The organism is Chitinophaga sp. Hz27, from assembly GCF_042263525.1.
In the GTDB taxonomy this organism is placed as follows: domain Bacteria; phylum Bacteroidota; class Bacteroidia; order Chitinophagales; family Chitinophagaceae; genus Chitinophaga.
This window is the reverse complement of the sequence record NZ_JBHKFJ010000001.1, coordinates 749,728-865,070: the sequence shown is the minus strand read 5'-3', so window position 1 is coordinate 865,070 and position 115,343 is coordinate 749,728. Positions and strand designations below refer to the sequence as shown.

The 115,343-nt window shown below is 44.0% G+C and carries 97 protein-coding genes (2 of these 97 only partly in view); 35 read left to right on the top strand and 62 right to left on the bottom strand.

Annotated elements, in window-relative coordinates; all coding sequences use genetic code 11:
- The 13 genes from ACE38W_RS03500 to ACE38W_RS03440 all read right to left on the bottom strand — a co-directional run.
- Positions 1–1,062, bottom strand: partial view of a glycosyltransferase gene (locus ACE38W_RS03500; RefSeq protein ID WP_375828847.1) — the 5' portion only. The gene continues 3 nt to the left of window position 1, outside the view; 1,062 of the gene's 1,065 nt are visible here — the first part of the coding sequence; the start codon lies at positions 1,060–1,062; the stop codon falls past the left edge of the window.
- Positions 1,063–1,073: 11 nt separating this feature from the next.
- Positions 1,074–2,285: an O-antigen ligase family protein gene (locus ACE38W_RS03495; protein WP_375828846.1), complete on the bottom strand. Its 1,212-nt coding sequence runs from the start codon at positions 2,283–2,285 to the stop codon at positions 1,074–1,076.
- Entirely contained in the window at positions 2,282–3,325 is a 1,044-nt protein-coding gene (locus tag ACE38W_RS03490) for a RimK family alpha-L-glutamate ligase (protein WP_375828845.1), read from the bottom strand. Before ACE38W_RS03490 ends, ACE38W_RS03495 begins: the two co-directional genes overlap by 4 nt.
- Positions 3,322–4,611 (bottom strand): oligosaccharide flippase family protein, encoded by a 1,290-nt coding sequence (locus tag ACE38W_RS03485; RefSeq protein ID WP_375828844.1) that lies wholly within the window; start codon positions 4,609–4,611, stop codon positions 3,322–3,324. Before ACE38W_RS03485 ends, ACE38W_RS03490 begins: the two co-directional genes overlap by 4 nt.
- Before the next feature lie 32 nt (positions 4,612–4,643).
- Positions 4,644–5,642, bottom strand: coding sequence for an SDR family oxidoreductase (locus ACE38W_RS03480; protein ID WP_375828843.1), 999 nt, complete (start codon positions 5,640–5,642; stop codon positions 4,644–4,646).
- A gap of 26 nt (positions 5,643–5,668) precedes the next feature.
- Complete coding sequence (locus ACE38W_RS03475) at positions 5,669–6,955, bottom strand: nucleotide sugar dehydrogenase (RefSeq protein WP_375828842.1); 1,287 nt, start codon at positions 6,953–6,955, stop codon at positions 5,669–5,671.
- A gap of 18 nt (positions 6,956–6,973) precedes the next feature.
- Positions 6,974–9,355 (bottom strand): GumC family protein, encoded by a 2,382-nt coding sequence (locus ACE38W_RS03470; protein WP_375828841.1) that lies wholly within the window; start codon positions 9,353–9,355, stop codon positions 6,974–6,976.
- Positions 9,356–9,364: 9 nt separating this feature from the next.
- Positions 9,365–10,201: a polysaccharide biosynthesis/export family protein gene (locus tag ACE38W_RS03465; RefSeq protein WP_375828840.1), complete on the bottom strand. Its 837-nt coding sequence runs from the start codon at positions 10,199–10,201 to the stop codon at positions 9,365–9,367.
- A 43-nt stretch (positions 10,202–10,244) separates the two neighbouring features.
- Entirely contained in the window at positions 10,245–12,182 is a 1,938-nt protein-coding gene (locus ACE38W_RS03460) for an SDR family NAD(P)-dependent oxidoreductase (RefSeq protein WP_375828839.1), read from the bottom strand.
- Positions 12,183–12,807: 625 nt separating this feature from the next.
- Positions 12,808–13,377 (bottom strand): lactate utilization protein C, encoded by a 570-nt coding sequence (locus tag ACE38W_RS03455; protein ID WP_375828838.1) that lies wholly within the window; start codon positions 13,375–13,377, stop codon positions 12,808–12,810.
- Positions 13,361–14,749 carry a lactate utilization protein B gene (locus ACE38W_RS03450; protein WP_375828837.1) on the bottom strand — a complete coding sequence of 463 codons (1,389 nt, stop codon included), beginning with the start codon at positions 14,747–14,749 and terminating at the stop codon, positions 13,361–13,363. The genes ACE38W_RS03455 and ACE38W_RS03450 overlap by 17 nt, the downstream gene beginning before the upstream one ends.
- Positions 14,749–15,486, bottom strand: a complete 738-nt coding sequence (locus tag ACE38W_RS03445; protein ID WP_375828836.1) for a (Fe-S)-binding protein — start codon at positions 15,484–15,486, stop codon at positions 14,749–14,751. The genes ACE38W_RS03450 and ACE38W_RS03445 overlap by 1 nt, the downstream gene beginning before the upstream one ends.
- A 166-nt stretch (positions 15,487–15,652) precedes the next feature.
- Entirely contained in the window at positions 15,653–17,875 is a 2,223-nt protein-coding gene (locus tag ACE38W_RS03440) for a helix-turn-helix domain-containing protein (protein ID WP_375828835.1), read from the bottom strand.
- A 113-nt stretch (positions 17,876–17,988) separates the two neighbouring features.
- On the opposite strand from ACE38W_RS03440, the gene ACE38W_RS03435 reads away from it, so the two are divergent.
- On the top strand, positions 17,989–18,942 hold the full coding sequence (locus tag ACE38W_RS03435; RefSeq protein ID WP_375828834.1) for a nitrilase family protein: 954 nt from the start codon (positions 17,989–17,991) through the stop codon (positions 18,940–18,942).
- An 89-nt stretch (positions 18,943–19,031) separates the two neighbouring features.
- A complete protein-coding gene (gap, locus tag ACE38W_RS03430) occupies positions 19,032–20,048 on the top strand; it encodes a type I glyceraldehyde-3-phosphate dehydrogenase (protein WP_375828907.1) in 1,017 nt (338 codons plus the stop codon).
- A gap of 64 nt (positions 20,049–20,112) precedes the next feature.
- Here the strand turns inward: gap and ACE38W_RS03425 are convergent, their stop codons facing one another.
- A complete protein-coding gene (locus ACE38W_RS03425; protein ID WP_375828833.1) occupies positions 20,113–21,276 on the bottom strand; it encodes an exo-alpha-sialidase in 1,164 nt (387 codons plus the stop codon).
- Between the two features lie 141 nt (positions 21,277–21,417).
- Between ACE38W_RS03425 and ACE38W_RS03420 the strand changes: the two genes are divergently transcribed.
- Together ACE38W_RS03420 and ACE38W_RS03415 are read left to right on the top strand one after the other, a co-directional pair.
- The gene (locus ACE38W_RS03420) at positions 21,418–22,557 is read left to right on the top strand and encodes a helix-turn-helix domain-containing protein (RefSeq protein ID WP_375828832.1); all 1,140 of its coding nucleotides are present in this window, start codon (positions 21,418–21,420) and stop codon (positions 22,555–22,557) included.
- Positions 22,558–22,620: 63 nt separating this feature from the next.
- Positions 22,621–25,467, top strand: coding sequence for a M1 family aminopeptidase (locus ACE38W_RS03415; protein WP_375828831.1), 2,847 nt, complete (start codon positions 22,621–22,623; stop codon positions 25,465–25,467).
- Positions 25,468–25,528: 61 nt separating this feature from the next.
- On the opposite strand, the gene ACE38W_RS03410 is transcribed toward ACE38W_RS03415, so the two are convergent.
- The 3 genes from ACE38W_RS03410 to pdxY are packed head-to-tail and all read right to left on the bottom strand — an operon-like array spanning position 25,529 to position 27,641.
- Positions 25,529–26,257 (bottom strand): YggS family pyridoxal phosphate-dependent enzyme, encoded by a 729-nt coding sequence (locus ACE38W_RS03410; RefSeq protein WP_375828830.1) that lies wholly within the window; start codon positions 26,255–26,257, stop codon positions 25,529–25,531.
- The gene (locus ACE38W_RS03405; RefSeq protein WP_375828829.1) at positions 26,250–26,783 is read right to left on the bottom strand and encodes a GNAT family N-acetyltransferase; all 534 of its coding nucleotides are present in this window, start codon (positions 26,781–26,783) and stop codon (positions 26,250–26,252) included. Before ACE38W_RS03405 ends, ACE38W_RS03410 begins: the two co-directional genes overlap by 8 nt.
- 18 nt (positions 26,784–26,801) lie before the next feature.
- Complete coding sequence (gene pdxY, locus ACE38W_RS03400; RefSeq protein WP_375828828.1) at positions 26,802–27,641, bottom strand: pyridoxal kinase; 840 nt, start codon at positions 27,639–27,641, stop codon at positions 26,802–26,804.
- Positions 27,642–27,778: 137 nt separating this feature from the next.
- Between pdxY and ACE38W_RS03395 the strand changes: the two genes are divergently transcribed.
- Positions 27,779–29,245: a PLP-dependent aminotransferase family protein gene (locus tag ACE38W_RS03395; protein WP_375828827.1), complete on the top strand. Its 1,467-nt coding sequence runs from the start codon at positions 27,779–27,781 to the stop codon at positions 29,243–29,245.
- Between the two features lie 66 nt (positions 29,246–29,311).
- On the opposite strand, the gene ACE38W_RS03390 is transcribed toward ACE38W_RS03395, so the two are convergent.
- Positions 29,312–29,503: a cold-shock protein gene (locus ACE38W_RS03390; protein ID WP_375828826.1), complete on the bottom strand. Its 192-nt coding sequence runs from the start codon at positions 29,501–29,503 to the stop codon at positions 29,312–29,314.
- 247 nt (positions 29,504–29,750) lie between these two features.
- On the opposite strand from ACE38W_RS03390, the gene ACE38W_RS03385 reads away from it, so the two are divergent.
- Positions 29,751–31,034, top strand: a complete 1,284-nt coding sequence (locus tag ACE38W_RS03385) for an MFS transporter (protein WP_375828825.1) — start codon at positions 29,751–29,753, stop codon at positions 31,032–31,034.
- On the opposite strand, the gene rpiA is transcribed toward ACE38W_RS03385, so the two are convergent.
- Positions 31,031–31,711, bottom strand: a complete 681-nt coding sequence (rpiA, locus tag ACE38W_RS03380; protein ID WP_375828824.1) for a ribose-5-phosphate isomerase RpiA — start codon at positions 31,709–31,711, stop codon at positions 31,031–31,033. The two genes, ACE38W_RS03385 and rpiA, sit on opposite strands and share 4 nt — an antisense overlap.
- Before the next feature lie 78 nt (positions 31,712–31,789).
- Between rpiA and ACE38W_RS03375 the strand changes: the two genes are divergently transcribed.
- Together ACE38W_RS03375 and ACE38W_RS03370 are read left to right on the top strand one after the other, a co-directional pair.
- Positions 31,790–33,409: a M28 family metallopeptidase gene (locus ACE38W_RS03375; protein WP_375828823.1), complete on the top strand. Its 1,620-nt coding sequence runs from the start codon at positions 31,790–31,792 to the stop codon at positions 33,407–33,409.
- Positions 33,410–33,574: 165 nt separating this feature from the next.
- The gene (locus tag ACE38W_RS03370) at positions 33,575–34,375 is read left to right on the top strand and encodes a zinc-dependent peptidase (RefSeq protein WP_375828822.1); all 801 of its coding nucleotides are present in this window, start codon (positions 33,575–33,577) and stop codon (positions 34,373–34,375) included.
- Between the two features lie 220 nt (positions 34,376–34,595).
- On the opposite strand, the gene ACE38W_RS03365 is transcribed toward ACE38W_RS03370, so the two are convergent.
- The 5 genes from ACE38W_RS03365 to ACE38W_RS03345 form a co-directional block, all read right to left on the bottom strand.
- Positions 34,596–37,964: a family 16 glycoside hydrolase gene (locus ACE38W_RS03365; RefSeq protein ID WP_375828821.1), complete on the bottom strand. Its 3,369-nt coding sequence runs from the start codon at positions 37,962–37,964 to the stop codon at positions 34,596–34,598.
- Between the two features lie 19 nt (positions 37,965–37,983).
- The gene (locus tag ACE38W_RS03360) at positions 37,984–39,255 is read right to left on the bottom strand and encodes a Gfo/Idh/MocA family oxidoreductase (RefSeq protein ID WP_375828820.1); all 1,272 of its coding nucleotides are present in this window, start codon (positions 39,253–39,255) and stop codon (positions 37,984–37,986) included.
- 327 nt (positions 39,256–39,582) lie between these two features.
- On the bottom strand, positions 39,583–40,464 hold the full coding sequence (locus ACE38W_RS03355; RefSeq protein WP_375828819.1) for an ROK family protein: 882 nt from the start codon (positions 40,462–40,464) through the stop codon (positions 39,583–39,585).
- Between the two features lie 209 nt (positions 40,465–40,673).
- Positions 40,674–41,054: a hypothetical protein gene (locus ACE38W_RS03350; protein WP_375828818.1), complete on the bottom strand. Its 381-nt coding sequence runs from the start codon at positions 41,052–41,054 to the stop codon at positions 40,674–40,676.
- Between the two features lies 1 nt (position 41,055).
- A complete protein-coding gene (locus ACE38W_RS03345) occupies positions 41,056–42,450 on the bottom strand; it encodes an MFS transporter (protein WP_375828817.1) in 1,395 nt (464 codons plus the stop codon).
- Between the two features lie 83 nt (positions 42,451–42,533).
- Between ACE38W_RS03345 and ACE38W_RS03340 the strand changes: the two genes are divergently transcribed.
- Positions 42,534–43,409: a helix-turn-helix domain-containing protein gene (locus ACE38W_RS03340; RefSeq protein WP_375828816.1), complete on the top strand. Its 876-nt coding sequence runs from the start codon at positions 42,534–42,536 to the stop codon at positions 43,407–43,409.
- Here the strand turns inward: ACE38W_RS03340 and ACE38W_RS03335 are convergent, their stop codons facing one another.
- The gene (locus tag ACE38W_RS03335; protein ID WP_375828815.1) at positions 43,410–43,796 is read right to left on the bottom strand and encodes a DoxX family protein; all 387 of its coding nucleotides are present in this window, start codon (positions 43,794–43,796) and stop codon (positions 43,410–43,412) included.
- A 58-nt stretch (positions 43,797–43,854) separates the two neighbouring features.
- On the opposite strand from ACE38W_RS03335, the gene ACE38W_RS03330 reads away from it, so the two are divergent.
- A complete protein-coding gene (locus tag ACE38W_RS03330) occupies positions 43,855–44,241 on the top strand; it encodes a winged helix-turn-helix transcriptional regulator (protein WP_375828814.1) in 387 nt (128 codons plus the stop codon).
- A gap of 18 nt (positions 44,242–44,259) precedes the next feature.
- On the opposite strand, the gene ACE38W_RS03325 is transcribed toward ACE38W_RS03330, so the two are convergent.
- Complete coding sequence (locus ACE38W_RS03325; RefSeq protein WP_375828813.1) at positions 44,260–45,144, bottom strand: NAD(P)-dependent oxidoreductase; 885 nt, start codon at positions 45,142–45,144, stop codon at positions 44,260–44,262.
- Positions 45,145–45,380: 236 nt separating this feature from the next.
- Between ACE38W_RS03325 and ACE38W_RS03320 the strand changes: the two genes are divergently transcribed.
- Together ACE38W_RS03320 and ACE38W_RS03315 are read left to right on the top strand one after the other, a co-directional pair.
- Positions 45,381–51,221 carry an alpha-2-macroglobulin family protein gene (locus ACE38W_RS03320; RefSeq protein WP_375828812.1) on the top strand — a complete coding sequence of 1,947 codons (5,841 nt, stop codon included), beginning with the start codon at positions 45,381–45,383 and terminating at the stop codon, positions 51,219–51,221.
- 68 nt (positions 51,222–51,289) lie between these two features.
- Complete coding sequence (locus ACE38W_RS03315) at positions 51,290–51,751, top strand: DUF962 domain-containing protein (RefSeq protein ID WP_375828811.1); 462 nt, start codon at positions 51,290–51,292, stop codon at positions 51,749–51,751.
- Between the two features lie 128 nt (positions 51,752–51,879).
- On the opposite strand, the gene ACE38W_RS03310 is transcribed toward ACE38W_RS03315, so the two are convergent.
- The 4 genes from ACE38W_RS03310 to ACE38W_RS03295 form a co-directional block, all read right to left on the bottom strand.
- Entirely contained in the window at positions 51,880–53,463 is a 1,584-nt protein-coding gene (locus ACE38W_RS03310) for a DHA2 family efflux MFS transporter permease subunit (RefSeq protein WP_375828810.1), read from the bottom strand.
- Between the two features lie 169 nt (positions 53,464–53,632).
- Entirely contained in the window at positions 53,633–54,766 is a 1,134-nt protein-coding gene (locus ACE38W_RS03305; protein WP_375828809.1) for an HlyD family secretion protein, read from the bottom strand.
- Between the two features lie 27 nt (positions 54,767–54,793).
- Positions 54,794–56,161, bottom strand: coding sequence for a TolC family protein (locus tag ACE38W_RS03300; RefSeq protein WP_375828808.1), 1,368 nt, complete (start codon positions 56,159–56,161; stop codon positions 54,794–54,796).
- On the bottom strand, positions 56,151–56,783 hold the full coding sequence (locus ACE38W_RS03295) for a TetR/AcrR family transcriptional regulator (RefSeq protein WP_375828807.1): 633 nt from the start codon (positions 56,781–56,783) through the stop codon (positions 56,151–56,153). The genes ACE38W_RS03300 and ACE38W_RS03295 overlap by 11 nt, the downstream gene beginning before the upstream one ends.
- Positions 56,784–57,055: 272 nt before the next feature.
- On the opposite strand from ACE38W_RS03295, the gene ACE38W_RS03290 reads away from it, so the two are divergent.
- Positions 57,056–57,541 (top strand): hypothetical protein, encoded by a 486-nt coding sequence (locus ACE38W_RS03290; protein WP_375828806.1) that lies wholly within the window; start codon positions 57,056–57,058, stop codon positions 57,539–57,541.
- A 353-nt stretch (positions 57,542–57,894) separates the two neighbouring features.
- Here the strand turns inward: ACE38W_RS03290 and ACE38W_RS03285 are convergent, their stop codons facing one another.
- The gene (locus tag ACE38W_RS03285) at positions 57,895–58,512 is read right to left on the bottom strand and encodes an HAD family hydrolase (RefSeq protein ID WP_375828805.1); all 618 of its coding nucleotides are present in this window, start codon (positions 58,510–58,512) and stop codon (positions 57,895–57,897) included.
- 54 nt (positions 58,513–58,566) lie between these two features.
- Positions 58,567–59,097 carry a DUF4251 domain-containing protein gene (locus ACE38W_RS03280; RefSeq protein ID WP_375828804.1) on the bottom strand — a complete coding sequence of 177 codons (531 nt, stop codon included), beginning with the start codon at positions 59,095–59,097 and terminating at the stop codon, positions 58,567–58,569.
- A 167-nt stretch (positions 59,098–59,264) separates the two neighbouring features.
- Between ACE38W_RS03280 and ACE38W_RS03275 the strand changes: the two genes are divergently transcribed.
- Entirely contained in the window at positions 59,265–60,107 is an 843-nt protein-coding gene (locus ACE38W_RS03275) for an ankyrin repeat domain-containing protein (protein ID WP_375828803.1), read from the top strand.
- A 71-nt stretch (positions 60,108–60,178) separates the two neighbouring features.
- Positions 60,179–60,484 carry a hypothetical protein gene (locus ACE38W_RS03270; RefSeq protein WP_375828802.1) on the top strand — a complete coding sequence of 102 codons (306 nt, stop codon included), beginning with the start codon at positions 60,179–60,181 and terminating at the stop codon, positions 60,482–60,484.
- Positions 60,485–60,640: 156 nt separating this feature from the next.
- Here ACE38W_RS03270 and dinB read toward each other — a convergent pair whose 3' ends face one another.
- The 11 genes from dinB to ACE38W_RS03215 form a co-directional block, all read right to left on the bottom strand.
- Complete coding sequence (gene dinB / locus ACE38W_RS03265) at positions 60,641–61,762, bottom strand: DNA polymerase IV (protein WP_375828801.1); 1,122 nt, start codon at positions 61,760–61,762, stop codon at positions 60,641–60,643.
- Between the two features lie 120 nt (positions 61,763–61,882).
- On the bottom strand, positions 61,883–65,038 hold the full coding sequence (locus ACE38W_RS03260; RefSeq protein ID WP_375828800.1) for a glycoside hydrolase family 2 TIM barrel-domain containing protein: 3,156 nt from the start codon (positions 65,036–65,038) through the stop codon (positions 61,883–61,885).
- Between the two features lie 207 nt (positions 65,039–65,245).
- Complete coding sequence (locus ACE38W_RS03255) at positions 65,246–66,274, bottom strand: hypothetical protein (protein WP_375828799.1); 1,029 nt, start codon at positions 66,272–66,274, stop codon at positions 65,246–65,248.
- Entirely contained in the window at positions 66,275–67,171 is an 897-nt protein-coding gene (locus ACE38W_RS03250; RefSeq protein ID WP_375828798.1) for a hypothetical protein, read from the bottom strand.
- Between the two features lie 3 nt (positions 67,172–67,174).
- On the bottom strand, positions 67,175–67,954 hold the full coding sequence (locus ACE38W_RS03245; RefSeq protein ID WP_375828797.1) for a HEAT repeat domain-containing protein: 780 nt from the start codon (positions 67,952–67,954) through the stop codon (positions 67,175–67,177).
- A gap of 701 nt (positions 67,955–68,655) precedes the next feature.
- Positions 68,656–69,054: a hypothetical protein gene (locus ACE38W_RS03240; protein ID WP_375828796.1), complete on the bottom strand. Its 399-nt coding sequence runs from the start codon at positions 69,052–69,054 to the stop codon at positions 68,656–68,658.
- A gap of 60 nt (positions 69,055–69,114) precedes the next feature.
- The gene (locus tag ACE38W_RS03235) at positions 69,115–69,462 is read right to left on the bottom strand and encodes a hypothetical protein (RefSeq protein ID WP_375828795.1); all 348 of its coding nucleotides are present in this window, start codon (positions 69,460–69,462) and stop codon (positions 69,115–69,117) included.
- 225 nt (positions 69,463–69,687) lie between these two features.
- The gene (locus tag ACE38W_RS03230) at positions 69,688–70,251 is read right to left on the bottom strand and encodes an HPP family protein (RefSeq protein ID WP_375828794.1); all 564 of its coding nucleotides are present in this window, start codon (positions 70,249–70,251) and stop codon (positions 69,688–69,690) included.
- Positions 70,252–70,333: 82 nt separating this feature from the next.
- Complete coding sequence (xseB, locus tag ACE38W_RS03225; protein WP_375828793.1) at positions 70,334–70,531, bottom strand: exodeoxyribonuclease VII small subunit; 198 nt, start codon at positions 70,529–70,531, stop codon at positions 70,334–70,336.
- Entirely contained in the window at positions 70,524–71,948 is a 1,425-nt protein-coding gene (xseA, locus tag ACE38W_RS03220; protein WP_375828792.1) for an exodeoxyribonuclease VII large subunit, read from the bottom strand. Before xseA ends, xseB begins: the two co-directional genes overlap by 8 nt.
- A 48-nt stretch (positions 71,949–71,996) precedes the next feature.
- Positions 71,997–72,602 (bottom strand): pseudouridine synthase, encoded by a 606-nt coding sequence (locus ACE38W_RS03215; RefSeq protein WP_375828791.1) that lies wholly within the window; start codon positions 72,600–72,602, stop codon positions 71,997–71,999.
- 83 nt (positions 72,603–72,685) lie between these two features.
- On the opposite strand from ACE38W_RS03215, the gene ACE38W_RS03210 reads away from it, so the two are divergent.
- Both ACE38W_RS03210 and ACE38W_RS03205 read left to right on the top strand, forming a co-directional pair.
- The gene (locus ACE38W_RS03210; protein ID WP_375828790.1) at positions 72,686–72,880 is read left to right on the top strand and encodes a YwbE family protein; all 195 of its coding nucleotides are present in this window, start codon (positions 72,686–72,688) and stop codon (positions 72,878–72,880) included.
- Positions 72,881–72,940: 60 nt separating this feature from the next.
- A complete protein-coding gene (locus tag ACE38W_RS03205; protein ID WP_375828789.1) occupies positions 72,941–73,687 on the top strand; it encodes an XRE family transcriptional regulator in 747 nt (248 codons plus the stop codon).
- 112 nt (positions 73,688–73,799) lie between these two features.
- Here the strand turns inward: ACE38W_RS03205 and ACE38W_RS03200 are convergent, their stop codons facing one another.
- From ACE38W_RS03200 to ACE38W_RS03185, 4 genes are all read right to left on the bottom strand, one after another.
- Positions 73,800–74,279 (bottom strand): DinB family protein, encoded by a 480-nt coding sequence (locus ACE38W_RS03200; RefSeq protein WP_375828788.1) that lies wholly within the window; start codon positions 74,277–74,279, stop codon positions 73,800–73,802.
- Positions 74,280–74,283: 4 nt separating this feature from the next.
- Positions 74,284–75,066, bottom strand: a complete 783-nt coding sequence (locus ACE38W_RS03195; RefSeq protein ID WP_375828787.1) for an alpha/beta hydrolase — start codon at positions 75,064–75,066, stop codon at positions 74,284–74,286.
- Positions 75,067–75,189: 123 nt separating this feature from the next.
- On the bottom strand, positions 75,190–75,777 hold the full coding sequence (locus ACE38W_RS03190) for a Crp/Fnr family transcriptional regulator (protein ID WP_375828786.1): 588 nt from the start codon (positions 75,775–75,777) through the stop codon (positions 75,190–75,192).
- Between the two features lie 74 nt (positions 75,778–75,851).
- Positions 75,852–76,340, bottom strand: coding sequence for a 2'-5' RNA ligase family protein (locus ACE38W_RS03185; RefSeq protein ID WP_375828785.1), 489 nt, complete (start codon positions 76,338–76,340; stop codon positions 75,852–75,854).
- 60 nt (positions 76,341–76,400) lie between these two features.
- Between ACE38W_RS03185 and ACE38W_RS03180 the strand changes: the two genes are divergently transcribed.
- Both ACE38W_RS03180 and ACE38W_RS03175 read left to right on the top strand, forming a co-directional pair.
- On the top strand, positions 76,401–76,802 hold the full coding sequence (locus tag ACE38W_RS03180; protein WP_375828784.1) for a hypothetical protein: 402 nt from the start codon (positions 76,401–76,403) through the stop codon (positions 76,800–76,802).
- Between the two features lie 112 nt (positions 76,803–76,914).
- Positions 76,915–77,343, top strand: a complete 429-nt coding sequence (locus ACE38W_RS03175) for a VOC family protein (RefSeq protein ID WP_375828783.1) — start codon at positions 76,915–76,917, stop codon at positions 77,341–77,343.
- Positions 77,344–77,423: 80 nt separating this feature from the next.
- On the opposite strand, the gene ACE38W_RS03170 is transcribed toward ACE38W_RS03175, so the two are convergent.
- Entirely contained in the window at positions 77,424–77,924 is a 501-nt protein-coding gene (locus ACE38W_RS03170) for a hypothetical protein (RefSeq protein ID WP_375828782.1), read from the bottom strand.
- Positions 77,925–78,073: 149 nt separating this feature from the next.
- On the opposite strand from ACE38W_RS03170, the gene ACE38W_RS03165 reads away from it, so the two are divergent.
- Positions 78,074–79,030, top strand: a complete 957-nt coding sequence (locus tag ACE38W_RS03165; protein WP_375828781.1) for a DUF6268 family outer membrane beta-barrel protein — start codon at positions 78,074–78,076, stop codon at positions 79,028–79,030.
- Here the strand turns inward: ACE38W_RS03165 and ACE38W_RS03160 are convergent, their stop codons facing one another.
- From ACE38W_RS03160 to ACE38W_RS03145, 4 genes are read right to left on the bottom strand one after another with little or no spacing between them, the layout of a single operon-like run.
- Complete coding sequence (locus ACE38W_RS03160) at positions 79,031–80,251, bottom strand: ABC transporter permease (RefSeq protein ID WP_375828780.1); 1,221 nt, start codon at positions 80,249–80,251, stop codon at positions 79,031–79,033.
- Positions 80,252–80,260: 9 nt separating this feature from the next.
- Complete coding sequence (locus ACE38W_RS03155; protein WP_375828779.1) at positions 80,261–81,007, bottom strand: ABC transporter ATP-binding protein; 747 nt, start codon at positions 81,005–81,007, stop codon at positions 80,261–80,263.
- On the bottom strand, positions 81,004–82,242 hold the full coding sequence (locus tag ACE38W_RS03150) for an efflux RND transporter periplasmic adaptor subunit (protein ID WP_375828778.1): 1,239 nt from the start codon (positions 82,240–82,242) through the stop codon (positions 81,004–81,006). The genes ACE38W_RS03155 and ACE38W_RS03150 overlap by 4 nt, the downstream gene beginning before the upstream one ends.
- 12 nt (positions 82,243–82,254) lie before the next feature.
- Positions 82,255–83,640 (bottom strand): TolC family protein, encoded by a 1,386-nt coding sequence (locus ACE38W_RS03145; RefSeq protein WP_375828777.1) that lies wholly within the window; start codon positions 83,638–83,640, stop codon positions 82,255–82,257.
- 260 nt (positions 83,641–83,900) lie between these two features.
- Here ACE38W_RS03145 and ACE38W_RS03140 point away from each other — a divergent pair, with 260 nt between their 5' ends.
- Positions 83,901–84,605 (top strand): TIGR00297 family protein, encoded by a 705-nt coding sequence (locus ACE38W_RS03140; RefSeq protein ID WP_375828776.1) that lies wholly within the window; start codon positions 83,901–83,903, stop codon positions 84,603–84,605.
- A gap of 49 nt (positions 84,606–84,654) precedes the next feature.
- Here ACE38W_RS03140 and ACE38W_RS03135 read toward each other — a convergent pair whose 3' ends face one another.
- On the bottom strand, positions 84,655–87,879 hold the full coding sequence (locus tag ACE38W_RS03135) for a S41 family peptidase (protein ID WP_375828775.1): 3,225 nt from the start codon (positions 87,877–87,879) through the stop codon (positions 84,655–84,657).
- 203 nt (positions 87,880–88,082) lie between these two features.
- Positions 88,083–91,304, bottom strand: coding sequence for a S41 family peptidase (locus tag ACE38W_RS03130; protein ID WP_375828774.1), 3,222 nt, complete (start codon positions 91,302–91,304; stop codon positions 88,083–88,085).
- Between the two features lie 334 nt (positions 91,305–91,638).
- On the opposite strand from ACE38W_RS03130, the gene ACE38W_RS03125 reads away from it, so the two are divergent.
- Positions 91,639–93,426, top strand: a complete 1,788-nt coding sequence (locus ACE38W_RS03125) for a hybrid sensor histidine kinase/response regulator (RefSeq protein WP_375828773.1) — start codon at positions 91,639–91,641, stop codon at positions 93,424–93,426.
- On the opposite strand, the gene ACE38W_RS03120 is transcribed toward ACE38W_RS03125, so the two are convergent.
- The 3 genes from ACE38W_RS03120 to pth2 form a co-directional block, all read right to left on the bottom strand.
- On the bottom strand, positions 93,417–94,364 hold the full coding sequence (locus tag ACE38W_RS03120; protein WP_375828772.1) for a hypothetical protein: 948 nt from the start codon (positions 94,362–94,364) through the stop codon (positions 93,417–93,419). The genes ACE38W_RS03125 and ACE38W_RS03120 overlap by 10 nt on opposite strands.
- A 13-nt stretch (positions 94,365–94,377) precedes the next feature.
- Positions 94,378–94,515, bottom strand: a complete 138-nt coding sequence (locus ACE38W_RS03115; protein ID WP_375828771.1) for a hypothetical protein — start codon at positions 94,513–94,515, stop codon at positions 94,378–94,380.
- A 306-nt stretch (positions 94,516–94,821) separates the two neighbouring features.
- Entirely contained in the window at positions 94,822–95,217 is a 396-nt protein-coding gene (gene pth2, locus ACE38W_RS03110; RefSeq protein WP_375828770.1) for an aminoacyl-tRNA hydrolase, read from the bottom strand.
- Positions 95,218–95,387: 170 nt separating this feature from the next.
- Here pth2 and ACE38W_RS03105 point away from each other — a divergent pair, with 170 nt between their 5' ends.
- The gene (locus tag ACE38W_RS03105; protein WP_375828769.1) at positions 95,388–96,266 is read left to right on the top strand and encodes a hypothetical protein; all 879 of its coding nucleotides are present in this window, start codon (positions 95,388–95,390) and stop codon (positions 96,264–96,266) included.
- Positions 96,267–96,350: 84 nt separating this feature from the next.
- On the opposite strand, the gene ACE38W_RS03100 is transcribed toward ACE38W_RS03105, so the two are convergent.
- Positions 96,351–97,676: a DUF3472 domain-containing protein gene (locus ACE38W_RS03100; RefSeq protein ID WP_375828768.1), complete on the bottom strand. Its 1,326-nt coding sequence runs from the start codon at positions 97,674–97,676 to the stop codon at positions 96,351–96,353.
- Between the two features lie 312 nt (positions 97,677–97,988).
- Between ACE38W_RS03100 and ACE38W_RS03095 the strand changes: the two genes are divergently transcribed.
- From ACE38W_RS03095 to ACE38W_RS03080, 4 genes are all read left to right on the top strand, one after another.
- A complete protein-coding gene (locus tag ACE38W_RS03095) occupies positions 97,989–98,585 on the top strand; it encodes an RNA polymerase sigma-70 factor (RefSeq protein ID WP_375828767.1) in 597 nt (198 codons plus the stop codon).
- 111 nt (positions 98,586–98,696) lie between these two features.
- A complete protein-coding gene (locus ACE38W_RS03090; RefSeq protein ID WP_375828766.1) occupies positions 98,697–99,884 on the top strand; it encodes a FecR family protein in 1,188 nt (395 codons plus the stop codon).
- Positions 99,885–100,145: 261 nt separating this feature from the next.
- Entirely contained in the window at positions 100,146–103,472 is a 3,327-nt protein-coding gene (locus ACE38W_RS03085) for a TonB-dependent receptor (protein WP_375828765.1), read from the top strand.
- Between the two features lie 18 nt (positions 103,473–103,490).
- The gene (locus tag ACE38W_RS03080; RefSeq protein WP_375828764.1) at positions 103,491–105,068 is read left to right on the top strand and encodes a RagB/SusD family nutrient uptake outer membrane protein; all 1,578 of its coding nucleotides are present in this window, start codon (positions 103,491–103,493) and stop codon (positions 105,066–105,068) included.
- 172 nt (positions 105,069–105,240) lie between these two features.
- On the opposite strand, the gene ACE38W_RS03075 is transcribed toward ACE38W_RS03080, so the two are convergent.
- Together ACE38W_RS03075 and ACE38W_RS03070 are read right to left on the bottom strand one after the other, a co-directional pair.
- Positions 105,241–106,110 carry a hypothetical protein gene (locus tag ACE38W_RS03075; protein ID WP_375828763.1) on the bottom strand — a complete coding sequence of 290 codons (870 nt, stop codon included), beginning with the start codon at positions 106,108–106,110 and terminating at the stop codon, positions 105,241–105,243.
- A gap of 105 nt (positions 106,111–106,215) precedes the next feature.
- Positions 106,216–106,491 carry a hypothetical protein gene (locus ACE38W_RS03070; RefSeq protein ID WP_375828762.1) on the bottom strand — a complete coding sequence of 92 codons (276 nt, stop codon included), beginning with the start codon at positions 106,489–106,491 and terminating at the stop codon, positions 106,216–106,218.
- Positions 106,492–106,772: 281 nt separating this feature from the next.
- Between ACE38W_RS03070 and ACE38W_RS03065 the strand changes: the two genes are divergently transcribed.
- From ACE38W_RS03065 to ACE38W_RS03035, 7 genes are all read left to right on the top strand, one after another.
- Positions 106,773–107,225, top strand: a complete 453-nt coding sequence (locus ACE38W_RS03065) for a carboxymuconolactone decarboxylase family protein (RefSeq protein ID WP_375828761.1) — start codon at positions 106,773–106,775, stop codon at positions 107,223–107,225.
- A 225-nt stretch (positions 107,226–107,450) separates the two neighbouring features.
- Entirely contained in the window at positions 107,451–107,903 is a 453-nt protein-coding gene (locus tag ACE38W_RS03060; RefSeq protein ID WP_375828760.1) for a carboxymuconolactone decarboxylase family protein, read from the top strand.
- A 24-nt stretch (positions 107,904–107,927) separates the two neighbouring features.
- Entirely contained in the window at positions 107,928–108,773 is an 846-nt protein-coding gene (locus tag ACE38W_RS03055) for a sigma-70 family RNA polymerase sigma factor (RefSeq protein WP_375828759.1), read from the top strand.
- Positions 108,774–108,892: 119 nt separating this feature from the next.
- On the top strand, positions 108,893–109,288 hold the full coding sequence (locus ACE38W_RS03050) for a hypothetical protein (RefSeq protein WP_375828758.1): 396 nt from the start codon (positions 108,893–108,895) through the stop codon (positions 109,286–109,288).
- Positions 109,289–109,353: 65 nt separating this feature from the next.
- Positions 109,354–109,944 (top strand): TetR/AcrR family transcriptional regulator, encoded by a 591-nt coding sequence (locus tag ACE38W_RS03045; RefSeq protein ID WP_375828757.1) that lies wholly within the window; start codon positions 109,354–109,356, stop codon positions 109,942–109,944.
- A gap of 119 nt (positions 109,945–110,063) precedes the next feature.
- Positions 110,064–111,614, top strand: coding sequence for a DHA2 family efflux MFS transporter permease subunit (locus ACE38W_RS03040; RefSeq protein WP_375828756.1), 1,551 nt, complete (start codon positions 110,064–110,066; stop codon positions 111,612–111,614).
- A gap of 24 nt (positions 111,615–111,638) precedes the next feature.
- On the top strand, positions 111,639–112,391 hold the full coding sequence (locus ACE38W_RS03035) for an SDR family oxidoreductase (RefSeq protein WP_375828755.1): 753 nt from the start codon (positions 111,639–111,641) through the stop codon (positions 112,389–112,391).
- An 84-nt stretch (positions 112,392–112,475) separates the two neighbouring features.
- Here ACE38W_RS03035 and ACE38W_RS03030 read toward each other — a convergent pair whose 3' ends face one another.
- A complete protein-coding gene (locus ACE38W_RS03030) occupies positions 112,476–113,999 on the bottom strand; it encodes an ArnT family glycosyltransferase (protein ID WP_375828754.1) in 1,524 nt (507 codons plus the stop codon).
- Between the two features lie 104 nt (positions 114,000–114,103).
- On the opposite strand from ACE38W_RS03030, the gene ACE38W_RS03025 reads away from it, so the two are divergent.
- Positions 114,104–114,871: a DUF2490 domain-containing protein gene (locus tag ACE38W_RS03025; protein WP_375828753.1), complete on the top strand. Its 768-nt coding sequence runs from the start codon at positions 114,104–114,106 to the stop codon at positions 114,869–114,871.
- Between the two features lie 97 nt (positions 114,872–114,968).
- Here ACE38W_RS03025 and ACE38W_RS03020 read toward each other — a convergent pair whose 3' ends face one another.
- On the bottom strand, positions 114,969–115,343 hold the final stretch of the coding sequence (locus tag ACE38W_RS03020; protein ID WP_375828752.1) for an arylsulfatase. Its footprint extends 1,173 nt past the window's final position; 375 of the gene's 1,548 nt are visible here — the last part of the coding sequence; its start codon lies beyond the right edge, outside the window; its stop codon occupies positions 114,969–114,971.

The window sequence follows — 115,343 nt, the reverse complement described above, 5'->3', positions numbered from 1 at the left end:
AACTGACATAAAAAATGATGAATAGTCAAAATTCCTGACAGCGAGTTTTGGAGCTTCCAGGTTTCTTGCTTTTACGATAGCAGTAGCCAGACTGTTTTCATCTTCAACAGGCACGGTATAGCCGTTGGTACCGGTGTCAATGATGCCTTTGAAATCCACGCAATCAGTGGCTACCACTGGTGTTCCGAGGAGTAATGCTTCCAGCACTACATTCGGGAATCCTTCTTTGCGGGAGGATAGTACAAAAAGGTCGGCCTCTTTGAAGTAAGGATATGGATTGGATTTAAATCCATGAAACAACACCTCATCATAGAGCGAAAGGCTGTCAGCGAGTTTACGCAGTTTTTCGCCATAGCCTGGTTCTATACTTTCTCTGCCGAGTATATGCAGTCTTGCATTAGGTATGATGCGTCTTACTTTAGGCATGGCCTTTATGAGCACATCAAAGCCTTTAGCAGTGTAGAGCGATCCGGCGGCCACGATATTAAAGCGGCTTCTGTCGAATACATTAATCAGTTCCTTGCTTAGTATTTCAATTTGCTTGCTGTTTACCAGATTCGGAATATGTCTGACTTTTGTGGCAGGGATGCGATAGTACTGCTCTGCTTCATCTTTCATCTGCTGCGTTTGTGCGATCACGTGATGTGCATGACGCAGAACTTTGCTATTAAGGAAGCGTTCTACCTTTCCTTTCCAGCCTATGCCCAGCTTGTTACTGGGTAGTGTAGGCAGGCGTACCACGTTGATATATTTCCCGCCGGTAAATCTTCTTAAGAGGATACTGACAATACTGATATGGTTCAGCGTAGTGAATACTATAGCTGGCTTCATATCTTTCAATACCCTGTAAATATCTTTCGTACCAGCGCTGGTACTGTTTTTTTCCAGTTTGATCAGTTTGACGGACTGTGTGATCAATGGCAGATAATCGTATGCCGGGCAGATGACCATCAGGAATATTTCCAGTTTGGAGGTATCCAGTGAATTGATAATATTGATCACTACTTTTTCAGCGCCGCCGCCTTTAAGGCTTGGTAATATGAATACGATCTTTTTTTTCATGGGCGCGAGATTTAGTTCAGACTTAGTGGGAAGTGCCGAAGGCTGTAGTTCAGCTGTTTTTCGGCGATTTCTCGTTCGGCCATAATGATAATTACTAACAGCATCAGCATGATGCGTTTATCGTAGTAGGCCACCAGGCCAACGTCCATGAGCATGAGTACAATAATAAATCCGGCGAGGAACATACCAGTGCGGTATTGCCATAGTTTGCGCAGTATAGAAAAATGTATACTGTAGTAAATCAATGGCCCGAGGAAACCTACGCCAAATAATAGTTCTATGTAGTTGTTATGTGCATAGAGGTGGTAGTAGTATTTGAAACTGGCGGCGCCGTAGCCTATCAGCGGACTGGCAGTGAACTGTGTCCAGCCTTCCCTCATGAAGCGTACGCGTTCTTCTGTACTTCCTTCATTATCGCGGCCACCAAGGGTAGATACCATTCTTCCTACACGATCTATTGCTGGTGATATATTCTCGCTAACAAAGTCTCCTTTTAAAAAAAATGATAAGGCAAAAACGGCTAGTCCTGCTATAGCAATTGTTTTAAATGACCCCATCAATCGTTTAAAATTGAGCAAGAAATAAAACAGTATCAATACGAAGCTGAACGCGATCCCTTTACGGGAGGCGGTCAAAAAAATGGTGTATAGTGCCAGCAAGATATTAGTGATGTGCAAACCTTTGGCAGCAACAGATTTCAGCTTATGCTGGTGAAATGCCAGCAGGCTGAGAAATATGGAGAACATGATCATGATGGAGAGATAGTTCGGGTTGAGTTCTGTACCAATAAATCTTGGTATTTCTTCATCATGATTTTCCAGGAAGCCAAAAAAAGGCAGCCCTAATGCCAGTGAGTAGTTCACGAAGGAATATACCAGCACCAGCGCTGCCACGAGGGAATACAGGTTATAACGAACGAGGAAATAATACAGAATAAAACTATTTGCTACCAGTATGAACAACACAAAAGTATGCTGCAAGGTAGCATCCGCATCCGGCGACCATAGTACCGACAGCAGTGCCAGCATGGCCAAAAGGAAAATCCTGTAGCCATGTACGTTAGCACTGAAGTTAAAGGTCTTTACTTTATTGAGGTCAAAGAAAAAAGCCATGTACATCAATATGGTAATACCCCAACCATATATTACCAGCCATTCTTTGTTGAGAAAGAGGAGGCTGAGAATAAACAGTGATACTAATATTTTTACCGGGAGTGGTTTCATGAAAATGCCGGTTTTTGTTGAACGATCTGATCTATGAGGCCTTCTACCATAAATTGTTGTGGATTGAAAGCGCCTTCATGCCAGTTGAGTTGTTGGTCCCAATATCCGGTGCATGGATCGTATACTGGCATCATAAAACCATAGCTCATTTCCACTATTAGTGGTTGTTGCTGTTGGTCGTAGATGAAGTCGAGTGCGAGCGATTGCGCTTGCATTTTATTGGCCAGGTCAAAGGAGATCCGAACCATCCGTTCATCAAATAGTTTTTTGTCGAAGCCAATGAGGCCACTACCGGATGCCCGAAAATCTCCTTCCCTGTTATAACGCCTGATAGCAAATGCTTTCCCGTTGATCACAATGATGCGGGTATCGTAATTATTATCAGGCATAAATTCCTGGAAATAGACGTATCCTTTTTCTCTCCCCTGCATATTTTCATATACAGTAGGCAGGAAAATTCTACCTATACCTTTAAACAGACCGAAGAATGCAGCGCGGTTCCTGTCACGTTTTAATCGCCATAACGCATCTCTAAAGCGATTAAAACGATCCCGCGCTGCAAATCCACGGCCAAAGGCTTTATTTATCAGTCTATCTGCGTCGCTGGCGCTGCGTACCAATTTTACATTGGAAGCACCGGCGCCGCCGCGTAATTTGAAAACTTTTGGATAGGTTGTCGTGTTAGCCCATACATGTGCTTCTTCTTTACTATAAAAAACATATGAAGGCACCAAAGGCATTTGCAAGGCTTCTGCCAGGTATTTCTGTCCTACTTTATCATCAAAATGCCAGGCGGTTTTACTATCAGGAAAAACCTTGATACCAGCGGCTTCCAGGGAGTAGGTCAGCTGTCTGGCAAAGCGTACTGCTTTATAATCACCGTGATGCCAGTGCCAAAGCAATGCATCACAGTCTTTCAGCTGTTCTATAATATCATTGCGATAGCAGTCTACCAGCGTATATGGGACAGCGTTATCCCTGCAGTAGTTGATCCATCTTTCGCTGAATGATCCTTTTGTATGATGTATTGCCAGTTTCATTTTTCTTCTTTTTTATATTTCCACCATAATCCGATGCCCATCATTCCACGGGCCAGCGCGAGGTTGAGCGCGGCCCCTATTCCTGAAAACAGGAGTATCAGTGGAAAAGCCATGATAAAACCGCCAATAGAAGCAAATACGGTGTTCCTCATCACTAGTTTATCTGCTCTTTTCACGATAAAATAATTTGTACCATAGCAGTAATACATTGCCATGAATACGATGCTGATGGCCATAATGCAAAGCATCCATACTGCCTGTGTTCCTTTCAGGTGAAAGATGTGTACAATGGGTACGGAGAGCAGACAGATACCTGCACACATGGCCAAACCTGCAACCAAAATGAGTTTCTTGAACTTGTCGAAGGCGCCGCTGTTGCGGTTGAGAAACGGAAAGAACACTCTCGATAGAATACTCAATCCTGTGTTAGCAGCTTCAATCAGGCTTTTAACTGCACCATATACACCTACCGCTGCATTACCAGTGAGTATGCCCAGCAGGAATGTGGTAGAGTTATTATAAAGATTGGGCAGAAATTGGTTGATAAAGATGTTGAAATTAGCCTTCAATACACGGATGATCCTTTTGAAACCAATAAATCGAAACTTAAGCTGGTAGCGTGTATTCAAAAGATATTGCGCATAAAGACCGGCTCCGATATAACCCAGTGCATTAAACATGGGGTACCAGAAGAAATCTTCGGGTTTATGGATAAACACGAAAATGCAGATGGTAAAAAATATCTTGATGCAGGCAGAGAGGATCGTGATAAACTTCATTTCTTCTATACCCTGGAAGAACCATTCCGGGAAGAGCGCGTATCCTGCCAGTGCCGGGAAAGCCATCAGGAACACCAGTTTATTATCAGCAAACTGTGGAACGAAGATGACTAGCGGCAGAAACAGTGCGAAAGAAAATATTACCAATATGGATTTAGTAGAGAGTACACGGCTATAGATAAGACTTTGCATACGTTTACTATGCCGGTGTACGGCTACGTCTCTGGTAGCAGTTATATTAAAGCTGAAATCAGTAAAACTCTGGAAGTAGGCCAACAAAGAATTGGCCAGCACGATTACCCCATATTTCTCCGCGCCGAAGATGCGGAGTACATAAGGTAAGGTGATCAGCGGTAGCACCATATTCAGGCCCTGTAATACTGACAGGGCGCCGAAGTTGCGTATCAGGGTTTTATGATCACCTGACAGCTTTTTAGGGGCATTCAGCCGGTATTTCACGGCAGTGTCTGACCACTTGCGTCGTAGCTTCGATATGGTTAAATTCATAAAAAGGTTTCATCCGCGCAGACGGCAGGTTATTATACTTCGCTGCGTTGTAAATTGGCAGCATACCATTCTACGGCTAGTTTGAGGCCATCGTGAACGGAAAATTCAGGTTTATATCCAACAAGATCGTTTGCCTTTTGAATATTGGCCAGGCTATGTCTGACATCTCCCGCTCTTTCATCCCTGTAATGTGGAGGAATAGAGATATGGGTGATGCCGGATATTCTTTCCCAAAGCTGATTCAAGGAGGTGCGTTCGCCAAAAGCAATGTTGATGACTTCATGTTTTTGAAGATCTGGAAGCAACAATGCTTTTACATTTGCTTGTACCGCATTTTCCACGAAGGTAAAATCACGGCTGGTTTCACCATCGCCGTTGATAAAAGGCGCTTCACCTTTCAGGGCTGATTCAATGAACAGTGGAATTACCGCTGCATAGGGCCCACGAGGATTTTGCCTTGGACCAAAAACATTGAAATATCGTAATCCGATGGCATGAAAGTTATATGTACGGGAAAAGATTTCCGCGTATAATTCATTCACATATTTTGTGATGGCATAGGGCGAGAGTGGTTTACCTATTTGGTCTTCTACCTTTGGGAGCCCTGGATGATCGCCGTAAGTGCTGGAGCTGGCTGCGTATACGAGGCGTTTAACCCCTGCATCTCTGGCTGCTACCAGCATATGTAGTTGTCCGGTGATATTGACATCATTAGTGGTTACCGGGTCATTGATGGACCTTGGTACCGAGCCTAATGCGGCCTGGTGGCTGATATAATCAATACCATTCACTGCTTTACGGCAGTCATTCAAATTACGGATATCACCTTCTATCAGTTCAAAGGCCGGGTGCTCCAGAAATGGCCTGAGATTATCCATACTACCTGTAGAGAAGTTATCCATTACACGTACTTTAGGAGCACCGTATTTCAGGAGATATTCTACCAGGTTGGAACCAATGAAGCCAGCCCCTCCTGTTACCAGGAAGGAACTGTTCTGAATACTATTGTTGTGGTATTTATTTTCGTACATGACTATTTTTTGAGAAATGAAGGAAATCAAAGACGCGCATCTGCCAGTTCTTTTGGTAATGCACCTTTCACGTCATATACCACTGCGCGGTTTTTACAAAGTTTATTGATGTTCAGTTCTCTGAATTCGTTGTGGGCTACAGCCAGGATTACAGCGTCGTAGTCACAAAGGGTATTCAATTCCTGGTGGGATGTCCAACCGTATTCATGTGCCACCTCTCCTGGGGTTGCCCATGGATCATATACGGTGATAGACGTTCCGTAATCTTTGAGTTCATTGAGGATATCCACTACTTTAGTATTTCGTACATCCGGGCAGTTTTCTTTAAATGTTACACCGAGCACCAGTATTTTAGCACCTTTTACCGGAATATCTTTTTTCACCATCAGCTTGATCACTTCCTGTGCAATATAGGCGCCCATGCCATCGTTGAGGCGGCGGCCAGCGAGGATGATCTCCGGATGATAACCTGCTTCCTGCGCCTTCTGTGCGAGATAGTAAGGATCTACACCGATGCAGTGACCACCTACTAACCCAGGTTTGAATTTTAGAAAGTTCCATTTAGTACCTGCAGCTTGTAATACCTCATCGGTATCGATACCAAGCCTGTTAAAAATTTTAGCCAGTTCGTTTACAAAGGCGATGTTGATATCACGTTGCGCGTTCTCTATTACTTTTGCTGCTTCCGCCACTTTTATGTTGGTGGCTTTATGTGTACCTGCTGTGATGACACTGCGATAGAGTTGATCTACACTTTCTGCCACCGCAGGAGTAGAACCAGAAGTTACTTTCAGAATTTTGGCAACGGTATGTTCTTTATCACCTGGATTGATACGTTCAGGAGAATATCCTGCAAAAAAATCTTTATTGAAGGTGAGTCCGGATATACGTTCCAGTACTGGCACACATTCATCTTCTGTCACACCAGGATATACGGTAGATTCATAAACGACTATATCTCCCTTTTTCAACACCTTACCTACCGTTTCGCTGGCTTTGAACAGCGGGGTGAGGTCTGGGCGATTATTTTTATCGACCGGCGTTGGCACGGTGATGATATAGTAATTGCATGGCGCGATACGCTCCAGTTCATTTGTACAATACAATCCGGTTGGGGTTGTGCAATCTGTGAGTACTGACTTCAACAAATCTGATTCCACTTCCAGTGTCTGATCGTTACCGGCAGTAAGTTCGGCCACTCTTGTGGTGTTAATATCGAAGCCAATAACTTTATATTTTTTTGCAAATTCCACGGCCAATGGTAGACCTACATAGCCCAAACCGATAATTCCAATTTTGATATCCTGGTTCATAGTGTTTTCAATAATTATTTATTTGCTGAATACTTTTTTAATTTTTGTCATTACTGGTTTGCCTGATTCATCTTCGATGCCATAACCGTAACCATAACCATAGCCATAGCTGGAGCCTTGTTTCACATCATTCAGGATAATGTTGATCCTTGGCATTTTCTGATATTGCTGGAGGTCTTTGGTCAGTTTTGCCTGTTCTTTGAAAGTATATCCTTGTCTCATGAGATATAAAGTGGCATCAGCGAACCTACCTAACAACTGGGCATCTGTCACAAGTCCTACCGGGGCAGTATCAACGATAATATAATCGAACTGTTTGCGTAGCTCTGCAAAGAGCAATCCTGTGTTTTCGAGCAGTAGTAATTCTGCGGGATTGGGGGGGATTGGTCCTGAAGACATGATCCAACAGTTTTCATGAATGCCTGAGGGCTTAATCACCGATTCCGGCAAGGATTTACCGATGGCGTAGGTGCTAAAGCCGGTATGATTGGAGAGGCCTAATTTTTCAGAAATTTTTGGTTTGCGAAGGTCCATTTCCATGAGCAGTACTTTTTTTCCTGACAATGCGATCACCGCGGCGAGGTTGGTAGCTACAAAGGATTTTCCTTCCCCACTCATGCTGGAAGTAAGCAGTATTACTTTTTCCTGTGGGTTGGCCATGATAAACTGGAGGTTCGTTCTTAAAGCCCTGAACTGTTCTACCAAGGGCGTTCTCACATCTTTTCTTACTGCTACAATATCGCTATCAGAATAATGTCCTATTTCTGCGAGTACTGGTACTGGTGTGAGACTGCTCAGTTCTTCCCTGCTGCGTATACGTCTATTTAGTTGATCTCCCAGATAGAAAATACCAGCCGGAAATCCCATACCGAAAATGACAGCGATCAGATAGATGAATAATCCTTTAGGTTTGTAAGGCAAGGGATCGCTCTTGGCAGCATCCACAATCCGGGCAATGGCCAGGTTGGATGATTTGGAAAGTGCTGATTCTTCGCGCTTTTTAAGCAGATAAAGATATAATTCCTGCTTGATGGCCTGCTGGCGGGAAAAATCCAGGAATACCCTTTCTGTGGAAGGAACCTGCCTGATTTTCTGATCCAGGTTACCTGCATTCTTCTGCAGGGCATCCAGGCTCATTTCCAGGCTACTACGGAAGGTGGCGAGGTTACTAAGGAGATCTCCGCGTAATCCAGCCAACTGCCCGTCGATGGTACGCACGGCAGGATTGTTTTCAGTATTAGCCAGGAGTAAGCGTTCCCGTTCCAGCTGGAGGGTGTTATACTTTTCAACGATGCTGATAAAAGTTGGATCTTGAACAACAATAGCGGAAGGCACTACTCTCTTATTATTCTTTTCATCTCTTACATATTGTTCCAGCGACTGTACTACGTTGAGTCGTACCTGTTGGTCGATGATCTGCTTACGGAAATCGCCGGTACCATTTACCAGAGCTTTTGATTGCTCAGAAATATCTGCGAGCTGGTTAACCTCTTTGAAGCGCTGTATATTCTTTTCTACGCCAGAAAGCTCACTGGTAACGATCAACAGCCTGTTATCGATGAAGGCAATGGTGCTGTCGGCAATACGATTTTTATCTTCCACGCTGGCATGCAGGTATGCGGCGATGAGCTTATTCAACACCATCTCGCCTTTTTGCGGGATATTGGAAGATAAGGCCATATCAATGGTGCTTACCTGCTTGTTAGGAATAGCTGCTTCCAGGTTGCGCTGATAATCAGCCACTGTTTTATCTACCGGACTAACTTCCAGGGTATAATCCTTTTGTTCCAGCGGGAAGTTCACATTACGGATAATACGGAACAGACCTGCAGCACATTGGATGGTATCGCCCCATTGGGCATTTTTCTGCCAGCTGTCGATGGAGATATTAAAGCCTGTTTCACCTTTTGGCGTGAGTACATATTTAGCAACGGCCAGGCTATCCTTCAGGTTGAGCCAATCCATGGTAAAAGGAACGTTGCCATAGATCTCTGTTTTCTTCATACGTCCATCTACGAGATAACGTATGTATAAGTGTTGATCTCTCACTACCTGCTCCATGAGGGAACGGGAGCTAATAATTTCAAGTTCATTGTCGACACTGCTCTTGTTATCGAAGAGATTTAGCTGGTCAAGGATTTCAGCGCCTGGAATGTCCGCGCCTTTTTTCTGATCCTGGACTAAGATTTTCGCATTTACCTTGTAGCCGGGGGTAGCATAGCGCAGGTATACCCATCCTAGCGCACCACAGATGATGACACTGAAGAGGAACCAATACCAGGAACGGGCGAGGCGGTCTAAAAGCTTCCTGAGGTCGAAAGTACTTTCAGGTTCTTTCAGCTGGCCGTTTCCATTGACTGCATACTTTCCGTTTAGTGACTGATACAAATTCTCCTGCATGGTAAATGTTTAAAAGTTGATCCTGGAAGCCACCACGATCAGCAGTGACAGTACAGAAGCCATGATAGAAATACGTTTTACCTGTTGCATATCTGTAGATGCTACTTTATTCTTGTTAGGCTCTACATATACTACATCTCCCTGATGTAAATAGAAATAAGGAGAGGTAAACAGATTGCTCTTATTCAGATCGAATCGTACAAATTCTTTCTTCCCGTCGTTATCGCGTATCAGCAGCACATTTTCTCTTTTTCCAAAGATGGTCAGGTCTCCTGCCATACCTAAAGCATCCAGCAGGGATACTTTTTCGTTAGGCATAATATAGGAAGATGGTTTGGCTACTTCTCCCAACACTGTCACCTTAAAATTGGCGAATCGTACATTTACTACCGGGTCCTTATAATACGCGGCAGCTTTCGCCTGGATTTCATCTCTGACAGCATCTGTAGACTTTCCTTTTACCTGTAATTTGCCTATGAGTGGCAGACTGATATTACCATCTTTATCGACCAGGTACCCGTTAATAGCAGGTGCAGGCGCGGTGGACACCGATGGCGGGGTACCAGGCACTGATTGTCCTTGCTGGTTCAACATTGTTGTAGCAGTAGGATCCAGCGTTTGTATGGTAACCTGCAGGATATCATCAACCTGTATTTCCGGTGTTTTATAGATGGTCTGATTTACTTCTGCAAACCTGACAGAATCAGGAATATCTCTGAAATACGTAATATTTTTGGGTGCTTTACACGCAAACATGCCTAATACTACCCACATTCCCAATAGCCAACGCAGAGAACTACGCGAGGGACCGTTGTGAATTTCCCTTTCCTTTTTAAACAAATTCATAATCAACTCTCGATTTTAATATATGCCTGTACGTTATTACTGATTACATGGTTATAGTTCCTTTATCCAGTTCTTCGAAAGAAGAATTTTTGCTGATAAACTCGGGTACAAGTTGTTTCATACGGGCTACTGTTGGCATCAGGTAATGCTTGCGGGCAGCGCCTATTAGCTCTTCTACCTGTTCGTTCACTGCAAGGAAGTCGTAGGTTCGTACCTGCGCTATCATGATTTTATCATGGTAGGTAGGCATCGTGTTTTCTGCGTTATTCAGCAGTTCTTCATATAATTTTTCACCTGGGCGTAAGCCAGTGTAAACGATCTGTATATCTCTTCCCGGTTCTTTTCCGCTCATGCGTATCATTTTGCGGGCCAGTTCGGCTATCTTCATTGGCTTACCCATATCAAACACGAAGATCTCTCCCCCTTGTCCCATGGAACCTGCTTCCAGTACAAGCTGACAAGCTTCTGGTATGGTCATGAAATAGCGGGTGATGTCGGGATGTGTAACGGTCAATGGGCCACCTTTTTCCAGTTGTTGTTTAAAGCGTGGGATAACAGAGCCATTGGAGCCCAATACATTGCCGAAACGTGTCGTAATGAAACGTGTAGGAGGAGTGCTATATACGGGCCCCGGGCGCTGATATTGTTCGTTCAGGTAATTATTAAATGATTGAGAGAAAATTTCCGCGATACGTTTGGATGCACCCATTACATTGGTAGGGTTCACGGCTTTATCAGTGGACACCATCACAAATTTTTCGGCACGATGTTCTACAGAGAGTTCAGCCATGATCTTTGTTCCCAATACATTATTGATCACTGCGATGGAAGGATTTTTTTCCATCATGGGTACATGTTTGTATGCTGCGGCATGGTATACGATCACAGGAGCGTATATCTCAAATAGTTGTTGCATACGCGTATAGTCGCATACGTTGCCGATGTAAGGAATAATCTGTACGCCGGCATTTTTTTCTGCCAGTTCCAACTCCAGTTCATGCAATGGTGATTCTGCTTTATCACAGAGTACAATCAGCTGTGGTTCGTACTTTACAAGCTGTCTTACTATTTCGCTGCCGATAGATCCGGCGGCACCTGTTACCAGGATATTTTTTCCTTTCAGCTCCTGGCTGATACGGGGGTTTCTGATTCGAATTTCTGCACGTTCCAGCAGATCTTCGATGTTAATGTCTTTCAACTGTACACTGTTATTTAAAGCACCATCAATCCATCTGTTTACCGGTGTCACTTTTTGTACGCGGATGCTGAGTGCCATGCAGGCTTCTACCAGTTCATTCAACCTGTCAGTATCAAGATGATCTTCCGGAATTAGTATTACATCTACTTTTGCATGTTTCACCAGGCGAAAAAGCTGATTGATTGCTGCTGCATAAATAGGCAACCCTTCCAGCGATTTACCAGCATGGTCGGCAGTTTCAGCGAGGAATGCCACTACTTTAATATTACTCTTAGGATCATCGCTGATAGCCTTACGCAACATCAATCCGGTATGACCTGTATAGTAAATGGCAGCCCTCCCCTTGTCTGTATTTTTCAACAGCGCAGTGTATTTGAAGATCCATTTCACCAACAACCTGTAAGATAGGAGTCCGAATGAACTGATGAAGAAATAAATAAGGCAAATAGACAGGGGTAGAATATTAAATCCTCCATACTGCGTATATGCATAACCGATGGTAAAAAGGATGACGCTGCTTAACACGTTCATACGTGCTATATGCCCAATATCAGCTAGTCCTGTATGCCTTACAATACCTCTATAGGTTCGTAATAACAAAGACAGTAGCAGGTTAACACACAACACCCATAACGAAATTTCCGCCAGGGGATATGGAGCAATGTCTTGGAAGTCAAAATTCAGCCTGAGTAAAAAGGCAAGATTGACAGCGAGGACGGAACACCCCAGGTCTAGCATTAATATAAGCCATGACGGGGTAATCCATGATGATGTTCGCACCATAGGTTTCAATAATAAGATACGGTTAATAATATTCTCTCAGCACCATGACAATCATGCTACGCTTGGTTTTTCAAGGTTTTCATATAGGTGCGCAGCTGATTGAAATGAAACTCTTAACAGGTTTGCATTCCTACATTCTTAAACAACAAACTTTGTCTAGTTATTCAGGCTTTCAATAGAAACGCAAAGTAGAAAATAAATTTTATAATCTATATCAATGAAACTGAAATTTTATAGAATGATAACAACGTTCACATCTACTATCCAGTAAAATGCTCACTGGTGGCTGCTCTAAAGTTAGTTTAAAGTACATGGTCTTTCAATTTTTCTGGTTCGCAAAAATCTGTTGATATGGTTCTTTGTATTCGCGATATGGTTTTTTCAAAGCTCCGTTTAAGAAACAAACATTATACCAACACCTTCGACTAAACGTATATTTTTATTCCTTATGATTGTTAATCAGCATAGTAGCGGCAATGAATATTACCAACTCATCAGTTCAAATATTTTATCACACATAATTTAACACACATAAAAAAAACGAAACCGCATATACGATTTCGTTTTTGAATTGTTCCGCCCGTTTGTTGGAACAAGATGGGCATTTATTTATACACTAGTTTTTTTAAGGCAGTATCACAACTAACAGACTCCTTGCGCCATGTGCGCCTAAAACCAGCGACTGTTCTATATCTGCGGTCTTTGAGGGACCAGCAATGAATACACCAAAACCTGTATCAGGCCCTTGAATTTTTTCATAGGCATCATGCATAGTTGCGAGTATGCGTTCACGTGAGATCACCAGCACCAGGTATTGACAAATAAACGGCAGCGCTCGCACTTTCATATCTTTCTCTGTTAACCACACCGCTCCATTTTCTGCAACAGCCCATTGACCATTTACTATTGCTACATCCACATCTTCCAGTAAATGCGGATCATCGTATATCCATTCGGGTTGTATTGCTGACCTCGCATCAACAATGCGTTTACTATCCGGAAAATGTTGCTGTACCAAACCAGCAACGGCATTTTCATCTGCAGCTTCTGTTACCATCGCACCCAATCCTTCTACTACCTTCTTATAATCTTCCAGGGTGCCAGGCATATCGGATAATCCTGCAAGTGAAGGCAGTTCCGTACTCTCCGGCTGATTATTCTTTACTGCTTTTAATATATTATCCCTGCTGCTCATTGTTTTTATTTTTAGCGTACCACTCTGCAAATGACATCTTCGGCGCTTCCGGCATATTACGTTGCTTATACCAGGGATTCATTTTATTATTTACCATTCCTGGAAATGCACGTAATACCCATCTGCCCATTTTACCAGCTGTTTTAAATGTTTTGGGAGATGATAAAACAGTCGTCATCATCTGCATACTCATTTTTTTGCCGGTAGTGGCATAACCCTCTTTTACGATCACCTGTCTCCATTTATATAGCTGCTGATGGATATCTATCTTAACCGGACAAACATTCGAACAGGAGCCACAAAGTGTGGAGGCAAAAGGAAGATCTGCATAATCTTTCATATCCAGGTTAGGCGCAAGGATAGAACCTATCGGGCCTGCAACGGCCGTATGATAACTATGTCCGCCGCTTCGTCTATACACCGGACAGGTATTCATACATGCTCCACAACGAATACACTTCAGCGAATTACGGAAGTCTTCTCTTCCCAGCTGCCTCGAACGACCATTATCCACCAGTACGATATGCAATTCCTGTCCTTCCCGTGGCTGACGGAAATGGCTGGAGTAGGTGGTAATAGGCTGCCCGGTCGCACTCCTGGCCAGCAGGCGCAGAAATACGCCCAGGTGCTGACGCTGCGGAATAATCTTTTCTATGCCCATACATGCGATATGCACTTTAGCAAGATGTGCGCCCATATCTGCATTACCTTCATTCGTACACACGACCATCTCTCCTGTTTCTGCTACAGCGAAATTAACGCCTGTAATAGCGGCATCAGCTTCCAGGAATTCTTTGCGTAGATGTTGCCTTGCGGCAGCTGTCAGAAACTGCGGATCTGCATTGCCGGCAGGTGTTCCCAGATGCTCATGAAACAACGCCCCTATCTCTTCTTTCTTTTTATGAATACAAGGCAGTACGATATGACTAGGTGGTTCTTTTGCCAGCTGCACAATACGCTCACCAAGGTCTGTATCTATCACCTCAATGCCATTGGCTTCAAGGTGTGGGTTCAGGTGACATTCTTCTGTGAGCATGGACTTACTCTTCACCATACGTTTTACGTGATGGCGTTTGAGAATATCCAGTACGATCTGGTTATGCTCTGCTGCATCTGCGGCCCAGTGTACGACAGCACCGTTTTGAATAGCTTGCTGTTCGAATTGTGCGAGATAATCGTGCAGGTTTCCCAGCGCATGCCTTTTGATTTGTGAGGCGGCTTCTCTCAGTTGTTCCCAGCCATTTACCGACCAGGCCATACGATCTCTTTTCTTGCGTACCCACCATAGGGTTTCGTCGTGCCAGTTGACCCTTGGTTCGTTCTCGTTGAACTTTCCGGCAAGGGCGGCATGATCATGTATAGTGCTGTTCATCAGTATGCGCTATTAAGGATTTCAGCAATGTGCATCACCTTCAGGGGTTCATTCCTGCGGTTGATGATGCCTTCCAGGTGCATCAGGCAGCTGACGTCGGTGCCGGTTATCACGCTGGCTTCATGCTTAACGTGATCGGCTATACGGTCCACTCCCATTTTTACGGACACCGCTTCTTCGGTAACACAGAAAGTACCGCCAAAGCCACAGCATTCGTCTGTACGGTCCAGTGGCACCAACTCCAGACCTTCCACCATGCCCAGCAAATGTGCCGGCTTGGAGTAGGGCTTATCCACGAGTTCACTCATCTGTGCCAGGTGTAGGCCGCGCTGCCCATGGCAACTCTGGTGAAGTCCCACCTTATGGGGAAACTTCGCCGGAATGGCGCTTACCTTCAGCACGTCCGTAAGGAACTCTGTCAGTTCGTATATACGTGACCGGATGTTGGTGGCTTGCTGTTCCCGCCCGGGATCATGCAGGTGCTCTTTAATATGCAGCACACAACTCCCAGATGGGGCTACTATGTAGTCGTAGTCTGCAAAATGATTTACAAAAAGGCTGTTGCAGCCATGTGTAAGATGCTCAAATCCTGAGTTAGCCATTGGCTGGCCACAACAGGTTTGTCCCTGCGGATATTCCACCTGACAACCCAGCTTTTGCAGAAGTTGTAACGTGGCAATACCTACCTGTGGATAGAACTGGTCTATGTAACAAGGTATAAAAAGTCCGACTTTCAAGAATGCTTCGTTTATTAGATCTAATGCAAATTTAGCAGGTGCAGCATCAGGAAACCTTGCAGTTTTTTATCGGTTTATAAGCGATTCTTATCAAAAAGAATGAAAATTGTATTTTCTGAAGCTAACTGCCGGTTTTGGGGATGCCGGCAGTTAGTGAAAAAAGATGTTAGTCCTGCAAAGTTTCTTCGCGCTGCTTACGCTGCAAATGGGCTTGTACTGCCCTGATTTCTGCAAAGCTGGCCTTGTCGCCCACACGCTCCTTGATAGGGCCCGCAGCGGTAGCTCCCAGCTCCCTGATATGATTCATGATCAGTTTCACGGTTCCTTCAGGTACAAATTTATTTAACTCCAGTTCACCAGTCTCCACACATTGGGCCAGGTGACTTTCAATAGTACTTAATGCCAGGTTTCTGTCTGCCGCGATCTCCTGCATGGTTTTACCCTGTAAGAATAATTCCAGCGTGCCACGCCGACTACTACCTTTTTCTACTTTACCTTTTGCCTTGGCAGGTGCAGCTTCTCCTCCCGCCGGCTTGCTGCGCATTGCCAGGTAATCTGTCAGACCTGCATTAAAGCGCAGATTTGCATAGTCTGCCTCCCAAACTTGCTGTAGCTTCAGCCAGATATCTGATTCCAGCGACATTAACTGCAGATGATATTTCTTTGCTTTGGCTTTCTTCACTTCTTCCATATGCTCCTGCAATGGCTTGATCATCTCCTCATAAAGACTTTTAGAGAAATAACCGATTGCCTTTGTCACACGTTCTTCCAGCTGATTGGTTTCACCGGTTTGTGTAACATTATCAAGGAGTGAATGGAGCTGCACTGTAAATTTTGCTGCTACTTCCGCCTGTTGCACGATTATACTGGAGAGATAGCGGGTCATTTTCAAAGCGGCATCAAAATCAGGGATTTTCTTGTCCTCAATCCAAATGGCGTGCGACTTAATGAGTGACTGCATCTTATACCAATCGAAAAGTTGCAGCAATGAACTGGCCTGGAATTTCTTCCTTTCCATTTCCAATAGTACTACCAGCTCATTAGGTTCACTTTCTTTCTCTGCAAATTCTATTACCTGCGGATCTGTTTTGATGCTACCATAGCCAATCCTGGAATGCAGCACCAACCCTTCCAGTGAAGTACAGCGGCTGAGCGCCACGTATACCTGTCCGGGTGCAAATGCATATCCCGCGTCGATGATGGCGCGTTCGAAAGTAAGGCCCTGGCTTTTATGGATGGTGATCGCCCATGCCAATCTGATAGGAAACTGTGTGAAGCTACCTATTTCTTCTTCCTCAATACTATTTTCATCGGCATTAAAATGATAACGAATATTTCTCCAGGTTTCCTTGCCCAGCTTCATTTCTTCATGGTTGCCGGAAAGTACCAGGGTAATTTCTTCGTCGTCGATTTCTTTTACCGTAGCGATTTTACCATTGTAATAGCGCCTTGGCTGTGCGATATCATTTTTCAGGAACATCACCTGGGCGCCGATTTTCAGCTGTAATACCATCTCCGTAGGAAGCGCTTTATCACTGAAATCTCCTTCTATCTTCCCTTCGAAGCTGTATAAGCGACCAGCCATGGATGCCAACCTGCTGCCATTGATATCGTCCGCCTTTCTGTTATGTGTGGTAAGTGTGATATATTCTTTTTCTTCTCCCTTAAAATTGGGATTGTAGTAGTTATTCAGTAACTCCAGGTCTTCCGCTTCCACCTCACTGTTTCTTACACGATTCAATACATCGATGAAGAGCTGTTCGTTCTGTCGATATATCTTTTTTAATTCAATGTATAAAGGAGGATTTTGTTCTATTGCTTTAGCCGCAAAGAAAAACGGGGAGTTGTAGTACTGATGTAGCAGTGCCCATTCATCTTCAGGGATGACAGGGGGCAGCTGATAAAGATCTCCGATAAACAGGACCTGCACGCCGCCAAATGGCTGCAGTGGCTTATTCCTGAAATGACGGAGAATAACATCTATTGCATCCAGCATATCACAGCGTACCATCGATACCTCATCGATGATCAGCAGTTCCATTTCCTGAAGCAATGCTTTTTTATCGTTGGTGAAACGGATATTCCTGAAAAGAGAGTGCCTGTCGGTGCTGCTGACTACATCATCTGTGAAGCCGCGTTTGGTACCAGGCACAAAAGGCCCGAAAGGCAGCTGAAAAAAAGAGTGCATGGTAACACCGCCTGCATTGATGGCAGCAACGCCTGTAGGCGCCACGACTACGGTATTCTTCTTAGAATGCTCTTTAATATATTTGAGGAATGTAGTCTTTCCCGTACCGGCCTTACCTGTAAGAAAGATGTGGCGGTTGGTCTGGTTAACAAAATCTGCCGCCAGGTGAAAGATGACATTTGCGCTATCTGGTTGGGCCATCGCTATAAAAATTGAAACTGCGAATATAGGAGTTTTTCGTCAGAGTTTTCTTGTGATATCTTCCACAGAAACTTAGGTGCAATACCTATATTTGTTGGCTCAAACATTAACCCATGACAGATACCCTGAAGATCGCCACAGCACAGTTTGAGAACCGTAGCGGCGATAAAGAATTTAACCTGGAGCGTATTCGCCAACTTTCTGCCACCGCAGCATCACAGGGCGCCCAGGCTGTTGCCTTTCACGAATGTAGCATCACCGGCTATACCTTTGCACGTAATTTATCAGAAACGCAAATGCTGGCACTCGCAGAACCAATACCTGACGGGCCTTCCATCAAAGCGCTGACCGATATTGCAAAAGAAAATAATATCTACGTACTCGCCGGATTATTTGAAAAAGATGAACATAATCATCTCTACAAAGCCTATGTATGTGTAGATAAAAACGGGCTGGTGGCTAAATACAGGAAATTACATCCTTTCATCAACCCACATCTTCGCCCAGGCAATGAGTATGTGGTATTTGACCTCCATGGCTGGAAATGTGGTATGCTGATCTGCTATGACAATAATGTGATCGAAAATGTGCGCGCTACCGCCTTGCTGGGAGCAGAAATTATTTTCATGCCACATGTGACCATGTGCACCCCTAGCCCACGCCCAGGCGCCGGCTTTGTGGATCCTGCCCTGTGGGAAAAACGCGAAACAGATCCAACCCCGCTTCGACTGGAATTTGACGGCATGAAAGGCCGCTCATGGCTCATGAAATGGTTGCCAGCACGTGCCTACGACAACGGCATCTATGCCATATTCTCCAATCCTATCGGCATGGACGACGATCAGCTGAAAAATGGTTGTAGCATGGTCATAGATCCATTCGGAGACGTAATAGCTGAATGTCGCAAACTAGGTGATGAAGTAGTAACGGCAACACTTACACGCGAAAAGCTGCAAAAGGCCGGTGGACACAGATATCGCCAGGCTCGCAGACCTGATCTTTACGCAGATATCATTGGTCAGGAACATGCCTCCGTACAAAAGGTAGTATGGCTGAATGAAAAATAACGCGCTACCGCAGGTTGCTACTAAAAAAGATGCGTTTTGTCTTTTTGGGGATTACTGCAATATCTGGTAATTTTGCGGGCTACAACAAAATAAAGATGAGAATAGCGATCAATGGCTTTGGACGTATCGGCAGGATGTCTTTACGTATGCTACTGGAGAAAACAGGTATTGAGGTTGTCGCGATCAATGACCTGGCAGATATCCCGACACTGGCGCATCTATATACATACGACTCTGTGCATGGCCCCTACCAGGGCACAGTGGAAGCCACCGCTGATGCATTGGTAATCGACGGAAAATCTATCCGTATCTTATCAGAACGTGATCCGCTGCAGCTGCCATGGGCAAACATGCATATCGACCTTGTACTGGAATCTACCGGTAAATTTACCAGCAGAAAAAGCGCAGAACAACACCTGCAGGCAGGCGCCAAGCAAGTGATCATTTCAGCTCCTCCTGCTGATAAAGATATTCCTACCGTGGTATTGGGCGTAAACGACCACCTGATAGATCTCAGCGCTCCTATTCTCTCCAATGCCTCCTGCACCACCAACAATGTGGCGCCAATGGTAAAAGTATTGGATGATAACTGGGGTATTCTCGATGGTTATATCACCACCGTGCACTCCATGACCGGAGATCAGAACCTCCATGATGCACCACACCGCGACCTTCGCAGGGCGCGCGCTGCTTCTGCGTCTATCATCCCTACCAGCACTGGTGCTGCAAAAGCGATCACCTCTATCTTTCCTCACCTGGAAGGCCGACTAGGTGGCGCTGGCATCCGAGTACCAGTTTTAAACGGCTCTCTTACTGATTTCACCTGCATCCTGAAAAAACAACCGGAAAGCGTGGCGGAAATCAATGCCAAATTCAAAGAAGCGGCAGAAACCACCATGAAAGGTGTGCTGAAGTATACAGAGGCTCCCATCGTATCCATCGATGTGGTAGACAATCCTTACTCCTGCACCTTCGACGCACTGCTGACCTCTATCGTAGGCGACCTCGTAAAAGTAGTAGGCTGGTATGATAATGAATTTGGATATTCTAACCGAATCGCAGATCTAATCGTGCTTATTGCAGACTTGCAGAAAACAAACAATTAATTACAATTTACTAAATAGTAAAAACGCAGCAGGAACATTATCCTGCTGCGTTTTTTTATGCGATTTATTTTTTAATATCATAAGATTCAAACACGATCTCCCGGTAGTTATTTTTTTCATACAAAATACCGAGTTGCTTGTTTTTCAAAAGTACCAGATCGGAATAAGCGGCAAAATCTCCTTGGGTATTTTCACTGGCAGCAACTGGTATTGTAACAGGCCAGGAGTCTGCATCCGCATTGCTGATACGTATAGTAAGATGATTACGCTGTATCGTATCGGCACAGTTGGAGAAGGCAAGAATAGCCTTGTTCTTTTTCCAGCCAATGTTTAACAGGCTTCCTTCACAAACCGGATCAGGCAACCGTTCATCAAAGTGAGTAGTAGTCCAGGTAGACCCGCCATCATCGCTCAACACTACTATACGCTTTTTTTTATCGCCTCGCTGGTTACGTGTATTAAATACCAGACGCCCGTCAGAAAGCTCTGCCGCTGTTGATTCATTAGAACCAGGCACCGGTATATTTTCCGACAGATGAAAAGTTCTACCATGATCATCTGTATAATATCCATGCGCAATATAATCGGTAAAATGTGGTTGTGGCGCACCGGCGCTATGATTGGCTGCAACGTATATGCGTCCACGGTATTTACCACGGGAAAACTGCAACCCATGACCTGGAGTATTGGCATAGCTACGCCAGTCTTCCGAAAAATTATATGCCGGATTTATCTTTGGCTGCAATGGTTTATGTACCTGTGTGGTAATATTTACGGAAGAGGACCAGCTTTTGCCGCCATCAACACTGGTGATATACCATACTTCGCGCAAACCGTGACCTTTGCGTACTTCTCCTTCATGGTTGTTGCCCGTATTATAGAACAGGAATATCCTGCCTTGCGGATACAAGGGATCAGTGAGGTCTACCACCGGTGCCATGTTGCCTGCCTGTAAAGTGTCGTTATCTACTACTGTTTGCAGCGCCGACCAGCTCTTACCATTATCCATACTGGTTTTCATGACAATATTAATATCGCCAAAATCGCCAGCATTATTCACGCGTCCTTCTGCAAAGGCCAGCAGCTTACCATCTGGCAAGCTCACAATAGCGGGTATACGAAAATTTTTGTATCCTTCAGTGCCGCTGCGAAAAACAGCGACTGGCTGTGCATTGCTGATACTAGCACAGCATAAAAGCAATAATATCAATAGATTGTTCCTGTTCATGCCAATTATTGTTTGATTTGACCCGCTGCAAGATAAAAATGCTTGCTTAGAAATTCAGTTCAACAGGAAGAAAATCATTTATCCTGATTTTTTGAAAAATTTCAACGGTAACGTTAACTTGTAAGCTAACGCGTTCCATGCATGACTTTTACAGGCGTTTTCACCACGATATTACTACTAGGTACCCTTCAGGGCTTCATATTAAGTGCCCTGCTGTTTATAACGCCTAAGAATAAACGTGCAAATAAATTTCTGGCGCTGCTTCTACTATTGCTGGCGCTGGCCTCTTTGAACCTTTTCTTTTTCACAACGGGCATCCTTAATAAATCACCGCTACTGGCATTTATCGCCAACTTCATTCCGCTAATCATCACGATGCCGGTAGGCCCGCTGCTTTATTGCTACGTGAGAAGTAGTATGGAGTCCGATTTTCAGCTGAGTAAACAACAACGCCTACATTTTGTAACGACAATACTGGATATTGTGCCACAACTCACGGCCCTGGTATATGTCACCGGTGTGTTAACCAATACAATCCGGAATAATCCACAACCCTGGGGGGCTTTCATTGATCAATATGATACTTTCGTGGACATTCCGCGGTGGCTTAGCATCAGCACTTATATCTGGCTGTCGCTGCGATACCTGCGCCAGCCCATGATAGCTGTCAATCCTAAAATAAAATGGTTCCGACAGTTCCTGTACATCTTCCTGGCTTTCCAGGCTATCTGGCTGCTGTATCTCATACCCTATGTAATCCCTTCCATGACCAATTTTATGCTAGATACCATCGGATGGTATCCGGTATATATACCAATAGTGGCATTGATTTATACTTTGGGAATACGGGGTTACCTGCTGCCGCCACAGGAACTGGTGGCAAATAAAAAAATAGCGGTACCACCAGCAGACACCGTTGCAGCAGTAGTGCCCCTTCTTGAAAAAGCTATGGAACAGGATTTGGTCTTCCTCAATCCAAACCTCGACCTCGCCACGTTATCGCAACATACCGGCATCCCTGCCAAAACAATATCGGCAGTGCTCAACCAGCACCTGAAAAAAAGTTTCGCAACCTATATCAATCAATATCGTGTCAGTATCTTCCAACAAAAAATTCTGGCAGCTGATTTTGAGCATATGACAATTATGGGCGTTGCCTATGAATCCGGCTTTAATTCGCAGGCAACCTTTCAACGAACCTTCAAACAAATTACCGGCATCTCCCCCAAAGAATATATCCAGCAACAGGGTGGCCGATCAGCAACTTCCCTTGAAAATTAGTATTCAAATCCGGATTTGAGTAGGTCAGATAAGCGTTTCCAGCGTTTTTTGCTTTAAAAAAACATGCTGAAACCAGTAGCCCTGCTGTTACACATCCTCTTTATTTTATCATGTAATCTGCTTTTTGCCCAGGATAATTATTATACCATTCAGGGTCGTATTACCGATAGTACTACCACCAAACCGATTCCATATGCCAGTATCCAAATCAAAAATGCCGGCATAGGAACTGCCTGTAACGCAAATGGTGAATTCATTTTTAAGGTCCCGGTTGCGCTAAATAATGATTCGCTGCTGATATCCAGCATTGGCTATAAATCAAAGACTATAGCTACCAATCCTGGTAGTTGCCTCCAGCTGTCGCTGCCCCCTGCAGCCATCTTGCTTAATAGTGTTACCGTAAAAACAGTTAATGCGTTAGATATTATCCGGGAGATGATCACCCTACTTCCGAAAAATCACGACACCGCTGCCACCCGCATGACCGTTTTCTACCGGGAATTTATACGCCTCAATACCGACACCTTAAACTATAACGAATCTGTACTGGATATTTATAAATCTCCCAACGCTCAAACAGCTGCCCAAAACCAAATTAAGCTAATCAAAGGCCAGCGCCTGGAAACCAACCAGCATGGAGACCCTCGATTTTATGGGTGGCTCAGCAACATCATGAATACTGCCTATAGCTCGCTCACCGAAGATATAGCCAGGTTTCCCAATGGGCCTAAATCATTTCTCAACCAGGACAATTTTGATGACTACCGCTACACCTATGAAGGAAATTTGGAAGAAGGAAATATCAACCTGACCGTCATCAGTTTCGGGCCAAAATCGCCCTCTTCAGATGTGCTGATGAGCGGAAAACTTTTTCTGGAATCCAATTCCCTGGCGATTGTACGCTGTGAATGGGCTACAACGCCTGCGGGCGCACGCTATATCAACAAACATGGCAAAGGCGGCCTCGGATATACGATCATGGCCTTTACCCTAAAAGCGAAAATGGATTTCACGGACGCAAAAACGATCATCTCCTACCAGCCCTATCATGGAAAATGGTACCTCTCCAATATCAGCAGACACTGGAAAATGGATATCAACAGCGCTAAGCGTAACCTCCGCAACGCCGCCTGGGACGGACGCTTCACCATGCAAGTCACAGCTATCCAGCCGGAGAATGCACGCCCATTCGGCGACAGCGCCATCAATCGCAGCGCCTCCGTCAATTCGTTGATACAGCAACGTTATGATACCGCATTCTGGGAGCAACATAATTTCCAGTTGCCTGAAGCAGCAACTACTTCACATCCTATCACTGACACGACTATACGACTATCCAACCGCCAAAATGGATTTACCCTCGCTGATACCCTGCGAGGAATGCTCTCTCCACTACGCTCCTGCTTTGATATTACTTTCTATAACCTCGCGGTCACTGTTGACCCAGACAAACAATTCCTCAGCGGCAGCAACGAAATCACTTTTAAAGTGCTGACGCCATTTTCGACACTACAGCTGGATCTACATCATAACATGCAAATTAAACAGGTCACCTGGCAACAACAATCATTGCCCTATACACGAACCGCGGATGCAGTTTTTATCACCTTTCCGAAACAACTGCCCATCAATAGCATAGCAACCATATGTGTAGTATATGAAGGTAGTCCACAAACAGCCCGCCCCGATCTACCCATGTGCGGCGGAATGCTTTGGGACCACACACCCAATGGTGAAACCTGGGCCCAAATGGTTTGCCAGGGCTCCGGTGCAAGCCTATGGTGGCCTAATAAAGATCATCTGTCGGATGAGCCAGACAGTATGCGTATAGCCATTACCGTTCCCGAACGTTTTACGGAAATATCCAATGGAAAGCTCCTTGCAAAAACACCGGTAGGAAATAAACAAATGCGTTACGACTGGGCAGTCTCCTATCCTATCAACAACTATGATGTTAGCTTTTGTATTGGCCCGTATGCACATTTCACAGATCAATACCTACAGCAAAACGAGGATACGTTAACGTTAGATTATTATGTACTGCCCGAACATATTGCTGCAGCCAAACAGTTATTCCCGCAAATAAAAACCCTGCTGAAGATCTATGAACAATATTTTGGGCCATACCCTTTCCCCCGAGATGGTTTTAGATTATTGGAAAGTCCATATCCTATGGAACACCAGAGTGGCGTTTGTGTTGGCAAGATATTCAATGATTCCATGGCCCTGCTGCCACAGGTAGTATGGCATGAAATAGCCCACGAATGGTGGGGCAATGCCGTCACCAGTAAAGATATCGCTGACATGTGGATACACGAAGCCTTTGCCACCTACGCGGAGTCATTAGGAATAGAACAAATGTTTGGAAAAGAAAGTGCCTTGGAGTTCCTGAATATGCAAAGACCAGCCATTAAAAATACAGATCCTATCATTGGTGTTTACAACGTCAATCACATACATTACGACATTGGGGATATGTATACTAAAGGAAGCTTATTGCTGCATACTTTAAGAAGCTGCACAGATAATGATAGTCTATGGTTCCAAACTTTAAAATCTATACAAGAAAATTTCCGTTACCAGACAATCACTTCTGATATGCTGGAAGCTTTCATTAGTAAAGCTTTAAAAAGAACCTATCATAGTGTATTTCAGCAATATTTAAGAGAAACGGCCATTCCTGTTTTATTTTACCAGACCATACAGCAAGGCAATGATTTATTAGTCCATTATCGTTGGAAAAACACGATCCCAGAATTCGACATGCCAGCAGTAGCGACATTGCACAGCAATACACGCATGACATTATTCCCTACCACCAAATTAAAAACCCTGGTACTAAAAAATACTAAAAACAAAGATTTTCAGTTAGATGATCAGCATTTTTTGATTACGGTGGCGCAGGAGTAACAACGATAAGGGCCGACCAAAAATGGTCAGCCCTACTTATGTATAGCAATTAAAAACAAAATCAATTATTTTCATTCCAGTAGAAGCTATCTGGTGTAGGGCGTTTACCGAAAATAGCGGTGCCTACACGCACAATAGTAGCGCCTTCTTCTATGGCAATATCCATATCACCGCTCATGCCCATAGATAGCTCTTTCATTTCAACACCAGGAATAGCAGCGGCAGCAATTTCCTGCTGTACTTTTTTCAACAACTGAAAACACTGTCTTACCTGCACGGCATCTGCACTAAGCAGGCCTATGGTCATCAAGCCTTTGATATGTAAAGAAGGCAGTGCGGCAACAGCTTTCGCGAGATCAAGCGCCTGATCAGGATGCACGCCGTATTTACTTTCTTCGTTCGAAGTATTGACTTGCAGCAGTACATCTATACTGCGACCTTCCGCTGAAAGTCGCTGGTGTAGCTTCTCTGCCAGGTCTATTCGATCGAGCGACTGTACACAATGCACTTCATATTTCAGGATATCTTTTACTTTATTGGTTTGCAGATGTCCGATGAAATGATTTTCATGCGGAGTAGATTGTAATGCTTCATACTTCTCTTTCAGCTCCTGTACTTTGTTTTCCGCGATCAACGTCTGACCTGTTTCCAGGGCCAGTTTGATACGTTCAGGCGGTACTGTTTTAGTAGCCAATAGCAATCGAACGCTGTCTTTACTACGATTACTGGCGATACAGGCCTTTTCTATCCGGTCTAATATTTCCTGAATATGTTGCGCTACATCATTCATGCTTCCAGTCACTTTTATTGATGGTATAAATAAAATTATGCTTAGGTGCCTCACCGTAGTAGGTGATGGTTTCCTCACCTGTTTTCACGGCACCTACACGCCCCATTGCAATCTGGGAGCGGGTATTGGTAGCTCCTACCTGGAAAATCACTTTATCTACATACTGAAAAATATAATCCAACATGAGCTTTTTAACAGACATATTCAACCCAGTACCCCAGAACTCGCGGGCATAAAAGGTATAACCTATCATGATGCTGTTGTCGGCCGCATTATAATCATAATACCTCGTACTGCCGGCTACTTTACCGCTTCGCTTGTCAATGATTTTGAAAGCGCCCTTGCTTTCCATGGCCCCATCAAAGTATACGCGGAATACATCTTTCTGCCAGCGGGTTTTGTTGGGATGCTGTTCCCAAACTAACGGATCGGAGGCAGTAGCATAGACAGTCTCGAAATCGGCTGCCTGTAAGGGTTCCAGTGTAGCCCTGTCATTTTCCAGTATGGGTTGAATATTAAATTCCATGTGGGTAAAATTTTAATATTAAGCTTCCAGCAGATGCCTGAATTTCAGTAAAGACTTAGCATTGATTTCACTGAACCTGCTGTCTTTTACATAATCCATGGCCTTGCTGATCAATTCCATGCTGATGCCGATGGCGGTTTCCAATTCTCTCCCCATATTCAGCTGAGCTGTGATAATGGAGGCAAACAGATCGCCGGTACCTACGATATCTGCATGTACTTTTTTGCTGCGGAAACGCTTGACGTTATTATCTTTCAGCAGTATCACCTCTACCTGGTCGGCAGGCGTATCTGCTAATTCAGCGGTGGTCATTATTACCGATCTTGTACTTAATAACGGATGCGCTTGTACGGCCTCCTGCAAAGCAGCGATGGTACGCACCTCACGTTGAAGGATATACTCCAATTCGAAATGATTAGGTGTTAGTACGTCGCTCAGCGGCAGCAGTGCGGATACAGACAAATCAGCCACTTCTTTGGGAACATATAAACCATCTGTGCGCATATCTCCAAATACAGGGTCATAGAGATAAACATAATGATGGTCATCCCGCTTCAGCGTTGCGATAAAGGCAGCAGATAATTCTACCAGGTCGGCAGTGGCAATGTAACCGCTAAGCAGATATTTGGTATCTACTAATATATCTATCTCCTTGATACCTCTCAGCAATTTTGCGAATAACTCCGCGCTAATAGCCTCTCCATAAAACGCTTTATGTCCGGTATGTGCCGATAACATCACTGTTGGCAACATGATAGGATCGAAACCATGCAGCTGTATTGCCATCATAGCCGCATTGTTGCCAACATAACCCGTTGAAACAAGACTTTGAATAGTAAGTATATTATTTGCAGGCATTTGTTTAATACAATTTCTTCCTAAAAAATAGATAACAGCAAAAAACGCTGCCAGTTGTTAATGTGCTATCTCAGGAACAAAAGTATTTTGAAAATGGATTACTATTGTAGTCCAATTTCAATAAATCAGATAGGCCAATGTCTTCAAGAATATTTCATGCTATTCAGCTAGACCACCAGGGCGAAAGGGCGGTATACCTGCAGTTGGCGGATGCCATACTGCTATTTATCAAGTCGGGGCGGCTCCGTACCGGCGAGAAGCTTCCTAGCAGCAGGGAGCTAGCCACCATTTGTAATATTAACCGTATCACGGCCACCAAAGCCTATGAAGAGCTGCACCTGCAAGGCTGGCTGGAAAGCCATGTAGGCAAGGGGACCTTCGTGAGTGCCGCCGTGCCAGAATTGAGTCCTGGCAGCCTTGGCATTCCCCCAGTCAATGCCGTTCCGGTGAAAGCCGGATTTGAAATTTACAAGATGGACTATCTCGGGCCATTGCCGGAAATAGCTACTGCAGCATTACATTTAGATGATGGTCTGCCAGACCCACGCATCGCGCCATTGAAGGAGCTTTATCGCTCCTATCGCAGTCAGCTCACGCGCAGTGGCCTATATACTAAATTCGGCGCCTATGGTAATCCGGATGGTTCGGACTACTACAAAAATGGATTGTCGGCATACCTAAATGAGACCCGTGGCCTGAAAACGACGGCCGCTAATATTCTTTCTGTACGTGGTACGGTGATGGGCATCAACCTGGTATGTAATGGTCTTATAAGACCCGGAGATCTAGTGGTATCGGGCATTCCTGGCTGGAGTAGGTCGGAACGGAATTTTGCGCATGCCGGCGCCAAACATATTGGCATTCCGGTAGATGAACATGGCCTCGTAGTAGAGGAACTGAAAAAAATATGCAAGCGAAGAAAGGTAAGGATGGTGTATGTAACGCCGCATCACCATTATCCTACTACTGTTTCTTTGCGTCTGGACAGGCGTTTGGAACTATTACGCTTATCTAATGAGTATGGGTTTATCATATTTGAAGACGATTATGACTATGACTTTCACTATCGTCAAAGGCCACTGCTGCCTTTGGCCAGCGCTGATGAAAATGGGATGGTGATCTATTGCGGCTCGTTCAGCAAGAGTCTGTCACCCGCTTTCCGCCTGGGTTACCTGGTGGCTTCAGACAATGTGGTAAAGCACCTCAGCCAGGTCCGCGTGCTGTTGGACCGGCAGGGCGATCACATATTAGAGAATGCCATGGCCGATTTGCTGACAGATGGTACTATTCAGCGCTATCTGCGGAAAACATTGGGCATCTACAAGGAGCGCCGGGATTATTTCTGTGAGCTGATGCAGCGGGAGTTGAAGGATGCTGTGCGTTTTGAGATACCAGAAGGTGGCATGACCGTATGGACAGAGTTTTCCAGGCATACCAATCTGAAAAAGTTATCCAGCGATGCATATAAAAAGGGATTGTATCTCAGCAACGGGCAGGCGCATATCTACCCTGGGTATGATGTCAATGGTGTTCGGTTAGGCTTTGCTTCGTCTTCAATGGAAGATTTGCATAGGGCAGTATTATTGTTGAAGAAGTTGATATAGGTAGATAAAAAAAGCGTGTACCGTAGAACGATACACGCTTGTAACAAAACTTTTATCTTAAGATAATTAAGCCAGTCTTACATTAACAGCATTAGGGCCTTTTCTGCCTTCTTCAATGTCAAAAACGACGCGGTCGTTTTCGCCAATGCTTTCTTTAATACCAGATACGTGAACAAAGATTTCTTGGTTACTACCTTCGATTTTAATAAAACCAAAACCTTTAGTTTCATTAAAAAATTTTACAACACCTGTTTGCATTTATTTAATTTTTAATAGTGAACGCATTCTCGCCATGTTGATCAGACGGCTCGCTGAGCGACTACAAGAAAAAGTAAGAAAAGCTGAAGGTAAGTGAAGATTACTAACAGAATTGATATACAATATTCTTAAGAAGCCGTACGAAGATAGGAGGAAATATCATACTATCCTAATTTTTTTCACTTAGTTTCTTCTGTATCAAATAACTACTGATTTCTCGGGTATAAGATATATTTTCGTAGTATATATGAAGCATCCTGATTCATGGCGCATTAAAGCCATCCTCACTGGTTCTGCGGGCAATATGGTGGAATGGTATGACTGGTATATCTATTCAACTTTTTCCTTATACTTTGCACCCGTTTTTTTTCCTAAAGGCAACTATACAGCCCAATTATTAAATACGGCGGCCATCTTTGCGGTGGGCTTCCTGATGCGCCCTATAGGCGGCTGGATGTTTGGCCGTATTGCCGATAAGCAGGGCCGGAAAACGGCCATGACACTCTCTGTCATGCTAATGTCGCTGGGTTCCGTATTAATTGCCATCACACCTTCTTATGAAGCCATTGGCGTAGCAGCACCCGTATTGCTTACGCTGGCAAGGCTTTTACAGGGCTTGAGCGTAGGCGGCGAATACGGCACTTCTGCCACCTACCTGAGTGAGGTAGCCACGCCGGATTTCAGAGGATTTTACTCCAGCTTTCAATATGTAACCCTGATTGGTGGCCAATTGCTGGCATTGGGGGTACAATTAATATTACAAAAAATGTTTCTCACACCAGAACAGCTACATAGCTGGGGATGGCGCATACCCTTCTGGATAGGCGCGCTGCTGGCCTTTTCAGTATTATATCTTCGGAGAAACATGAAAGAATCTGCTGCTTTCGAGCAGGAAAAGACAAATAAAAAGGAAAAAGGAAGTCTGAAAGTACTTTTCCAGGAGCATCCAAAAGCCGTACTTACCGTTGTAGGCCTTACTATGGGTGGTACGCTGGCATTCTATACTTATACCACGTATATGCAGAAATTTCTCGTAAATACGGTGAAGATGAGTATAGAAAGCGCCACCACACTCACTTTTTTCCTAATGCTTATTTATGCCTGCTTGCAACCATTGATAGGCTGGCTTTCAGATAAGATAGGCAGAAAGCCTATCCTGATAAGTTTCGGCGTGCTAGGCACATTATTGACCGTTCCCATCCTGACAGCTATCAGCAAGGCTGATTCCTCCTGGACAGCCTTCTGGCTCATACTGGCAGCACTGGTAATTGTTAGTGGATATACCGCTATTAATGCGGTGGTAAAAGCAGAACTATTCCCTGCGGAGATCAGGGCATTGGGCGTAGGATTTCCATATGCACTCACGGTGGCCTTATTTGGCGGCACCGCTGAACCGATAGCGCTATTCTTTAAACAACAGGGACATGAATCTGGCTATTATTGGTATGTGACCATCTGCATATTCATCTCCCTGCTGGTATATATTACAGCAAGGGATACCAAAAAGCATTCCTTGCTGGACAAGGATTAGCGATGAATGATGCGTACTTCTCCCTTATCGTTTCCTATGATAAGTGTAGTAGCCAGGCCAATAAACAAACCATTTTCCACAACACCCGGAATACTGTTCAAGTGTATGTTTAAGGTTTCCGGGTCCTGGATTTCTTCGAAATAACAATCAGCAATAAAATTGCCGTTATCTGTTATGAAGACTTTATCCTGTTTATGCCTGATAACCGGCGCTCCGCCCAGCTCTCTCAGTTTATGCATGGTCAGTTCATGCGCAAAGGGGATAATTTCTACTGGCAGTGGGAACTTACCCAGTGTATTTACCAGCTTGGCATCATCAGCGATAACGATCATCTGGTCAGATGCTGCCGCGATAATTTTTTCACGAAGCAAAGCGCCACCCCCACCTTTGATGAGTCGCAGCGATGCATCCGCCTCGTCGGCGCCATCAATATCGATATCGATTTGCTGTACCTCGCTGAAAGGTACCATCGGGATACCCTGCTCACGGGCCAGTTTATCCGACTCTTCAGAAGTGGCTACCGCATTGATGATCAGTCCTTCGTTTCTAACCATCTCGCCTAAACGTATAATGGCATAATAAGCGGTACTGCCGGTACCCAGACCTACGGTCATACCTGTTCTTACCAACTTGGCGGCCTCTTCTGCCGCAGCTTTTTTAGCGATCTTTATCTGCATAATAACAAAGATAAGGGTTCATACGAATTTGGAAATCTAACCGAACTCCACTAATTTTTACTATAAATATTTTTTGCTTTGAGAAAACTTGGACTCTTATTACTGGCAGCCAGCCTTGGCCAACTTCCTGTATTTGCACAGGAAAATCCTGCTGCCGCCCTTATCAACGAAGAAGGCTTTACTAAGCATATCAGCAAACTTGCTTCTGATGCCTTCGAAGGCCGCAAACCCTTTACCCGTGGTGAAGACAGCGCTATACAATATATTGCGGCGCAATTCAAAGCGTTGGGCCTTAAACCCGGTAATGGCAACAGCTATTTCCAGGATGTACCAATGGTAAACATCTTCTCAAAACCCGTAGGTAATCTCGTTATAAAAGGAAAAAATGATAGCATCTCCCTTCAATACCTGGACGACTATGTAGCCGCCACCCGCCGGGTACAAGACCAGGTAAAGCTGCAAAATTCAGACCTGGTATTTGTAGGTTATGGTATTGTAGCACCTGAATATCATTGGAACGATTATGCTGGCCTTGACGTAAAAGGAAAAACAGTAGTCGTATTAATCAATGATCCAGGGTTTGCGGACAGCACACTTTTTAAAGGACATATCATGACTTACTACGGCCGTTGGACGTATAAGTTTGAAGAGGCCTCCAGGCAAGGTGCTGCTGGTGTGATCATCATCCACGAAACAGCTGCCGCCAGCTATCCTTGGAAAGTAGTACGTAGTGGATGGTCCAATTCTAAACTGCACCTGCAAACCGCGGATAATAATATGTCGCGCACCATTATGGAAGGATGGATATCACAGGAATCTGCAAAAAAAATGTTTGCACTCTCAGGCCTCTCCCCTGATATCATGAGCCAGGCAAAAAAGAAAGGATTTAAGCCTGTGGATCTCCACCTGAAAACATCGCTGGTTATCAATAATACTATTAAAAAATCTACGTCTCACAATGTGCTGGCTATTCTTCCAGGCTCAAAACGACCGCAGGAATGTGTGGTATATTCGGCCCATTGGGATCATTTCGGTATTGGAGAAACTGTAAAAGGTGATTCTATCTATAACGGAGCAGTAGACAATGCCAGTGGCACTGCCGGCCTGCTGGAACTGGCAACAGCCTTTTCACAGGTAAAGCCTGGTCCAGAGAGGTCTGTCCTCTTCCTGGCCGTTACCGGAGAAGAGCAAGGACTGCTCGGCTCTGAATATTATGCCAGTCATCCCGTATTTCCAATGAATAAAACCGTTGCGGATATCAATCTCGATGTACTCAACTACTTCGGTAAAACAAAAAATATCACCGTCATCGGTATGGGTCAATCCGAACTGGATGAATACGCGCAACGCGCCGCCGCTAAGCAAGGTAGGGTTATCACACCTGAAGACCATCCCGAAGGTGGTTGGTTCTTCCGCTCCGACCACTTCAACTTCGCGAAAAAAGGCGTGCCAGGCCTCTATATCGGACCAGGCACCGAAGCCGTAGGAAAAGACGCTGGCTGGGCAAAAGAACAAATTGCCACGTATAACCGTGAACGTTATCACTCACCGAAAGACGAGTTCGATCCTGTCACCTGGAAACTCGATGGCATGGTACAGGACATCAGGCTGCTGTTTGATGTAGGACTGACCCTCAGCAATGAAACGACTTTCCCTAAATGGAAAGCAAATTCTGAGTTTAAGTTCATTAAAAGATAAAAATTCAACTACAATATATAGCACTATATGCCATCCATCGAAAGAGGTATTAAGCGATTCTTGTAGGGAAGATTTTTTGAAACGGCCATCCAACAATGGCTGTTGGATTGATATACTCTACTTAGTAAAGACAAGTTTTAAACGATTGAATAAAATAGGAATAAGATGGTTTTGTTTGGATTAATTATGATGGGGCTGATACTGATCGGCTATATATACAATATCTTCTCACGAAGAAAAACCTTACACGCAGCAATACCTGACAGCTACAAATCACTGCTGCAGGACAATGTACGCTATTATCAACAGTTAGACGAAGGGGATAAAGTGCGCTTTGAAGATAAAGTAACCAAGTTCCTGAAACGCACCACTATTGAAGGCGTGCATACCAGTGTAGAACCGCTGGACCGCGTCCTTGTGGCTGCCAGCGCTATCATTCCCATCTTCGGATTTAAAGACTGGGAGTATTTCAATCTTACCAATGTGATACTCTATCCGGATACTTTTGATGAAAGCTATCAATTCGAAGGTAACCGCAGGAATATTCTAGGCATGGTTGGTAGCGGGCCATTAAATGGACAGATGGCTTTATCTAAGAATGCACTCCGCGAAGGCTTTGCCAATACCAGTGATAAGAGCAATACTGCCATTCACGAATTCGTGCACCTGCTCGACAAAGCTGACGGCTTTGTTGATGGATTACCGCGTAACCTCATTGAACACAGCTATAGTATCCCCTGGATGAAACTCGTGCATCAGACCATCCAACAAATGTTGGCAGGGCACACGGACATCAATCCTTATGGCGCTACCAATGAAGGAGAATTCTTCGCTGTGATCTCTGAATATTTCTTCGAACGCCCGGATTTGTTGGCGGAGAAGCATCCTGACTTATATAAAATGCTTTGTAAGATCTTTCAGCAGGACCCAGCGGCTAATCACCAGCATCCTGAAACAGCATTTTGATTTTTTTCTCGCAAAGGAGCATAAGCAGCAATGGATTATGCTATGTTGTTTGAATTTATAAAAGGAATGGGAAACCAATAATTGGTTTCCCATTCCTTTTATAAATAATATACAGCTCTTTGCTGCTTATGTTACTTATCCTGCTTTGCGAGCCCGCCGAAGGCGGAACTTAGGGCGAGGGCCCATCTTCGCATGCTTTGCGAGAAACGCCGTCAGCGGCTTACAATGTTTTCACACGAATATTCTTAAACTTCACTACACTACCATGTCCCAAAAATCCGATATGCCCTGTTTCATTTTTCAGTCCAGGATGATTTTTGTGGTCCAAAGTACCATGATCACGGGCATCCGCGATGTCTCCATCCATGATTACCTCTCCATTTAGAATGACCTTAACGTGCGTACCTTGAACAATAGCTTCTTCATAATTCCACTCTCCTACCGGTTTCAGGAATCCGCGCTTTGCAGGAATGACACCATATACAGAGCCATGGTACTGGTATTCATGCAGACTTTTGTAAATATCGGCTTCATTGTCCAGTATTTGCAATTCCATTCCTACATAAGCTGCATCGCCGGTTAATGGTGCATGAACACCCAAACCATTGTTAGCGCCAGGCGTTAGCTGAAACTCAAAACGGAAAGAGAAATCTTTGTACTCATCCTTCGTATATAGGTTACCGTGGCCGCCATCTCCTGAAGGACGGATAACAAGGTTACCATCTTCCATAATATAATCCTTGGTATTACCTGTCCAGGCATGCATATTAGTACCGTCGAATAATATTTTATAACCTGCTTTTTGTTCATCCTCATTTAATGTGAAAGGAACTGGACGCGGTAATTCTTTGATGTAGAGATCGCGGTAGGCAACATAAGTTCCATGCGCCTGCAGCTCTATCTGTTCTTCCGGGAAGATCGGCAAGCCGCGGTCCCAGTAGTTTTCAAGGATAGTGTTATCCGTTACCAGTTGTCCGTTGAGGTATACGGTCACTCTATCTCCTTTCATGATGATACGGAAATGGTTCCATTCGCCGATAGCGTTATCTGCCAGTGCCAAGGGTTTGCTTTGGTTAACCTGATTATTGTACAATCCCCCGCTGCCTACCTGTGCGCCCACGTCAAGGCGGGAGGTATCCCAGATCTGCACCTGAGGCGAACCACGGAGATAAATACCTGCATCGCCTTTAGCAGTGATTTTCCAATCTACCAGCATTTCAAAATCACCATATTTTTTCTCCGTGCAAAGATTATCACCTTCACCGGTGAATACCAGCAGACCATCTTTCACGGTCCAGCCTTTGCGCATAGTTTCATTCGCTTTATTCTGGGCTGCATTCAGGGCTTTATCGGTCATTTTCGCTCTAGCAACCGGATTCTCTACCAATCCTTTCCAGCCGCTAAGATCAGTACCATTGAACATTGGCACAAAACCATCGCCGGCAGGCATTTCCCCAATATATTTACGGATAGACTGACGTTGATAATCTGCATCACCGCTGCTGAGATTAGCAGAAGCCTTTTCCAGCAAACCTTTCACGGTATTACCATTGTAAGATTTATCTGCGAGTGCGATGTTCATTACTGTTTCAGCCGCTTCCGCTTTTACAGCAGCATTGTCGAGATACTTACCAGCCAGCAGTAAAGCGCTGTAGGTTTTGCAAGCTGATAAAGCTTTCAGTGCTTTTTGTTGTACTGCAGTGGTGCTGGTCAATTCCAGCGCATTCCGGAGCATGAGTGCTTTCTGGTCTGCCGGCAACTTATTCTTTGCTGTGATGCTGATATAGCCCAGGAGTGCACGGTCCTGGAAGTCTTTATTAGCAAGGGTTCTGGCGATCTCCAATAATACAGGCGCAGCATCTGTATTTGTCCAGGAAGCCAGCGCGCCAATTGCCTCCATCTTCGTTTGTGCATCACCGTTATTAAAACCAGTGAGGATGGTTTGCAGGGAGTTTTTATCTCCGAGCCCGGCCAGTATGTTAAAGTAGGTCGCTTGTTTAGTCTTTGGCGCCTGCGACATGAGCTGTTGCAGCTGAGCGGCAGGTACAGCGGTATTTATAATAGCTTGTTGGGTTGCCGCAATTTCTTTCTCTTTACCTGCATTTAACAAGAGACTATTTAATGCAGATAAATCATTGCTGGTACTCACGGCAGGCAGTGCTTCAAAAGCTGCTGTGCGCATAGGTTCCGGACCTTTGGTAGCATCCAGTACCAGTGCAGTATTATCCGTAGCTTTTCTGGCAGCCAGCAAAGTGATGATAGCTGTTTTTCCTTCAGCAGTCATGTTGCCATAGTCTGCTGCTGCCGCGGTTACAACCTGGTTACCAGGCATGATAAGCAGTGTATTACGTACAGCCTTTGTCGTGATAGTATCATTGGTATTAAGGGCCGTGAGGAGTTGAGGTAGTGCGGCAGCCCCACCAGTGCGGCCGGCAGCATCAATAGCAGCAGCTCTTACCAGTGGATCTTTATCTTTTATAAGGTCTGTTTCCAGTGGTAAAGCCCAGTCTACTTTATTGTCGGCCATGAGGCGGAGTGCAGCGGCCTTGGTAACCTTGTCGGTAGTACGTAATAAGGTCATCACCTGCACTTGTTGAGCTTTCGACGCTGCGGTTGCGTTGGCAGCAAGCAGTTTCCAGCCTGCATTTTTAACACGTGGACGAGTATCTGTGGCAGCAGCAATGTAGGCACTAATACCTTTACCAGCATTATTTTCAGCGTACAGGTCGAGGGCTGCGACATAAGCATTTTCACGCGCTGGCGTTTTAGTAGCGGCCAGGAGGCCCTGTGCCAGCTGATCTGCGAGTTTCTTGTCAGACAGATGGCTGATAAAGGTGAGGTAAGATGCTGTAGCATTGGTTACGTCATAGCGAAAATCCGCTTTGGCAGCAGCAGCTTTCAGTGCTGTAGCAGCGGCTGGCATGGCAATTTCAGCGAGTGCGTAGTTAGTTACTTTAGCCAGTTTCGGTTCGGCACTGTTTAACTGTGCCAGCAGTGCGGGTACAGCAGCGGTGTACTTAGCATCTCCTAAGGCTTCTGTGAGCGTAATTTTAGCTGTGGCATCAGCGGCAGGAAGCGCGTCAGCAATGGCTTTCACCCCTTCAGGCGCAGCGATTTTCACTAATGCCCTGGCAGCAGGATCACAGAGGCGGGCATCTTTCAGGTAAGGAATAAGCGCGGTGACAGCACTTGCATTACCAGTGATTTGCAGCTGACGGATCAGGAATGCTTTTGTTTCAGGATTAGACGCATTGGTAAGGGCTTTCATAAAAGCATTGCTGGCTGAGGATTTCAGCATTTCTTTACCAGGTTGTGTCACATAAAAAGCGTAACCGGCGAGGGCATATTCCATTTTTGTATTGTCGCCTTTTCCCGGGTCAGCAAGCATGGCAGCCATTTGTACGAGGCCTTCTTCGCCAAGGCCGGCGATGGTTTCCATGTTGGAATTGAGGACTTGTGTATTAGCAGCCGGGAATAGGGCGAGTATATCAGCTACTTTAGTATGAAATGCACGCTGATCTGGAGCTGGTTGTGCAAAGGCAGTACAGCAGCTGATCAGCAGGCATATAGCGAGCGTAATTTTTTTCATGAGATAGATTTTAGTGAGATCAGATAGTCCATGGGCCGCGCATAGGCTGATAAATCAAGGCATTGGCGCCAGCATCGTTGATAAACTCCTGCTTTACCGGATCAAATTCCAGGGAGCGATTTAATCGCAATGCGATCTTACCCATGTTTACCAGTGTAGCAGAGCGATGTCCGTTTTCTTCGTTGAGTGCAAATTTGCGGCGTAGTCTCACTGCTTCTGCAAAATCAGTTTGCTGAGGCGCCGGGTCAGGGAATGATGCCAATTTCTTTTCCAGGTCAGGAATGTTGGATTTGAAGCCTGGATAGAGTTTGCCGTTAGGCCCTTCTATATAGGCGGCCTTTTCATCTTTACCTTCACCATCCAGGATGATCTGGCAACCATCCGCGTAGGTATAGGTAATACGGCGCCAGGTCCCTACTGCATCGGGGTGTTGTTGTGGCGCATCTACTTCTACTTTAACGGGGCTGGTATTGTCTTTTCCGAGGAAGTACTGTACCGGATCGATGTAATGCTGCCCCATATCGCCTAAGCCCCCGCCGTCGTAGTCCCAGTATCCGCGGAAGGTCTGATGTACACGATGTGCGCTGTAAGGCTTGTATGGCGCGGGGCCCAGCCACATGTCGTAGTCCAGTTCTTTGGGTACTGGCATTTCAGGGAGATTGGTTTTACCTACCCAATAGAATTTCCAGTCAAAGCCGGTATGTTTGCTGATGGTTACTTTCAGTGGCCATCCGAGGAGCCCACTTTCCACGAGTTTTTTAATAGGTTTTACGGTGGTTCCCATGCCATAGAAATTATCTTCAAAGCGGAACCAGGTATTGAGGCGGAAGATGCGGCCATGTTGCTGCACGGCTTCCACAAGGCGTTTACCTTCTCCAATGGTCGCTGTCATAGGTTTTTCGCACCAGATGTCTTTACCGGCGCGTGCGGCATCAGCAGCAATAATACCGTGCCAGTGCGGCGGCGTGGCGATATGCACGATATCTACCTCTGGAAGTTGTATTACCTCACGGTAATCCGTAAACGTTTTTACAGATTTATCTTTCAGTTGGTCCATGGCCAGCTGAATATGACTGCGATCCACGTCACAAATGGCTACTACGCGGGTTCCTGCGTAGCCGAAATGTCCACGTCCCATATTTCCGGTACCGATCACTGCTTTGGTGAGCTGATCACTGGGAGCAAGGTATCCACGACCTAGTACGTGTCGGGGCACGATAGTAAAAGCAGCAATAGCACCCAGGGAATTCCGGATGAATGAGCGCCTTGAATTACTGTTTTGATTTGCCATAGTGTAATTATTAGAATAGATATACTTTAGGTTTTCGTGTAGGCGATGCCGATACAGATTGGTTGATAAAATCCTATATTGGCATCATCAGTTCACTGTTATACAATACAAAGCCAGCCCCTGTTGCGGGGGCAGTAATATGTGCAGACTATACGGAAATGAGTAGGTAAGATACTGGGGCTGATTTGTAATTGCAAGTATATTGCCTAAAAATGTGATGAATGGCGAAAACAGCAACGCCCTGCCAAAAGGCAAGGCGTTGTGCATTAGTAAGGCTAATAATTATCCTAAAGGCGGACAATATTTTATTGGCTATTGTCAGATAATTTATACGTCAACTGTTTCATCAAACCATACACTGGCGGCACCGATTACAGCAGCCGATTCGCCCAGCATGGCGGTACGCAGCGGAATATGGATATTATGTTGTTCCAATGTTGCGGTAACTGCCGGCAAAAACAATGCAGCAGCGTTGGCGATGTTGCCTCCCATGATCACCACCTCAGGATTTTCTTCCTGAATGAATGGCGCCAGGAAGTTGCCCAGGTTGGTACCAAATTCTTTGAATATATCAAGGATCCGTGGATCTGTATCTATCAGCTCTGTGAGGGCTTTTACATCTTTTACGGTACTGCCGCTTACAGCAGCATATTTGCTGATAAACCAGCGGGAAGAAATATAATCTTCTGCTATACTATCTTTAAACGGAGAACACCAGCGGTTGGCGTCTTTAGCGATATGACCATCGAATGTAGCGGAGCCTAAACCTGTTCCGAGGGTAAGGCCTATAGCGCTTTTAAAGCCTCTGGCAGCACCGCTGAAGGCTTCTCCCTGAAGGAAACATCCAGCATCATTGATAAAGCGGATTTGCTGAGGGTCGGTGTGCAGCTTAGCAGCCAGCAGCTCTCTGACATTGAGGCCATATAAGGCATCATATTTATCCTGGTTCTGCATCAGACTGATCCCTTCTTCATAATTAAAAGGACCAGGCATTCCTATACCAATTATTACAGGTTTATGTTGTAGACCAGCAGCGACATCCAATATTACCGCAGCCCAGGCATCGATAATTTCTGCTATGCTGCCCTTAGAATTTACACGCTCTCTGCGCCAGCTTTGCTCAATAATTGATCTGCCTTGCAGATCCACCAATGCCGCTGTAATATGCGACCCGCCTACATCCACTCCAACCGCCATGGAATTTTTCATATATTAATAAATGCTGTTAAACGCTAAAACGATTTAGCGATGAGGACAAATATAATATATTTTTCTTTTTAAAAACAACTCTCGCTGCTCCCTTTCTATAACTGCAAACAGACATCCTCCAGATTTGGTTGAACACAGATTTTAATTATATGCGTTTGTCTTGTTGCGCCACTGCTATGGCGCAACAAGACAGAAACGCCGCAAAATACTTACACCCATTCTTCCGTCAGCCGCCACCATTTCAGGGCTCCGTCTTCCAATCGGAACAGGGCAGAAGACCTGCGTGTATTTATGACTTCCTCTTGTTGCTGTACTTCTTCATAATAAACCAGTGTATAGTAAAAGGTACTCATCACTGCCTGCTGCTTCATACTGATTTGTATGCCCGGCTTCGCTCCTTTTACGCCCGGCAACCAATCTGCCAGCTGTGTAAAGTTCATCGTTTTTCCAGCAGCACCAATCATCTCAAAATCAGTGCTAAAGTACTGCAGCAGCTGTTCCACCGTTAGCGATTCATCTCCGCAAAACCATTTTTCTATGGTTACGCTAAAATCCATGACCATCTCTATGGCCTTTGCTTCATAATTCATTTCATGGTTTTTTTGCGCTGCTATAACTTCTTGCCAGCAGGAAGCCGACAAACAGTAGTGCAGCTAATGTAATAAATGTGATCTCAACCGAACGACTATACGAAAAACGTGGTAGCAAGGAAAAGAATAAAGTGCCGATGAGTGCTGTCCCTGTCACGCCACCAACCTGGATCGCAGTACTGATAATGCCTCCCGCCTGACCAGCCAGCTGCACCTCAACATCTCCCATGATCTGTCGCAGCATGGCCGGCATTACCGTACCATGGCCGGTGCCAGCCAATAACAACCCTACCTGCAACAGCAATTCTGGCGCGGATTGTAGCTGCATTGCCATCGCGCAGCAAGTAAAACCACCTACCAGCAATAAAAGTCCACCCTGTATCAGCTGCTGCGTTGCCAATCCGCTGCGCGGACTCAACAGCGGAGCGAGAAAAAAACCAATAGCATAGGGCATCACCGCCATTCCGGCTGTAAAGGCATCCTGCCCTAATCCATTCTGCAGGTAATATGGGAAGATGAGGAAAAAAGCAGCTGTATGATTGTATAAAAATATCACACCAGCACCTTTAAGAAAGATTGGGTCCTTTAAAAGTGGAATGTAGAGCAGTGGCGATTGTTCCCGTTGCAACAATCTTTCTTCGTATAGCCATAATAGATAGCCGCTTATCAACGACAACAATAAACAAACGAAAATCCAAACCGGCCAATGCAGCTCTCTCCCTTTTACCAGCGGATAAATAAATAACAGTAAGGTCAATGTGGCCAGGAGCATCCCGCCAATGTCCAGCCTGGGGCGTTTTGCCGCGCTGGTTTCTTCCATAAAAACATATGCCAGGAGGAAGCAAACCATCCCTGCTGGCAGATTTACAAGGAATACGCTTTCCCAGGTATTTCCAAATAGCCTTGCATTAATCAGCAGGCCGCCGAGTAGTTGCCCGGCTATGGCAGCCAGTCCGAAAACAGCGCCAAATATCCCCATGGCTTTGGGCTGCTCCTGTGCAGGAAATATCACCCGGATAGTAGCCATCACCTGTGGTGCCAGCATGGCGGCACCTATGCCCTGTACAATCCTGGCAGCAATCAGCCAGTTAATCTGTGGCGCCGCTGCACAGGCGCCGGAGGCCAGTGTAAAGACGATCATACCGGTCATGAATACACGCTTACGCCCGAAGATATCCCCTAATCGCCCTCCCGTGACAACCAATACAGCATAGGTAAGTCCATAGCCGGCAACTACCAGCTGCAAAGCTGTATCGCTTGCATGAAAAGCAGTTTTAATATCTGGCAATGCCACATTCACGATGAAAAAATCTAATGGCGATAAAAACGCACCTACAGCCAAAATGGCTAATATCAACCATCTCCGGCTATTATACTCCTGTGCTGCAACTATCATATACGCTACTTTTGAACTGCAAAGCAACAACAGTAAGTACAAAAAAAATGGTATTTTCAGAGGTTTGTATTGTATCTTTGGAAATGACTTTTACAAAAATCATCGATCAGGCAGAAGTGCAAATCGTGCATGTCAAATCGAAACCCTACAGGTTTCGGTCTGATTACTACTTTGAAATGGCTTTTGTATTAACAGGAAAAGGACAACATACCGACGAACAATACCAATATCGGTATAGTCCACGTAAACTGTTCATGTTGCAACAGGGCGTTCCATATTCCTTTGTACCGGAATGTGAAACAACCATTGCTTTTTTCCGCTTCAGTCCTGCGTTTATTAATCAGGTAAGGTTTGAGAACGAACGTATAGAAACCTGCGACAATCTGCGTAAGATCAGCTACATACTGCATCATTATCATGCAAAAGCGGGATGTATTTTCCGTGACCGTGAAGATGAGAAAACAGCGCATGTTTTGTTGAATGGTATTATACGGGAATATCAGGAGAAGAACTATGGACATACGTTGATCATACGTCAATCATTATCTATCTTAATCAACCTGATTGCCAGGAACCTAATCAGCAGCGAGGGGCCTGTATCCGGCGATGGCAGCGGCCAACCGGCCGCGATGCGACTGATCACCTATATACAGCAGCATATTCATGATAGTGATGCATTAAAGCAGGAGATCATGGCCGAAAAAATGAATATCTCTCCCAACTACCTGGGCGAATATTTTAAAAAGCATACTGGACGCAGCTTGCAGGAATATATACAGGAATACCGCCTGAAATTGATTGAAACGAGATTATCGTATAGCAATATGCGGTTGAAGGAAATTGCGGTAGAGTTATGCTTCAATGATGAAAGCTATCTGACAAAATATTTCAGGAAGCACCGGGGTATGACGCCCGGCGCCTACAGAAAAAAGTTCAGTGAAAAATCAGCCATGAGCTGATCACACCTGTTTATCGATGCTGGCAGGTCCGGACCCGAAATAGGCGATCATGAGACACGCGCCTGTCAATGAAACATTTTTCATGAACATGGCCATTTGCATCTGTGCCGCAGCAGGGTCAGTAATGCCCCAGAATTTGTGCATGTAAAAGGTAACGGGTACGAGGAAGATGACCAGCAAAACAGCGCCTGTTCTGGCTTTAAAACCCAGTAAAACGCTAAGGCCACCCACCAGTGCCAGTACGCCAGCTACGCGCACCATTAAGCTCGCTGCAGGAACACCGGCAGATGCTGCATAATCGATACCGGCGCCTAATGCATGATTAAAACCTGAGAAAACGAAAATCAGGGCAAATAGTATACGCCCGAGTAAAAGAACAATTTTCATAGTGCTGTCTGTTTATGTGATAGTGCATTCGTATTATCTTTATGTCAAAGAAGAATCCATGAAAAAAGAAAACTCCACTAATTCAATCAATGCCAGGCAACTACGGGGCGATTGTGGAACAGTTTATACTTTATCGCTTATCGGCGGAAGATGGAAACCTGTTATCTTATGGCGACTGCTTGCCGGGAAAATGCGTTATACAGAACTGAGAAAGTCTATCAACGGCATTTCCGAACGTGTTTTGGTTTTACAGTTGCGCGAAATGGAAACAGATGGACTGATCCAACGCGCGGTATATCCTGAAGTGCCGCCAAGAGTAGAATACGAAATTACTGCGCTGGGAGCTTCTATGGAGCCGATCCTGGAGATCATGTCTGACTGGGGAATTGCCCATATGCCAGAAGAGGTACGTCATACACAGGACCCGGCACTTCAGCATGTATAAATATAATAATTTTTGCTATTATTTCAAACCGGCATCATTGATGGCGCCGGTAGCGAGTGCCACCCAGTCGTCATCGCGGCGGCCTTTACTGAGCACCGTCAGCAGACGCTGATGCACCAGGTTAGCCATCGGCATCGGCGTATAGGAAGCACGCGCCACCTCCAGTACCAGGTCTATGTCTTTCAAACCTAAAGATGCCTTAAACGCAGCATCTCCGGAAAACTCCCTGTTGAGGATCATTGCGCCATAGTTGCGGAAAATAGGCCCTGAAAACAGTGTGGTAGTCAGCATTTCATAAACTACTTTAACGTCCAGCTCATTCTTTTCCGCCAGCACAAAAGATTCTGCCATTAGCTCCATTGAAGCGGCAATCATAAAGTTGCCAATCAGCTTCAAGACATTGGCACTGCCAGCCTTTTCTCCCAGATCAAAAATATTTTTCGCAAAGCCATCATTCAGTAAATGCCGGATGCGCTCTTTGCCAGACGGATGACCAGATATAACGGCATTGCCTACTTTCGCAGCCGCAGCTTCAGGCCGGGCAAATACCGGCGCGCCTATATAGGTAACGCCATGATGCTTGTGATGATCAGCCAACTCATTCGCCGTTTCCGGGGAAATAGTACTCAACGACGCATGTACACCACCAGGCCCCAACGCCGCCACAAATGCATCATTCGCAATTTCTTTCAGCGCAGCATCATCAGATACAAGCGTAAATACCACGCCGCCTTTTTCTAACGCAGCAAGTGGACTATCAACAATCTCTGCTCCCAGCTCCGCCAACGGCAACGCCTTCTCACGGGTACGATTATAAACCCTCAACTGATGTCCTGCCTTCAGTAAGTTAGTCGCAATAGGCAAGCCCAAATTACCGATTCCAATAAATCCTATTTTCTTCATATACTGTTATTTCTAAAATATAGAGGTTTACTTTACTAGGTAAGTTAGGGTAAAAAATCCAGATACCTATCACAACTCTCAGCGGAAATATATCCGCTTGAGGTAGTAGGCAACTTGGTAAGTTATTTCTGTAAAATTCTTTTCCAACACCCTATAGCTCAACTATATTCCTGTAGCATCATTGATAATATCCAGAGCGTAGATTAAATTTGAATCAGACCTTATGCCTCTATATTATGAAATGGATACTTGCCCTATTACTGTGCTGTTACGTTGGTATACTCACCGCTCAGCAACCACTTTCAAAAGCCGCCAGCAGCGGACATATTCAAGCAGTATACCGCCTTACAAATAAAGAAGCACTGGCGATCTTTAAGACTACTATCGTGTACCCGGACGAGCTGGAATACACCAGCCCAGCTATTCGCCAGGAGGGTTTTCTCGTAGAGGATTATATTTTTAATGGATCTCCACAAATATTTGATGAAAAAGAAAATATAACGGCAAAGCTCTCCCCTGGGCATTATATCGTAGTCAAAACAATTAACCAAAGCCAAATCTATAGCTATCTGGCTGTTCCTTCGGCACATATTACATTACTGAATAATTATAAAGATTTACTGGTAGTTGTCAGCGATAACAATGGTAATCCTGTATCGAATGCGCTGGTTTATTTAAACGATCGCTACATTCCCTTTGACAAAAACAACAAATGTTTTCTTCTTCCAAAATCGAAACAACCAGGCGTATTACAGGTAAGGTATAAGGATGTGGCTAATTTCCAACATATCTCAGCCGTAAATAACTATGGCTACCATCATAACTATTTCGACTCCCGATGGGAATTTTGGTGGAACAGGTTTGGGAGGATGTTTAACCCTTCTCCTGTATTCAAAAAGTTCACAGATAAATTCAAGCAGCACAAACATGGCTATGCACAGTTTATGGTCATCAGCAAGCCTAAATACAAACCTGGTGATACCGTAAAACTCAAATCCTTTATCACTAAAGGAAATGGCCAGCCATTAAATGAGCCACTACAGCTACGACTATCTCAATACCATAGCGATATAGACACTTCTATCGCCACCATACAGCCTTACAGGCCTGGTGGTTATGATTATAGTTTTGTGCTTTCTGATAGCCTCCGGCTTAGATTGGACCAATCAGTTCAAATCGGTTTTTATAAACCTTCACCAAAGAATAAGTCGCGTGCTATATCTCACCAGGTCTTTGACTATGAAGCATATGAACTGACAGAAGAGCAATTTACTATCCGCGCCAATGAAACTTCCTTGCAATATTACCGTGGGCAGCCAATTAAAATCTACCTGAAAGCCACCGACAGAAATGAGTTGCCTGTATTAGATGCTCATGTGAAAATAATTGCTACTACTAATTCCTCAAGTAATTATGCGCCTGGCATCACCTATATTCCTGGCAAATTATGGGAGTCAACAATCCCGCTTGAGTCTATAGGAGAAACGGTACTAACATTGCCCGATAGTATTTTTCCAAATGCAAATGTAAATTTCAATCTAAAATGTATCCTGCAAACAAGTAGTTTCAGCCAGCTAGAACGATCACTGATTATTGAAAGGAATACAGATCCAGGCATGTTCAGATTTAAGGAGGCAAATGATTCCCTGGCAATTTATTATGAAGTGGCTGGAAAGCCAATACCAATCGACGGCAAACTCCACCTAAGGAATAAGATCAACGATTCGATTGTTGTCTCCGATATGCATTACCCCTGCAAAATTCCTATCTCTTCTTTTGCCAAAATATATGCAGCTTCCACTGATAGCGTTTATACAGCTCATCGTATAAAACAGACAGGCAATAACATCAGCGCTAGTGGCGGCATCTTCCATGATTCCCTGGTGATAAGTCTTAGTAACCCAGATAAAATTCCTGTATGGTACCAGTTGGCTGCTGGCAGGAAGATCATAGAACGAGGATATGGAACTGACTATGCGAGAGCCAGCAAAACCAAGCGTAAAACGGTGTACAAGCTGATGCTCCAATACATTGTTCATGGTGAGCCAAAGGATAAATCTTTCTACTTCCTGCATCACAGTCATAACCTGAATGTTAACATAGACGCACCTACGGTCATTCAACCTGGTGGAAATGCGCGTATAACCGTCAACGTTACTGATGCAGACCATAAGCCCGTAAAAGATGCGGACGTTACTTCCTATGCTTATACCAGTAAACTTCGCAACAGCATGCCCAGCATGCCGGAATTCCCCTACTACAATCGCAAATCACTGAATGGCAGACTGTTTTACAAAACGAACGAAACCGATCCTGCCAGCAGCACACAAGTGCTCAACTGGAGCAAATGGAAATCAGTACTAGGACTGGACACCATGGCTTATTACCGCTTCTTCCACCCGGATAGCATCTTGTATAATTTTGAACCCGACATCAATGGCATTACCCAACTGGCACCCTTTGTTGTCAAAAACGGTGTGGTACTGATGCCCCACCTGATTTGGATAGACAATCAACTGGTATATATCAGCGGAACAGAAAATAGTAATTTTAGCTTCCGGGTAAATGAAGGCTATCATAAACTGCGCATCCGCACCTATAACAGAGACGTTATATCAGATTTTATTTACACACCAGCGCATAAAAAAACGTATGTCTGCCTGAATATAGATAAATCCAGAAAGCGCTATTATACTATACGTCAGGATTCTATTTTCACGATCAGCGAAAAATATTTGATCGACAGAAATACATTCTTGTTAAAGACAGATGCTGACAAACGGTTGAAATATATCACTGCAAATGAGAATATCTACCCACTTTCATTTAATACATCTACCGATCCTTTACTGATAGGACCTTTTAACCATACGCAAAGTACCTATGTAGTACAAGGTAGTCTGATACAGGATTTTGAGCCAGAAGGGAATTATATATTTGATATCAGAGAAGGATTGATAAAGCAGAAAGAAACTGATATCAGCAATAAATATTTCTCCAAAATATTGGAATATGCATGGGATCAGCCGAAGCTGAATAGCTTTATACCAGACAGGCTCACGCTGGATTCGCTACATAACGCATTTATAGAAACATTGTCGATTACAACCAATCATGATGACCATCCAGGAACGAATACCCTACTGCTTAAGCATCCTTTTGAGACAAGTATAAAAATCAGACAACAGTTTTTATATTCTTATGACGACTCTACTTTTATCGTCCTTCAAGGAAATGCAGCTGATAGGTTTACTCGGCTCAAAGCAGGCTACTATAAACTAATGTTGCTGATGCAAGGAAATGGATACCTTGTTCATGACTCTTTATTGGTGAAAGATCACCAGCTCACGGTATATAGCTTTAACAATGCTATTATTCAACCAGACAATGATACGGTGAGTCGCTTACGTGTAAGACTTAAAAACTCCATACTGGATGATAACAATGGTTGGACATTTATCCAGCAAAAACTGGTGAAGGTTCCAGAACCCGCGACTGTAACCAAATCTGCACCTGCTACTGTTGATCTTAGTCTGCCCTTGATCCCTGATGTAAACCTCACTGGAGTTGTTACTGGTGTGGTAAGGGATAACTCTCGAATGCCGATTCCTGGTGTGACCATTCAGATAAAGGGAACCCGGAATGCCACCGTAACAAAAGCCAATGGAGAATTTACGTTAAGAGTTCCAGCCAATGGAGAACTAGTTTTTGCCATGGTGGGTTTTGAGATCAGAACATTTCTGATCAGTGCGGGCACTGTCTATAATGTGGTGTTGAATGAAAGTGTAACAAGACTGAATGATGTTGTAGTGGTAGGCTATGGGACTACATTAAAAGGCAATCTGGCTGGCTCGGTGAGTGCTGTCAATATCCAGAATATCGGCACCATTGCAAATTACAGAGGTCAGCCGGGCGCATATTCAGATACGGTGAGAATTCGCGGAGTAGCTTCCCTGACAAGCGCCAACAAACCTTTATTGATTATTGACGGCGTACCCTATGATGGCAGTGTAGAAAATTTGGATAAAGATGCCATCGCTACTATAAATATTCTGGAAGGAGAACAAGCGAGTGCGCTGTATGGGAGCCGCGCAGCAAACGGCGTAATCATTATCAACACCAACGGAAAGAACCCGGTGATTGCTAAAAGTGGAGTAGCAGAAGAGCCGGTATCTCCAGGAAGCAGGATACGCCAGCATTTCCGCGACGACGCTTTCTGGCAACCACGGTTACGCACCAACGAAGAAGGTAAAGCCACCTTTAATGTGACCTTTCCTGACGACCTTACCAGCTGGAATACATATGCACTGGCAATTACCAACCATAAACAAACAGGCAGCGCATCTATTACCACCAATGCTTTCAGAACTATTGCGGCATCAATTGCCTTGCCTCATTTCCTGCTACGTGGCGATACCTTGAACGTACTGACAAAAATTACAAATTACAACCAGGATAGCATTACCCTGCAACGTCTTTTAACTATTGATGGACTGGAACGCCGGCACGGAGCTGTGTCGCTGGTCAATACCAGCATAGAAACCACTACTGCCACTCCAGTCAGTACTGATAGCATGCGCGTCACATTTCAGATCAACAATAATCATCTTGAGGATGGCGAGTACAGAACTATTCCTGTACAGGAAGCAGGTACCATAGAGACGATAGGCATGTTTCTCGCTTTGCGGAAAGATACCAGTTTCATGGTGCATCCTATAGATACCACGCCGGTGCAGGTTTTTGCCAGTAGTTCGGCGATGCCGGTGTTGTTAACTGAAATAGAAAGATTAAATAACTATAAACATCTTTGTAACGAACAAGCAGCCTCAAAATTGATTGCTTTGCTCTTGCAGAAAAAGTGGTATGGGCTGTTGGACAGCACCTTCACCGGCGATGTACAAATTACCAAACTGGTGCGTCGCCTGGAGCAAAATCGCAACGAGGAAGGTTTATGGGGCTGGTGGAAAAATAATGAAACCGAATTTTGGATCACCGCACATGTGATGAAGGCACTCCATATGGCCGGTCTTCAAGGCTTTGCATCTCAAGTCAATCCTGATGCCATCACCCGATTTGTGGCGCCGGAGCTGAGCAATTATGCCAGTGCCAATAAACTTTACCTCCTCGATGCTTTGATGACTATAGACCCGACTTTTAAAGCTGCCACCTTCCTGGATACGATCAGCATCGCTAAAATCAGCGCCACTGAAAGGTTACAGTTGCTAGAGCTAAAACAGCGTGCAGGCATCAACGTTAGCACTGAATATTTCCTCCGCACCGTGCAGCATACCAATTATGGTAATACCTTCTGGGCCGATAACGACCCTGGTATTTATGGTAGTAGGATGAGCAATACCCTTGCCATCTACCGCATGCTCAAAAAAGAAGGAGGCCACGAGGAATTGTTGCGCAGTACCAGGGCATGGATACTGGAAAACAGAGGTCCCAACGGCTGGTTAAACACCTGGGAATCAGCTAACATCCTCGAAACAATCGGGGATGATGTTATAGCAGAAAAAGAAAGTGCGGCGCCAGGCTTGCAGATCAATCAGGTGGCGGTGACAAAATTCCCTTACGCACAACGTTATCCCGCGGCCGACCTGCAAATTCAAAAGAGTGGTAGTCGAAGTATTTATTTCTCTGCTACTCAAACGCATTTTAATTCCAACCCAACGAAAAAAGACGGCGCTTTCCGTGTCAGCAGCTCCTTTGTGCAGGATAATAATACGCTCACGCAGCTCACAGCCGGCAAGGAGGTTGCCTTGAAAGTAAGCGTTGAAGCAGTAAATGATGGTGAATATGTGCTATTGGAAATTCCTATCCCGGCAGGGTGCTCCTTTGCCGAGAAGCCGCAGGAGTATTATTGGTCAGGAAATGAGTCCTATCGGGAATACCTATACGAAAAGGTGAATATCTATTGCCGCCGATTACGTAAAGGACAGCACGAATTCACAATTAAGCTACTACCACGCTATAGTGGCACATTTACCTTAAACCCTGCCAGGGCGGAAGAGATGTATGCCCCGGTAATGTATGGCAGGGAGGGCATGAAAAAGGTTGCTATCAAGGAGCCCTGATGTTATTTGCCCGCGTTGCAGCGCGGGAAATAAACCTTATATTTATATAGACCTTCAAAAGCCCAAACATGAGAACAGTTCAATCCTGGCTCGACGAATATGGCGTCAGTCATCGTAATTCCACGAACAAGCTGATACACTGGATCTGTGTACCGGCGATTTTCTTTAGCATTGTAGGCTTTCTGTATAATATTGCTTTGCCGGTACACCTGGGCGGTTTACAACTAACGGTAGCGCATATTGCTTTAGCCTTGGTGTTGATTTATTATGTACGCCTCTCTCCTTCTCTGGCAGCGGGCATGCTCATCTTTGTACTGATATGCCTCTGGTTATGGCGCTTTATTGAAAACCATGGTATTGCACCCTGGAAGTTATCGCTGGCAATTTTTGTGCTGGCCTGGATAGGTCAGTTTATAGGCCACAAAATTGAAGGCGCTAAGCCATCTTTCTTTAAAGATTTACAATTTCTGCTGATTGGCCCGGCGTGGTTAATGAGTTTCGTGTATAAAAAAGCAGGCATTCCTTATTGAGCAAAGTTCAGCTCCAAATCATTATCTATATAAAACAATAAAGCCCCGATGAATATCGGGGCTTATTTACCTAAACCTACAACTGTTACACTGTTATTGCAACAATATTTTTATAAAGCAGTAAACTGTTAGTGCATGTTGCTGGTATCCAGTTTACCTTTTTGTTTATTACCTTTTACCATCAATACAAATGGTATACAGATCAGGAACATTATGCCGAGATACAGGAATACGTCCATGTAAGACATGGTAGCAGCCTGTTTCATCACGCTGTAATCGAGTAACTGATAACCGCTTTTCAGCGCTGTTCCGGCATCCATTCCATGTCCCTGGAAGTTATGTTGCAGCTGCGCTGTTCTGTTAACTACATCGGGATTATTGACATTGAGATTAGCTACCAGGTCGCTGCGGTGCATCTGTGTACGGCGGGTCATAAAGGTAGTGATCAAAGCCACCCCAAAGGAACCACCCAGCTGACGCATCATACCGGTAAATGCCGCACCTTGTCCGATCTGCTGACCTTTCAGTGAAGAAAGTGCCAACGTCGTGATTGGGATAAAGAGCAGACCCATACCAATACCACGGACATTCAACATCCAGAAGAAGTCTTTAGAACCAGTATCTGAAGGCGTGAGTACATTATATCCCCAGAAACAGAATACAAAGAACAGGAACATACCACCTGCCACCAGGTATTGCTGTGGAACTCCTTTCTCCAGCAATTTACCAATGATAGGCATCATAAAGGCTGTTGTCAGCGAGGCCGGAATCATCAGCATACCCGATTGAGTGGCTGTCCATCCTAGTGTTCCTTGCGTATACAGCGGGATGATGAAAGTAGAACCATATAAACCGAAACCGAGAATGAAGGATAGAATGGTACCTACGCGGAGGTTCCCATTTTTGAGTACCCTTAGTTCTACGATTGGATTTTTGTAAGTCAATTCTCTCCAGATGAAGAAGAATAGTGATAAAGCACTGGTAACGGCCAAGATGGTAATCATCGGGTCATTAAACCAGTCGTCTTCCTGACCACGTTCCAGTACATATTGAAGGGAACCTACTGTGGCTGCCAGTAATCCAATACCGAGGAAGTCAATTTCACTTGCTGATTTCTTTTCACCATATTTCGGGCTGCGTACAAACTGCAAAGTGAGCAGGGTAGCGATAACACCGATAGGAATATTGATATAGAAAATGTAAGGCCATGCATAGTTATCGGTAATCCAACCACCTAATGGAGGACCTAAAGTAGGGCCGATGATAACACCCAAACCATAGATCGCCTGTGCAGTACCGCGTTTTTCTGGCGGATAGCTTTCTGTGATGATCGTTTGAGAAGTTACCAGGAGCGCACCACCCCCAACACCTTGAATGAACCTGAATAGTACCAGTTCCCACATCGTGGATGAGTTACCACAAAGGAAGGAAGCTACTGTGAATATGATAATGGATACTGCGAAATAGTTACGGCGTCCGAACTGCTGGGACAACCAGCTGGTCATTGGTACAATAATTACGTTACCGATTGCATAAGCCGTAATAACCCAACCAATTTCACTCATGGTGGCACCCATATTACCACGCATGTCGTTCAATGCCACATTCACAATCGTGGTGTCCACGATCTCCAGCAGCGCACAGAAAATAGCTGTGATCGTGATGATCACCCTGCGCGAGCCGTATTCTATTAGAGATTCTTGTTGTAGCATGGAGTAATTATGTTAGATTGAAAGTAGCATGACCAGGAACTAATAATTAATGTCGGAACAAGTTTCCTTTTAATTGAATCTTAATTATTGCTAATGGTTTCCGCCGTTGATTTGGATCGTGGTTACCGATTAATTATTAATTCCGGGTCATTGCACTTTCAAATATTTTTTAGTCGAGATGTACGTCTACGAGTACGTTCATGCCTGGGCGTAATTGTTTAACCAGCTCGTCATTAGGATTATCGAATTCGATTTTCACAGGAAGACGCTGAACCACTTTTACGAAGTTACCAGAAGCGTTGTCTGGAGGCAGCAGGGCAAATTTAGCACCGGTTGCAGGAGCGAAGGAAGTGATTTTACCTTTCAGTTCTTTACCACCAAAGGCATCTACTTTCACTACTACTGCCTGGCCCAGTTTCATTTTCTCCAGCTGGGTTTCTTTGAAGTTAGCCACTACCCAAGGGGTGTTGTCTAATACAATGCTGAAGAGCGACTGACCAGCATTTACATACTGACCTGGCTGTACAAATATTTTTGACAGTACACCATCTTCCTGCGCGATGATCACAGAATAGCTCTGAATCAGTTTTGCATCAGCGATATCTGTTTCACGTTGTTTGATAGCTGCATCAGCAAGGCTGATTTGTTTGCCGGTAGCAGCGCTCTGAGAAGACACTACGTTTGTCTGGCGGGAAGCCGCAGCTTTCTGTTTCTGTAAAACATCCAGCTGACGTTCAGCAGTTTGTTTTGCAGCTAAAGCCTGCTCATATTGTTGTTGTGTAATAGAATGGTCCTGAATCAGGTTGTTGTAACGCTCGTAATCCTGGTTAGCTCTCCAGAGATTTACTTTAGCGGCTTCGATCTGTGCATCGTAAGTGCTTACCTGTGCTTGTGCGGTGCTGATTCCAGCTTCGGCAGCAGCGGTAGAAGCAGCAGCAGCATTTTTATTTGCTTCTGCGGTAACCAGCGCAGCTTCGGCAGACTGTACTTTAATAGCCAGATCGCGATCGTCCAGAATAACCAGCGTATCACCCTTTTTAACGTGTTGGTTATCTTTTACGAGTACTTGTTTAACATAACCAGAAACACGGGGAATTACCGGGCTAACATTGGCATCGATCTGCGCGTTATCAGTTTCTTCGTGATGTTGACCGTGAATATATTTAGTGATACCGAATGCGCCACCACCGATTACCAGTGCTGCCAGTACGAAGACGAACCCTTTACTACGCTTTTTAGGAGCGGTTGTTTCCTGCATGGTTGTATTATTAGTATTATTTGTAGCTTTTGTTTGCGTTTCCACAGCTTAAAAGTTTGTGTGTGTAAGGATTTATTTATTTGCCTGTTCCAGTATACCAGCAGCTTTGAGCAGATTGTTGTAAGCTACCAGTGCATCCGCTTTTGCATAAGCATAGTTCAGATGAGACTGGAGATTTGCTACGTCTGCATCCAGCAAATCTGTTGTGGTTGCCAGCGCGTTAGCATGTTTGTTTTTAGTGATACGGTAATTCTCTTCTGATTGTTCAATCGCCTTTACGTAAGTATCCATTTTTTTGTGACTCAACAGATAGTTTTCGTAAGCCTGGTAAACATCCAAATGAATGTTATCATTGATTCTGGCTTCATTAGCACGAACCTGAGCCAGCTGAGCGTTTGCAGCAGCTACTTTAGATTTGTTTTTCCAGAGAGAGTGTACGTTATATTTCAGCCCCACACCAGCTGTAACTGCATTGGTGATGGTGATGAAGTTGGGAACGTAAGCAGCAATATAACCACCGGTCAATGCCAGCTGAGGATACATTTCACCTTTCACCATTTTAACGTTTGAGTTAGCAGCGCCTTCACGTGCCTGGAGTGACTGTGCATCTTTGCGGTTCTGATAAGCCAGCTGTTCAAACTCGGCAATACCACGGGCATCCTGTGCAGCGCCACCAACAAAGATGGTAGAGTCTACCGCCAGTTGTGTATTATCAGGTAAACCCAGCATGATGTTCATGTTCAGGTTAGCTACTTTCAGGCTGTTTTCTGCATCCATGAGCAGGAGCTCATAATTGGATTGTTGCAGTTCAGCTTTCAAGAGGTCGTTGCGGGCAAGTAAACCGTTCTTTTCCATATTGGAGAAGTCTTTCACGCGGGAAGCCGCTTGTCTTACGTTTTCTTGCATCAGCAATACGCTCTGTTGTGCTTTATAAAGATTGCTGTAAGCAGCGATGGTATTCTGCATTACGTCTTCTTTATCTTTATCCGCATCCAGTTTGGCTGCAGTAGCCAGGAAGCGAGATGCTTGCTTACCATTCTGGATCATCATTCCTGAAAATACCGGGATAGTCAGGTTGGCCATTCCATATGCGGCACTGTTTACCTTAGGCATTTCGGAACCGCCTGAACCACTGCCAGAATTGCTTTGGCCGAATTTCAGATCGATGTTCGGATTGGTTAATCTCATATAAGCCCCGGTAACGCTCAGGTCAGGTAACTGGCGGTCGTTGGCTTCTTTCACATTTGCGTTTGCTTCTTCAATTTTAGCCTGACTTACTTTTAACTGTTTACTGTTTTGAATACTCAGAGATATGGCTTCACTTAACGACAGCTGCTTGGTAGCGCCTTGCTGCTGTGCGGATGCTGCCTGAAAAATCAGCGTCAGCAGGATTCCCGTTGTAAGCGCATATAATCGTGCGTATATGCTTCTAGAATTCATGTGTAAGGATTGCTTTAAACAATTTTTTTAAATAAGCACTTACCCTGATCTTTAAATATTCTCTGAATTCATCTTCAGGCATATGTGCGAATTCGGGTTCTGATCTTATGAATGACTTTGCTGGCATTACCTGGTGAATAGTACCAAAAAGGGAAGACATCAATAATACCACATCTACATCTTTATAGAAGGTGCCATCTTCCTGTGCTTTGGTTACGATTGGCTGAATCAACCCTAGCATTTCCACCTTTAAGTCCCAGATCAGATCTTTAACCGGACTCTGGTCCCGGTTCATCTGTTCTCGGTTCATAATACACTGGAAATTCTGTTCATTCAGCAACTTATTCACAAACCGGTCAATCAGCGCATATAATTTTTCCATTGGACCCATGGTATCATTTTGTACCAGTTCCTGGATAAATGAACGAGATGCGTTCATGCGATACCTGAATACTGCCTCCAGCAATTTTTCTTTGGAGCCGAAGTAATAGGATATCATGGCGATATTCACATCCGCTTCCTGCGCAATATCTCTGACCGAAGTGCCATGAAAGCCCTTGTCGGCAAACAGCCGCTCAGCAACAAATAAAATCCCGAGCTGTTTTTCACTGTATACTTCCATGTTCCTTGTCGATTTGTTTGATTTGACAAGGCAAAATTAAACAAACGTTTGATTTAAACAAATTTTCAATTAATCGTTTGTTTAAATTTTTTTATTTATAATGTATAAATAACTATATTTGAGTAGATAAATCCCATAAGATTTTTTTCTCTTCACAGTTTCTTAACTTCAAAGCGAAAATTCTCGTAAAATCTTCCCGATTCTGAAGACGATACTCCGACGGAAATATTTTAACTTAATAGAAATAATCAGCTATTTTAAAAGCTACATATATGGAAAAGACCCGACAATACGGGAAAATCACCACCCCTGTCATCGCTGGCGCCGCCCTACTGGCAGGCACTCTCGACTTGGCCACCTCCCTGATCGCATATACCCTTAGATCAGGCCGGCCATTTACGGATATTTTATTATTTATATCCAGTGCCATCTTCGGCCCCGCGGCCTTCAGCGGCCATAAAGCCATGCCCTGGTTCGGCGTGCTCATTCACTATGCCATCGCCTTTGTATTCACGACCATCTTCTTTCTCATCTATCCAATGATAAGAAAAGGCATCCGGAATACCTTCCTCATCGCCGTGCTATACGGCTGCTTCGTATGGGTCATCATGAACCTTGTGGTATTACCACTAACACATGTGAAACCCGTTCCTATTACGACGCAAGGCGTTGTAATAGGCGCAGTAATTCTTATTCTGATGATAGGATTACCGTTGGCAATTATAGCTAACAGAGTGAGTAAGCCAGCTACTACTTAATTAAAAGAAGGGCGGGCGCTTCAATATAAAAAGCCCGCCCTTGCACATCTCGAACCATTGCAAGATGTTGTACCTGTTTATCAACCGTATTTAGAACTGTTTTTATAAAAGGCTGACCATAGAAATTAACCGGCTTGGTCAAGCCCCAATATCATGAGATGGCGGTAATCTGGTTATGCCTGGCGGTATTCAGAGCGGCTAACAATTAGACATGGCTAATTTTGAGTTTACCTGGACCGAGTCCTATATTGTATTTGTTAATATATTAACAGGAACATTCTTAAAATGTTCAATATTTTTTTTATTCTCATAATTGCAACACGAACAGGTATGCAAGGGCCAGCCCTTTTTAACTATATGGTAAGGCCATAGGACGCTAATTCAGCCACTGTTTCTTCATAGGTTTTGTGGCAAATGCTATTCAATCCCAAGCCACGGGCTACATCTACAAACATATCTCTATCTTCAATATACACCACCTCCTCAGGCTTTACCTGTGCAATATCCAGCGCTATCCTATAGATATCTGCATCTGGTTTCCGAAAATGCACAAAGCAGGAAGAAATGAAAAAATCCGCAATACCCGCAATACCAAACTGATGTATGCGATGCGTATTCAACTCTCTTCCTTCATTATTCACAATTGCTACCTTCAGTGAATGCTTTACTTTCACCAAACGGATCAACTCCAGCATACCTGGCAGCGCCGCCGATTGCTCAAACATAAACTGACGGAAGGTTTCCTTTGTAAAACTCCTGGGCATATAAAATATCACGCGGTTCAAATACTCATCCAGCGTAAGTTTCCCTTCTTCATAGGTATCAAAGGTCAGGTGATGCCGTTCCTCTGTTTCCACGGCATCCAGGTCAAATTTTTCAACAGCCAGCTTGCGGGCTTTTCTGTCCCAACCATTGGTCAGCAATACACCGCCAATATCCAGAAATAACGTAGTGATTTTATGCTTGCTCATAATCAGTAAAATAAAACAGGAGTTGATATCTGTTTACCAACTCCTGTATAACAACTATTTAGACTTACTCTTTGTTTTCGGATCTTTTAATTTTTTGAAATAACCGTTAAAGCTGATAGGCTGCCGATTGTTGCTGGTCACCTGCAGCGAACCATATCCATCCGTAGACATGGTCATATTCACAGATTGAATTTCTCGTTGGTCTGTTGGCGTTATAGTGATATCCCAACCGCCTTTCTTACGTTCCACCACTTTATAACCGAATTGCTTCGACTTAAAAGCCAACGGCGATTTAGTTGGGTCCATCGGCGCCGTATAGGCGCGACCGTAGTATGGCAAATAACTCTCTACACTATCTTTCGTAACGGAAAACGTATACTCACTCGTCAGCTGTACAGCCCTGCCAGACATGGGTAATGCGGTTTGCGGAACAAAAACATACTGTTGCGCATCCAGCCATGATTTCACAGCTGCCTGCTGAGCGGCTTCTTTCTGCGCCCTGGTTTCCTTTCCCTGCGCGGAAACGGCGGATATTGGACCAATAGACAATATCCCCAACATAATAGGAATGAAGATGCTTTTCATATGCTCCTTTTTAAATAACAACATCGTTGTGATGTGCTCTCTAAATTTCGTAAAAATTCAAATCCAAAAATGTTTTCTGCCATTTCATGTTAGACTATTAACAAATTAACTAAATTGCGTATATATTTCATCCGCAATCCCGTCCTAGTTTCACCTTATAACGGTCTATGCATCGAATCACTCTTCCGGAGTTAAAACGTAAAATAAGAACAAGCGAGCAACCAGATGAAATCATTGCCTATATCAGCCATAATCTGCCATATCTTTCACCAGAAGCACAATCCATACTGCTCTGTGAATTACTGGAATACCAGGATACCTTTTTTGAAGCAGCCGAACTTTTAACCACTACCGGTAAAGCTGATATTCATTACAAAAAAGAAGGGATGATACCTATCGTATTCTGTGCGGTAGGCGCCAACAAGCCTTTAGCAGTGGAATATGCGCTTGCCAAAGGTGCCAGTTTACATGTAGACAATCCCGATTATCTCTTTGCGATTGCCTATATCTTCCGGGAATACCGCCTAAGCAGTATTTCCGATATACTGCTGATTCTCATTCAACACAATATCCATTTCAATTTTGTATTGGAAAGTCTGGAAACCCCACTCCTGCTTGCCACACGCTATAATCCCAATCCGGAAGTCGTGAAATTCCTGGCAGAAGAAAAGGTAAATAAATATGCCTATGATGAACATGGTTTCACCGCCCTTCATTATATGGCTTTTAGCAAAGCGCCTAACCTCCATCATTACCTGATCACCTCCCTGGATGATGTGTTGCAAACCACACAATTTGCGACCAGCATGGAACCTGTGCCCAACTGCGTCATTCGGGTGGAAGCAGAAACTACTTTTGAAGAATTTATCTATTTAGCACTCAATGCCTTCTTGCATAACAGGCACTTGATGTATGAAGAGATTTTTGAAAAATACTATTTCCGCTTGCATAATATCGCGGAATATATCTCTTTAATTTGGGAAAAGGTGGGTGTCGGTAAACGAGGATAATTTTTATAATACAGGTGGAAGTTGTATTTTAGAAAAATAACACCATAACCTAACCTTAAAAGCAACCAAACATGTTAAGTACCCTGACCGCACTGTGCCTGCTATCTTTTGTTGCACATGTATTCCTTTTATTTACTGCATTTAACAAAAATGGCGTCAACAAAGGGAAATACCTGTGGTCGCACATAACCCTCTGGCTGGCCGGCGTGCTGGCATGTGTTATCACCCTGATGTTCGCTGGTAAAGGCGTTTCCTCACTGGTAGATGTTTTTGATTCACCTGTTAAATCCGCTATGCTGGTGGTGCTGGCTTTTGCATTATCGCTTATTGCACATACGGTAGTACGGAAATTAGTATTGCCGCGTTATGCGAAATAGGCCTTTGGCCTTTAGTTTCACGCAAAGCAGCACAAGGAGCAAAGCAGCAAAGAATTATGTTTTGTTAGTAAATAATGATGTTGTTATAGCAGATTACTTAAATAATGAATGGTAGGTCTTTGCAGCTTTGCTCCTTGTGCTGCTTTGCGTGAAAAATTATTCCTCGTCGAAATTAAAAAGAGAAAGTTGCGGAGAAGGCCCTTCTTTTCCAATAGAAATATGCGCTTCACCGAAGTTAGAAACAGTAATACCCAGCAGGCGAATCGGATGCTCACCCGGCGAAGTAGCCCCCAGCAATTGTTTGGCGGTATCCAATATGGTTTGAAAATCATTTAATGGATAAGGGAAAGACTGATTACGCGTAATCTGCTTAAAGTCGTTATACTTGATTTTCAGCGTCACCGTACGGCCTTTCAGTTGGTGTCTTTCTAATCGGCCAACTACGGTTGTTGCAATCTTTGTCAGCTCTTCATGCATGGCCGCGATTTCTGTAAGGTCCTCCGGAAAAGTATCTTCGGCGCCTACGGATTTTGTTTCGCGGTGTGGCTGGACCGGGCGGTCATCAATACCACGCACGATCCTGTAATAGAAACCGCCTACCTTTCCGAAATATTGTGTGAGCTGTGCCTCTGTAAGTTTTTTCAGATCAGCGCCTGTGTATAGCCCCATCTTTTTCATCTTATCTGCGGTCACTCTTCCTACACCATGAAACTTCTCTACAGGTAATTGCTCCATAAACGTTTCTATGGCAGATGGACCGATAAATGTCAATCCATCGGGCTTCTGTAAATCAGATGCGATCTTAGCTACAAATTTATTGATAGACACGCCCGCAGAAGCAGTGAGCTGTAATTCATCTCTGATGGCCTGTTTTATTTGTTTGGCTATTTCAATGGCAGAACCTATCTGTGGCTTATCTACGGTTACATCTAAATAGGCTTCATCCAGCGACAAAGGCTCTATGATATCTGTGTATCGCGAAAAAATCTCCCTGATCTTCCTGGATACTTCTTTATAGGCATCAAACCTGGGCTTAACAAAAATAATATGCGGGCAAAGTTGCAAGGCACGCTTGCTGGGCATTGCCGACCTAACACCAAATTTCCTGGCCTCATAGCTGGCCGTGGCTACCACACCTCCCCTGCCTTCGGGTGAACCACCTACTGCTATTGCTTTTCCCTGGTACATAGGATTATCCCGCTGCTCCACAGACGCATAAAATGCATCCATATCAATATGAATGATTTTACGTAGATGACTATGTTTACTATTGTCCATGAATACCGCAGGCTATCCTGCAAAGATACGCACAATTAAATTCTTAGCTTTTGCTGGTAATGAAAAAAGCCGCCTCAAAATGAGACGGCCTCTTTGGTTTTCGCTTGCCAACGAATGACTTTATTTAACTGGTTTGATTACATACTCATATTTCACATCTGCAAACGGTATACGATATTGCGGCAGTGGCTGTGAGCCCCAGCTGTCCATACCTTGTACACCTGATTGATTTAAATCTATATGCATGAAAATCTTATCTCTCGCTACCAGCTCACCAGAATGAAACTGATGCTTTTCAGCAGCTGGATCCAGGTCATCTATGCTGTAAGGCAGTGCAGAGAAACTGATTGGTTGTCCGATCGCTTCAAAACGAATACCCTTGCCTTTTTTGTTGGTCATCGTTACCCAACGCACTTCTGATTTGTTACCACTTTCCTGCGGACGTGCATAAGGGAAATATTGTCCTGCAACATCTCCATTATAAATACCCACGAAAGAAGCTGTTTTTCTATCCCAGTAATTCTCCCAAGGGCCACGGCCATAATACTTAATCTGATCAAATTGCTTGGCGAGCTGTAAATCAGTGCCATAGCGAAGCAGCATGGTACGCTTACTATTTGGAGCACATTGCAGTGCGTTACTCACCTTAATGGTACCATCAACATAAATAGTAAACTGCTGTGTGGTAGCGGCATCCACGCCTGGTAGCTGTGCTACGAAAGTAACTGTGGTAGCCTCATTGGACTGTTCCACTTTATTACTCACCTGTGCTTTCTCGTAGACATTTCTCCAGTCACGCATATTATGATTGTAGCCAGCTCCAATATCGTTATCGGTAGGCGCACGCCAGAATGCTGGCTGAGGACCATTCTCCAGCACTTTATCGCCTTGAATAGTGTAGCTGCTCAGTATTCCTTTTGCTTTATCGAAAGCAACACTGAAGCCATTACCTTTCACCAGAATTGTGTTTCCATCGCTGTCCTCTACGGTTAATTTGCCAGTGGCAGGAGCTTTGAAGTCCGCCTTCACAGGCAGTTGTACGGCAAACTGTTCTGCAGCCTGCTCATATCCTGCCGGAAGGAATGGCTCTTCTTTTTTCAGGTTATATCTCACGTTAATGAAATATTCCTTAGCTGCATCCATTTGTTTTTTAGGAAAGATGGAGAAAGTAGCAGAATCTTGCGGTGCTACTTTCAAATCCGCTATGGTTCCACGTTCTACCACGTTTCCATCTTCCACTAATTCCCAGTTTAATTGGTAGTTAGACAGATCTCGGAAGAAATATCCGTTACGTACATTAATTCGTTTATCCGTTAAGGTGGTATGGATATGTTGGTATACTTTTTTCACTTCTACGGCCATTGGTGTCAGTTCGCGATGAGCCGTCACCACGCCCTTCACGCAGAAGTTATTGTCGCTGAAATCCTCGTTGACAGGGCCACTCAGTGGGAAGTCGCCACCATAGGCCAGTATACGCTTACCATTTTTCACGGTATCGATTCCCTGGTCTATCCATTCCCAGATAAATCCTCCCTGCAGAAAAGGATTATTCTCTATCGCGGACCAATACTCCTGGAAGTTGCCCAGGCTATTACCCATGATATGCGCGTATTCGCTCATAATCATTGGCCTGTCAGGATTACGTTGTGAATATTTGATCAGCGAATTAGGTGACGGATATTGTGGTACAATGATATCGGTATTATAGTCTCTTTCTGCACGTTCATACTGCACTGGGCGAATGTCATGTGCTTTCAGCCAATCGTAGGCCTCATAGAAATTACATCCGTTGCCAGCCTCATTTCCCAGTGACCAGGTGATTACTGCCGCGTGGTTTTTATCGCGTTCGTACATACGTAAGATACGCTCCAGGTGCGGCACACGCCATTGTTTATCATTGGCAAAAGAATAGGCCAGGTCGTAGTAACGGCCGTGTGACTCAATGTTGGCCTCATCGATCACATACAAGCCATATTCATCGCAAAGCTGCATCCAGTAAGGATCTGGAGGGTAATGCGAATGGCGTACCGCATTGACGTTCAGTTTTTTCATCATCTCCATATCCTTGCGCATATCTTCATGCGAGAGGGTATGTCCCTGGGTGGCATTATGTTCATGCCTGTTGACGCCTTTGAGGAACACACGTTTACCGTTGACAAGGAAATTCCTGTCTTTCAGTTCTACTGTGCGGAAGCCCACTCTTTGCGGGATTACTTCCAGTACCTTGCCATCTTTATCTTTTAAGGTGATTAAAAGTGTATACAGGTAAGGTACCTCAGCAGACCAGGTATGTACATCCGGGATTTCTTTATTGAAGGTTACTGTTGATTTATAATTGCCCAAAACCTTTTGTACACCGTTCGTTTCCTCATTGTACACCGTTTTGCCTGTGGCATCTTGCAGGTTTACTGCTACCGCGAAAGTATCGGGTTTACTATGATTGGTATGCTGATCTATGCGGTAATTATCTACTTCAATATTCAGATTCAGGGTACCGTTTTTATAGGTATTATCCAGGCCGGCCATTACTTTAAAGTCTCTGATATCCAGTTTAGGCGTAGCATAGAGATATACGTCTCTTTCAATACCGGAGATGCGCCACATATCTTGGCATTCGAGGTAAGACCCATCACTCCAGCGGTAAACCTGTAGCGCTACCAGGTTTTCGCCAGGTTGCAGGTATTTGGTGATATCAAATTCTGCTGCCAGTTTACTGTCTTCAGAGTAGCCTACTTTTTTTCCGTTTATCCAGATGAAGAAGGCAGATTTTACTGCGCCCAGGTGAATGAATACTTGTTTACCGTTCCAGTTTTCCGGGAGAGTAAACTTTTTACGGTAGGAACCTACTGGATTATTATCTTCCGGGATATCAAAAGGAGCATTTAAAGCTGCGCCTGTCTTGCGTCTTCCGGCAAATTCGTAAGGCTGGTTGACATAAATAGGCAGGCCATAACCGTTAACTTCCCAGTTGGCGGGCACTTTAAAGTTATCCCATCCACTGTCGTTATAATCAGTTTTATAAAAATCCTGGGGGCGTTTGCGGGGGTCCTGTACCCAGTTAAACTTCCAGCTACCGTTGAGTGACAGAAAATTGGCTGATTTTTCTTTTTCCCTTTGCTGTGCAAGCGACTGGTTTTCATATGCAAATGCAGAGGCCCGCATTGGCATCCTGTTTACCGACACTACTTCCGGGGTTTGCAATTCCGTGGGCAGTTGCTGGGCCTGACTTGTGAGCGCCAGGGAGGTACAGGCAACAAGAATTAGTTTTCCTTTCATTGTTCAATAATATGTTTACAGCGTTGGCCGTTGCCGGCATTAGTGCTAAGAAAGCTATATTTTTCTGAATCCGGCGAATAATTGTGATGAGCGTAAAAAATACGTTTGTTCGGAAACGTTAGTGGATAAAAACAAAAGTCCCACTGCTAGGCAGCGGGATACATTATCATATATTTGTATTTGAATTATCCTTGGTTGTTAAATCGATCAGCCTATTGAGGCGACCTGCATATTATTGATGCTATTGATGAAAGCCTGTTGGTCATCTACCCGGAAATAAATTTCTTTAATATTCTTCTTGCGTTTGAATAGTAGCTTTAAGTCTATCGGGGTAGTCAATTCCAATAACATATTATGCTGTTCCAAGGAACTTAACAATGCTAATTTTACTTTGCCAGGTTGACCTTTGGGGTATGTTTTCTTATCTGTCCTAATCTCTTTTATACTGTGCAGTGGTATTTTGACGGAGGTCAACAAACCATAACGGATGGTGAGCGTATCGTCATTAATTATTATTGGGCGCAGCTTCATTGCACGTATATGTGCCACCAGGAAGATGATGGAATAAATACTGAGGACAAACAATATTTTTTCCGGAATTGGCGCAGATAATTTATGCAACAGAATAGTGGTGCCTGTAGCTTCGATAATCAAGAGAAAAATAAAAACTATATAAACAGCAATCACTCCTCCAAATTTATGATAAGTGAAGGGGTGATTACTGGTTGATGTTTTGCCGGAATACAAATAATACATTACTGCAATTTCCGCCGAAAGCATTTCGCGGACCTTGTCGACGGTAATAATGCCTTTTAATGCCATTGGTATACGCTCAAAAAAATCCTCATGCGGTGTGGAATGACGAAGGGAAAAATAGTTCTTCCTGGTTTTCCGGATAATAAATATTAAACGGATGGAGAGGACTCCAATGATAACAGCCGACATAACATGATTCAGAATGGCATAGCGGTGGTTATCCGTTTGAAACAACAGGATATAGGAGGTTACTTTTAGTCCTATAGATAATAACAGGAGGAATGTTAACAGGGAATATTTTTTTTTAGGTACTGTATCCAGTAAATATGCTGCTGGTAGCATAAACGAGAAACTAGCGCATGCAGCCAGCAACAGGTGGTAATTCATCCACGCAAAAAAATAGATGGCAGTAAGAATAGTTGCTAAAATTACAATAGACCAGGTTGCTGTAAAACTGCGAAATACCTTCATTAACTTCATTTATGGGATTATTTTGAGTGCAGATAGATTCGCTTTTGCTGTTTCCTTCACGAGCCTGCTACCATCCCGCTGTGCATACTCCCAAATTCCAATTGGATCGTCTTTTAGCTTGGCGAGTGCCTGGTAGCCCTTCATTCTAACATGTGGCAATTTATGATTCTTCGCAATGTTTTCCAACAATATAGCCGAATTATTATCACCGAATTTTGACGCCAGTTCCAGTATCAGATACCGTGTTGAAAGAGAAGTGTTAGTATTCCCAATTATTTCTTGTCGATCAGTATCAAAATAGAACTGTTCTCTTTCTAATAAATCAGCGGACATTAACATAATATTTAACGACATTGAAAACTCCAGGGGTGGATATTGACAATGAATATCTGTAGAAGCTCTGTATAGCATGGCTTTTCCTTTAGGTAGTGAAGTTTTTTCAAGGAATTTCATTTCAACTTTTTCCCCTGGAAATCCTAGAATGCTATCATGATCATACTCCCATATTTCGGTTTCATAACCCAACCCAAAGTATCCGGCAGTTAAGAACCAGAAATTGTGATCATGTGCCTTTAGATATTGGTAAAGATATTCCTGCCACACTCTTACATCTGGGCGTATTGATAATACAGGCCAGGCGTTCAGTCTGATATAATAATTACTGCCACGATGTAGCATAAGACTCTGTACCGAATGGGCATTCCCTTTTTGGAAGTTGTCCAGATCAGAAAGTTCCGTATTGATAATATTTGTTAGGAATGAATCATTATTGGTCAACTCTTGCAAAGGCGCTACACATTCCTGTAAGCTCAGAGGCGACCTTGAATCAACCGTTTTATCTACCTTTTCAACGAATGTTTCAAATGCAATGCTATTCTGGGAAATTGGAGCAAATGACAAAGCCATATACTAATTATTAATGGTAAAAGATTTTATTGAATCAAGAGATTTCGTCGCCAGTTGCCTTATTTCATCATTTTTATCCTGGCATAAAAATTCAAGTGCTTTTATTCCTTGATCTATATCAATATTGCAGATGGTTCTTGCTGCCTGCCAACGTACATTGTGTGCAGGATAATCCAATAATTTGAAAAGTATAGGCAACGATGTTTCATTACCTATTTCACTAAGAATGGTGCAGGTAAACTCAATCCTTGTATGATCATTGGTCCCAGACAATACTCTTACGGGTTTTAGCGTAGCTGCTTCATATTCCCAAGTATACTTAGCCAGATGCATGTCTCCAAGGATTAATGCAATAACGGGATTACTGATGCCACTTTTAAACGAAAACACATGCCTACGACTACTTAGATATAGTGCATCTCCTTGTAATAAGGTTCCTCCTAACGTCAGTGGATTCAGTTCCAGTGATGTATCAAGAACTTCGTAGTCTTTGATAATTGGTTGTTCAAAAAGATCATAGGAAATTCCTTGTTCGCTAAGCGCACAAATGATCTGGTCCGACGCATAATTACCATAAAACCTGGATACTTTCAGTTCTTCTGGTTTTTTATAGACAAGGGTCAGAATATAATTATCTGTTTTTAAGAGATTAAGATAGCTGAAAGTACCTTCTGTAGGAGCATATTCAAAATTTGCTCCCATTCTCTCCAACTCATAGTGAAGCAAATCTTTGAGAAATGAAGGAGTGGCAAGCATTTGCAAAGGAGAAACCAAATCGCTCATAAGTTTCCTTTCCGAGCCTTTTAGTATAGAATGGAATTCTTTCAGCAATGGGATGCTATTTATCCGATCCACATAATTATTCATGGTGAGGAGCGTTATGAGCCGAATGCACTGCAGTCATTCGGCTCTGTTCTAAATTAAAGCAGGATCACAAAGATGATGGTGAATACTGCCGCAGAATTTTCCTGCGATACAATTGGGCATACTGGGTTGCTCAGCTCATCCAGCTGAAATTTTCTGTTTTTCATGTTGTTTGTTTTTGTTTGGATTATCCTGTTTGAGTGTGCTGCGCATCACACAGGGCATAGGAATTCACCCTCACGCTGTGGCGATCCTTGTCAAAAGCATATACAATACCGTCATTAAGATCATATCATAATACGGCGAAAAATTAGGGAACAGACCACGTTCGGGGAATGCCCGGACGTGTAACTATGAAAGTTATTTTGAATTGGGTTAAATGGCTACGTTAACAAATTTGCATTTTCAGAATTGCAGTACTTCTGAATGCATGAGCTAAATTAATAATTATTGAAACAGAAGCAACTTAAATGGCCTGAAAAATTTTTAGCTTGATAATAACTTTTAATAATCCTTAAATGGAGTAAGGAAAATATTATTGCAGATATCAACAATAATATAAAAACAAAAGTCCCTCTGCTACTACACAGAGGGACTCCTTCACACTACAACATCAATCATCAGTCTTTAGGGAACGGCGCATTAGTAACAGCGGCCAACCGTTCTTTAGATTTAGAGATGCGTCTTCCCCTGAAAAACAGGTAGAGATTGAAGAATAGCATAATACCCAGATATATCAGAAACCCACCGATCTTTGTACTTAATACTTCCAGCATATCCTGTGTTCCTTCCAGTTTATAGGCTATGGTCATTATCCACAAGGAAAATCCCAGGTTGAGGAGATAAAATCCTGTTTCAAACAAACGGTTGGTGGCCATTGCAATTTCAGCTTTGCCATGAAAAATGTCCAGCATAAAAACCCTGCTGTTTTTAAATAAGGTATGCGCCACGAACCAGGTTACGACTACTACCAAAGGCAGGTAGATCAGGTAAGCAATACTGTTGAATGATGTGTGCATATGAAGATATTTTAGGTGAGAATAAATATTTTTTTATTAATACTTTAAAGATGGTAAGGATTACGTATTATTTTCGCGCTTCTTTCCTAAGAGATAAATAGTAGCCATATTCACCCAGTGAATAATACCCAGTGTTATCATGATCCTGCCACACATCGATGCCACTGTTTCTATCAACTGCTGCCAGCTGTTCAATTGCTCCCAGAACCCAATCATGATGATAGCATATCCTAAGTTCAGCAGGTAATAGCCTATCAATAACAGCTTATTCACCGAGTCTGTCAGGCCTACGTCTCCCTTAAAAAAATAAAGGATAAAATGTCGGCCATTGTGATAAAACAGCCATCCGGCCAGTATCGTGATCAGCGCTGTAATGAAGAAATAGATGATATAAGCAAGAATGTTCATAGCCTGTATCGTTTATGAAAACAAAGCTATATCAGATTTCCGAACTTTCAAAATTTTCTGAAAATTTAGTACTTACAAACTAAAAGAAATTTATCAGGAGCATTTATAAACTCCTGATAAACAGCAAAAAATATTTTCAGAAAAATGTAGGAAACCACTGTCCCCCTAGCAGAAAGGGGACATTCGCGGGTTAACAAACCAGTATAAAGCAATAGAAAATCTACCCTACCACCAACGTTTATTGGCAGGATATTCCCGGATGCTGGTCATATTATTTACGACAACAGCCACCAGCAGTAGTATAGCCACGCCTGTAGCTACAGGACTCAGAACATACCAATAGCCGAGCTTTCGTATAGCCGGGGATCCGGCAATGGCCAGCAAAGCAGTAGCGCCCCCAGGAGGATGCACCGTTTTGGTCATCTGCATTACAATCAGTGACAAAGCCACTGCTGTAGCGCAAGCCAGCCACTCAAACTCCGGCCATGGGATCAGGTAACGCACTGTCACCCCAACAATTGCGCTGAAGATATGTCCACCGATCAGATTCCGTGGCTGCGCCAACGGACTTTGTGTGTGTCCATAAATCAATACGGCTGAAGCGCCGAAAGATCCAATCAGAAATAGGTTATCTTTTACTGGCAGGTAATAATGACTCAACATTCCCACCACCGCAATTCCAATAAATGCGCCCGCGAAAGACCACAGTATGTTGTGTCTGTCTATCAATGTCTCACGGTACATCACGTATCGGGCAATACGCATGCTACGTTTAATCTTATGTCTCATAATCGTCCGGCGCAAAAATAAAAAGTTCCGGTAAGATTTCGCTGTAATCTTACCGGAACCTTCTAACAATACGCAGTCCGAATTATTCAGACATCTGCTTGATAATATTATTTACTTCTGTTTCTGTGGCTCTTAGCTTTTGCTGGCAGAATGCAATCAACATGGCTGCCCGCTTGACTTTATCCGCCAACAAATCTACAGATACGGTTTCCGTTTCAATCTCTTCTGCAATCTCCTGCAACTCCTGGAAAGCGCTTTCATATGTCAGTTCTTCACTCATCGTTTTTATTTTTTTGTTGGATAATGGCATCCGCACTACCATCATGCAGTTGAATATTTACTTGTTCTCCTGCTTTCAACGTTGTGGCAGAAGTAACCAGTTTTCCTTCCTGGTACAACAGCGCAAACCCACGTTTCATGATGCTTTCAGGCGCCATCAGTCTAAACAATTGCTCCTGTTGCTTTAACGCGGCCTGCTGATGTTGGAGTAACACCCTGCTAAAGCTACGTAATTTCCCTAGCGTATGCGTCAGCTGCTGCTGTCTGCCAGCGGTCATTACCTGTGGTTTTGCAGTAATCGTGTTGGAAATGCTGCGCAAAGCCTGCTGCTGGGTGAACATAATCTGCTGGGTACCCTGCTGTACATTATGCTTTACATCAACCAACTGTTCCCGGCCTGTTTCCAACAAGGAACGTACATTATGAACGATATGACTTTGCAGCTGATGCAGTGTCCTGCTGGCAGCGGCAGTAATCTGCTGGGTAAGTATAAGCGTCTGCCGTTGCAGCCCTAATAGTTTATCTTCGAAAGCCCTGTTATGTGCAATGATCAGCTCCGCCGCCTTGGTAGGGGTTTTGGTGGCAGTATTAGCCATCAGGTCTACAATAGTTTCGTTTTTCTGATGCCCAATACCGGTAATTACCGGAATAGGAAACCTCGCTACGACTCTTCCCAGCTGATAACTGTCGAACAGCAGAAAGTCTGTTTGCGCCCCGCCACCACGGATGATTACAACGGCATCATAGGGTTTGTTAGACAGGAAGATATCCACCATACGTTGTTGCACAACATCTGCATTGGTTTCTCCCTGAACAACCGTAAAATAATTATCCAGCTGAAACGTATAGCCGAAACTGTTATTCACCAGGGTATGCTGAAAGTCTTGGTAGCCGGCAGAATTACCCGAACTGACCACGGCGATACGCTGTATCACCACCGGCAATGGCAGCTGCTGATTACGGGTAATAATACGCTCGCCCTCCTGCCAGATCGAGTCAGGGTTTTCATGTATGAGTCTCGTTAATACCAGCTGTTTCTGGGCCTCCAGCTGGCCAATAGTAAAATTAATATCTATATCCAGCAGCGTAATCTGTAAACCATGGACCTGATGGTACGCAACGGATACCAGCGCCAGGATATGAATATTATTCCTGAACTGCTGGCCGGTGAGTAGCTCAAAAGCCTTTATCTGCTTGGCTCCCGGGCCCCAGGCTACGGCAGGGACCCTGGCAACGATATTGCCGCCGCTCTCATCTTTTTCTACTAAATCAAAATAATGGATACCTTTTTGTGCATACCAGGAATAACTGGTAACATCGGCTTTTACCCAAAAGCTTTGTCCTGCAAATGCATTTTGCAGCGCGTGGCGGATCCTCGTGGTGAGGTCCGACAGTCGTATGGGTGATACCGGGATCATATAGTGTGGTTATGGTAAAGATAGCAAAAAAGCCTGCATGGCGGCCACTTAGCGGTAGTTCTTAATATTCAGCTTACGGAAAAACTCTTCTTCGGCCAGTTCCCTCACCTCTCCGGCTTTCATATCTCCCAGCTCCAGCCCTTCAATAGAAGTACGTATTAGCCGCTGGCATCGATGACCGATAGCCAGCATCATTTTCCTTACCTGATGATATTTCCCTTCTGTGAGCGTAATCCGTAGCCAGGTATGCGGATGATTCTCATAATCGCCCTCCCGCAATGTAAGATACTGTGGCCTCTCTACGATCGCTGCTTCACAGGGCTGCGTCAGATAATGCTCATGCACACCGGTTTTGATAGACACGCCTTCATTGAGCATTTTTACTTTTTCCGGCGGGATAACATGCTTTCCCTTGACTACATATGTACGTGTATGCGGCACCGTATCTTCAAAAAGAAGACGGGTAACTTTTTTGTTAGTGGTAAGAATCAACAATCCTTCAGAATCATTGTCCAGCCGCCCGATCGCATGAGTGCCTTCGGGAAAGTCGAAATCCAGGTCGCCCAGTAACCGTACATTATCCGGACTGATAAACTGGGAAACCATCTTATATGGTTTATGAATAATAAAATATCGGTGGCTACTCTCTTCCATGGGGCACGAATGTAGCGCATTTATATCAAAAAGCGGGTCCCGGCGAAATGCTTACCTTTGCCCTAGTGTACAAGTAAATTATCATGGACGGACAATTCAGAAAAGACGTATATCCTGGCCTGGAAGTAGGCATCATCCTGAAGAAAGACCAGCGTAGCGGTAAAAAGACATATGGTATCGTAAAAGATCTCCTCACCTCTGCCGCTTATCATTCCAGGGGCATCAAAGTGCGATTGGAAGATGGCCAGATTGGCCGCGTGGCCGAGATAATAGGATAATTTCGCTTACCTTCGCCTGCTCATTGCACTTACTAACTCATTAGCTTACTAAAACGACAGATGGATCAGTTTTTATTTCACTGGGCAGGCAATCTCAGGTTTCTAAGACAACGGAAAAGTCTGACCCGCCAACAACTCTCCGATGCTACCGGTATTAAGATCAGCCGGCTCGCAGCCCAGGAAACGGGCAAAACGAGAAATCCCAAAATGGAAGACCAGGTACGTATCTCCACCTACTACAATATCTCCATTGATCATCTTATCAGAACAGATCTTACTACATTAACAGACGAGCAGGTATATGAGCTGGAAACAGCGGGGCCACTGGATATCACTGGCAAGCATATACGTGTACTACCTATCACCGTCAACAGCAACAACGAGGAAAACATGGAATTCATTCCATTAAAAGCCCAGGCAGGTTATACCCAGGGCTTCAATGATCCTGAGTTTATTGCTGCACTGCCAAAATTCACCCTGCCAGGATTACCACGCGAAAAAACCATTCGTATGTTCCCGGTAAGTGGCGACAGTATGCTGCCTATCGCAGATGGCAGCCATATTATTGCGCAATACGTAGATGACTGGTCTTTGATCAAGAAAGATGTGCCTTGTGTAGTGGTATTGAAAGAAGATGGTATCGTATTTAAACTGGTGGATAATACGATGAAAATGGATGGCACGCTGCGACTGCATTCCTTAAATCCTTTGTTTGAGCCATTCCGCGTGAATGCCAGCGAAGTATTGGAGATATGGAAGTTTATTGGATATGTAAGTAAGGAGATGCCGGTGGCGATTGCCAGTTAATCTTCTTTTATGAAAGCATTTTTGAATTTCGGTTATGTACGGCTCTTCGGGCCACACATAACCGAAAACTCAGTATAGCTTTTTGCTAGAGGCTAATATCCTCCAAGCCCCATTACCTGTTGACTAAAACCACTTGTCCTAAGTGATAAGCCATATGGTTAAGTCGCGACAGCAGCACATTATAGCGATTCCTATTCGGTTCGTTCTCAAATTCTTCCTGCGTTACCATAGTATGTTTCTGCAGCCACTCATCTGGTGGCAATGCCCTGAAAAGCTGGCTGGCAGTGGCTGTGATATCTTTCCAGTAGTTTCTCAGGTCTTTCGCTTCCGGTATTTCATCAATGGCTTCATCAGGATTGCTGATAAAAAATTCATCCAGCTGCGCATATTTTCTTTCGGCTAATCCCAGCAACGCCAGCATCATATCATTTACCGCAATCATATGGCCCAGGACATAAATAACCCTATTTCTGTTAGGCGCCACCTGTAATTCTAATTCTTCATCAGAGAAGCTGTCGAAAGCAGCTGTAAGTCGCTTCACCTGGCTATCCCAGGCATCAAGGGTAAGGTCGAGGAAAGTAGTGTTTTCCATAGTTTTATTTTGATCGGATCCAATTCAGAATGAATGCAGCATCTTCTTCCCAGGTGGGCTGGCCCAACATGAAATGGTTGCGACCAGGAAGTTTGTTGAATTCAGTCAGATATCCATTTTGTTTATATTTTTTAAAATTTTTGTAAGCAAGAGAGACTGGAATTGTTTGGTCATTATCTCCAGAAAGCAGTAGTAACGGTGCATGCGGCTTACTGAAATCTACTTTTGCGGCGTTGCTGATGCAATCGCGCAGTAATCGTCTGGAGCCAGGAATCGCGTACTGTTCATAACTGCTTCTTTGTAATGCATCAGGCATTCCGTTAGTAAAGCGCGATGTCCATTCGGGGTAAGTCATCAGATAAGGATTTTTAGCACCAGTATAAAATCCCAATTGCCTGAAGTTTGATTTTAAGAAAGCGTAATTGAGTGAATACAAGCCCTGTGGTGGGATGCTGTTTAAAGTAATACCGGCAGCGCCAATATTACGTTGCAGTAACAGCTGTGTAATTAATCCCCCGGTAGAATGTCCCAGCAATACCGGAGGTTCCGGTTGGGTGGCGGCAATATCGGCGTAATACTGTATGAGGTCTTGCAGCCGTATGGAATCCTGCAACGGGTCGGGGAAGTTTTGCCTCAGTACAGGAGCAGGCTCTTGTTTATGAGGCCAGGGTGGAACCAATACTTTATACCCTTTACTTTCGAAAAATACCTTCCAGTTATTCCAGGCTGCCGCAGCGATGAAAGCGCCGTGAATAAGCAGGATATGACGGGTATTCAATTCTCTCATACCGTTATCCTTGATGTTTGGAGAAAGATCGATTTAACATTACGAAGATCTCTCAAACAACAGCGCTTTCAAATGACATACAGCAAGAAAGAGAATTGACAAATATCAAGCCATGGGCGGTGGTCAGTCGCCCCGCAGAAAGGCTTGCTTCCTGATACGACTCAGTGTTTCGGGGGATATACCCAGGTATGATGCGATCATGTTTTGCGGGAATCGTTGTACAAATGCCGGTTGGTGTTGCAGCATTTCCAGGTACCTTTCTTCAGCAGTGAGTGTAATGGCGGCATGTATTCTTTTCTGGGCGGCAATAGAATGCCGCTTGTCCATTTCCGCAGTGAGTATGCGCATGGCGGGAATAGCGTTGCGTAAAGTCCACCAATCGTCGTAGCCGATTTGCAGTACTTCCGTATCTTCCCAGGCATCGATATTATATTTCGATACTGAACCCAGCTCAAAACTTTCCCTGTCAGACATCCACCAGTTCTCTATGCCGAACTGAACGATGTGTTCTACACCTTTATCATCGACTGAATACTGGCGCATGGCGCCTTTGGTAATCAGCGATAAATGTCTGCATATATCTCCTTCCTGCAGAAGATATTGTTTTCTTCTGAACCTACGTAGCACAAAGGCTTTTGCCAATAATTGCTGTTCGTTTTCTTCCAGCGGATGACTCGTATAATGGCGCAGGTATTGATAAAATCTTTCCATAATTGGCAGTCAACAAAGCGTTACATAAATCAACAAGCTTACCATATATACGAGAAATCCTCCTGTACGGTCTTCTACCCTCGGAAGGGGTATTCTGACAATGCTTTCCAGGGGCCTTTGAGGTACCGCCAGGTTTGAAGCCCCAGGGTTTTTAGGGTAAAAGGCTGAAAAGAAGCCATCAGCGTAGCTTGTAATTGCGTGGCCTTAAATTCAGTTACTTTATTTTGAATGGTGATATGCGGATGTAATGGCTGCTGGTCCTGCTTTATGAGAAAAGGCGCCAACTGGGCTTGCAAACTGCTATGCCACAGCAGCAAGGCATTGTCATGTAAGCCGAAAGCCACACCTGGCCCGAAGCTAAAGATGCTTGTTACTGCTGGCTCAAAGGGAGGCACTGCGGCGGCATCAGCCAGGATAGCCAATACTTCCGGGTTGTCTTCCGGCAACTTATAAAACAACGTGATATGCGCCTCCAGATAATTGAAACGTTTGGGATAATGTGCATCGCGCAAAGCGTTAAAATATTGCTGATCACTGCCACTTAATTGTAATGTAACTATCATATCTGGCTGCAATTTAAAGTTATTGCGGCGTTCTTTATATTTGCAATAACAGCTTTCGCGATGATAGAGGAAACGGATATACGAATTGGCAACCTGGTCGCCTATTTTGACCGCAACATGGAGGAAACAATCTTTCCCGTGGAAGGCGTATGGCAGGGCTATATCTATAACACGGGCCTGCCACTCAGCAAAATCCCCTGTCAGAAGGCAAATCCTATTCCATTAGAAATACAATGGCTGGAGAATTTTGATTTCATACAGGGTGATCCTGCCCATGATGAAGATCCTTACGTATATTCTTTAAAATACAACCGCCTGCATAGTGTACATATCTCCTGCAGAGATGGTATCTTTCAGCCAGTAGTTGAAAGTCCTTCGGGGTTGGTGCCTTACGGCAGGCCACTGGCACATGTACACCAGTTACAGAACCTCTTCCATGCCCTCACCAGGGAAGATTTATAATGTCGTATTTTCCCCGGAAATTGTCAAAGTTACACAGCATCCTACTTTGTGAATGGTCTTACTTTTGTGTTGTCAACGTAAAAATAATTATCCACCAATAAAGTCAATTACTATGGCAAGTGTAAATCCTTATTTGAATTTCAACGGTAACTGTGAAGAAGCATTCAATCTTTACAAATCCGTATTCGGCGGTGAATTCTTTATGATTTCCCGCTTTAGCGAAATGCCGCCTGAATTCCCATGTGACCCTTCAGAGAAAGACAAAATTATGCACGTTTCTTTGCCATTCAGCAATGGTACTATCTTAATGGGTAGCGATGCGCCTAAAGCTTATCAGCGCCCTATTGAAGCCTCCAATCTGAACGTGGCAGTGAACGTGGATTCAGAAGATGAAGCCAATAAAGTTTTCAACGGACTATCTGCCGGCGGCACTGTTACCATGCCAATGGCTAAAACCTTCTGGAATGCCTACTTCGGTATGCTGACAGATAAATTCGGGGTTAACTGGATGGTGAGCTACGATTTAAATCCTAAGAAATAACACGCTTTTCAGAAAGTTATTAAACTAAAAAAGTCTGCACCAATTACTGATGCAGACTTTTTTATTGGTACAATCTCTACCTAGCTATGTTCTGCCGGTAAAGCATCTCTGTTTTTCTGTAATTCACCAATGAAGGGGATAGAGTTCAGGATAGAGGATTTTATGGCGATCTGCAGATAGAGCTCTAATTGCATGAATTTAGCTGCATTTTTTCCGCCCATTATTTTGGAAAATTTCTTGAAATAACGTTGATAGAATTTATCGTACTCGATATCATTTGCAAATAATCGTTTAGCCAATGACGTTGCTGATTCATCATCCAATGTTTCATACAAGCGACTGTAATCCTGTAGGATAGACAACCTTTCCCTGCTTAGGCTCTGACGGTCGCTTTCATACTGATCATACATAGACCAGAAAGGATCGTTTGGCTTGTTTTGCAAGTCCATATACTGAGTCACCAATGCTCTCTTCTCTTTACCAAAAACCTTTTGGATGACTGCCAGGTCATTATCGCTGGACTGCGCATACAGTAAATTGGCAAAGCACACGAATATCAGTATTAATGCGGTTCTCATCATTGAAGGGGAAATTTTTAGGTTATAACAATACATGTTGTGGAAATGTTAATTCCAGTTTGTATTTTTTAAATCTTTATATATTATTTTTTAGAGACGCATAGGGGTAGTAGATAGATATCGTGTCGATACCTAAACTATAACAACAAAATATGCAAACCTGCTATACTTTAGGATTCGTACGTCGTGGTATTCCGTTTATTTTCTGTATTACGTTGGCCAGTAAGGGTTATGCCCAATTAGGAGCGGCATCACTGAAAGGCCCAGGCATCGCCATCAGCGCGGATTACCTGCCAGCATCACATTATATCAGACCCGAAGACAGTGTGAAGACCTCCAGCACTACAAGCCAGCGCAGATATAATTTTGGCGCAGGATTTAATCTGTATAATCATATCGATACGGCTACCGGAAAAGTGCGTACGCTCTCCATGGGTCTTGCAGCCAGTTATACCCAATTAGAAAATAAGGATTATAAAGATCAGATATTTCCAAAAGAACTGCTCAATGCAACTGTCGGATTTCAATATTACCGGAGTATGCGTAACCGTTGGGCAATGATGGGCATTGCAGGCGTCTCCCTCGGTACGGACCTCGAAGATATCAACGGGCAAGATCTCTTTGTGCAGGGAGGCGTGCTGTTCATCAAAACCAGAAATGCGCATACTTCCTATGGTATTGGAGCTGTGCTCACCAATACTTTCGGTACACCGATGGTCCTTCCAGCTTTTTATATTGCTTGGCAAACCGGTAATAAATTCCGTGTCGATATCCAGTTCCCGGAAAAGGCCAGCGTCTCCACTAATCTTAACAAATACACAGAACTGGCCCTGGCATTACGTATGACCGGCGCTACCTATGATGTATCTCACTATGTTAATAATAAACGTTTGATGGGATCTATGCAACTGACCACAGGTCTTGAAAACACCTGGCACCTGGGTAAGCACCTGGATGCAGTAGTAGCGGGTGGTGTTATGATATTAAATAGCGCAAGTTTCTCCGAAAAGAAATTATCAGAGATGTTTAAAGATAAGCCAGAACATAGACTTGGCACCAACTATTATCTCAGTACTGGTATCAGATGGAATTTTATTCCAAGAAAATAATTATTCGTAGCGCAATGCTTCAATAGGATCCAGGCGGGAAGCCTTCAGTGCTGGATAATAGCCGAAGAAAACACCGGTGAGCGCACACACCATAAAAGACAGAATAATACTGCTTTTAGAAACTAACGTTGGCCATCCTAATGTAAGTGTAATGATAGTGCTGGTGCTAACTCCCAGTATCACGCCAATGATGCCGCCGGTGATACTGATGATGATCGCTTCTACCAGAAATTGTAACAGTATATCAATTCCTCTTGCGCCGATAGACATGCGCAATCCAATTTCGCGGGTTCGTTCAGTGACGGATACATACATGATATTCATGATACCAATCCCTCCAATAACCAGCGATATACCGGCAATCGCTGTCAGCAAAATGGTAAGCAAACTACTGGTAGAACTGAGCGTTTTGATCAGTTCTGCCATAGTCCTTACCTGGAAATTATTTTCATCACCAGGGCGTAATCTATGTGTTTCCCGAAGAATACTGGTTATCTGGTCTACTGCGGCATCCGACTGATCTTCACTAACAGCAGAAGCAAAAATATTTTGCAGATAAGTGGTAGCCAATACCCGCTTCATAATAGTAGTGTAAGGCGCAACAATGATATCGTCCTGGTCTTGCCCGAAAGAGCTCTGTCCTTTAGGCACCAGCGTTCCGATCACCTGCAAGGGAATCTTGTTAAATCGAATAATTTTACCAATAGGACTTTCTCCGCTGGGAAAGAGATTATCAATTACTGTTTGTCCGATGATACAAACTTTTGCTGCAGAAGCTACATCTGATTCAGAGAAAAGGATACCATCTTTCAGTGTCAGTTTTCGTATATCGAAATAGTCGGTATTACCACCTTGTAAGGTGGTAGGCCAGTTGAGCGCTCCTGCGATGGCCTGGCCTTTGGCACTGGACACGGGCGACACAGCAGTAAGCAAGGTCGCTTGTTTTTGCAAAGCTCGTACATCCGCAATGGTGAGGGTTTGCACGGAAGATGCATCCAGTCGCGCGCCGCCGGCAACATTACTGGCCGGCATGATAGTGACCATGTTAGAACCCATATTTCCCAGCTGCGATTGTATACTTTCTTTAGACCCCTGCCCTATTGCCACCATGGCAATTACAGCGGCCACCCCAATGATAATACCCAACATCGTCAGGAAAGCCCTGAGCTTATTACGCTGAAGGGCCAGCAATGCGAGTCGTATGAGATTGAATACACTCATGTTTCAGTATTAATAATCGTCCGTAACCGGCAATGATGCCAGCGCTTCTTTTGCGGAACGAATGTTATCATTATAATTATCTTTCTGCACTTTACCATCTCTCAACATAATAGTACGGCTGCTGAAAGCAGCTATATCCGGTTCATGTGTAACGAAGATGATCGTTTTACCTCCTGCGTTTAGGTCTTGCATCAAAGACATGATCTCGTAGGATGTTCTGGTATCCAGGTTACCAGTGGCCTCATCGGCGAGTATCATCACCGGATCATTTACAAGTGCGCGGGCAATGGCTACACGTTGTTGTTGACCGCCGGAAAGTTGATTGGGCTTATGGTCCAACCTATCCGCCAGTTTCACGGCTTCCAGTGCATTGATGGCTCTTTCTCTGCGCTCATGTGCTGTAATAGTTTTATTGTAGAATAATGGCAGTTCTACATTTTCAAGTGCTGAGGTACGTGGCAGCAGGTTATACGACTGGAAAACAAATCCAATTTTCAGGTTTCTCACTCTTGCCAGTTCATTTTTCTGCATATTTCCAACGCTCATCCCATCCAGCAGGTAGCTGCCGGAAGTAGGCTTGTCCAGGCATCCAAGGATATTGAGCAAGGTACTTTTACCGCTACCGCTACTCCCCATGATGGTGACAAATTCTCCTACGCTAACAGAAAAGTTCACGCCTTTCAACGCATGAACTATTTCTGTTCCCATCCTGAATTCTCTTCGGATATTGTCTATTTCCAGAATTTTCCTGTTCATCGCTTACGTCCCATTTTAGGCAGGAATGGACTGCTGGTGCCTTTTGCTGTTGGCGCAGCGCCAGTGGAGCCAGTTTCCTGACCGGTAATTACCATATCGCCGGGGTCCAGGCCGTGTAATACTTCAATATGCGTATTATCATTGAGGCCTGTACGAATTCGTTTCTGTTGTAGTGTATCTCCTCTCAACACCCATACATAATTGACGTCACCCTCTCTTTTTTGAGCATTGGAAGTTACTACGTTGGTGTCTTTCGGTGTTTCCTGCTGATGCTTTCTTACCGCGGAAAGCAGCACATATTTCTTACCAAGTGTAGTAGAATCTGGTCTGAACTTCAATGCACGTACGGATACCAGCAGGGCGCTATCTCTTTCTGCGGTGTAAATCGTTACGTTGGCCGTCATACCTGGCTTGAGTTTCATCTGATCATTGGAAGCATTGATAATTGTTGTGTAGGTAACCACATTAGATGAAACCGTAGGCTGCAGACGTATTTCCTGGACATGACCCGCAAATACATCATCCAGGTAGGCATCAACGGTGAAGGATACACGCTGACTATCTTTTACGTTTCCAATATCAGCTTCGTCTACACTGGCCTGTACCTGCATTTTGGTAATATCTTTAGCGATCACAAAGAGTGTAGGCGTATTGAAGGAAGCCGCTACTGTTTGTCCTACGCTCACATTCCTGTTCAGCACTACCCCGTCAATAGGCGAGTAAATATTACTGAATTCCAGATTTTTTTCAGCAGATGCCAGCTGCGCGGTGGTACTGGCCACACTGGCTTTGGCGGCGTTTAACAGGTAAGTAGAATTATCATAATCCGCTTTACTGATGGCGCCTGTTTTATATAGTTGTTCCTGTCGGCCAAAATTTGCCTGCTGGAAAACCAGGTTACTTTTTGCATTGGCTAGTTGTCCGCGGAACTGATCTACAGAAGCCTGAAACAGTGACTGGTCCAGCTGTCCGAGCAGCTCTCCCTTTTTCACTTTGGAATTGAAGTCTGCATACAGATATTTAAGCGTGCCAGAAACCTGCGTACCAACGGCCACCGTATCTACTGGCTGAATCGTTCCTGTAGCAGTAACGGTGGTGGCTATATGACCATATGCGGGTGTCTCTGTATCAAAACTTACTGCTGGTCCTGTTTTACGGATAAAGAAGAACCAGATCAGCAGCAATACAGCTACCACCACCACAATAGATATTATCAGCCGTTTATACTTTCTCATAGCTAAAAGCATTTATAGTTTTACCGGGATGCCCCTGTAAAAATCATAGATTCGGATAGTAAGTGCAGCATTGTATTTAGCCTGTATATACGACTGTAATGCTTGTATATAGAGGTTTTTCTGTTGCAGGTACTGTACAATATTTGCTGCGCCTATCTTCAGTGTTTCATTTGCGATACGATAACTTTCCTGGTTGTATTTGTACTGTTCTACTGCCGCATCGTATTGACTTTGTGCATTTAAAACATTGATGTAAGCCTGTTCTACGGTTTGAGAGAGATTTACTTTTGTGTTTTGCAGATTCAGGTTAGATTGATCTACTTCTATCTTTGCCTTTTCTACATTGGTTTTATTGACTTTTCGTGTAAATATGGGTACAGAGAGTGTCAGTCCTATCTGTTGATAGAAGTTGTTATCTAACTGTTTCAAATAAGCGTTGCTGATATTTGTAGCGTAGTTACTCGCTAAGGCACCACCAGCGGTCAACACAGGCAAGTAGCCAGTTTTTGCCTTCTCCAGGTCCAGTTTTGCAACATCTACTCCGATATTGCCTGTTTTGATTTCAGGGCGGGTATCAAATGCCTGTTGCTGGGCCTCTTGCACTGGTGTCAGCATACCTGTTTCTATCAGTGTATCAGGAGAAATAATATCGAATGGCTTGCTAGTAGGCAGCTGTAATATTTGTTTTAGTGTCAGAAGATTCTGACGGCGTGTATTCTCTGCCGTTACCAACAGGAATTTATCATTTGCCAGCTGCGCCTGTAGCTGTACCAGGCCTACCAGGGCCAAGCTACCTACATCATATTGTTGTTGCGCCTGTGCCACCTGGGCTTGGGAGGTGGTTACCACATCTTTTACATAAACTATATTTTCTTTTGCCAGTAAGATGTTGAGATAAGCTTGTGTAATCAGCAGCGTGATATCATTCATTTGTGCGTCTACATTCAGGTCAGCAATCTGAAGCAGCAGATTTTTCTGTTGGATATCTTTGTTGAGAAAACCACCATTGTAGAGTGTCACATTAGAATTGATACTATAGTTTCCGGAGGCCGACAAGACGTACGACTCATTAACATTTTTGCCACCAGTAAAATTTTGGCCTACTGTGGCGTTGAGGTTGGGCAGTTTGGCAGCTTTGGAAAGAATGAGATCCTGTTCACTCGTTTTTTTGGTCAGCCGGAGGGTATTCAGATTGATGTTATACCTGGCTGCGTAATTGAGGCAATCTTGTAGGCTCCACACCACCGAAGAAGTGGAATCTTCCATGGATGGCACCGGCGTTTGTGCCTTCACGTTAGCCGGGTGCAGGAATAGCAGCAGGCATAACAGCGGGGCAAATAGCAGGAGTTGTTTAAACCGATAAGACAGCGACATAATCCGATCTGTATTATAGTCCATTTTAATCCGGGGTATTAATAATGCTAACTTTCAGCTGCCAAACATCAGGCCGTGAACTGCGATTTGTTAACCATTACTGCGTCTCCTAACACTAAATAACAATACTTAACACAAAGTAACAGGGCAGCTGTCGTGGGATGGCATTGTGATCTTCCCAATTAAAAATCATAACAATAGAACAGGACAATAGTTCGGTATATACGTTACCGGGAGACATTAATTTTTTTATCTATTTTTGACGCTTATATTCCCTGATAAGTATGTTTCCTACAATCGTGATCATCCTGGTGATGTTGGCCGCCATAGCAGCAGTATTGAAAAAGAAGCTAACTATAGGGGGTGGTATTGCCGGTTGCCTGGTAGCGGTAATGATTTATGGCGGCGCCGGCAGCATGGGCTTACTGATGCTGGCTGCGTTTTTCCTTTCGGCGGTTTGGGCTACCAAACATAAAAAGGCTTACAAGGAAAGTCTGAAAGACCTCCCTGCACATAGTCAGCAGCGCGATGCCTGGCAAGTGCTTGCCAACGGCGGCGTGGCGGCTTTTATTGGCGGGATCATATTCCTCCAATTATCGCAACAGGAACTGGTCATTACACTAGGCGCCAGCCTGGCCGCGGCCACAGCGGATACACTGAGTTCTGAACTAGGTACCGTTTATGGCAAAAGATTCTATAATGTGCTCAGTTTCAAAAGAGATCAGCGTGGGCTGGATGGTGTGGTAAGTCTGGAAGGCACACTGATTGGCGCAGCAGGCGCGGCTATGATCGCTATTATCTATGGTTGCTACCATCCTCGTTTACGCGATACCGTTATAATATTTATTGGAGGTATTTTGGGTAATTATTTCGATTCTTTGCTGGGAGCAGCCTGGGAAAGGAAAGGCTGGATAAAGAATGATATGGTTAATTTTTTGACCACAGGGATTGCAGCTATAGTGGCATTTATCCTGGTGTTGATTTCGTAAAAGATAACGGCTGCCCCTCCGGGCAGCCGTTATCTTTGTGTTAAACCACTTATTTAATTTCAGCTAACATCTCTTTCACGGCAGCTTCCAGCTGTGCATCCTTACCTGCTAGGAATTCTTCATAAAGCAATGGTATTCGGATATCTGGCTCTAATTCTAAATTCTCCAAAGGGAGGTTTTCCTTACCAATAATAGCGATGGCCGGGATACCGAAATCTATTGTAGCATCTATTTGCGGTTCCCACCATACAGCAGTGCCAGTGCCGGCAACCGGCATTCCGATCAGTTTACCCAAATGCCCTTGCTTATATACATATGGGAAAACATGCGCATCACTGTAATTAGCCTCGTTCATCAACACACAGCTAACTCCCTGCCATACGCCAATTGGCTCACCGCCGCTTAAACGGTGCCCCTGCGGTGCAAACTCCAGGTAATTTTTACCACTGAGGAAACTACACAACTCTTCATGTAACATACCACCACCATTGAACCGAGTGTCAACAATCAGTGCTTTTTTACCTTTATTTTTACCCATTGCCACATCAAATAAAGCGCGGTAACTGGCATCGTCCATACTTGGCACATGCACGTACCCCACTTTGCCATCACTGAGTTTATCCACCATCTTCGTCATTATTTCTATCCAACGTTTGTATAGCAGGCGTGATTCCATTTTTCCAGTGATAGGCTTAACGGTTTCGTCCCAACGTTGTTTGGTAGCAGGATCATACATGCTCAGCAACACGTAATTACCAACTTTATGATTCAGCAGTGATGCCCAATCTTCATTAGCAGTGATAGGCTGCCCATCGATTTTTTCGACGACACTGCCCTTTTTCACTTTGCTGGAAGCCTTATCCAGTGGGCCGCCTGCAATCACCTCCTCTACTTTGAGGCCGTTGCCAGGAATTGTTTCATCATATAACAAACCCAAACTCCCGGTAACATCTCCATTAGGGATAATGGGAAAATAATGTGCACCGGTGTGAGATGCATTCAACTCTCCCAATAATTCACTCAGTAATTCCTGGAAATCATAGTTATTGCTGATAAACGGAAGGAAACTTGCGTAGTTATCACCGTACATTTTCCAGTCTATACCATGCAGCTTAGGATCATAGAATTTCTCTTTCACTTGTTTCCAGGCGTGCCAGAAGATATACTCACGTTCTTTCTCCTGATCCAGCGCCATTTCCGCGTTGATGCTTATTGGAGTTATCTTACCGGAACTTGCATCCACTTTCATTACTTTGCCGTTGCTGCTCACGAAGAGGGTCTTTCCATCTTTGCTCAAACTCAAACTACCAGGACTTCCACCCAGCTTGGCCAGTATCCTGGTATCACCAGTTCTCGGTTCTGTTACCCACAGGTCATAACCATTTTCAAAGGCTGCTGTATAAAATACCTTGCTGATATCTTTGCTTACTACATAATCGCTGATGGACGAACTATTGATAGTCAGTTTCACCCGACGATTATCCAGGTTATTGAAATCTGGCGTAAATGCTTTATTTGACGTTTCACTTTCTTTCAACTTGCCGGTGGTATCTTTTGCTGGCTTAGCATCGCCGCCTTCTTTGAGCAAGCTGAATTCATCTTTGGAGAGTTTAAATTTATCATATGCCTCCTGATCAAAAAATACAGCGTAGATGTCTACCTCGCGGCTATCCTCCCTGGCCATTGACCTGCGGCCATCACGGGCGTTCAGGCAGGTCATTACCTTACCATCCGCCGACCATTTTGAATTAGTTTCACCAAAGCCGCTATTGATGGGATAAAAAGGCAGGTTTTGGCCATCAGCGGCAAGAATAGCGGCATTACCGCCTTCGTAGTAATTTTTCTGATCATCGGCCACTAACCATTTACTATCAGGACTCCAGGCGTAAAACCAGTCGCCATCTGAATAGGAATGGTTATGTCCTTCCGGCAGTATAGTCCTGGATTTACCGCTGGCAATATTGAATACCTTCAGGATATTACGGTTTTCAATATAGGCAACTTCTTTCCCATCCGGCGAAAACTGTGGTTGAAATTCTTCCGCAGCAGAAGCTACAAGCGGCTCTTCTTTCAGTAAGGTAGCATTGAAGAAATACGGCTCTTCACTACGTATAATTGTTGATTGATAGATATCCCAGTTGCCATTACGTTCTGCAGCATAAATGAGCTTCTTACCATCAGGAGACCAGGCTACTGACCTTTCCTGCTGCGGGGTGTTGGTGATACGTTTGGTCATGTTACCTTCCGTGCTGGAAACAAACACCTCTCCTCTCGCAACGAAAGCCATTTGTTTACCATCAGGGCTGACAGCGAATTCGGTAGTATTACCCAGTACAGGAATATTTTTCACAACACCATCACGGCCATCATTCATTATTTCCACGCTTACTTTGCGAGGTTGTTCTCCCACTTTAAGCGTATATACTTCACCGTTATACGTAAAGCAAAAAGTATTATCGTCAGCTTTTGACAATCCACGTACCGGATGGCTGTTGAAGTTTGTCAGCTGCGTCATTTTGTTTTTATCTTTCAGCGAACCTTTGAAGAGGTTTTGAGAGATGCCTCCATTTTCGCTGAGATAGTAGATATCGTCGTTGGCGCCGAATAGCGGTTCTCTGTCTTCGCCAATATACCCTGATACCTGCTGATAAGTAGCATTTGCTACATCGAGTACCCATATGTCGCGGGTAATGGAGGATACGTGGTGTTTACGCATCGCGTCTTCCACACCTTTGAAATCCTGGAAGATGATTTTGCTGCCACTTTTGTTGTAATGTGCAGCATCGATGGCTGCAGCACTGACCAGTATTGGTTTTCCGCCGGTTACCGCAACGGTATACAAGTTCCGGAAGAAGCGGTAAGGAAATCTTACACTGCTTGCCGGAGCATTCCTTACACTACCAAACAATACCTGCTTATTATCTGGCGAAAAGTCATACGGATAATCAGCGGCGCTGTTGGTGGTGAGTCGTACCGGAGTACCGCCGGAAGCCGGCATAACAAAAACGTCGAAATTTCCGTAACGGTCGCTGGCAAAGGCGATGGACTTACCGTCGTGGCTCCAGACAGGCATCATATCATGTGCTTCGTGGATGGTGAGTGGTGTGGCTACGCCACCTTTCGCATCAACGCGGTAGATGTCTCCTTTGTAACCAAAAGCGATGGTATTACCATCAGGGGAAATGGAGGGGTTCCTGAGCCAGCGGGCATTTTGCTGGGCATAGGAAGTGGTGGCCATAATGATGGTAGCACACCCAAACATGAGTTTCTTCATAAGCGATAAGAATTGTTTTTTATCCTATACTCGTTGGTATGGGGGGGAAACAGGGCGCCAAAATAATTAAATAAGTGAGCTTATTCAAGTTTTTAATTGATTACTTCATCTCTAGTATAATGTAATTATCTTGATACTGATATTATAAAATAACAAGGGCTGACCTAATTGGCCAGCCCTTGTTTTATTGCAAGCTTAACAGCTTATTTGATTTCTTCTAACATCTCTTTCACGGCAGCTTCCAGCTGTGCATCTTTACCTGCGAGGAATTCTTCGTAAGGCAATGAAACACGGATATCTGGTTCTATCTGTAAGTTTTCAGTAGGACGGTTTTCTTTACCGATGGTAGCTACCATAGGGATACCAAATACCATAGAAGGATCGATTTGTGTTTCCCACCATACAGCAGTACCAGTACCAGCAACCGGCATACCGATCAATTTACCCAGGTGACCTTGTTTATATACATAAGGGAAGATGAATGCATCACTGTAATTACCTTCACTCATCAACACACAACTAACGCCTTGCCATACACCTATAGGTTCGCCACCGCTGAGGCGATTGCCTTGTGGCGCAAATTCCAGGTATTTTTTACCACTGAGGAAGGTGTAGAGGTCATCATGCAGCCATCCGCCACCATTGAAGCGGGTGTCTACAATCAGTGCTTTCTTACCTTTATTTTTACCCATTACTTCGTCGTAAACAGAACGATAGCTAGCGTCGTTCATACCTTGTACGTGTACATAGCCAACTTTACCACCGCTCAGCTTATCTACCATTTTAGTCATGTAAGCCACCCAACGTTTGTACATCAGGTTAGATTCCTCTCCTATGCTGATAGGCTTAACGGTTTCGTCCCAACGTTGTTTGGTTGCAGGATCATAAATGCTCAGCAGCACATAGCTACCTGCTTTACGATTCAGCAGTGTTGACCAATCCTGGTCAGCAGTGATAGGCTGTCCATCGATTTTTTCGATGATGTTGCCTTTTTTCACTTTGCTGGAAGACTTATCCAATGGGCCGCCGGCAATCACGTCATCTACTTTCAGGCCGTCGCCAGTGGCAGTTTCATCATACAATAAGCCCAGGCTTGCCGTTGCGTCAGTATTTGGTATATAAGCAGAAAAACGGCCACCAGTGTGTGAACCATTCAGTTCGCCCAACAGTTCGCTCAGCAGTTCTTCAAAATCGTAGTTATTGGTGATATACGGGAGGAAACGGGCGTAGTTATCGCCATACATTTTCCAGTCGATACCATGGATGGTAGGATCATAGAATTTCTCTTTCACCTGTTTCCATGCATGCCAGAAGATATATTCACGTTCTTTCGCCTGGTTCAGCGCCATTTCAGTGCTGATGCTTACTGGTGTTACCTTACCGGAAGCTACTTCCACTTTCACTACACTACCACGGTTGCTCACGAACAAAGTGTTACCATCCTTGCTCAGGCTCAAGCTTCCGGGAGAACCGCCCAGTTTAGCCAGGATCTTGGTTTCACCGGTCCTAGGTTCAGTTACCCAGAGATCATAACCTTTTTCAAATGCGGCAGTATAGAATACTTTACTGATATCTTTATTTACTACATAGTCGCTGATAGAAGAACTATTGATGGTAAGTTTTACGCGACGATTATCCAGGTTATTGAAATCAGGAACAAATGCTTTTTTAGCACTTGCACTGTCTTTAGATTTGTTCGCAGTATCTTTTGCAGGTTTTGCATCACCATCTTTCAGCAGACTAAATTCATCTTTAGAGAGTTTGAATTTGTCGTATGCTTCCTGGTCGAAGAATACAGCGTAGATATCTACTTCGCGGCTACCTTGTTTTGCCAGGGATTTGCGACCATCGCGGGCACTGGTCCATGTCATTACTTTACCGTCTGCAGACCATCTTGCATCGCCTTCACCGAATCCGCTGTGGATCGGATAAAATGCAGTGCCTTTTCCGTCAGCAGGGAGGATGGCTGCGTTAGAAGAACCAAAATAGTTTTGTTCATCATCTGCAACTAACCACTTGCTGTCCGGGCTCCAGGAGTATGACCAGTCGCCATCTGCATAGGAGTGGTTATGGCCTTCCGGCAGAATCGTTCTTGATTTACCGCTGGCAACATTGAATACCTTGAGTACATTTCGATTTTCTACATAGGCGATTTCTTTGCCATCCGGAGAAAACTGTGGCTGGAATTCTTCGGCGGCGGTAGCGATGAGCGGTTCTTCTTTCAGCAGGGTAGCATTGAAGAAGTAAGGCTCTTCACTGCGAACAACGGTAGTTTGGTAGATATCCCAGTTACCATTACGTTCAGCAGCATATACCAGTTTTTTACCATCAGGAGACCATGCTACCATTCTTTCCTGTTGAGGAGTATTGGTAATACGTTTGGTCATGTTACCATCGGTGCTGGAAACATACACCTCACCTCTGGCCACGAAGGCCATTTGTTTGCCATCAGGGCTGATAGTGAATTCGGTCATGTTACCTGCAACAGGCATATTTTTCACAACACCTTCACGGCCATCGTTCATTACCTGGATGTTTACCTTACGTGGTTTTTCACCTTCTTTCAGCGTATATATTTCACCGTTATAGGTAAAGCAGAATGTATTGTTATCAGCTTTTGAGAGTCCACGTACCGGGTTGGTAGTGAAGTTGGTCAGCTGGGTCATTTTGCTTTTATCTTTCAGGGAGCCTTTGAATAGGTTCTGAGAGATACCGCCGTTTTCGCTGAGATAGTAGATATCATCATTGGCGCCGAATACCGGTTCTCTGTCTTCCCCTGCATAGCCAGAAACCTGTTGGTAGGTTCCTTTAGCCACGTCTAGCACCCAGATATCGCGGGTTACAGCAGAAACGTGGTGTTTACGCATAGGATCTTCATATCCTTTACGGTCCTGGAAGATGATTTTGCTACCGTTTTGGTTGTAGTGGGCTACATCAGCGCCAGCGGCACTGAGCAGTATGGATTTACCACCAGTTACCGGAACGGTGTACATATTGCGGAAAATGCGGTAAGGAAATCTCACACTGGATGCAGGAGCATTTCTTACACTACCGAATAATACCTGTTTATTGTCCGGGGTAAAATCATACGGATAATCTGGGGCACTGTTGGTAGTGAGTCGTACAGGAGTTCCACCGGTTGCGGGCATTACAAAAACGTCGAAGTTACCATAACGATCGCTGGCAAAGGCGATGGATTTTCCGTCGTGGCTCCAAACAGGCATCATGTCATGTGCTTCGTGGATGGTGAGTGGTACAGCTACTCCACCTTTGGCGTCTACACGGTAAATGTCGCCTTTATACCCGAAAACAATGGTATTGCCATCCGGGGAGATAGATGGGTTCCTAAGCCAGAGGGCATTTTCCTGAGCATAGGTACTGGTGGCCATTATTAAGGCGGCACACCCAAATATTAATCTCTTCATAAGCGGTAAAAATTGGTTTTTTACCCTATACAGGCAGGTACAGGGAACAGAATGGGAAAGTAGGAAATTAGCAGAGTTTATTCAAGGCTTAAATTGACAAGCGGTCTGCTCCGCCAATGGCCGGACTGCCGTGTAGTGATCATTGAGGAATAGGAATTTGCAATAGTATGCTACACATAAGGTTCAATTTTAACAACACAAGATCATTTCTATTCATTTCAGATCAATATAACATCACATCCATTAACATCTGATACACTTTTAACGATTTTTAGTATGGTATATTCGATATATTAATAGTGTAGCAATAGGTTAGACCCTCAAATAGGAAAATATGCGTGTATTCCACTATCTGTTAAACCTTTTTAACCGTATCAAGAATGCCGGAGTGGAAAATCCGAATGAGTCAGGAAGCAGATTGACAAAACATATAAATGTTCTGGCTTTTTTTACCAGCATACTGGTATTTGCACTTGGAGGTATTTTTTATTGGCTTGTTGATAGTTTGTATGTATTTATCCCTTTGTTACTGGAAGGCATTGGTATGCTTGGTGTCTTGGCATTTAATGTTGCGGGCAGAAGGGACATGGCTAACCTGAATATGTTTTCCATTCACTGTATAGCTGCAGGTTATTGGACAACCTTATTAGGCAATGCTATCCCAATCGAAGTAGTTACCGCTTTCCTGATTATTTTTCTTACCTGCGGTTCTTTCCTCGCCTATACGGACAAGCGTATACGAACATGGTCGCTGATAGCAATAGTCGTGTTGTTGCTATTAATTCAGGCAAATGTATATTTTCATGTAATTCACCCTATGGCAATTCCTCCGGCCAGCGCCTTTATTATGCGATTATGTACAACAGCAGGAATGCTATTTTTTATCATTTATGTGATGTATGCCTTTGTCATTGAGATTGACGGGTTACTTAATCATCTCAGACATACCAATACAGTATTGATGGCTAATGCTGCCTTCCTCCGGGAAACCTTCCATGAGGTAAGGACCCCGCTGAATAGCCTGTTCGGCGCCGCACAGCTATTGGATATGGCACATAAGGAGCATAGCAATGACCCCACTATGCAGGAAATTGCCCCAGAGATAAAGAACGTATTGGCATCAAGCCTGCTCGCAAAAGAAATTATTGACAATGTCCTTGATTTTAAAAAGATAGAAGCAGGAAAATTCTATGATATTAAAAAAGAGAAGGTCAACCTGCTCAGCAGCATTGAGCAATGCATCCAGATGAACCAATATGTAGCCAACCTGCGCGGATTAACAATCCGACTGGATTTCCAGTTGGCCGAACCAGAAGCTTTTTGTGATGATATCGTATTCAAGAAAATCCTGAATAATCTGGTATCCAATGCGGTTAAATTCTCTAACAATAACAGTGAAATATTTATTGCTGCTTTACAAAAGAAGAATGAAGCAGAATTCAGTATACGTAATATGGGCGTATTAAGCCAGGATAAAATCCGGACCATCTTCCTGCCGTTTGAATCTGAGCGTAATACTTTCCTTGAAGGAACCGGCATCGGGTTGCATCTCACCCAGAATCTTATCGCCCGCCTGGATGGTAAAATCAGTGTTTCCTGTGATGGCTCCTATACTACTTTTGCATTCACCATGCCATTGGAAAACTGTCCGCAATCCCGGCAGCAACCATTAGTTACAGAAGCGCAGCCAGAAGCCGCCAGCATCAATGAAAAGGAATTTGCAGGACTGAAGGTGTTGATTGTGGATGATAATCTGATGAACCAGCAGATCATCAAAAAGTTTGTTTCTAAAACAGGTGCTCAAACAGTAATCACAGACAATGGAAAAGAGGGACTGGATGCGGCCATTGCGGACAAGCCAGACCTGATTATTTCTGATTCACACATGCCGGTAATGGATGGCCGGCAGATGTTGCATGAATTGCGACAGGTACCCGGATATGCAGATATACCAGTGATAATCGTTTCGGGAGATGCGTTTAGTAATGGTAGTGAAAATGAATCTGATGAAATGCTCAAAGCAGGCGCTCTTGCTTACCTGAAAAAACCTTTATCCTTTAAAGAACTACATGCTGTGATGAAAACGCACCTCCCGAAAGGAATTTATAATAATCAGGATTGATACCTAGATGTATCTATTATCGCCCAGTCAAAATAGGCTTTGATAACTACATACAGGCCATCAATATACTCTTCCAGCTGACGGTTCAATTCTACGCCCCAAAAAGGAAAACGCTTACGCAGGTTATCCATCTTTACAAGATTGCGATCATACTCCCTGCGGATAGCACGAATAGCATCATCCAGGGATATATCCAGCTCTCTTTCGTAGATAAATACCAGGTTAAGGCCTTTTGTCTTCAAAGCCTTCTCTCTCTCCAGGGAATGCAAATCGTTCGCAAGATTGGCCGTGAGATTGAGTAACAGCTCTATTTCCTTTAGAATGGGATGTCCGTAGATTTCAGCGGGTAGCTGTACGCCATTAAACATAGAAATAATCGGAAACATAATATAAAAACCAGTTTTCGGACGCTGTTCCAGGTATTCCCTAATAGAAGGTTCATGTCCGTTCAGTTGCATATCTGTTTCCCATAAACACTCTTCGAAATACATGACCATATAATCCGCAAACTGTTCGTACAAATAAGGAGTACTAACCTTTTTGAATCGGATCATGATATCATGCAAGCTTTCATTCAACACCTGATGCCGGGTGGAGGTAAAGGTAATCCCCCCTTTGCGGATAATACCGATAAATCCGTTGAGCATTTCTTTCAGGATGGCGGCTGCCACTGCATTAGATGAGGCCCTGTCGCACTGATCATCTACAGTAAATAACCAGGCGATGAGGTCCCCTACAATACAGAGGTCCACATAGGAAGCTTCGGGATATTCCCTGGCTGCATAGTAACCAAATTTAGCTTTGTTGAAGAAGGTAACTTTGTCGTCGTTAATAAGATGAAATTTTTTCGCCCATTCAGTCGTATGTTCCTGAATATGGGTTGCATAAGGGCTGATAACAGATGGGGTCGGGAATTCAAGGTTTAATGCTTTTTCCATAATAAATGTCGGTTTAAATGATGATGATGAGTATGAGTATCAATATGAGTATAGCTAAGGCGCAATAGTTATTTATGGAGGATACGGCAACGCTGCCTGGAATAGGATTTGGGGCGACGGCAGGAGGAGAGCCGCGGATACGGATATACATAAGAGTTGTATTAATAGTTATTGGTTATGAGAAAAAATTAGCTATCTATCCTTTACAGGGCAGTTTGAGGGAAAAAAATGACTGAGTATAGCAGGCCCCTTACCGGGCATATTTCATATAAAAGATAGCTAAAAAGGATAAATATTCCACAGATTTTAACAAAAGTAACATGCCACTGCATGGCGACGTCAGTGGAATAATGGCCACTGCACGATAATTGCAGCGTATAGCCTTGGTAAAAAAAATTTTCAATCAACTAGCGAAGAAGGTAATGACAGTCTCCCCCCTATCACGGTACCGGCTATATTATAATAATTTCAGGTCTTTGGTAATTCTATCTATATCTTCATTTTTATTCGGTCCTATAGCACAACAGGTTTTGGTAGGCACACCACCGAATTCGGTCAATCCCGAATCTGTGATCAAAGTAACGACTAATCCATCGTCAACGGCTTGCTGATAGATGCGGTCCAACTCTTCTTCAGAGTCCACGCTCAACGCTATTTTCTTAAAACCCTCCGTCATCCACTCCAATACCTCTTCGGGGTTGCGTAGTTGTGTCTGAAAAGTATAGCCTTCAACGGTAGCCTGCCGGGTCAGAAATGCAATACTCGCATGCGCACCCTGTGCAATCATCTTTCCTTTCCGCATGTTGAGGTCCTTCCTCATTACTATTACCTGTTTGATATGCTTAGATGCCATAGCGATAGTTGGTTTCTCACGAAAATAGGGAATATTCTGCAGTGCCACTATACAGACCACTATAATATAACGAACTGAATCTTAACGTGATAAGGTACAAAAAATCTACAGAATTATCAAGATACATCCCCGGCCAGATAGTCGTATCTTTATTACGTTTAATATATGCTATGAAAAATCACTTCAGACCCTGTTTGACCCTCCTGGTGGTGTTGATCTGGCATTGCAGCTGCAAACAGATCATCCCAAATAAAGAAGGGCCATTGGATGTTGCAAAAATGATTTACGCACATCAGCCTTCCCCTGACATACACCAATACCTTGCAGGAGATTTTGCCACAACAGATACCCTTGTGCCCGGCGCTAAAGATTTTCCAGGCGCCTCCTTTAAATGGCGGCTCCTGGATGAACTGCATGATAGTCTTGCTTTGGTAAACATGACCGTGATGGAGCCCAACGGCAAAGCCACTGACTATTACCTGACCATGCGTAAGGATAAGGTGTGGAAACTTACCGCTATCAACTCACTGGCAATGACAGGCATGCTGCAGGCCGAGCTGGAAGAACTAGAACAAATGCCGCAAGGTTATCTCGACACCTTAATAGACGCAGCGCAAAGAGACAAAGCAGGCAATGCATTGAAGATGCTGACATCTATGGATGATTATCATTTTCTGCTCGGAAATATCAAATTGATATTACAGCCAGATGATAGCATCGTGCAGCATTTCCTGGATAACAAAGCTGCGTTCAACCAGCTAAAAGACAGCGCCCTGGCAGAGTTGCAACGCAAAAGCACCAACGATAAAACAGAGAGCCAGCTAGTAAAGAAAATGGAGCCGGTCTATAAAAAACTGTTGATAGAAAGTATCGCCACAGATACAGAGGATCACGGAAAAAATATAGATTTTATCATTGGTGGTATTATTGATAACTGGGTAGGCTTTCTGTATGTAAAAGATAAAAAAGATCTGCCTGATCTCTATAATGGTAACCTGATTATGTTAAGGGATATGGGTGATGGCTGGTATCTTTATAAAACTACTTAACAAAAAAGTTTCACAAAAGAGAGGCAGCGCTAATACAGCACTGCCTCTTTTATTTTAATAGCATTTCTGTTTGTTACAATACAATTAAGGCAATGTGGTGAGGTTTACAGCAGGTGCAACACCGCTAGCTGTGCGCGTAAACGTTTGATTATAGCTCACATAATTAGAGAAGAACCCTCCATTTTTCAGGAAGAAGCGACCCGTGGAGGCATCCACTCCACCTGCGTAATCACGGCGCTGGTCGGCCGTAGCGGTAGCATCTGCAGTGAAATAGGCGCTGGTAAGCTCGTACCAGGTACCTGCCGTAGAACGCACCCACGCATTGCTGTACTGACCACTCCTTCCAAGATAGCCGTTGGTATCATTGAAGTTTTCCAGGAAAGAGTACAATCCGCCTAGATAAGTGGTGGTATTAGGCTGTTTCCAGGTAGCAATGAAGCGCCAGGTACTGGTTTCAGGGGTATATATCCAGGAGGAAAAATCTGTACCTCCTGCACCATCAGGCAAAACATGCGTGAGGAATTTATATGTAGTACCTGCCTGCCAGTTGAATACCAGATAGCTTTGTCCACCGGTACCTTCACCACCAAATGTATTATCAACAACATCAGTGCCTTTACGCACTAATGAGGTCTTTCCTACGCTTGGGTCCCAGATGGAAAAAAGTATTCTTCTTTCAGTAGCGCTGTTTACCTGCATCCCGAAATAACCGCCATTGAAGCCATTGGACATAAAATAAGAACCGATTTTGTCCTGGCCGGAAGGCACAGTTACCTCATTATAAAACCATTCTGCGGTAGTACCAGATGGAATGGTATAGTTGAGATGCACGGAAGGTCCGCGTCTTGACCAATAATAGTTAGTGGCGTCATTGGCATAAACGACACTGTTGGCAGTAGCCGTGCCACTGATCACAATATGTGATACATCGCCGAAGTAGCCACCTGTTTTGCTGACACCCTGGAGATCTACTTGTACATAGCCAGGGGTAGTAACATTCACCGAACCTATACTATAATCCGTATAGCCGGTACCAGTAATGGTTTTGTTAAAAGAAGTTCCGTTCACTGTTACTTTGATCACACTTGTTCCGGAGGGCACCTTTGCGCGTACGGTGATATTCAACGTGCCAGTGAGGCCTAATCTGAAATAAGTGCTGGTAATACTATTCGCGTTGGTCCAGTTGCCAAGGCCATTGGAGGTAATCACCTCTACGCCGCCACTGGCGAGGGTGGTAACGAATCCGTTTCCTGCCAGTGCTACATCATAACTCGAGGCTGCAGGCACGGAAGCCGGTGAAACAAGACTGGCTGCATTAACATTAGTGGCAGGCTCCTGTAGGTTTTTAGAACAGGAGAATAGAAATACAGATACAAAAAGGGCAGACAATAGTCTTTGGTACATTTTCATTGGAGAGAACATTTTGGTTTTTGATAAATGACAGAAATGCTAGAAAATATGGGTTATAAAAACGTTCACTGTAAGCGCTGATCTCTCTGAAATCGGTTGTCGGCCTTCTAATATAATCAGTATAAATTAAAAAAGTATATTTTTTTGGGTGCCTGGATGATAATGTTTTGAAAATTAAACTTTTCATGTTTTTTTATCTTTTTTTTGTACTTTTCGGTTGCCGGCACGAGGAAACGTAAAAGAGACCAACTATAAATCAGCCGTCTTTTTATAAATAGTAATAAGTTTGCCATACAACGACAGTAACAGGGGATGGCTCATCAGGATACAGCACAGGCCAAGATATTATTTAAGCAAATTGCAGCCGGAAATGAGACTGCTTTTGAGGAGCTATTTCATTTATATGCACCAAAGATTCTTCCTGTTATTACCAGTGTAGTCAAAACAGATGAGCCACAAAAAGATATTCTCCAGGAAATATTTCTTGGTTTATGGTTAAGCCGTGACAAGCTCGACACCATAGAAACTCCTCACAACTGGATATTTCGGATGGTATATCACCGTTGTTATTCCTGGCTGCAACGCCAGGGCGTAAGGACCAAAGCCAGTGAGCAATTGGGCCATTTACAGGTGGCTGTATCCAATGATACAGAAGAGGACCTTGCACTTTCGGAAACCAGGAATTTGCTGCAACAAGCGGTAAACCTCTTGCCACCGCAGGCCCGACGTATTTATCAGCTGAGCAGGGAAACAGATATGAAGATAGCTGATATCGCATCACAATTATCTATTTCCAATCAGACCGTAAAAAATTCATTGGTCCGTTCTCTTCGGTTTATCCGCGAATACCTCGCGATGCACGGCATCGTTCTTCCTATTATCCTTCTTACCCTTCATGTGAATTATTAATTTTTTTTTAAGTCGATAGGTACTATTTGTTTTTTCACGGTACGTATACTATGAGAGCTTGTAAAACATTACTTACAACAGTATTAATTATATCAAAGAAAACACGCGCGGGTGCCGGATTTAGAGAGATTACATTTCCTGTTGGTGCAGATACACACCCAACAGGCAGGGGACAATGAATACCAGGAACTGCTCAGCATCATCCAGGAAGATGATTCCGGTGCTGTAGTAGCCGCCATAGATGCATTTCATGCCACGCATCAGCTACCTGCAGACAGCAGCTATAACGCTGTCGAATGGCAACCCCTTGTACAGCAAATCCTTGGTGCAGACAAGCCACTGCAGGAAGATACTCATATATCTACCCCACCACGACGTATAGCATGGTACTATGCTGCAGCTGCGATTACACTGCTGATAATAGGCGCCTGGCTGTATAAAGCTTCCAGCTATACCGCTCCTGATGTAATAATCGCATCAAGTACGCAGGCAGACGTGAAGCCTGGAGGTAACAAAGCCACGCTGACATTGGCAGACGGAAGTGTGATTACACTCGATAGCGCCGGAAATGGCGTACTGGCCCAGCAAGGCAGCACACGTATTAAAAAGCTGGCCAATGGCCAGATCAGCTATGAAGGCGCTGGCACCAAAGACGGAAAGCTATTGTACAATACCATGAGTACCCCGCTCGGCGGCCAATATAAACTGATGCTTCCGGATGGCACACTGGTATGGCTAAACGCAGGCTCGTCTATCACCTACCCTGCCGCCTTTGCTGGTAATGAAAGAAAGGTAACTATTACCGGTGAAGTATACTTTGAAGTGGCTTCCATGGCAGATAAAGCCTTTATCGTTCAGGCAGGAAATACCCATATTATGGTGCTAGGAACGAATTTTAATATCAATGCTTATACAGACGAAGAAAGTATTCGTACGACCCTTCTACAGGGAGCTGTAAAAGTCAGTAGCAACAACAAAGAACATGTACTGCAACCAGGCCAGCAATCCAGCATAAAAGCCAACGGCGATATACAAATAAACGATCATGCTAATACACAACAGGTAGTCGCCTGGAAAGATGGCTACTTCTCTTTTGACAACGCCGACCTGGCCACCGTTATGCGCCAGCTCGCCCGTTGGTATAATGTAGAAGTAAGCTATGATGGCCAACTGCCTGCCCGCACCTTCTCCGGCGATATAGGCAGAAACCTGACACTGGACCAGGTATTAAAAGGACTGGCTAAAACCAGGATAAAGTACAGAATTGAAAACGGCAACAGGATTATTATTCTGCCATAGTTATGAAACAATGAAAAAGAAATAACAATGAAAAATTTGCGACAGTAAACATCCACAACAAGCAAGACATGACATGAAAAAGACCGGGGCTAAAGATTGGCGTCCTACCCCGGCCGGATCAGTTTTGTCTCAAGCAGTCCGTAAACCACTTTTATTAACTCAACCAAACATTGCAAAAGTATGCAAGCAAATGCTATTTGTAGTTCCGGTACCCGCAATTATTGGAGAAATGCGAAAGTACCCTCCAAAATCTTGTTAGTCATGAAGCTAACTACCTTCTTTTTACTTGCGCTGGTATTACATGTAAGCGCAAGTACCACGGCGCAGTCCGTCACCTATTCCACGAAAGGAACTAGTTTACAGAAAGTCCTCCATGTTATCAAGGGACAAACAGGCTTATTATTTTTCTATGATAAGGAAGATTTAAAAGAAGCCCATCCAGTAACCATGGACGTTAAAAATGTTACGCCTAAAGAAGCAGTAGAAACTGCCCTTAAAGGCCAGCAGCTTAGTTTTGACATCCAGGGGAATACTGTTTTTATTACCCGAGCTGAAGTGGTAGCAGTAAAAAACACTGTTACACCGCCACCACCTGCAGAAATCACAGGTAAGGTAACCGATGAAAACGGTCAGCCTGTTCCTGGCGTTTCCATCATGGTAAAAGGGACACAGAAAGGAGCTATCACCAGTGCTGATGGGTCTTTCCACCTGAGTGCAGACGGTAATGCCATATTAGTAGTAACTAGTATTGGTTATGAAATGCAGGAAGTGAAAGTGGGTGGCCGCAGCAGCGTGAACATCCATCTGAAATCCGATGTGGCAGGCCTGAAACAACTGGTAGTAGTAGGTTATGGTACCCAGAAAAAAGCTAACCTCACCGGTGCTGTCACCAGTGTAGGAACCAAAGAACTGGCGAACCGCCCTTCTACCTCCGTTACCAACGCTTTACAGGGTACTATGCCAGGTGTAACGGTAACGTCTGCACGTAGTGGCCAGCCAGGTGTTGATAATGGTAGCATCCGTATCCGTGGTATTGGTACACTCAATACTGCTGATCCAATGATCGTTATCGATGGAGTAATCGCCACTTCCGGAGATCTCAACAACATCAACCCGGATGATATCGCAAATATCTCCGTATTAAAAGATGCGGCATCTGCAGCCATTTATGGCTCCCGTGCAGCAAACGGGGTTTTACTGGTAACCACCAAACAAGGAAAAAAAGGCCCTGCTTCCATCACCTATTCAGGTTATGTAGGTAAACAGAAACCAACTGGTTTGCCTGAATATCTTCCTTCATGGCAGGCTGCGGATCTGTATAATAAAGCAAGGGTAAACGAAGGACTCACGCCTAGATATACCGATGCCGAAATACAGAAATTCAAAGATGGCTCTGATCCATATAACTATCCAAACACTGACTGGCTGGGACTTTTCTATAAAGGAAGCGGCGTTCAGCAAAATCATTATATCGGTATCAACGGCGGCGGTGAAAAAACTGTTTACAGCTTATCGTTAGGTGTATTCGATGAAAATGGTCTGGTGAAAGAAACTAACGCTAAAAGATATACGACCCGTCTGAATATCAACTCGGAAGTGCGCCAGAATCTGCATGTTACCGGTAACATCGGCTTTACCAATACCATCAGAAATGAGCCGAGTAACCCTTATACCGGCGATTTCACACAGCTTGTTCGTCTGACAAACCGCATTTCCCCTACCGTTCCATATAAATATGCCAATGGCAACTACGGTGCTGTGGGTGATGGTAACCCAATGGCATGGCTGGAAGGCGGTAGCTTCAACAGCTATACCTATTATGACCTGTTAGGAAACGTAGGCCTTGACTGGGAACCTATCAAAGGATTACATGCAAGACCGTCATTAGGTTATGTGCTGAAAACAAATCGTATCAAGAATTTCATCGCTGACCAACAATATTATAATGCCAATGGAGATGCAACCTTTTACCAGGGCCCTAGCTCAGTAAAAGATATGAACAACGGCTACACGGCAGTTATTCCGCAGTTCCTCCTCGATTATACCCGCAGCTTTGGTAAACATAACCTGAAAGCAATGGCTGGTTATTCACAGGAACAGGATAAAGTAAACTATGATGCGGCTTACCGTAAAGGCATGCTCAATTCATTGATTACTGACGTTAATGCAGCTTACACAGATGGTCAGGTAGCCAATGGCTATAGCGCAGAACTGGCATTGCAATCTGTTTTCGGCAGAATCAACTATGATTATGATGGTAAATATCTCTTTGAAGCTAACCTCCGTTATGATGGCTCCAGCCGCTTTGCGGATGGCTACAGATGGGGTGCTTATCCATCCTTCTCCGCAGGTTGGAACCTGGATAGAGAGAAATTCTTCCAGCCACTGAAATCAGTAGTAAACGCATTCAAGTTACGCGGTTCATGGGGCCGACTGGGTAACCAGAACGTAATCACCATCGATGCTACTAATTTTCCTACATTCCCTTACTATCCAACAATTCCTACCATCTCTACTGGTCAGAACTATACCTTCGGTGGTACCTCTCCAACAGTAGCTCCAGGCGCAGCACCTGTTAACGGTGCAAATCCATTCCTGCAATGGGAAAGCACCACACAGAGCGGTGCTGGTTTTGATGCAACGCTGTTCAATAATAAAGTGTCTTTTACTGCTGAATATTTCAACCGTACAACTGATAATATCCTGAAGGCATTACCTGTTGCTGCTACTTATGGCCTGAATGCCCCAGTACAGAATGCTGTTACAGTAAATAACAAGGGATGGGAATTTGCATTGGGTTATCACGATAGCAAAGGTGACTTTACTTACAGTGCTAACCTGAACGCCTCAGTAATTAAAAATACTGTATCCGACCTTAAAGGCACCAGTCCTATCATCGACGGCTATACGGCAACAATACAAGGCCGCCCTTATAATGCACTCTATGGCTATGAAGCGAAAGGTCTCTTCCAGACACAGGACGAAATCAACAAAGCGCCATACCAAGGCCCTAATACCAAACCTGGCGATATCCGTTACATTGATAAAGATGGTAACGATACTATCACCGCTGCAGATAAAATCTATCTCGGCTCTTACTTCCCTAAGGTTACATTTGGTCTGACATTAAACGCAGCATGGAAAGGGATTGACCTGAGCCTGTTCTTCCAGGGAGCTACCAGCGTTAAAACATACATTGATGCCGGTAAACTCGGTGAAATCGGTTCTACAGTAGGTAAGCCTACTTCTGCTATGCTGGACAGCTGGACACCCGACCATACGAATGCAGCGCTGCCTAGACTGCTGTATTCACAGAAACAGAACGACCCTTCCGGAATGCCTTCCTCCTACTGGGTGAAAGACGGAAGTTATCTCCGCCTGAAAAATCTGCAGATTGGTTATTCTCTTCCTGAAAGCCTGCTCAAACGCGCAGGTATCAGCAAATTCCGCATCTATTACAGCGGACAGAATATCCTGACTTTCGATCATCTCTACAAATGGGTAGATCCAGAGGCTTACATCGCCAGCAGTTTGTATTACTACCCTCAGGTGAAAGTAAATACTATAGGCGTGAACGTTACCTTTTAATTCAAAAGCAAGCAGACCATGAAAAGAAAAATCATATATATGCTATTGCTGGCAGGAATGACGCAAAGTGCCTGTCAGAAAGATTTTCTCAATACAAAACCTACAGATACTTACGCTAACGGTTCGCTGTGGAAATCAGCATCTGATGCACAGGCAGCCTTAAACGGCTGTTATGCCGGCTGGGAAGGAGATTACAACCTGCTTTATATGGACGCAGCCAGTGATAACTCTTTCAGCCAGTGGTACTGGGATAACTATCAACACATCGGTAACGGTACCGCCAGTGCTTCCGACAATAACACACAAAACCGCTGGGATTATAAAACCATACAGCGTGTAAACTGGTTCATGGAAAATATTGACCAGACGAAAATGGATGATGCGCTGAAACTGCGTTTTAAATCAGAGGCACGTTTCCTTCGTGCATACCAGTATTTTACCATGACGCAGCTATACGGCGACGTGCCATTGGTAACAAAAACATTGACCACTGACGAAGCTGCAAAACTGACCAGGACATCGGTAACAGCAGTAAGGCAGTTCGTTTATGATGAACTGAAAGATATCGCGCCAAACCTCCCGGTCTCTTATACCGGCAGTGATGTTGGACGCATCACCCAGGGCGCAGCCTTATCGCTGAAAGCCAGGATGGAGTTATATGATAAGAAGTATGCCGACTGTATCACAGACTGCAAAACGATTATGGGATTGGGTTATCAACTATACCCTAGCTACCAGGATCTCTTCCGTATCAACTACGAAAATAACAGTGAGGTTATTCTGGATGTGCAATACAAAGCGAATGATGTACCTAACGGAGATATTGGTATTATGCCATCTTCCGGCTTTGGTGGCTGGGCTTCACTCAGTCCTACCCAGGCGCTGGTAGATGCTTATGAAATGTCGAATGGTAAAACCATTGATGATCCAACCTCCGGTTATGATGAGAATGAGCCTTACAAAAACAGGGACCCACGACTCACCGCGAGCGTCGTTTGTCCTGGCCAGAAATATGAAGGCGTATTTTATAATTCCATAGAAGCGGGTAGTGCGGATTACTACAATGGTAATAATAACAGCCCAACCGGCTATATCGAAAAGAAATTCACAGCTTTCCTGTCCGACTATCCTGACATGTGGAATACTGGCCTGAATATGATTGTTATCCGCTATGCAGAGGTATTGCTGACCTATGCAGAAGCACAGATAGAATCAGGTGTTATGGACGGTACTGTATATGATGCGATTGATGCGGTGAGAGTACGTGCAGGCATGCCTAAAGTAGACCGTACGGTTTATAGCAGCCTGGATAAGTTGCGTACCCTGGTAAGACGTGAGCGTCGTGTGGAGCTGGCATTGGAAGGTCTGCGTTGGTATGATGTAAAACGCTGGCAGATTGGTGATGATGTGCGTGTAGGACCAGTGTATGGCACCAGACTGGGAACTGTTGACAAAACCACAGGAGCGCTGAGCCTTACGGGTAATCATGTTCTTGTTGAGCAGAGATTATTTAATCCAAAAAGAGATTATTTATGGCCGGTACCACAGAAGGAGATCGACTTGAATAAAAATCTGTCGCAAAACCCCGGTTACTAGACAAATAGCAACACTATCAGCAAGATCCCGTTTGCTTTCCAGCAGGCGGGATTTTTTTATCATTTCCAATGAAACTATACAGAAGTCGTGCCTTTGCAATTTTTGGGGATAAGTAGAAATGAAGTGAATATCAGATTTGTGATAGTCAAATAGAGATACCCTTAATCGATGGTTACTCAAATTGAAGTATGGGCAAATCATCCTCCTCTATTGCTTCAATGAAACTTGTAAGCGCTTCTTCTGCTGTCAGGATAATTTTCCGTTGAATACGTGTACTTAAAAAACGGAGGTGAATATTTGTAACTTTAGAATATGGTATACATAGGATACCATATTCATCACTTTCTAAATTATCGACTTGGCTATCCAACGGCATTGCTGCCTCATGTAATGCTTTCACTGAAGAAATCCTACTAATCGCTTTTTTCAAATAAATCCTATCCAATGACTCTCCGTTGGTAATCCAGTCATAAAGTATGCCTTCATATATAATACTCGCCTCTTTTGTTTCAACGAGAATACTTATTAAAACATTATGGGAATCGCCAATTCGATATGTACCAGAGGAACTATATTCGTGGGAACAGAAATAGTACCACCAATTATTATAATACCTGACTGCGTGCGTAGGAGGTTCTCCATTCCTGATTTTTTTTATCCATGAGCGGCTTCTCAACCAGGCAGACTTTACAAACCATGAAACAAGCCATCCTGATACAGCTGCTCCTATACTTATCCAAAAACAATAGGCGGTGAATTGGTAAAAATATTGCGGTAATTTATTGCACACGGTAGCTATATAGTGGTCAGTCATCTGGCCTGCTAATATTCGGAACAATAATTCAAAATTTATATTGTATCCACCTAAGCGGATAATACTACAATGAATGACTAATGATGCAATGGAAGAAACAAACATGAACTCAGGAATCGAGTATTTTGGAGCAGCCCGTGCATGAGTGCCTGAAAAGTAGAAGTAATAAAATATTAATGGAGGTATCAACAAAATGGTTAACAAAATTGCACCTATGGCTAAATTCACGGCATTGAGTTTAAAAGTTACTTTACATACATTTGTCTGACTTTTCTTTGCTCAAAAAATTCCTTATAATGTACAGGTGGTGCCCATTAAAGCCCAACCAAAAAATTAAAAGAATTTAAATCGCCTTTTCAGCCACTGAATTAATGGTGAACAAGGCACATATTCCACGATATTGTCTCCATCTCGTGCTTTTTCTTCTTTTGTGCGCTGATCGGGCCCTACAAATACAATCAAAACTTCACCCTTGACTGGTATTTCAAAAAAACCACGGTGCTTTTCCTGTTTGGTAAGATGACTACTTCTGTGAGCAATATACCGTGTCAAAGGTCTATTATTTGAGAGTGCCCACCCAATTTTTGAAAATTTCACATTTAATGGCATATAAAACTATTTTAATGGTTGTTCGTTGCTATCAACGAATACTTGGTTAACAATGATTACATGAAAGCTGCTACCGCAGATATGGTCGTAAAATATTTACGAAAATCCCTTTCAATCGGATTACTTCAAATCATTTTTCATTAAACAACCATGCGAAAATTTGATTCCCCTCATCTATAAAACTAGCCACCACAAAGGATTTAAAAAATTTATTAAAATTTCTGGCCATTATTGTCACGTTTTCATTTTGAGATTGGTCTTATATACAAATCAAACAAATTATGAAAGCAAGAATCAACTTCCAGGATACCAATAAAGGTTTTTTTGATGGTCTTTTTAAATCTGGTGCTTATATTAAGAACTCGAGTATCACCCCTGTGTTGCAGGAACTCATCAACTTCCGTATTTCTCTCATGAATGGCTGCGCTTATTGCTTAGATATGCACTTTAAAGACGCTATCCATAACGGCGAAAACCCACAACGTCTCTACTCTATCGGCGCATGGAGAGAATGCCCTTACTACTCTGCCGAAGAACAGGCTGTGCTGGCCTATGCAGAAGAAGTAACTGAAATGCATGTGAAAGACGAAACTTTTGAAGCGCTGCAACAGTTCTATAACAAACAACAGATTGCTGATATTACGCTCGCCGTAGCCATGATCAATACCTGGAACCGATTAAACAAGGCGTTCCTCACTGTTCCTGGCGATTATAAAATTGGTCAACATAACTAATCAGGTACTCAGCTATTTCCAATTGCCTGTTATTCAAACCAATCGGTTTAAATAACAGGCTCCCTTCAAATCATATCGGACAACAGCTCTTGTCTTCAATTTTTCAGAAAAACATTTCACCCAAAACACTCCACAGACAAGTGTTTTAAAAAAAATCTGAAATTTTCTTCCAAAAGTTGTCACGTTTCGATTTTCTAATTGGTCTTATATACAAATCCAATAATTATGAAAGCAAGAATCACCTTCCAAGACACCGCTAAAGGCTTTTCCGACGGACTTTTCAAAACAGGCGCTTATATTAAGAATTCCAGCATCAGCCCTGTTATACAGGAATTAATCAATTTCCGTGTATCCCTGATGAATGGCTGCGCTTATTGCCTGGATATGCATTACAAAGATGCAATTCACAATAACGAAAATCCGCAGCGCCTCTATTCTATCGGCGCATGGAGAGAATGCCCTTACTACTCCGCCGAAGAACAGGCAGTACTGGCTTATGCAGAAGAAGTAACTGAAATGCATGTAAAAGACGAAACTTTTGAAGCGCTGCAACAGTTCTATAATAAACAACAGATTGCTGACATCACACTCGCCGTAGCCATGATCAATACCTGGAACCGCTTAAACAAAGCATTCCTCACCGTGCCTGGCGATTACAAAGTGGGACAATATGCTTAATTTTAATCGTTAAACCTACTTTTCATGACAGACTATCAACAGGTACTTTTCCCATACGCTTATAATATTCTCGGATCAGCAGAAGATGCGAAAGATGTAATCCAGGACGTTATTTCCAAACATTACACCTCTCCAAAAGAAGGCATACTTGACGAAAAAAACTATCTTATAAAAAGTGTCATCAACCTGGCGATCAATTATAAGAACAGAAAAAAGAAGATGAGCCCTCAACCCGCAGAGTGGCTGCCAGAACCTATCGCTACAGATGATAATGCAGATAAGAATTTATATCTCAAAGACATACTTTCTTATTCTCTGATGATCATTATGGAGAAATTAAGCACCATGGAAAGGGCTGTATTTATTCTGCGTGAAAGTTTTGACTATGATCATAAAGATATCGCGGAGGTATTATCCATTTCCGAGGAATACTCCAGAAAACTGCTCAGCAGGGCTAAATCCAGGCTCTATAAGCCCGGATCTATTACCCGGTCAGCTGAGGAGCAACAAAAGGCGACAGACCTGCTGTATAGCTATATAGATGCCATTCGCCAAGGGGATGTACATAGGGTAGAAAATATGTTATCTGCCGAAATTACCATGATCGCAGATGGCGGCCCTCACCTGAATGTGGTGCGCAAATTCTGCACTGGCGCTACAGAAGTGGCTCCACTGCTCCAACTGATCTTCGACAAATGGCAAGCAAAAGCAGAAATGGTATTCCGATGGATCAATCATCAGCCAGCTTTCCTTTTCTTTGTGGAAGGCAAACTCTCCTCCTGCCAGGTATTCGAACTCAATGAAGCTGGTGATGCAATTATTCAAGTCAATAATATAGTAGACCCGGAAAAACTGAAAATACTGCAATAATCCAGGCTTCGTTAACTAAAACATTACCTCCTGCCCGACAAACACACCGTTTGCAAGCAGGAGGTTTTATATTCCTGTCCGTGGCTTTTTAGTTAACTTGCAAAGAAATAAATAGCATTATGCCTATTCAGCACAGAAAGAGTGATTATCTCGAACGCATGATCGCCGAAGCATTTGCAGCATTGAAACGCCTCGTAGGCGCAGGAGGCCCGTCAGATCTGCCTTCGTATGAAGCACAACTGAATTTTTTGCTATCAGAATTTAAGCTCGACTTCAAAACCTTTGAAGAAATGCCGCTACAACAACTGTCGCAATTCCTCGAAATCAGTGATGCCAGCGATCAACTGCTGGAACTGATCGCCGATTCCCTCAAATTTAAAGCTACCGCCACCAACAACCCCGAGCTGGCAACCAGAGCAAACTGGCTCTATCAACACATTCTTCAACATCCTAAAAGCCAAACCATTAGCTACAGTTTACTCATGAAAAAAGATCAGCTACCACCCCAACAGTAATCACTATCTCCAGATTTTTCAAAATAAATTTGGAAAAATAAACCGATCGGTCTTAATTTTGTACCATGACGACGAAAGGAGAAAAAACAAGGCAGTTTATTATTGAGCAGTCAGCCATACTACTCAATAAAAAAGGAATGGCCGGCACCTCCGTCAGTGATATTATGGAGGCAACCAAACTTGCCAAAGGAGGGATCTACGGTAATTTTCAAAGCAAGGAAGAGATCTGCCAGGAGGTATTCAGCTACCTCTATGCCAGGCTTAGCCAGCGTATAGACGCAAAACTACAGACAAAAGCGACTTTCAAAGAGAAGCTGCTTGCCCTACTGGATTTTTATGAAGATACCAGTGTTATGGAAAAGGCAGGAGGTTGCCCAATGATCAATTTTGGTGCAGAAGCAGATGATACCGATCCGGAAATGAAAGCACGCGTAGCAACCGCCATAAAAGCCAGTCAGGCCCGAATAGCCCGATTGGTGGCAGGTGGCATCGCCAATGCTGAGTTTTCCCCGGAAATCAACCCACAGGCCTTTGCCATCAAAATGTTTACCATGTACGAAGGCGCCGTCCTCGTTTGCAAAGTGCTAGATAATAACCAGCAAATGAAAGTCATTACCGACGCACTCCGACAGGAAATCAACGCCTTCAGCCTCTGACCTGGCTATACCAGCATTATTCATCAAAAAGGTTTGCTCACGGCATTAATACTCCGGTGATGAGCGATTATTTTTTTGCCATAAAAAAGACCGATCGGTCTAATTATAATTAACAGTATATGAACTCCTTAAAAAGACAGATACTCATATTCACTGTCATCAGTGCAGCCATCATGGAGCTGATAGATATCTCCATCGTCAACGTAGCACTGTCGCACATGAGTGGCAACCTCGGCTCCACACTCGCCGATACCAGCTGGGTAGTTACTTCCTATGCCATCGCCAATGTAATCGTCATACCCATGTCCAGCTTCCTTAGTACCTCACTCGGCCGCAGGACCTACTACATCGGCTCCGTTATACTCTTCACCATTTGTTCCTTCATGTGCGGCAACGCCTCCAATATATGGGTACTGGTGTTCTTCCGTTTTCTCCAAGGCCTGGGTGGAGGCGCACTCCTATCGGTTTCTCAAACCATTATGTTTGAACTCTTTCCCAAAGAAAAGCAAAGCATGGCCAGCGCCCTCTTCGGATTAGGGGTATTCATCGGCCCTACCATTGGTCCTACCCTCGGTGGATTCATCACCGAAAATTTTTCGTGGCCCTGGATATTCTATATCAACATTCCCGTAGGCATCGCAGTAATCCTCTCCTGCCTTCTTTTACTACAAGAATCCCCCATCAAACAAACAGTAAAAAAAATAGACTGGACAGGCATCCTGCTACTCATCATCGGGGTCAGTACGCTGCAAACAGTACTGGAACGCGGCCAGGAAGAAGACTGGTTTGATACCACCTACATCACCGTTTTCACAGTCATCGCGATTGCAGCCATCACCTTGTTTATTATCTGGGAATTACAGGTAGATGAACCCGTGGTCAATCTCCGCGTTTTTAAAAGTCGTACGCTAACGGTAGCGGCTATACTTACTTTTATCACCGGCATAGGTATGTTTACTTCTGTGTATCTCACACCGGTTTTCGCCCAGCGACTACTCGGTTTCACACCGTTAGAAACAGGGCTTTTACTTCTCCCCGGCTCCTTCTTTGCTTTACTCTCGCTCATCATCAGCGGCCGCTTGTTGCAAAACGGGCTATCACCTGTGGTTATGATCGTCATAGGGTTTACACTCTTTATCTACTTCTCCTATACCATGGCTACACTTAGTACCGATGCTTCTGCTCAACTTATCAGCGGCAACCTGATCTACCGTGCGGTAGGTATTGCGTTATTAACTGTACCACTTACCATGCTGGCCGTTTCCACACTGGAGATGAAGGATATCCCGCAAGGGGCAGCACTCAACAATATGATGCGACAACTGGGCGGCTCCTTTGGGATCGCTATCGTTAATACCTATACGGCAAGGCGTAGCGCCTATCATAGAAACCACCTGGTTGCTGATCTGAACCCGGATAACCCTGCTGTAACAGAACGCCTCAACGGCTATGCGCATTATTTTCTGTCTCACGGCAGCACGCCAGGCACCGCACATCAACGCGCCTTAGGGCTACTGGAATACGGCGTAGTAAAGCAATCTACCCTGCTTAGCTACCTCGATTCCTTTGCTTTAGTGGGCATCCTCTTTCTTGCTTGTCTGCCGCTCCTATTCATGGTACAGAAGCGCAATACACCAGCACTTGCATTAAAAAATATCCAGGACCATTAACATTCATCTCATAAATCTAAATACATGAAAACAACACAAAACACGGTGCTTATCACCGGCGGCAGCGCCGGCATAGGTTTCGAGATTGCCAAACAATTATTAACTGCAGGAAATACTGTTATTATTACAGGCAGAAATAAAGAAAGATTAACAGCTGCGGCCAACACTTTAGCGGGGGTGCATACTTTCAATGGAGATATTGCAGACGCTAATGATGCCGCTGCCCTGGTTGCCTATATGCAGGAAAATTTTCCGCAGCTGAATATGGTCATTAATAATGCCGGCGCGGCTTTCCTGAATAACTTCGTCAGCGATGGCCAGGCCTATGAAAAAGCATCCGCCGAAATGCATACCAATTACCTCTCCGTTATCAGATTGAATGAATTGTTATTGCCTGGACTCCTGCTACAGCCAGCAGCAACTATTGTAAATGTCAGCTCAGTAGCAGCGTTTGTTCCTTTGCTGCGTGTGTCGTCCTATTCTGCGACCAAAGCCGCGCTTCATTCTTATACCACTGCTTTACGTGCTGGTCTTACTGGCTCCAATATCCGTGTATTTGAATTGATGCCGCCATTAGTTAATACAGCATTCTCCAAAGGCATAGATGGACATAAAGGTATTTCTCCAACGCAGGTAGCTACCGAATTTATGCAAGGTCTTGCTGAAGATAATTATGAAATAAGGGTTGGTGATACAGAAGCGCTCTATCATTTATATCGCTCTTCTCCGGTTGATGCATTACAGGTAATAAATGAAACACGCCATGTGGTAGCGTAATAAAACACCAACAGCATCTATATAAAAAAACTTGTGAAAGCTAATTGTGGTAAAGCTTTCACAAGTTTTTTTTATATAGAAATCTTACTCGAATATCCTTTTTCTAAACTGCTCTTTCATCTCAGTGAAGTTATATTTGGGTTTCTTGCAGATGTATATCGTCTGATTCACCCTGCCTTCCACACCAGCATAGATATTTGGAATTACTCTTACTGGTATTACCTCTTCATAAAAAGGCGTAAAGAAATAATCAGGTGTGTCCTTAAATGCCAACGCTATTACGGTTTGCGGCATAACTCCACTTACTGGCGCCCAGCTATAAAAACTACCATGATAACCAAATTCTTTGGGTAAGCCATATTGCTTTCCTTCTAATTCTAAAATCCCAGTCTGATTATAATGTTTGCCCCAGACCATACAGTCTCTTTTTTCTGCGGCAGGCAAACTATCATATACAGCACGCATTTCCCCTAGTACATAAGGCCACATTTCTTTTGTATAATATTCTTCATAAGGCACTGCGTACTTAGCACCTGGCACTTCCCTCTCTTGAAATTTATAATAGTACTTCAGGTAGTTGTCTAGTGTCAACAGCGGGAATCCAAATGGTATCATCATCGTACCTACCAGCAATATGGCGGTAATGGGCCATAGCAGCCATTGTTGTCTGGCTATTACCTGCTGTTCTATCCATACTGCCCCAAATGGTAATATGGTAAATAGGATGGAGAAGAAATAGTAAGGCTTACCCTTAGCCGCCAGCAACACCAGCAATGACAGCATGATTGAAATTCCGACCGAGCGGTATATTTCCCCGGGTCGCCTGATAAAAAGCCAGATAGTGCCTGGTACCAATAATAATAAACTCAGCGGATTTGATGCCAGTATTATACCTTTCAGGATACCACCCTTGCTCAACTGATCCAGCTGGGTTTCGTAGAGTCGGTGAAACATCTGGTAAACCGGCCATTCATGCTGACTTTGCCAGAAAATATTAGGCGATATCACTACCAGGAAAAATAAAACACACTGCCACCAGCGATGCAATACGAGTGCTTTTCGTATGCGCTTACTCGTGAGTAAGGCCGGCAAACCCACCATAAAGAAGATAATATCGTATTTGGTCAGGAAACCAAGCGTTACAAAAATGGTCAGGTACCAGAGATTTTTTTTATCAAGATGTTGCATGAATTTCAGCAACTGATAAAAACTCAGCACCCAGCATAACTGACTGAAGACAACCGGCTGTAAGGTAGATCCACCGGAAGCCGGCGCTATAACATATGCCAGTAATGCCAGGAACACGGCTTTAGGCCCTCCGCCCGCAGCTTTAGTGGTTAGCCCGATTACAACTATTATCAGCAGGCTCGCCAGATGTGGTAAAATATGATGTACGTAAATACTATCAGAATGAAAAAGGTTTTGCACAAAAGCAATTAAACCTATCATGGGTGGAAATTCCATATACCCCCAGGCCAGGTGGTTGCCTGCGGAAATATGTAATGGTTCATCTCCCTGAAATCCCGTATGGGAGTCGGAAATAAGATGGAAAATTAACTTTACCAGGCAAAATATAAGGATAATTCTAAGCGTCGCTTTTTCTTTCATGGTGCAGGAAGATAATAATTTTTAATGACGGCTAATAATCTATCACCGAACATTCCCCTTCGTTTGATTGTAATTTCCTGGTGCCACAATAGCACCACAATTTTATGAAGCATCGCTTATTATGGTTCCTGTTACTGACAGCTGCGCCAAGTCTTGCACAGCAGAAAAAAGAAATCAATAATCAGTTACAATCCTGGATTAGTTTGAACACCACGTTCAGACTCAATAGTCACTGGGGGTTTATCGGCGACCTGCATATGCGCAGGAATAATTTTGTAGCAGATAACAGCTTCTATTTTATTCGGGGCGGCGTTGGCTACTGGCTAAACGAACAGCTCTCCTTTATTACTGGCTATGGACATCTATGGTTGGCCCCTACCACGCCAGGTTATAAAACCTTTGCCGACGAAAACCGCTGGTACGAGCAAATTGCCTATGCCACCAAAGTAGGGAAAGTGGCTTTGCTCAACCGCTTCCGTAGTGAGCAACGCTGGCGCGAACAATTGCAGAACGATCAGTCTACCGGCAACTATAACTTTTCTAATCGCTTCCGCTATCTGATCAGCATAGGCATTCCACTTTCTCCCAAACCTTTTGTACCGCAAATTTCTCTCGCCAACGAGGTGGCCGTGCAATTTGGTAAAACCATTGTGAATAATACATTCGATCAGTTCAGGGCTTTTGCGGGAATACGCCAGAATATGGGCTCTGGCTGGTCTTTCGATTTCGGCTATATGTTTGTCAGCTCCCAGAAAGCTAGTGGCTACCAATACGACTATAACCATACCGTCAGGCTGTTTTTCTACTATACCTGGATGAAGAAAAAAGGCAAAACAGTGGAAACACCAGCATTACAATACGAAGATGAGTGATATACTTAAATCCGCGTTAATTATCTCCCTAAAAATAAAAACGGAGGCAGAATGCTTACACAAATCTGCCCCCGGTAAATAGAAACTAAACTACTCCTTATTTCACCAATGACTTCAAGGCATTGGTAAATTCTTCTATATTAAAACTCGCCGGTCTTTGCCGCGGAGGAAACTGCTTGTAACTTGCCAGGTAGGCGCCTGTCATCTCCGCGGAGGGCAACACCAGAAAAGCATGGTCCATCGACCATTTTTCATAATAGTTGCTAGCATGATCATATGCGTACTCGAAAGGATCTGCACGAAGGTCCTCGATCTGCGGGGCTCGTAAGAAATCCATCGGCTCCCGCCATACTTTCAGTCCTTTCTGCTCCTGCAATGCATAGTTAAATTTCCATCTGTTCCAGCGCACGCCCATCAGGTCACCATCATCACTGAAATAATAAAACTCATGACGTGGCCCCTCCGTCACCTG

Excerpts from the sequence above, each read along its gene's own strand:
- ACE38W_RS03095 (WP_375828767.1), top strand. The coding sequence starts at position 97,989 with ATGGCTCATCAGGATACAGCACAGGCCAAGATATTATTTAAGCAAATT.
- ACE38W_RS03350 (WP_375828818.1), bottom strand. The coding sequence starts at position 41,054 with ATGAATTATGAAGCAAAGGCCATAGAGATGGTCATGGATTTTAGCGTA.
- xseA (WP_375828792.1), bottom strand. The coding sequence starts at position 71,948 with ATGATCCCGGTATCACCCATACGACTGTCGGACCTCACCACGAGGATC.
- ACE38W_RS03310 (WP_375828810.1), bottom strand. The coding sequence starts at position 53,463 with ATGCTACAACAAGAATCTCTAATAGAATACGGCTCGCGCAGGGTGATC.
- pth2 (WP_375828770.1), bottom strand. The coding sequence starts at position 95,217 with ATGGCATCTAAGCATATCAAACAGGTAATAGTAATGAGGAAGGACCTC.
- ACE38W_RS03160 (WP_375828780.1), bottom strand. The coding sequence starts at position 80,251 with ATGAGTGTATTCAATCTCATACGACTCGCATTGCTGGCCCTTCAGCGT.
- ACE38W_RS03385 (WP_375828825.1), top strand. The coding sequence starts at position 29,751 with ATGAAGCATCCTGATTCATGGCGCATTAAAGCCATCCTCACTGGTTCT.
- ACE38W_RS03370 (WP_375828822.1), top strand. The coding sequence starts at position 33,575 with ATGGTTTTGTTTGGATTAATTATGATGGGGCTGATACTGATCGGCTAT.
- ACE38W_RS03125 (WP_375828773.1), top strand. The coding sequence starts at position 91,639 with ATGCGTGTATTCCACTATCTGTTAAACCTTTTTAACCGTATCAAGAAT.
- ACE38W_RS03115 (WP_375828771.1), bottom strand. The coding sequence starts at position 94,515 with ATGTATATCCGTATCCGCGGCTCTCCTCCTGCCGTCGCCCCAAATCCT.
- ACE38W_RS03180 (WP_375828784.1), top strand. The coding sequence starts at position 76,401 with ATGATAGAGGAAACGGATATACGAATTGGCAACCTGGTCGCCTATTTT.
- ACE38W_RS03275 (WP_375828803.1), top strand. The coding sequence starts at position 59,265 with ATGCATCGAATCACTCTTCCGGAGTTAAAACGTAAAATAAGAACAAGC.
- ACE38W_RS03200 (WP_375828788.1), bottom strand. The coding sequence starts at position 74,279 with ATGGAAAACACTACTTTCCTCGACCTTACCCTTGATGCCTGGGATAGC.
- ACE38W_RS03170 (WP_375828782.1), bottom strand. The coding sequence starts at position 77,924 with ATGATGAGAACCGCATTAATACTGATATTCGTGTGCTTTGCCAATTTA.
- ACE38W_RS03065 (WP_375828761.1), top strand. The coding sequence starts at position 106,773 with ATGAAAGCAAGAATCAACTTCCAGGATACCAATAAAGGTTTTTTTGAT.
- ACE38W_RS03150 (WP_375828778.1), bottom strand. The coding sequence starts at position 82,242 with ATGAGAAAGTATAAACGGCTGATAATATCTATTGTGGTGGTGGTAGCT.
- ACE38W_RS03285 (WP_375828805.1), bottom strand. The coding sequence starts at position 58,512 with ATGAGCAAGCATAAAATCACTACGTTATTTCTGGATATTGGCGGTGTA.
- ACE38W_RS03390 (WP_375828826.1), bottom strand. The coding sequence starts at position 29,503 with ATGCAAACAGGTGTTGTAAAATTTTTTAATGAAACTAAAGGTTTTGGT.
- ACE38W_RS03490 (WP_375828845.1), bottom strand. The coding sequence starts at position 3,325 with ATGAAACTGGCAATACATCATACAAAAGGATCATTCAGCGAAAGATGG.
- ACE38W_RS03055 (WP_375828759.1), top strand. The coding sequence starts at position 107,928 with ATGACAGACTATCAACAGGTACTTTTCCCATACGCTTATAATATTCTC.
- ACE38W_RS03290 (WP_375828806.1), top strand. The coding sequence starts at position 57,056 with ATGGAAAAGACCCGACAATACGGGAAAATCACCACCCCTGTCATCGCT.
- ACE38W_RS03410 (WP_375828830.1), bottom strand. The coding sequence starts at position 26,257 with ATGAATGATGTAGCGCAACATATTCAGGAAATATTAGACCGGATAGAA.
- ACE38W_RS03165 (WP_375828781.1), top strand. The coding sequence starts at position 78,074 with ATGCAAACCTGCTATACTTTAGGATTCGTACGTCGTGGTATTCCGTTT.
- ACE38W_RS03440 (WP_375828835.1), bottom strand. The coding sequence starts at position 17,875 with ATGGCCCAACCAGATAGCGCAAATGTCATCTTTCACCTGGCGGCAGAT.
- ACE38W_RS03460 (WP_375828839.1), bottom strand. The coding sequence starts at position 12,182 with ATGGTGCGAACATCATCATGGATTACCCCGTCATGGCTTATATTAATG.
- ACE38W_RS03050 (WP_375828758.1), top strand. The coding sequence starts at position 108,893 with ATGCCTATTCAGCACAGAAAGAGTGATTATCTCGAACGCATGATCGCC.
- ACE38W_RS03175 (WP_375828783.1), top strand. The coding sequence starts at position 76,915 with ATGGCAAGTGTAAATCCTTATTTGAATTTCAACGGTAACTGTGAAGAA.
- ACE38W_RS03135 (WP_375828775.1), bottom strand. The coding sequence starts at position 87,879 with ATGAAGAAACTCATGTTTGGGTGTGCTACCATCATTATGGCCACCACT.
- ACE38W_RS03315 (WP_375828811.1), top strand. The coding sequence starts at position 51,290 with ATGAGAACAGTTCAATCCTGGCTCGACGAATATGGCGTCAGTCATCGT.
- ACE38W_RS03335 (WP_375828815.1), bottom strand. The coding sequence starts at position 43,796 with ATGAAAATTGTTCTTTTACTCGGGCGTATACTATTTGCCCTGATTTTC.
- ACE38W_RS03130 (WP_375828774.1), bottom strand. The coding sequence starts at position 91,304 with ATGAAGAGATTAATATTTGGGTGTGCCGCCTTAATAATGGCCACCAGT.
- ACE38W_RS03235 (WP_375828795.1), bottom strand. The coding sequence starts at position 69,462 with ATGAACATTCTTGCTTATATCATCTATTTCTTCATTACAGCGCTGATC.
- ACE38W_RS03105 (WP_375828769.1), top strand. The coding sequence starts at position 95,388 with ATGAAAAATCACTTCAGACCCTGTTTGACCCTCCTGGTGGTGTTGATC.
- ACE38W_RS03025 (WP_375828753.1), top strand. The coding sequence starts at position 114,104 with ATGAAGCATCGCTTATTATGGTTCCTGTTACTGACAGCTGCGCCAAGT.
- xseB (WP_375828793.1), bottom strand. The coding sequence starts at position 70,531 with ATGAGTGAAGAACTGACATATGAAAGCGCTTTCCAGGAGTTGCAGGAG.
- ACE38W_RS03210 (WP_375828790.1), top strand. The coding sequence starts at position 72,686 with ATGGACGGACAATTCAGAAAAGACGTATATCCTGGCCTGGAAGTAGGC.
- ACE38W_RS03045 (WP_375828757.1), top strand. The coding sequence starts at position 109,354 with ATGACGACGAAAGGAGAAAAAACAAGGCAGTTTATTATTGAGCAGTCA.
- dinB (WP_375828801.1), bottom strand. The coding sequence starts at position 61,762 with ATGGACAATAGTAAACATAGTCATCTACGTAAAATCATTCATATTGAT.
- ACE38W_RS03425 (WP_375828833.1), bottom strand. The coding sequence starts at position 21,276 with ATGAACAGGAACAATCTATTGATATTATTGCTTTTATGCTGTGCTAGT.
- ACE38W_RS03325 (WP_375828813.1), bottom strand. The coding sequence starts at position 45,144 with ATGAAGAAAATAGGATTTATTGGAATCGGTAATTTGGGCTTGCCTATT.
- ACE38W_RS03455 (WP_375828838.1), bottom strand. The coding sequence starts at position 13,377 with ATGAGCAGCAGGGATAATATATTAAAAGCAGTAAAGAATAATCAGCCG.
- ACE38W_RS03195 (WP_375828787.1), bottom strand. The coding sequence starts at position 75,066 with ATGAGAGAATTGAATACCCGTCATATCCTGCTTATTCACGGCGCTTTC.
- ACE38W_RS03360 (WP_375828820.1), bottom strand. The coding sequence starts at position 39,255 with ATGGCAAATCAAAACAGTAATTCAAGGCGCTCATTCATCCGGAATTCC.
- ACE38W_RS03450 (WP_375828837.1), bottom strand. The coding sequence starts at position 14,749 with ATGAACAGCACTATACATGATCATGCCGCCCTTGCCGGAAAGTTCAAC.
- ACE38W_RS03485 (WP_375828844.1), bottom strand. The coding sequence starts at position 4,611 with ATGAATTTAACCATATCGAAGCTACGACGCAAGTGGTCAGACACTGCC.
- ACE38W_RS03240 (WP_375828796.1), bottom strand. The coding sequence starts at position 69,054 with ATGCACACATCATTCAACAGTATTGCTTACCTGATCTACCTGCCTTTG.
- ACE38W_RS03295 (WP_375828807.1), bottom strand. The coding sequence starts at position 56,783 with ATGGAAGTATACAGTGAAAAACAGCTCGGGATTTTATTTGTTGCTGAG.
- ACE38W_RS03320 (WP_375828812.1), top strand. The coding sequence starts at position 45,381 with ATGAAATGGATACTTGCCCTATTACTGTGCTGTTACGTTGGTATACTC.
- ACE38W_RS03060 (WP_375828760.1), top strand. The coding sequence starts at position 107,451 with ATGAAAGCAAGAATCACCTTCCAAGACACCGCTAAAGGCTTTTCCGAC.
- ACE38W_RS03420 (WP_375828832.1), top strand. The coding sequence starts at position 21,418 with ATGACTTTTACAGGCGTTTTCACCACGATATTACTACTAGGTACCCTT.
- ACE38W_RS03330 (WP_375828814.1), top strand. The coding sequence starts at position 43,855 with ATGAAAAAAGAAAACTCCACTAATTCAATCAATGCCAGGCAACTACGG.
- ACE38W_RS03085 (WP_375828765.1), top strand. The coding sequence starts at position 100,146 with ATGAAGCTAACTACCTTCTTTTTACTTGCGCTGGTATTACATGTAAGC.
- ACE38W_RS03365 (WP_375828821.1), bottom strand. The coding sequence starts at position 37,964 with ATGAAAAAAATTACGCTCGCTATATGCCTGCTGATCAGCTGCTGTACT.
- ACE38W_RS03070 (WP_375828762.1), bottom strand. The coding sequence starts at position 106,491 with ATGCCATTAAATGTGAAATTTTCAAAAATTGGGTGGGCACTCTCAAAT.
- ACE38W_RS03495 (WP_375828846.1), bottom strand. The coding sequence starts at position 2,285 with ATGAAACCACTCCCGGTAAAAATATTAGTATCACTGTTTATTCTCAGC.
- ACE38W_RS03300 (WP_375828808.1), bottom strand. The coding sequence starts at position 56,161 with ATGAATTCTAGAAGCATATACGCACGATTATATGCGCTTACAACGGGA.
- ACE38W_RS03100 (WP_375828768.1), bottom strand. The coding sequence starts at position 97,676 with ATGAAAATGTACCAAAGACTATTGTCTGCCCTTTTTGTATCTGTATTT.
- ACE38W_RS03120 (WP_375828772.1), bottom strand. The coding sequence starts at position 94,364 with ATGGAAAAAGCATTAAACCTTGAATTCCCGACCCCATCTGTTATCAGC.
- ACE38W_RS03250 (WP_375828798.1), bottom strand. The coding sequence starts at position 67,171 with ATGGCTTTGTCATTTGCTCCAATTTCCCAGAATAGCATTGCATTTGAA.
- pdxY (WP_375828828.1), bottom strand. The coding sequence starts at position 27,641 with ATGCCTGCAAATAATATACTTACTATTCAAAGTCTTGTTTCAACGGGT.
- ACE38W_RS03230 (WP_375828794.1), bottom strand. The coding sequence starts at position 70,251 with ATGAGACATAAGATTAAACGTAGCATGCGTATTGCCCGATACGTGATG.
- ACE38W_RS03205 (WP_375828789.1), top strand. The coding sequence starts at position 72,941 with ATGGATCAGTTTTTATTTCACTGGGCAGGCAATCTCAGGTTTCTAAGA.
- ACE38W_RS03140 (WP_375828776.1), top strand. The coding sequence starts at position 83,901 with ATGTTTCCTACAATCGTGATCATCCTGGTGATGTTGGCCGCCATAGCA.
- ACE38W_RS03340 (WP_375828816.1), top strand. The coding sequence starts at position 42,534 with ATGACTTTTACAAAAATCATCGATCAGGCAGAAGTGCAAATCGTGCAT.
- ACE38W_RS03260 (WP_375828800.1), bottom strand. The coding sequence starts at position 65,038 with ATGAAAGGAAAACTAATTCTTGTTGCCTGTACCTCCCTGGCGCTCACA.
- ACE38W_RS03480 (WP_375828843.1), bottom strand. The coding sequence starts at position 5,642 with ATGTACGAAAATAAATACCACAACAATAGTATTCAGAACAGTTCCTTC.
- ACE38W_RS03395 (WP_375828827.1), top strand. The coding sequence starts at position 27,779 with ATGTCTTCAAGAATATTTCATGCTATTCAGCTAGACCACCAGGGCGAA.
- ACE38W_RS03040 (WP_375828756.1), top strand. The coding sequence starts at position 110,064 with ATGAACTCCTTAAAAAGACAGATACTCATATTCACTGTCATCAGTGCA.
- ACE38W_RS03280 (WP_375828804.1), bottom strand. The coding sequence starts at position 59,097 with ATGAAAAGCATCTTCATTCCTATTATGTTGGGGATATTGTCTATTGGT.
- ACE38W_RS03475 (WP_375828842.1), bottom strand. The coding sequence starts at position 6,955 with ATGAACCAGGATATCAAAATTGGAATTATCGGTTTGGGCTATGTAGGT.
- ACE38W_RS03345 (WP_375828817.1), bottom strand. The coding sequence starts at position 42,450 with ATGATAGTTGCAGCACAGGAGTATAATAGCCGGAGATGGTTGATATTA.
- ACE38W_RS03080 (WP_375828764.1), top strand. The coding sequence starts at position 103,491 with ATGAAAAGAAAAATCATATATATGCTATTGCTGGCAGGAATGACGCAA.
- ACE38W_RS03215 (WP_375828791.1), bottom strand. The coding sequence starts at position 72,602 with ATGGAAGAGAGTAGCCACCGATATTTTATTATTCATAAACCATATAAG.
- ACE38W_RS03190 (WP_375828786.1), bottom strand. The coding sequence starts at position 75,777 with ATGGAAAGATTTTATCAATACCTGCGCCATTATACGAGTCATCCGCTG.
- ACE38W_RS03355 (WP_375828819.1), bottom strand. The coding sequence starts at position 40,464 with ATGAAAAATTCCATGGCGGTTGGAGTGGATGTAGGCGGGTCGCATATT.
- ACE38W_RS03155 (WP_375828779.1), bottom strand. The coding sequence starts at position 81,007 with ATGAACAGGAAAATTCTGGAAATAGACAATATCCGAAGAGAATTCAGG.
- rpiA (WP_375828824.1), bottom strand. The coding sequence starts at position 31,711 with ATGCAGATAAAGATCGCTAAAAAAGCTGCGGCAGAAGAGGCCGCCAAG.
- ACE38W_RS03245 (WP_375828797.1), bottom strand. The coding sequence starts at position 67,954 with ATGAGCGATTTGGTTTCTCCTTTGCAAATGCTTGCCACTCCTTCATTT.
- ACE38W_RS03145 (WP_375828777.1), bottom strand. The coding sequence starts at position 83,640 with ATGGACTATAATACAGATCGGATTATGTCGCTGTCTTATCGGTTTAAA.
- ACE38W_RS03435 (WP_375828834.1), top strand. The coding sequence starts at position 17,989 with ATGACAGATACCCTGAAGATCGCCACAGCACAGTTTGAGAACCGTAGC.
- ACE38W_RS03405 (WP_375828829.1), bottom strand. The coding sequence starts at position 26,783 with ATGGAATTTAATATTCAACCCATACTGGAAAATGACAGGGCTACACTG.
- ACE38W_RS03255 (WP_375828799.1), bottom strand. The coding sequence starts at position 66,274 with ATGAAGTTAATGAAGGTATTTCGCAGTTTTACAGCAACCTGGTCTATT.
- ACE38W_RS03030 (WP_375828754.1), bottom strand. The coding sequence starts at position 113,999 with ATGAAAGAAAAAGCGACGCTTAGAATTATCCTTATATTTTGCCTGGTA.
- ACE38W_RS03035 (WP_375828755.1), top strand. The coding sequence starts at position 111,639 with ATGAAAACAACACAAAACACGGTGCTTATCACCGGCGGCAGCGCCGGC.
- ACE38W_RS03470 (WP_375828841.1), bottom strand. The coding sequence starts at position 9,355 with ATGCAGGAGAATTTGTATCAGTCACTAAACGGAAAGTATGCAGTCAAT.
- ACE38W_RS03185 (WP_375828785.1), bottom strand. The coding sequence starts at position 76,340 with ATGATAGTTACATTACAATTAAGTGGCAGTGATCAGCAATATTTTAAC.
- ACE38W_RS03270 (WP_375828802.1), top strand. The coding sequence starts at position 60,179 with ATGTTAAGTACCCTGACCGCACTGTGCCTGCTATCTTTTGTTGCACAT.
- ACE38W_RS03465 (WP_375828840.1), bottom strand. The coding sequence starts at position 10,201 with ATGAATTTGTTTAAAAAGGAAAGGGAAATTCACAACGGTCCCTCGCGT.
- ACE38W_RS03415 (WP_375828831.1), top strand. The coding sequence starts at position 22,621 with ATGCTGAAACCAGTAGCCCTGCTGTTACACATCCTCTTTATTTTATCA.